This is a genomic window from Nonomuraea sp. NPDC049624, assembly GCF_040675255.1.
Lineage (GTDB): Bacteria > Actinomycetota > Actinomycetes > Streptosporangiales > Streptosporangiaceae > Nonomuraea.
On the sequence record NZ_JBFAOR010000002.1, the window covers coordinates 792,314 to 904,042 of the forward strand.

106 protein-coding genes and 1 pseudogene (2 of these 107 only partly in view) are annotated in these 111,729 nt (G+C 71.6%); 44 read left to right on the forward strand and 63 right to left on the reverse strand.

The window, feature by feature from the left end; translation table 11 throughout:
• Positions 1–1,158, reverse strand: the 5' portion of a protein-coding gene (locus AB0J76_RS09880; protein ID WP_352323368.1) for a glycosyltransferase family 39 protein. The gene continues 867 nt to the left of window position 1, outside the view; only the first 1,158 of its 2,025 coding nucleotides appear in the window; the start codon lies at positions 1,156–1,158; its stop codon lies beyond the left edge, outside the window.
• A 65-nt stretch (positions 1,159–1,223) separates the two neighbouring features.
• On the opposite strand from AB0J76_RS09880, the gene AB0J76_RS09885 reads away from it, so the two are divergent.
• From AB0J76_RS09885 to AB0J76_RS09905, 5 genes are all read left to right on the forward strand, one after another.
• Complete coding sequence (locus AB0J76_RS09885; protein ID WP_364389244.1) at positions 1,224–2,780, forward strand: hypothetical protein; 1,557 nt, start codon at positions 1,224–1,226, stop codon at positions 2,778–2,780.
• A gap of 143 nt (positions 2,781–2,923) precedes the next feature.
• The gene (locus AB0J76_RS09890; RefSeq protein ID WP_352321570.1) at positions 2,924–4,558 is read left to right on the forward strand and encodes an LCP family protein; all 1,635 of its coding nucleotides are present in this window, start codon (positions 2,924–2,926) and stop codon (positions 4,556–4,558) included.
• Positions 4,559–4,873: 315 nt separating this feature from the next.
• Positions 4,874–5,929, forward strand: a complete 1,056-nt coding sequence (locus tag AB0J76_RS09895) for an acyltransferase family protein (protein ID WP_352321572.1) — start codon at positions 4,874–4,876, stop codon at positions 5,927–5,929.
• Between the two features lie 56 nt (positions 5,930–5,985).
• A complete protein-coding gene (locus AB0J76_RS09900) occupies positions 5,986–6,948 on the forward strand; it encodes a glycosyltransferase (RefSeq protein ID WP_352321574.1) in 963 nt (320 codons plus the stop codon).
• Positions 6,949–6,986: 38 nt separating this feature from the next.
• Positions 6,987–7,694: an acetoacetate decarboxylase family protein gene (locus AB0J76_RS09905; RefSeq protein WP_352321576.1), complete on the forward strand. Its 708-nt coding sequence runs from the start codon at positions 6,987–6,989 to the stop codon at positions 7,692–7,694.
• On the opposite strand, the gene AB0J76_RS09910 is transcribed toward AB0J76_RS09905, so the two are convergent.
• The 5 genes from AB0J76_RS09910 to AB0J76_RS09930 all read right to left on the reverse strand — a co-directional run bounded on the left by AB0J76_RS09910 (position 7,691) and on the right by AB0J76_RS09930 (position 12,012).
• A complete protein-coding gene (locus AB0J76_RS09910) occupies positions 7,691–8,575 on the reverse strand; it encodes a glycosyltransferase (RefSeq protein WP_352321577.1) in 885 nt (294 codons plus the stop codon). The two genes, AB0J76_RS09905 and AB0J76_RS09910, sit on opposite strands and share 4 nt — an antisense overlap.
• Before the next feature lie 186 nt (positions 8,576–8,761).
• A complete protein-coding gene (locus AB0J76_RS09915) occupies positions 8,762–9,529 on the reverse strand; it encodes a CDP-alcohol phosphatidyltransferase family protein (protein WP_352321579.1) in 768 nt (255 codons plus the stop codon).
• Positions 9,507–10,547: an iron-containing alcohol dehydrogenase family protein gene (locus tag AB0J76_RS09920; protein ID WP_352321655.1), complete on the reverse strand. Its 1,041-nt coding sequence runs from the start codon at positions 10,545–10,547 to the stop codon at positions 9,507–9,509. The genes AB0J76_RS09915 and AB0J76_RS09920 overlap by 23 nt, the downstream gene beginning before the upstream one ends.
• 29 nt (positions 10,548–10,576) lie before the next feature.
• Positions 10,577–11,311, reverse strand: coding sequence for a phosphocholine cytidylyltransferase family protein (locus tag AB0J76_RS09925; RefSeq protein WP_352321581.1), 735 nt, complete (start codon positions 11,309–11,311; stop codon positions 10,577–10,579).
• Positions 11,312–11,388: 77 nt separating this feature from the next.
• Positions 11,389–12,012, reverse strand: coding sequence for a DUF5941 domain-containing protein (locus AB0J76_RS09930; protein WP_364389248.1), 624 nt, complete (start codon positions 12,010–12,012; stop codon positions 11,389–11,391).
• Here AB0J76_RS09930 and AB0J76_RS09935 point away from each other — a divergent pair.
• Positions 11,982–12,167, forward strand: a complete 186-nt coding sequence (locus AB0J76_RS09935) for a pentapeptide repeat-containing protein (RefSeq protein WP_352321657.1) — start codon at positions 11,982–11,984, stop codon at positions 12,165–12,167. The genes AB0J76_RS09930 and AB0J76_RS09935 overlap by 31 nt on opposite strands.
• On the opposite strand, the gene AB0J76_RS09940 is transcribed toward AB0J76_RS09935, so the two are convergent.
• Positions 12,128–13,543 carry a CDP-alcohol phosphatidyltransferase family protein gene (locus tag AB0J76_RS09940; protein WP_352321585.1) on the reverse strand — a complete coding sequence of 472 codons (1,416 nt, stop codon included), beginning with the start codon at positions 13,541–13,543 and terminating at the stop codon, positions 12,128–12,130. The two genes, AB0J76_RS09935 and AB0J76_RS09940, sit on opposite strands and share 40 nt — an antisense overlap.
• Before the next feature lie 91 nt (positions 13,544–13,634).
• On the opposite strand from AB0J76_RS09940, the gene AB0J76_RS09945 reads away from it, so the two are divergent.
• On the forward strand, positions 13,635–14,369 hold the full coding sequence (locus AB0J76_RS09945) for an IspD/TarI family cytidylyltransferase (RefSeq protein ID WP_352321586.1): 735 nt from the start codon (positions 13,635–13,637) through the stop codon (positions 14,367–14,369).
• Positions 14,370–14,438: 69 nt separating this feature from the next.
• Positions 14,439–16,172 carry a CDP-glycerol glycerophosphotransferase family protein gene (locus AB0J76_RS09950; protein ID WP_352321588.1) on the forward strand — a complete coding sequence of 578 codons (1,734 nt, stop codon included), beginning with the start codon at positions 14,439–14,441 and terminating at the stop codon, positions 16,170–16,172.
• Here the strand turns inward: AB0J76_RS09950 and AB0J76_RS09955 are convergent, their stop codons facing one another.
• Complete coding sequence (locus AB0J76_RS09955; RefSeq protein WP_352321590.1) at positions 16,173–17,189, reverse strand: glycosyltransferase family 2 protein; 1,017 nt, start codon at positions 17,187–17,189, stop codon at positions 16,173–16,175. It lies immediately after the preceding gene.
• 82 nt (positions 17,190–17,271) lie between these two features.
• On the opposite strand from AB0J76_RS09955, the gene AB0J76_RS09960 reads away from it, so the two are divergent.
• The 4 genes from AB0J76_RS09960 to AB0J76_RS09975 all read left to right on the forward strand — a co-directional run bounded on the left by AB0J76_RS09960 (position 17,272) and on the right by AB0J76_RS09975 (position 21,048).
• A complete protein-coding gene (locus AB0J76_RS09960; protein WP_352321592.1) occupies positions 17,272–18,714 on the forward strand; it encodes an LCP family protein in 1,443 nt (480 codons plus the stop codon).
• Positions 18,715–18,748: 34 nt separating this feature from the next.
• Positions 18,749–19,096: an STAS domain-containing protein gene (locus AB0J76_RS09965; RefSeq protein ID WP_352321593.1), complete on the forward strand. Its 348-nt coding sequence runs from the start codon at positions 18,749–18,751 to the stop codon at positions 19,094–19,096.
• 206 nt (positions 19,097–19,302) lie between these two features.
• Positions 19,303–20,142 (forward strand): LLM class flavin-dependent oxidoreductase, encoded by an 840-nt coding sequence (locus AB0J76_RS09970; RefSeq protein WP_352321595.1) that lies wholly within the window; start codon positions 19,303–19,305, stop codon positions 20,140–20,142.
• A 213-nt stretch (positions 20,143–20,355) separates the two neighbouring features.
• The gene (locus AB0J76_RS09975) at positions 20,356–21,048 is read left to right on the forward strand and encodes a DUF4097 family beta strand repeat-containing protein (RefSeq protein WP_352321597.1); all 693 of its coding nucleotides are present in this window, start codon (positions 20,356–20,358) and stop codon (positions 21,046–21,048) included.
• 40 nt (positions 21,049–21,088) lie between these two features.
• Here the strand turns inward: AB0J76_RS09975 and AB0J76_RS09980 are convergent, their stop codons facing one another.
• Entirely contained in the window at positions 21,089–21,736 is a 648-nt protein-coding gene (locus AB0J76_RS09980; protein WP_364389252.1) for a hypothetical protein, read from the reverse strand.
• 488 nt (positions 21,737–22,224) lie between these two features.
• Here AB0J76_RS09980 and AB0J76_RS09985 point away from each other — a divergent pair, with 488 nt between their 5' ends.
• The 4 genes and pseudogenes from AB0J76_RS09985 (at position 22,225) to AB0J76_RS10000 (ending at position 23,851) form a co-directional block, all read left to right on the forward strand.
• Positions 22,225–22,461, forward strand: coding sequence for a hypothetical protein (locus AB0J76_RS09985; RefSeq protein ID WP_352321601.1), 237 nt, complete (start codon positions 22,225–22,227; stop codon positions 22,459–22,461).
• Between the two features lie 367 nt (positions 22,462–22,828).
• The gene (locus AB0J76_RS09990) at positions 22,829–23,287 is read left to right on the forward strand and encodes a hypothetical protein (RefSeq protein ID WP_352321603.1); all 459 of its coding nucleotides are present in this window, start codon (positions 22,829–22,831) and stop codon (positions 23,285–23,287) included.
• A 218-nt stretch (positions 23,288–23,505) separates the two neighbouring features.
• A pseudogene (locus tag AB0J76_RS09995) lies at positions 23,506–23,586 on the forward strand (hypothetical protein); the annotation flags it as partial.
• A 49-nt stretch (positions 23,587–23,635) separates the two neighbouring features.
• A complete protein-coding gene (locus tag AB0J76_RS10000; protein ID WP_352321605.1) occupies positions 23,636–23,851 on the forward strand; it encodes a GNAT family N-acetyltransferase in 216 nt (71 codons plus the stop codon).
• On the opposite strand, the gene AB0J76_RS10005 is transcribed toward AB0J76_RS10000, so the two are convergent.
• Together AB0J76_RS10005 and AB0J76_RS10010 are read right to left on the reverse strand one after the other, a co-directional pair.
• Positions 23,836–24,348 carry a DUF4240 domain-containing protein gene (locus AB0J76_RS10005; RefSeq protein WP_352321659.1) on the reverse strand — a complete coding sequence of 171 codons (513 nt, stop codon included), beginning with the start codon at positions 24,346–24,348 and terminating at the stop codon, positions 23,836–23,838. The two genes, AB0J76_RS10000 and AB0J76_RS10005, sit on opposite strands and share 16 nt — an antisense overlap.
• A gap of 3 nt (positions 24,349–24,351) precedes the next feature.
• The gene (locus AB0J76_RS10010; RefSeq protein WP_352321661.1) at positions 24,352–25,008 is read right to left on the reverse strand and encodes a DNA alkylation repair protein; all 657 of its coding nucleotides are present in this window, start codon (positions 25,006–25,008) and stop codon (positions 24,352–24,354) included.
• 105 nt (positions 25,009–25,113) lie between these two features.
• On the opposite strand from AB0J76_RS10010, the gene AB0J76_RS10015 reads away from it, so the two are divergent.
• Positions 25,114–25,773 (forward strand): hypothetical protein, encoded by a 660-nt coding sequence (locus AB0J76_RS10015; RefSeq protein ID WP_352321607.1) that lies wholly within the window; start codon positions 25,114–25,116, stop codon positions 25,771–25,773.
• Positions 25,774–26,030: 257 nt separating this feature from the next.
• Here the strand turns inward: AB0J76_RS10015 and AB0J76_RS10020 are convergent, their stop codons facing one another.
• Positions 26,031–27,194: an acyl-CoA dehydrogenase family protein gene (locus tag AB0J76_RS10020; RefSeq protein ID WP_352321609.1), complete on the reverse strand. Its 1,164-nt coding sequence runs from the start codon at positions 27,192–27,194 to the stop codon at positions 26,031–26,033.
• A 123-nt stretch (positions 27,195–27,317) separates the two neighbouring features.
• Here AB0J76_RS10020 and AB0J76_RS10025 point away from each other — a divergent pair, with 123 nt between their 5' ends.
• Positions 27,318–28,631, forward strand: a complete 1,314-nt coding sequence (locus AB0J76_RS10025; RefSeq protein ID WP_352321611.1) for a UDP-glucose/GDP-mannose dehydrogenase family protein — start codon at positions 27,318–27,320, stop codon at positions 28,629–28,631.
• A 184-nt stretch (positions 28,632–28,815) separates the two neighbouring features.
• Here AB0J76_RS10025 and purE read toward each other — a convergent pair whose 3' ends face one another.
• From purE to AB0J76_RS10040, 3 genes are read right to left on the reverse strand one after another with little or no spacing between them, the layout of a single operon-like run.
• Positions 28,816–29,328 carry a 5-(carboxyamino)imidazole ribonucleotide mutase gene (purE, locus tag AB0J76_RS10030; protein ID WP_352321612.1) on the reverse strand — a complete coding sequence of 171 codons (513 nt, stop codon included), beginning with the start codon at positions 29,326–29,328 and terminating at the stop codon, positions 28,816–28,818.
• Positions 29,325–30,473 carry a 5-(carboxyamino)imidazole ribonucleotide synthase gene (locus tag AB0J76_RS10035; RefSeq protein WP_352321613.1) on the reverse strand — a complete coding sequence of 383 codons (1,149 nt, stop codon included), beginning with the start codon at positions 30,471–30,473 and terminating at the stop codon, positions 29,325–29,327. Before AB0J76_RS10035 ends, purE begins: the two co-directional genes overlap by 4 nt.
• A gap of 42 nt (positions 30,474–30,515) precedes the next feature.
• Positions 30,516–31,289, reverse strand: a complete 774-nt coding sequence (locus tag AB0J76_RS10040; RefSeq protein ID WP_352321615.1) for a hypothetical protein — start codon at positions 31,287–31,289, stop codon at positions 30,516–30,518.
• 227 nt (positions 31,290–31,516) lie between these two features.
• On the opposite strand from AB0J76_RS10040, the gene AB0J76_RS10045 reads away from it, so the two are divergent.
• On the forward strand, positions 31,517–31,993 hold the full coding sequence (locus AB0J76_RS10045; RefSeq protein WP_352321617.1) for a GtrA family protein: 477 nt from the start codon (positions 31,517–31,519) through the stop codon (positions 31,991–31,993).
• Here AB0J76_RS10045 and AB0J76_RS10050 read toward each other — a convergent pair.
• The 10 genes from AB0J76_RS10050 to AB0J76_RS10095 all read right to left on the reverse strand — a co-directional run bounded on the left by AB0J76_RS10050 (position 31,977) and on the right by AB0J76_RS10095 (position 39,802).
• Positions 31,977–33,254 carry an ATP-binding protein gene (locus AB0J76_RS10050; RefSeq protein ID WP_352321619.1) on the reverse strand — a complete coding sequence of 426 codons (1,278 nt, stop codon included), beginning with the start codon at positions 33,252–33,254 and terminating at the stop codon, positions 31,977–31,979. The two genes, AB0J76_RS10045 and AB0J76_RS10050, sit on opposite strands and share 17 nt — an antisense overlap.
• A gap of 4 nt (positions 33,255–33,258) precedes the next feature.
• On the reverse strand, positions 33,259–33,927 hold the full coding sequence (locus AB0J76_RS10055; RefSeq protein ID WP_043620820.1) for a response regulator transcription factor: 669 nt from the start codon (positions 33,925–33,927) through the stop codon (positions 33,259–33,261).
• A gap of 267 nt (positions 33,928–34,194) precedes the next feature.
• Positions 34,195–34,734 (reverse strand): hypothetical protein, encoded by a 540-nt coding sequence (locus AB0J76_RS10060; RefSeq protein ID WP_352321622.1) that lies wholly within the window; start codon positions 34,732–34,734, stop codon positions 34,195–34,197.
• A 138-nt stretch (positions 34,735–34,872) separates the two neighbouring features.
• The gene (gene bfr / locus AB0J76_RS10065) at positions 34,873–35,358 is read right to left on the reverse strand and encodes a bacterioferritin (protein WP_352321624.1); all 486 of its coding nucleotides are present in this window, start codon (positions 35,356–35,358) and stop codon (positions 34,873–34,875) included.
• A gap of 25 nt (positions 35,359–35,383) precedes the next feature.
• Positions 35,384–35,560 (reverse strand): (2Fe-2S)-binding protein, encoded by a 177-nt coding sequence (locus AB0J76_RS10070; protein ID WP_125632481.1) that lies wholly within the window; start codon positions 35,558–35,560, stop codon positions 35,384–35,386.
• A gap of 121 nt (positions 35,561–35,681) precedes the next feature.
• Positions 35,682–36,302, reverse strand: coding sequence for an MBL fold metallo-hydrolase (locus AB0J76_RS10075; protein WP_352321626.1), 621 nt, complete (start codon positions 36,300–36,302; stop codon positions 35,682–35,684).
• Positions 36,302–37,387, reverse strand: a complete 1,086-nt coding sequence (locus AB0J76_RS10080) for an S-(hydroxymethyl)mycothiol dehydrogenase (protein ID WP_352321628.1) — start codon at positions 37,385–37,387, stop codon at positions 36,302–36,304. The genes AB0J76_RS10075 and AB0J76_RS10080 overlap by 1 nt, the downstream gene beginning before the upstream one ends.
• A gap of 15 nt (positions 37,388–37,402) precedes the next feature.
• On the reverse strand, positions 37,403–38,320 hold the full coding sequence (locus AB0J76_RS10085) for an adenylate/guanylate cyclase domain-containing protein (RefSeq protein ID WP_352321663.1): 918 nt from the start codon (positions 38,318–38,320) through the stop codon (positions 37,403–37,405).
• A gap of 84 nt (positions 38,321–38,404) precedes the next feature.
• Positions 38,405–38,923: a PH domain-containing protein gene (locus AB0J76_RS10090; RefSeq protein WP_352321630.1), complete on the reverse strand. Its 519-nt coding sequence runs from the start codon at positions 38,921–38,923 to the stop codon at positions 38,405–38,407.
• A 57-nt stretch (positions 38,924–38,980) separates the two neighbouring features.
• Positions 38,981–39,802, reverse strand: coding sequence for a biotin--[acetyl-CoA-carboxylase] ligase (locus tag AB0J76_RS10095; RefSeq protein ID WP_352321632.1), 822 nt, complete (start codon positions 39,800–39,802; stop codon positions 38,981–38,983).
• An 85-nt stretch (positions 39,803–39,887) separates the two neighbouring features.
• Here AB0J76_RS10095 and AB0J76_RS10100 point away from each other — a divergent pair, with 85 nt between their 5' ends.
• Positions 39,888–42,092, forward strand: a complete 2,205-nt coding sequence (locus AB0J76_RS10100) for an FdhF/YdeP family oxidoreductase (RefSeq protein WP_352321634.1) — start codon at positions 39,888–39,890, stop codon at positions 42,090–42,092.
• Positions 42,089–42,961: a formate dehydrogenase accessory sulfurtransferase FdhD gene (fdhD, locus tag AB0J76_RS10105; protein ID WP_352321636.1), complete on the forward strand. Its 873-nt coding sequence runs from the start codon at positions 42,089–42,091 to the stop codon at positions 42,959–42,961. Before AB0J76_RS10100 ends, fdhD begins: the two co-directional genes overlap by 4 nt.
• 73 nt (positions 42,962–43,034) lie before the next feature.
• Here fdhD and AB0J76_RS10110 read toward each other — a convergent pair whose 3' ends face one another.
• Positions 43,035–44,834, reverse strand: coding sequence for a hypothetical protein (locus AB0J76_RS10110; protein ID WP_352321637.1), 1,800 nt, complete (start codon positions 44,832–44,834; stop codon positions 43,035–43,037).
• A 161-nt stretch (positions 44,835–44,995) separates the two neighbouring features.
• On the opposite strand from AB0J76_RS10110, the gene AB0J76_RS10115 reads away from it, so the two are divergent.
• Entirely contained in the window at positions 44,996–46,075 is a 1,080-nt protein-coding gene (locus tag AB0J76_RS10115; protein WP_352321638.1) for an epoxide hydrolase family protein, read from the forward strand.
• Positions 46,076–46,125: 50 nt separating this feature from the next.
• On the opposite strand, the gene AB0J76_RS10120 is transcribed toward AB0J76_RS10115, so the two are convergent.
• The 3 genes from AB0J76_RS10120 to AB0J76_RS10130 all read right to left on the reverse strand — a co-directional run bounded on the left by AB0J76_RS10120 (position 46,126) and on the right by AB0J76_RS10130 (position 51,334).
• A complete protein-coding gene (locus AB0J76_RS10120) occupies positions 46,126–48,702 on the reverse strand; it encodes a phosphoenolpyruvate carboxylase (protein WP_352321665.1) in 2,577 nt (858 codons plus the stop codon).
• 113 nt (positions 48,703–48,815) lie between these two features.
• Positions 48,816–50,408, reverse strand: a complete 1,593-nt coding sequence (locus AB0J76_RS10125; RefSeq protein WP_352321640.1) for a hypothetical protein — start codon at positions 50,406–50,408, stop codon at positions 48,816–48,818.
• Positions 50,405–51,334, reverse strand: a complete 930-nt coding sequence (locus AB0J76_RS10130; RefSeq protein WP_352321642.1) for an ABC transporter ATP-binding protein — start codon at positions 51,332–51,334, stop codon at positions 50,405–50,407. Before AB0J76_RS10130 ends, AB0J76_RS10125 begins: the two co-directional genes overlap by 4 nt.
• A 36-nt stretch (positions 51,335–51,370) precedes the next feature.
• Here AB0J76_RS10130 and AB0J76_RS10135 point away from each other — a divergent pair, with 36 nt between their 5' ends.
• From AB0J76_RS10135 to AB0J76_RS10145, 3 genes are all read left to right on the forward strand, one after another.
• Positions 51,371–52,960: an acyl-CoA carboxylase subunit beta gene (locus AB0J76_RS10135; protein ID WP_352321644.1), complete on the forward strand. Its 1,590-nt coding sequence runs from the start codon at positions 51,371–51,373 to the stop codon at positions 52,958–52,960.
• Positions 52,957–53,157, forward strand: a complete 201-nt coding sequence (locus AB0J76_RS10140) for an acyl-CoA carboxylase subunit epsilon (RefSeq protein ID WP_352321646.1) — start codon at positions 52,957–52,959, stop codon at positions 53,155–53,157. The genes AB0J76_RS10135 and AB0J76_RS10140 overlap by 4 nt, the downstream gene beginning before the upstream one ends.
• Positions 53,158–53,264: 107 nt before the next feature.
• Positions 53,265–54,206: an NYN domain-containing protein gene (locus tag AB0J76_RS10145; protein WP_352321648.1), complete on the forward strand. Its 942-nt coding sequence runs from the start codon at positions 53,265–53,267 to the stop codon at positions 54,204–54,206.
• On the opposite strand, the gene AB0J76_RS10150 is transcribed toward AB0J76_RS10145, so the two are convergent.
• Complete coding sequence (locus tag AB0J76_RS10150; protein ID WP_352321649.1) at positions 54,164–55,162, reverse strand: DUF5937 family protein; 999 nt, start codon at positions 55,160–55,162, stop codon at positions 54,164–54,166. The genes AB0J76_RS10145 and AB0J76_RS10150 overlap by 43 nt on opposite strands.
• Positions 55,163–55,222: 60 nt before the next feature.
• On the opposite strand from AB0J76_RS10150, the gene AB0J76_RS10155 reads away from it, so the two are divergent.
• From AB0J76_RS10155 to AB0J76_RS10175, 5 genes are all read left to right on the forward strand, one after another.
• Positions 55,223–56,479 carry an MFS transporter gene (locus tag AB0J76_RS10155; protein ID WP_352321651.1) on the forward strand — a complete coding sequence of 419 codons (1,257 nt, stop codon included), beginning with the start codon at positions 55,223–55,225 and terminating at the stop codon, positions 56,477–56,479.
• A 77-nt stretch (positions 56,480–56,556) separates the two neighbouring features.
• The gene (locus AB0J76_RS10160; protein WP_364389261.1) at positions 56,557–57,960 is read left to right on the forward strand and encodes a DNA-3-methyladenine glycosylase 2 family protein; all 1,404 of its coding nucleotides are present in this window, start codon (positions 56,557–56,559) and stop codon (positions 57,958–57,960) included.
• Complete coding sequence (locus AB0J76_RS10165; protein WP_352325829.1) at positions 57,957–58,469, forward strand: methylated-DNA--[protein]-cysteine S-methyltransferase; 513 nt, start codon at positions 57,957–57,959, stop codon at positions 58,467–58,469. The genes AB0J76_RS10160 and AB0J76_RS10165 overlap by 4 nt, the downstream gene beginning before the upstream one ends.
• Positions 58,470–58,499: 30 nt before the next feature.
• Complete coding sequence (locus AB0J76_RS10170; protein ID WP_352325827.1) at positions 58,500–59,399, forward strand: hypothetical protein; 900 nt, start codon at positions 58,500–58,502, stop codon at positions 59,397–59,399.
• Between the two features lie 164 nt (positions 59,400–59,563).
• Positions 59,564–59,995, forward strand: coding sequence for a MarR family transcriptional regulator (locus AB0J76_RS10175; protein WP_352325826.1), 432 nt, complete (start codon positions 59,564–59,566; stop codon positions 59,993–59,995).
• Between the two features lie 98 nt (positions 59,996–60,093).
• Here AB0J76_RS10175 and AB0J76_RS10180 read toward each other — a convergent pair whose 3' ends face one another.
• The 12 genes from AB0J76_RS10180 to AB0J76_RS10235 form a co-directional block, all read right to left on the reverse strand.
• The gene (locus AB0J76_RS10180) at positions 60,094–61,026 is read right to left on the reverse strand and encodes a hypothetical protein (protein WP_352325825.1); all 933 of its coding nucleotides are present in this window, start codon (positions 61,024–61,026) and stop codon (positions 60,094–60,096) included.
• On the reverse strand, positions 61,023–61,643 hold the full coding sequence (locus AB0J76_RS10185; protein ID WP_352325824.1) for a hypothetical protein: 621 nt from the start codon (positions 61,641–61,643) through the stop codon (positions 61,023–61,025). The genes AB0J76_RS10180 and AB0J76_RS10185 overlap by 4 nt, the downstream gene beginning before the upstream one ends.
• Positions 61,640–64,387 (reverse strand): BTAD domain-containing putative transcriptional regulator, encoded by a 2,748-nt coding sequence (locus tag AB0J76_RS10190; RefSeq protein ID WP_352325823.1) that lies wholly within the window; start codon positions 64,385–64,387, stop codon positions 61,640–61,642. The genes AB0J76_RS10185 and AB0J76_RS10190 overlap by 4 nt, the downstream gene beginning before the upstream one ends.
• A 70-nt stretch (positions 64,388–64,457) precedes the next feature.
• Complete coding sequence (locus AB0J76_RS10195) at positions 64,458–64,868, reverse strand: flp pilus-assembly TadE/G-like family protein (RefSeq protein WP_352325822.1); 411 nt, start codon at positions 64,866–64,868, stop codon at positions 64,458–64,460.
• Positions 64,865–65,260, reverse strand: a complete 396-nt coding sequence (locus tag AB0J76_RS10200; protein WP_352325820.1) for a TadE family protein — start codon at positions 65,258–65,260, stop codon at positions 64,865–64,867. The genes AB0J76_RS10195 and AB0J76_RS10200 overlap by 4 nt, the downstream gene beginning before the upstream one ends.
• A complete protein-coding gene (locus AB0J76_RS10205) occupies positions 65,257–65,679 on the reverse strand; it encodes a TadE family protein (RefSeq protein ID WP_352325819.1) in 423 nt (140 codons plus the stop codon). Before AB0J76_RS10205 ends, AB0J76_RS10200 begins: the two co-directional genes overlap by 4 nt.
• Entirely contained in the window at positions 65,663–65,896 is a 234-nt protein-coding gene (locus tag AB0J76_RS10210; RefSeq protein WP_352325818.1) for a hypothetical protein, read from the reverse strand. Before AB0J76_RS10210 ends, AB0J76_RS10205 begins: the two co-directional genes overlap by 17 nt.
• The gene (locus tag AB0J76_RS10215) at positions 65,896–66,816 is read right to left on the reverse strand and encodes a type II secretion system protein (RefSeq protein WP_352325817.1); all 921 of its coding nucleotides are present in this window, start codon (positions 66,814–66,816) and stop codon (positions 65,896–65,898) included. Before AB0J76_RS10215 ends, AB0J76_RS10210 begins: the two co-directional genes overlap by 1 nt.
• Positions 66,809–67,657 (reverse strand): type II secretion system F family protein, encoded by an 849-nt coding sequence (locus tag AB0J76_RS10220; RefSeq protein WP_352325815.1) that lies wholly within the window; start codon positions 67,655–67,657, stop codon positions 66,809–66,811. Before AB0J76_RS10220 ends, AB0J76_RS10215 begins: the two co-directional genes overlap by 8 nt.
• A gap of 2 nt (positions 67,658–67,659) precedes the next feature.
• Positions 67,660–68,955: an ATPase, T2SS/T4P/T4SS family gene (locus AB0J76_RS10225; protein ID WP_352325813.1), complete on the reverse strand. Its 1,296-nt coding sequence runs from the start codon at positions 68,953–68,955 to the stop codon at positions 67,660–67,662.
• Complete coding sequence (locus tag AB0J76_RS10230; RefSeq protein WP_352325812.1) at positions 68,952–69,668, reverse strand: hypothetical protein; 717 nt, start codon at positions 69,666–69,668, stop codon at positions 68,952–68,954. The genes AB0J76_RS10225 and AB0J76_RS10230 overlap by 4 nt, the downstream gene beginning before the upstream one ends.
• 1 nt (position 69,669) lies before the next feature.
• Positions 69,670–70,347, reverse strand: a complete 678-nt coding sequence (locus tag AB0J76_RS10235) for a hypothetical protein (protein ID WP_352325811.1) — start codon at positions 70,345–70,347, stop codon at positions 69,670–69,672.
• 351 nt (positions 70,348–70,698) lie between these two features.
• Here AB0J76_RS10235 and AB0J76_RS10240 point away from each other — a divergent pair, with 351 nt between their 5' ends.
• Entirely contained in the window at positions 70,699–75,345 is a 4,647-nt protein-coding gene (locus AB0J76_RS10240) for an FtsK/SpoIIIE domain-containing protein (protein WP_352325809.1), read from the forward strand.
• A 349-nt stretch (positions 75,346–75,694) separates the two neighbouring features.
• Here AB0J76_RS10240 and AB0J76_RS10245 read toward each other — a convergent pair whose 3' ends face one another.
• The gene (locus tag AB0J76_RS10245; protein ID WP_352325807.1) at positions 75,695–76,258 is read right to left on the reverse strand and encodes a helix-turn-helix domain-containing protein; all 564 of its coding nucleotides are present in this window, start codon (positions 76,256–76,258) and stop codon (positions 75,695–75,697) included.
• Positions 76,259–76,928: 670 nt separating this feature from the next.
• Between AB0J76_RS10245 and AB0J76_RS10250 the strand changes: the two genes are divergently transcribed.
• The gene (locus AB0J76_RS10250) at positions 76,929–78,218 is read left to right on the forward strand and encodes a prolyl oligopeptidase family serine peptidase (protein ID WP_352325315.1); all 1,290 of its coding nucleotides are present in this window, start codon (positions 76,929–76,931) and stop codon (positions 78,216–78,218) included.
• A 56-nt stretch (positions 78,219–78,274) separates the two neighbouring features.
• Positions 78,275–79,681 carry a type VII secretion protein EccB gene (gene eccB, locus AB0J76_RS10255; RefSeq protein ID WP_352325316.1) on the forward strand — a complete coding sequence of 469 codons (1,407 nt, stop codon included), beginning with the start codon at positions 78,275–78,277 and terminating at the stop codon, positions 79,679–79,681.
• Positions 79,682–79,724: 43 nt separating this feature from the next.
• On the opposite strand, the gene AB0J76_RS10260 is transcribed toward eccB, so the two are convergent.
• Both AB0J76_RS10260 and AB0J76_RS10265 read right to left on the reverse strand, forming a co-directional pair.
• On the reverse strand, positions 79,725–80,492 hold the full coding sequence (locus tag AB0J76_RS10260; protein ID WP_352325317.1) for a hypothetical protein: 768 nt from the start codon (positions 80,490–80,492) through the stop codon (positions 79,725–79,727).
• A gap of 16 nt (positions 80,493–80,508) precedes the next feature.
• Complete coding sequence (locus AB0J76_RS10265) at positions 80,509–81,567, reverse strand: hypothetical protein (protein WP_352325318.1); 1,059 nt, start codon at positions 81,565–81,567, stop codon at positions 80,509–80,511.
• Between the two features lie 130 nt (positions 81,568–81,697).
• Between AB0J76_RS10265 and AB0J76_RS10270 the strand changes: the two genes are divergently transcribed.
• Positions 81,698–82,618, forward strand: a complete 921-nt coding sequence (locus AB0J76_RS10270; protein ID WP_352325319.1) for a M23 family metallopeptidase — start codon at positions 81,698–81,700, stop codon at positions 82,616–82,618.
• Between the two features lie 274 nt (positions 82,619–82,892).
• Here AB0J76_RS10270 and AB0J76_RS10275 read toward each other — a convergent pair whose 3' ends face one another.
• The 9 genes from AB0J76_RS10275 to AB0J76_RS10315 all read right to left on the reverse strand — a co-directional run bounded on the left by AB0J76_RS10275 (position 82,893) and on the right by AB0J76_RS10315 (position 88,996).
• Entirely contained in the window at positions 82,893–84,161 is a 1,269-nt protein-coding gene (locus AB0J76_RS10275) for a hypothetical protein (protein WP_352325320.1), read from the reverse strand.
• Positions 84,162–84,166: 5 nt separating this feature from the next.
• Positions 84,167–84,625, reverse strand: a complete 459-nt coding sequence (locus tag AB0J76_RS10280) for a hypothetical protein (protein WP_352325321.1) — start codon at positions 84,623–84,625, stop codon at positions 84,167–84,169.
• A 10-nt stretch (positions 84,626–84,635) separates the two neighbouring features.
• Complete coding sequence (locus AB0J76_RS10285; protein ID WP_352325322.1) at positions 84,636–86,036, reverse strand: hypothetical protein; 1,401 nt, start codon at positions 86,034–86,036, stop codon at positions 84,636–84,638.
• 6 nt (positions 86,037–86,042) lie between these two features.
• A complete protein-coding gene (locus AB0J76_RS10290; RefSeq protein ID WP_352325323.1) occupies positions 86,043–86,447 on the reverse strand; it encodes a hypothetical protein in 405 nt (134 codons plus the stop codon).
• Positions 86,448–86,499: 52 nt separating this feature from the next.
• Positions 86,500–86,814 carry a WXG100 family type VII secretion target gene (locus AB0J76_RS10295; protein WP_352325324.1) on the reverse strand — a complete coding sequence of 105 codons (315 nt, stop codon included), beginning with the start codon at positions 86,812–86,814 and terminating at the stop codon, positions 86,500–86,502.
• Positions 86,815–86,827: 13 nt separating this feature from the next.
• Entirely contained in the window at positions 86,828–87,154 is a 327-nt protein-coding gene (locus AB0J76_RS10300; protein ID WP_352325325.1) for a WXG100 family type VII secretion target, read from the reverse strand.
• Positions 87,155–87,280: 126 nt separating this feature from the next.
• The gene (locus AB0J76_RS10305; RefSeq protein WP_352325326.1) at positions 87,281–87,724 is read right to left on the reverse strand and encodes a YbaB/EbfC family nucleoid-associated protein; all 444 of its coding nucleotides are present in this window, start codon (positions 87,722–87,724) and stop codon (positions 87,281–87,283) included.
• A gap of 46 nt (positions 87,725–87,770) precedes the next feature.
• Complete coding sequence (locus AB0J76_RS10310; RefSeq protein ID WP_352325328.1) at positions 87,771–88,685, reverse strand: hypothetical protein; 915 nt, start codon at positions 88,683–88,685, stop codon at positions 87,771–87,773.
• A complete protein-coding gene (locus AB0J76_RS10315) occupies positions 88,682–88,996 on the reverse strand; it encodes a hypothetical protein (protein ID WP_352325330.1) in 315 nt (104 codons plus the stop codon). Before AB0J76_RS10315 ends, AB0J76_RS10310 begins: the two co-directional genes overlap by 4 nt.
• 125 nt (positions 88,997–89,121) lie before the next feature.
• Between AB0J76_RS10315 and AB0J76_RS10320 the strand changes: the two genes are divergently transcribed.
• Positions 89,122–89,550, forward strand: coding sequence for a YbaB/EbfC family nucleoid-associated protein (locus AB0J76_RS10320; RefSeq protein ID WP_352325331.1), 429 nt, complete (start codon positions 89,122–89,124; stop codon positions 89,548–89,550).
• A gap of 5 nt (positions 89,551–89,555) precedes the next feature.
• Here AB0J76_RS10320 and eccD read toward each other — a convergent pair whose 3' ends face one another.
• Complete coding sequence (eccD, locus tag AB0J76_RS10325) at positions 89,556–90,992, reverse strand: type VII secretion integral membrane protein EccD (RefSeq protein WP_352325332.1); 1,437 nt, start codon at positions 90,990–90,992, stop codon at positions 89,556–89,558.
• A 102-nt stretch (positions 90,993–91,094) separates the two neighbouring features.
• Here eccD and eccCa point away from each other — a divergent pair, with 102 nt between their 5' ends.
• From eccCa to AB0J76_RS10340, 3 genes are read left to right on the forward strand one after another with little or no spacing between them, the layout of a single operon-like run.
• A complete protein-coding gene (gene eccCa / locus AB0J76_RS10330) occupies positions 91,095–95,084 on the forward strand; it encodes a type VII secretion protein EccCa (RefSeq protein WP_352325333.1) in 3,990 nt (1,329 codons plus the stop codon).
• Positions 95,084–95,368, forward strand: coding sequence for a hypothetical protein (locus tag AB0J76_RS10335; RefSeq protein ID WP_352325334.1), 285 nt, complete (start codon positions 95,084–95,086; stop codon positions 95,366–95,368). Before eccCa ends, AB0J76_RS10335 begins: the two co-directional genes overlap by 1 nt.
• A complete protein-coding gene (locus AB0J76_RS10340; protein WP_352325336.1) occupies positions 95,365–96,435 on the forward strand; it encodes a transglycosylase SLT domain-containing protein in 1,071 nt (356 codons plus the stop codon). Before AB0J76_RS10335 ends, AB0J76_RS10340 begins: the two co-directional genes overlap by 4 nt.
• A gap of 3 nt (positions 96,436–96,438) precedes the next feature.
• Here the strand turns inward: AB0J76_RS10340 and AB0J76_RS10345 are convergent, their stop codons facing one another.
• The 3 genes from AB0J76_RS10345 to AB0J76_RS10355 form a co-directional block, all read right to left on the reverse strand.
• Positions 96,439–98,865 (reverse strand): protein kinase, encoded by a 2,427-nt coding sequence (locus AB0J76_RS10345; protein ID WP_364389265.1) that lies wholly within the window; start codon positions 98,863–98,865, stop codon positions 96,439–96,441.
• Between the two features lie 90 nt (positions 98,866–98,955).
• Positions 98,956–100,104: a S8 family serine peptidase gene (locus AB0J76_RS10350; protein ID WP_352326955.1), complete on the reverse strand. Its 1,149-nt coding sequence runs from the start codon at positions 100,102–100,104 to the stop codon at positions 98,956–98,958.
• Between the two features lie 90 nt (positions 100,105–100,194).
• On the reverse strand, positions 100,195–100,467 hold the full coding sequence (locus AB0J76_RS10355) for a WXG100 family type VII secretion target (RefSeq protein WP_352326956.1): 273 nt from the start codon (positions 100,465–100,467) through the stop codon (positions 100,195–100,197).
• Positions 100,468–100,590: 123 nt separating this feature from the next.
• Here AB0J76_RS10355 and AB0J76_RS10360 point away from each other — a divergent pair, with 123 nt between their 5' ends.
• The 3 genes from AB0J76_RS10360 to AB0J76_RS10370 all read left to right on the forward strand — a co-directional run bounded on the left by AB0J76_RS10360 (position 100,591) and on the right by AB0J76_RS10370 (position 104,604).
• Entirely contained in the window at positions 100,591–101,310 is a 720-nt protein-coding gene (locus tag AB0J76_RS10360; protein ID WP_352326957.1) for an SDR family oxidoreductase, read from the forward strand.
• Between the two features lie 36 nt (positions 101,311–101,346).
• On the forward strand, positions 101,347–103,098 hold the full coding sequence (locus AB0J76_RS10365) for a biotin carboxylase N-terminal domain-containing protein (RefSeq protein ID WP_352326958.1): 1,752 nt from the start codon (positions 101,347–101,349) through the stop codon (positions 103,096–103,098).
• A gap of 105 nt (positions 103,099–103,203) precedes the next feature.
• Complete coding sequence (locus AB0J76_RS10370; RefSeq protein WP_352326959.1) at positions 103,204–104,604, forward strand: hypothetical protein; 1,401 nt, start codon at positions 103,204–103,206, stop codon at positions 104,602–104,604.
• A 178-nt stretch (positions 104,605–104,782) separates the two neighbouring features.
• Here the strand turns inward: AB0J76_RS10370 and AB0J76_RS10375 are convergent, their stop codons facing one another.
• The 5 genes from AB0J76_RS10375 to AB0J76_RS10395 form a co-directional block, all read right to left on the reverse strand.
• Positions 104,783–105,790, reverse strand: a complete 1,008-nt coding sequence (locus AB0J76_RS10375) for a CU044_5270 family protein (protein ID WP_352326960.1) — start codon at positions 105,788–105,790, stop codon at positions 104,783–104,785.
• Positions 105,780–106,433, reverse strand: a complete 654-nt coding sequence (locus tag AB0J76_RS10380) for an RNA polymerase sigma factor (RefSeq protein ID WP_352326961.1) — start codon at positions 106,431–106,433, stop codon at positions 105,780–105,782. Before AB0J76_RS10380 ends, AB0J76_RS10375 begins: the two co-directional genes overlap by 11 nt.
• A 218-nt stretch (positions 106,434–106,651) precedes the next feature.
• Complete coding sequence (locus AB0J76_RS10385) at positions 106,652–106,858, reverse strand: DUF397 domain-containing protein (RefSeq protein WP_352326962.1); 207 nt, start codon at positions 106,856–106,858, stop codon at positions 106,652–106,654.
• Positions 106,846–107,661, reverse strand: a complete 816-nt coding sequence (locus AB0J76_RS10390) for a helix-turn-helix transcriptional regulator (RefSeq protein WP_352326963.1) — start codon at positions 107,659–107,661, stop codon at positions 106,846–106,848. The genes AB0J76_RS10385 and AB0J76_RS10390 overlap by 13 nt, the downstream gene beginning before the upstream one ends.
• 431 nt (positions 107,662–108,092) lie before the next feature.
• A complete protein-coding gene (locus AB0J76_RS10395) occupies positions 108,093–108,692 on the reverse strand; it encodes a dihydrofolate reductase family protein (protein WP_352326964.1) in 600 nt (199 codons plus the stop codon).
• A 179-nt stretch (positions 108,693–108,871) separates the two neighbouring features.
• Here AB0J76_RS10395 and AB0J76_RS10400 point away from each other — a divergent pair, with 179 nt between their 5' ends.
• From AB0J76_RS10400 to ngcE, 3 genes are all read left to right on the forward strand, one after another.
• Positions 108,872–110,122 (forward strand): 6-phospho-beta-glucosidase, encoded by a 1,251-nt coding sequence (locus tag AB0J76_RS10400; protein WP_352326965.1) that lies wholly within the window; start codon positions 108,872–108,874, stop codon positions 110,120–110,122.
• Positions 110,116–111,093, forward strand: a complete 978-nt coding sequence (locus AB0J76_RS10405; protein WP_352326966.1) for a BadF/BadG/BcrA/BcrD ATPase family protein — start codon at positions 110,116–110,118, stop codon at positions 111,091–111,093. The genes AB0J76_RS10400 and AB0J76_RS10405 overlap by 7 nt, the downstream gene beginning before the upstream one ends.
• Before the next feature lie 112 nt (positions 111,094–111,205).
• Positions 111,206–111,729 carry the 5' end (the start) of an N-acetylglucosamine/diacetylchitobiose ABC transporter substrate-binding protein gene (gene ngcE, locus AB0J76_RS10410; protein ID WP_352325488.1) on the forward strand. 904 nt of this gene lie beyond the right edge of the window, so 524 of the gene's 1,428 nt are visible here — the first part of the coding sequence; the start codon lies at positions 111,206–111,208; its stop codon lies off the right edge, out of view.

The following is a 111,729-nucleotide window of genomic DNA, read 5'->3' on the forward strand; positions in this document are numbered from 1 at the left end:
CTGGAACCAGGGGCGGGCGTACAGACCGGCCATCACCAGCACGACCAGCGCGGCCCCCGCCGTCGGCAACCACCGCGGCGGCCGGAACCTGGCCAGCGCGGGTGCGGCGGCCACGCCGACCGGCGTCAGCACCAGCACGACCGCGCAGATGAGCAGCAGCGGCCGCACGGATGCGGACAGATACTCCAGGTACGGCCGGGCCAGCACATACGCCGCCAGCAGCCCCAGCCCCGCCCCCGCCACCAGCCCCGCCAGCAGCGGCACCCCCACCGCGCCCTGCGGCCTGCCGGAACGCCGCATCGCGACCAGCAGCCCCGCGTACGCCAGCACCGGCAGCACGTCGCGCAGCCCGTCGACCCTGACCAGCACCGCCAGCCCCAGGACCAGCCCGGCGGGCAGCCCCTGCCGCCAGCCGGGCCGCTCGGCCTCGATCGCGTCCTGGGCCAGCGCCAGCCCGCCGAACAGCAGGATCAGCGAGGGGATCTCGCTGAACGTCGTGCGCGAGGTGTACAGGATCGGCAGGCTCACCGCGAACGCCGCCGCCGCGAGCACCGCCCACCGGCCGCCGGCCAGCCGCGCCGCCACCCCGGCCACCGTCAGCACGGCCAGCGCCCCCAGCACGGCCGGCACCGCGAACGGCGCCCCCAGCCAGTCGCCGACCGCGAACACCAGCGGCGGCCCCGGCATGAACTGCGGCACCACCCCGCCGTCCACCGGGTACGTGCCGACGCTGTCGAAGAACAGGGAGGGATGGTGGCCGCCGAACGCCGCCGCCTGGTCCGGGATCGGCAGCGAGCCGTGCCCGGCGATCCAGGCGGCGTACTGGGCGTAGGTCGCCGGGTCGCGCCGGACCAGCAGCTGCTCGGAATGCATGACGACGTTGAACACGCCCGACCCGGCGGCCACCGCCACGACCCCGGCCACCTGCCAGGGCGTGGCCTGGACGCCCTGGCCCGCGCCCCGCGTCCCGCGCAGGACGCCGCGCGTGCCCGCCCAGCACAGCAGCGCCGCCGCGGGCGCCCCGAGCAGCAGCGCGGGCAGCGGCGCGAACCGGCCGGCCAGCAGCAGCGGCAGGCCCGCGAGCAGCCAGCCCGCCAGGGCGAGCGCGGGCGACACCGACAACGCGGCCAGTACGCGGCCCGATCGATCACGTTCCATCGGTGAGCGAGCGTATCCAACGCCGGAGTCACGGCGTCCGCGGAAACGCGGGTAGCGTACGCGAGGTGCAGGAGGAGCGGGATGACCAGCGGGTGAGACCGGAGCCGCGCGCGGGAACCCCCGCCCGCGTCCAGGAGCCCATCTGGCGGCGGCTCGCCTCCGGCGCCCGGGAGCCCGGCTGGCGGCGGCACGGCTGGTCGGCGCGCGTCCGGGAGGCCGGATGGTGGCGGCGGCACGGCTGGTTCGCCGGGGTGCTGGCGGTCGGCGCGGCCCTGCGCGCGCTCGCCATGCTCGGCTACCGCCCGGCCCTGTGGTTCCCCGACTCCTACACCTACGTCGTCACCGTCTTCCGGCCGCGCCCCGACCTGGTGCGCCCGGCGGGCTACTCGATGTTCATGAAGCTCCTGGAGCCCTTCCACGGCTTCTGGGCGGTCACCGCCGCGCAACACCTGCTCGGCCTGGCCACCGGCGTTCTCGTCTACGTGGCCGCGCGCCGGGCCCCGCGCTGGGCGCGCACGCTCGCGGCCGTGCCCGTGCTGCTCGACGCGTACCAGATCGAGCTGGAGCACCTGCTGGTCTCCGACACGTTGTTCCTGTTCCTGGTCGTGGCCGCCGTGGCACTGAGCATGACCGAGAGGCGCGCCATCGTCGCCGCCGTCGGCCTGCTGCTGGCCGCCGCCACCCTGACCAGGACCGTCGGCCAGCCGCTCATCGTCGTCCTGGCCGCGTGGTTCGTGCTGCGCAGGCGCGTGAGCCTGGCCGGGGTGCTGCTCGTCGCCGCGCTGGTCCCGGTCGTCGCCTACGGCGGCTGGTTCTACGCCACCTACCACCGCGTCGGCCTGGTGGGCGCGAACGGCGTCTTCCTCTACGCCCGCACGATGTCCTTCGCCGACTGCGCGAAAATGCACCCGCCGGCCGACCTGCGGGTGTTGTGCGACCCCCGTCCGCCGGAGCTGCGGCCGCCGTCGCAGGAGTACATCTGGAGCAAGGACTCCCCGCTGGTGAAGCTGCCGGGGATCACGTTCACCAAGGCGAACGACGACCTGGCCTCCAGGTTCGCGACCCTGGCCGTCACCAGCCAGCCGCTCGACTACGCGGGCTCGGTGCTGGCCGAGCTGGCCCGCACGTTCGCGTGGGGGCGGCCGGTCTACCCCGACGCGGAGGTCTACGCCTACTACGAGTTCCCGGCGACCCCGCCCGGCCCACCTGGCCGCTATCCCGCGCAGGTCGGCGCCGACTATGCCAAGCTCTACGAGCAGGGTGCGATCGGTACGGAGATCGTCGAGCCCTACGCCGGATGGCTGCGGGGCTACCAGAGCGTGGTGCGCCTGCCCGGCCCGGTGCTGCTGGCGCTCCTGCTCGCGCCGCCCGTCGCGGCCGCCGTGCGCAGGGCGCGGGGCCTGCGGCACGCCGGTCCGCCGGCGTGGGCGGTGCCCTGGGCGGCGGCCGTTGTGTTGCTCGTCACACCGCCCGCCGTGGCCGAGTTCGACTACCGGTACGTGCTCCCGGCCGTGCCTCTGGCCTGCCTTGCGGCGGCCCTGAGCGTCCGGCCTGACCTGCGGGGACGGTCAGAAAGCGGGAAAGACTTTGGCAATGATATTCCACGAAATGTCCGGCTCTGAGTATGCTGTGCCGCGGAAACATCACGCCCGGGTCACGGTCGTTTCCGGCGGTCATGGCACCGGGCACGCCGTACGTGACCTAATCTCGTGGCGCGGAGCGACCAAGCCGGCGCGTTGGCGCAAGGAACGAGGCTAGGGGGCGTATGAGTGACTACAGGAGCGCGTCCGTCCAGGACGCCAGGGTCGCCCCCAGCGCTCCGGGCAGCCGGATGGCGCGAAGGGCCGCGGGCTCCCCGCCTCCCCCGCCCGACGACCGGCCCACGCGCGGCCACCGCGGCGACGGCGGCGGCGGTCAGGGCAAGATGCGGGTGCTGGCCTGGGTCAGCATCGCCGCCACCACGGTCATGGTGGCCGGCGCGCTGACCGGTTACACCGTCTACCGGGACGCCTTCGGCAACATCACCCAGAAGAGCGTCAAAGAGGACATCATCAACCCGCGTCCGCGCGACACGGGCGCGCTCAACGTGCTGCTCGTCGGCTCCGACACCCGCGCGGGCAAGGGCAACGCCAAATACGGCCAGCAGCTCGCCAGGACGGCCGACGCCGGCGGCAAGCGCACCGACACGATCATCGTCATGCACATCTCCCCCAACCGGGACAAGGCGCGCCTGATCAGCTTCCCGCGCGACTCGATGGTGCAGATCCCGAAGTGCAAGAACGAGACGACCAAGGCCGAGATGCCGCCCCGCCGGGACATGATCAACTCGGCGTACAACTCCGGCGGCATCGCGTGCACGATCTCCACGATCGAGACGCTCACCCAGATCCGCATCAACCACTTCGTCGAGGTCGACTTCAGCGGCTTCAAGAACATCGTCGACGCCCTCGGCGGCATCGAGATCTGCCTCAAGTCCGGCGTCAACGACAAGGCGTCCCATCTCGTCCTGCCTCCGGGCAAGAGCCTGCTCAACGGTGAGAAGGCGCTCGGTTACGTACGTCTGCGCCACTACGGCGACGGCAGCGACATCCAGCGCATCAAGCGCCAGCAGATCTTCCTGAGCAAGGTCATCGCCAAGGCCACGAGCAGCGAGCTGCTGACCGACATCGGCAAGCTGACCGGCTTCATCAAGGCGGCCGCGGGCTCGGTCACCATGGACCCCGAGCTGGCCAACGACACCCAGCAGCTCATCGACATCGCCACCAGCGCCAAGGAGCTGACCGCGGGCGGCGTGCAGCTCACCACGATCCCGTGGCTGCCCGACCCGCAGGACCCCAACCGGGTGATCTGGAAGGAGCCCGACGCCTCCGCGCTGTGGGCCTCGATCATCAGCGACACCGAGCTCCCCGACCCGGCCCCGAGCGCGAGTGCCAGCGCGAGCACCAAGCCCAAGGTCACGCCCAAGCCCGAGCAGGTGAAGGTGCAGGTGCTCAACGGCACCACCACGCCGGGCAAGGCCCGCCTGGTGGCCGACGAGCTGGCCAAGCAGGGCTTCAACGTCGTCGGCGTGGGCAACTACCAGGCCGCCGACGGCGCGAGCCTGTCCGCCAGCGAGATCCACTACGCCAAGGGCGCCGCCACCGGCGCCGACTACGCGGCCGTGCTGTCCGGCGCGGTGCTGCCCAAGCCGGCTCCCTCGGCGGGCAAGGTCACCGCGACCAACCCGCAGCCCTACACCTCCGGCACCACCGGCACGGCCGCCGGCGCGGGCGGCAAGGGCGCTCCGGTGATCCAGCTCGTCGTCGGCTCCGACTTCAAGTCGGTCAAGGTGACCAAGCTTCCTGACAGCGTGAACAACAGCACCATCACGGCCGCCGACCAGAAGAACGTGTGCACCTGAGGCTCCAAGTTCCCTGTGGAACCGGACTTCTGGTGAGACAGGGACCACTAGATCGGGATAATGTTTGCGGGTCGGCGACGCAGCGCGACACGGCCGCTGTAAGGCGGTTGTAAGTGTGAAATGTCAGAGTTGCGTCGTGCACCCCGGCCCCTAGCGAAGCTGAGCTCCCCAGTGTCTGACACAAAGTTCTCCCCACCGGTCACGACCCCGCGGAGCCCTGACGGCCCCGTCGAGGAAGGCGGGCCGGCGAACACTGGAGCTCGCTGGCCCCTGCCTCAGGAGCCGGTCTGGGGCAACCAGACCGACCCCCACGGCATGCCGACGGCCGAGCGCCCCGAGGAGCGGCAGGAGCCCGCCGAGGAGCCCGAGCCGCCCAAGCGCCGGCGCGACCCCTACCTCGACAACGTCAAGTTCATCCTGATCGCGCTCGTGCCGCTGGGCCACTCGCTGGTGCCCACGCTCTCGACCCATTCCTCCAGAGCGCTCTACATCTACATCTACATGTTCCACATGCCGCTGTTCGTGCTGATCAGTGGCTACCTGTCCAGGAACTTCTGGAACTCCAACGCGAAGACGAACAAGCTCGTCGACACGTTCGTCGTGCCGTACGTGATCGTGGAGATCGGCTACGCCGCCGTCCGCTACGGGCTCGGCCAGAAGTGGAGCCTCACGATCATCGACCCGGCGTGGCTCAACTGGTACCTGCTGGCGCTGCTGTTCTGGCGGTTGTCCACACCCGTGTGGAAGCGGATGAAGCACCCGGTCCCGGTGGCCATCGTGATCTACATGTTCGCCGGCTTCTCGCAGATCACCGGCGACTTCAGCATGGACCGCTTCTTCGGCCTGCTGCCGTTCTTCGTCATCGGCCTGGTGATGCAGCCCGAGCACTTCGAGATGCTCAACAAGCTGTGGATCAAGATCGCGTCGGGGGTCACGCTGCTCTGCGCTGCGGCCGTGGCCATCGTCATCGCGCCCAAGGCGCCGCTCGACCCGTTCTACTTCAAGCACAGCTTCCAGGACATGGACCTGTCCTGGTGGATGGGCCTGCTGCTCAAGGTCGGGCTGCTGGTCTGCGCCCTGGCGATGTCCTTCGCGGTGCTGGCGCTGGTGCCGCGCGGCGAGACCTGGTACTCCGACCTCGGCACCCGCACGCTCTACTGCTACCTGCTCCACGGCATCCCCGTCCTGATCGCCAAGGACCAGGGCTGGCTGGCGCTGCCGTGGCTGCACGGGCCGCTCGGCGTGCTCGCCATCGCGTGCAGCTCGTTCGCCCTGGCGATCGTGTTGTGCCTGCCGGAGACGCGCACGGTCTTCAAGTGGGTGCTCGAACCCCGCCTGACCTGGCTCTATCGCCGTCCCTCTGGAAGTTAAGCGGCCCTTCCACCTGAGTTAACGCCTTTGACCTGGTAGGCGCGGAGCATCGACACATGCGCGCATGTGTCGCCACCACCGTCCATCATCCCGAGGACGCCCGGATCATGCACCGGCAGATCAGGGCGCTGCTCGACGCGGGCCACGAGGTGACCTACGTCGCGCCGTTCACCTATTACAACGTCACCCCGGCCGTCGGTCTCACGGCGGTCGACGTCGCCCGGCAGGCCCCGTACGGGAAGGCCCGGGCGGCGCTCAGGCGCGGCGTGCGGGACGCCGATCTGCTGATCGTGCACGATCACCGGCTGCTGCGCGCGCTGCCCCACCGGCGCCCTCCGGTCGTCTGGGACGTCCGCGAGGACGTCTCGCCCAGGCGGCGGGCCCGCGCGGAGAGACGGCACCACGTGATCACCTCCGCGGTGGTGCCCGAAGCGACCCTGGTGTCGCCCAGCCCGCCACTTCCCGGCGACACCAGGGTCGTGCACATCGGCCGCCTGTCGGCCGAGCGCGGCGTGGCCGAGCTGATCGCCCTGGCCGAGCGCCTGGCGCCGCACGGCATCCGGATGGACCTCATCGGCGCCGCCGACCGCGACGTGCGCCCGCTGCTGCGCGACGCCCAGCGCGTCGGCCTGCTCGACTGGTTCGGGTACGTGCCCAACCGGCACGCCCTGCGCATGTCCGAGGGCGCGCTGGCCGGGCTGTCCCTGGCCGCCGACACCGTGACCGAGCCGCCCACGAAGATCCTCGACTACATGGGCCGCGGCCTGCCGGTGATCGCCACCCCGCAGGCCGCCCCGCTGGTCCGGGCCGTCGGCTGCGGCCTGGTGGTGCCCCGGGACGTGGACGCGCTGCTGGACGCCGTCCTGGACCTCAAGGAGGACCCCGTGCGGCGGGCCGACCTGGGAGCGGTCGGGCACGCCGAGGCCCGGCTGCGCCACCACTGGCCCGACCGGGCGGCGGACTTCGTCAAGCTGGCCGAGTCGTGGGCGGCCCTGCCGGAACACGCGCTGGCGGTGTAGGAATGGCCAGCGGGCTCCCGGGTTGATGTACTGGACCCATGGCATCGCATCTGATCCAGGGCCGGACGGTGGGCATGCCTGTGCGAGTGCAGGACGCCGAGGTCTGCAGCGCCTTCTACGCGGTGCGGGCCGACGCGGCGCGGGCGGTGATCGCCTATTCCGGCCTCGACGTGGCCGAGGTGTTCCCCGGCAAGGCCGTGTGCGTGCTGGTGTTCGTCGACTACCGCGAAGGCGACCTGGACGCCTACCACGAGTTCGGGATGGCCTTCCTGATCCGGCGGCCGGGGGCCGCGGGCTCGGTCGGGCTCGGTGACCTGCGCGGCGCGGGCGTCTTCGTCCACTGGCTGCCCGTCGACCAGCGGTTCACGCTGGAGGCGGGGCGCACGATCTGGGGGTTCCCCAAGGAGCTGGCCGACATCGAGCTGCGGCTCGGGTCGCCGTACAAGCGGTGTGTGCTGCGCAAGGACGGCAGGCTCGTGCTCGACCTGCTGATCAGGCCCGGCGTGCCGGCGCCGGCCGCCATGGCGCCGCTCGACGCCTTCACCCATCTGGAGGGCGTCACGCGGCGCATCCCCTGGTCCGTACGGGCCGGGGGCACGCGCGTGCGGCCGGGCGGCGCGCTGATCCGCCTGGGCAACCACCCCATCGCCAAGGAGCTCAGCGAGCTGGGGCTGCCCAAGCGGGCGCTGTTCGCCTCGACCGTCTCCCATGCCTCGATGATCTTCGGCGAGGCGGAGACGGCCTAGACGATCGGCGGGCGGCCGAGCTTGACCATGCGCCAGGCGGTGCGCCAGGCCATGGGACGACGCTCGCCCGCGGGCGTGCGCAGCCCCTCGAAGAAGCCGGAGAACCACGCCTTGATCGCGACCCCCGAACGGCGCTCGCGGATCAGGGTGAGCACCACCCAGTTGGTCAGGTAGAGGAACGCCAGCGGCCACGGCAGGTTGCGCCGCGCCAGCCAGACCCGGTTACGGGCGTTGAGCTGGTAGAACTGCGCATGCCTGGTGGGCGGGACCTGCGGGTGGTACATGACGGTCTCGGCGTCGTACTCGATCCGGTAGCCCTCGCCCAGCAGGCGCCAGGCCAGGTCGGTCTCCTCGTGCGCGTAGAAGAACCGCTCCGGCAGGCCGCCGACCTGGAGGAAGGCCGAGCGCCGCACGGCCGAGGCGCCGCCCAGGAACGTGGTGACCGGCGAGGAGCGCTGCGGGTCGCCCGCGCGCAGCCGGGGCACGTGCCGCCGCTGGCCGACGCCGCCCTCGGGGTCCATCACCCGGAAGGAGATGACCGCGAGATCGGGCTCGGTGGCGAACCGGTCGCGCACGTGGGCGACGACCTTCTGGTTGGCGTACCAGCCGTCGTCGTCGAGGAACAGCACGACGTCGCCGGAGCACTCCTCGACGCCGCGGTTACGGCCGGCGGGAATGCCGGTGTTGTGGTCGAGCCGGATCGTCTTCACGACCGCGGCCGAGCCCTCGGGTGGCGTGGCCGACACCTGGGGCACGTCGGCGCCGTTGCCCACGATCACCACTTCGACGTCGCCGTCGACCTGGTTGAGCGCGGACTCGACGGCCCGGTTCAGCTCCGCGACCCGGTTGCCCATGGTGAGGATGACGCACGAGATCTTCAACGGGTCATCGTCCTGACGCGTTGAGGACACGAGCGGAGCATTCTTTCATGATCACCGAGTCTGCTGGTCTGCATCTTGTTGACAATGGTGGAGCTAAGCGTATCGGAACCGATGGTGAACCCCCACCGAACGGCGGACGTCCGATCAATACGACGGACGGGAAGCTCCTCCGGTTCCGACATGAGATCACCCAAGCCGCCTCGACGCCATAATGCTGATCAGATGAAGCACGGTCTGCAGCGCGGCGGCGATCGCGCAGGCCACGATGAGCACGCGGGAGGCCCCGAGCGTGCCGGTCGCCAGGTCGATCACCGCGGCCGCCACCGCGAGCAGCGACAGCTCGATCGGCTGCATGATCCGATGGAACTTCGTCGCCGCCAGGATCCTCCTGCCCAGACCGAGCAGCCCCGAACGGAACTGCACCGCCGACGCCTCGGAGGACGCGCCCAGCCCGCCCTTGGCCCGCGCCACCTCCACCAGGTCGGTCTCGGCCTTGATGAGGATGGCACCGAGCGCGGCGGCGAAGCCGAGCACGGTGTACCAGTCGGGCAGGACGGCCGAGGCCCGCCAGCCGAGCCCGGCCAGCACGGCCGCCTCGGTGAAGTAGGCCCCGACGCGGTCGAGGTAGACCCCGGCCAGCGACGTCTTGCCCGTCCAGCGGGCCAGCTCGCCGTCGGAGCAGTCGAGCAGCAGGTAGACCTGGACGAGCAGGGCGGCCAGCACGGCCGCCCACAGCCCCGGCAGGGCCAGCACGAAGCCCGCCGCGACCCCGGCGACCGTCATCACCCAGGTGAGCTGGTTGGGCGTGACCGACGTCTTGCTCGTCAGCCACGTGACGTAGATGGACAGCCGGCGCATGTAGAGCACGCCTGCCCAGTGCTCGCCGTTCCTGCGGTCGAGATGGCCCTCGGGCTGGGCGACCCGCCGCAGCTCAGCTACCGAAGGCCCGGACATAGTCCCCCACCCGATCGCGGATCTCGGAGTCCTGCATGCGCAGGTGCTCCAGGATCGTGTAACGGCCGGGACGGGTCGACGGCGCCAGCGCGACCACCTCGGCGAACTGCTCGCCGGTCAGCCCGATGTCGGCGGGCACGACCGGGAGCTCGTGCCGGCGCAGGCAGTCGACCACCTGGGCCACCCTGGCGGCGTCCTCCCGCAGGAAGAAGCAGAAGGCGGCACCTATGCCGGCGAGCTCGCCGTGGTTGGAGGTGCCGGGGAAGAGCTGATCCACGGCATGAAGGATCTCATGATCTCCACCGCTCGCGGGCCGCGACGACCCGGCGACGACCATCGACATGCCGGAGAGGATGAGCGACTCGGCCAGGACGGTCAGGAACGCGTCGGACTCGATGCCGTCGCTCCGGCCGACCAGCGCCTCGGCGGCGGTGCGGGACATCGAGCAGGCCAGGCCGTCGATGGGCTCGCCGCGCTCGACGCTGCCGAGCTGCCAGTCCTCGATCGCCGACAGGTTGCTGACGACGTCGCCGATGCCGGCCCTGACCAGCGACTTCGGCGCGTTGTGCACGAAGTCGAGGTCGACCAGGATGGCCAGCGGCATCGGCACGCCGAAGGTGCCCTTGCCCCCCTCGTAGACGAGGGAGGCGGTGGGCGAGCAGATGCCGTCGTGGGAGAGGTTGGTGGCCACGGCCACCATGGGGATGCCCGCGAGGGACGCGGCGTACTTCGTCGCGTCGATCGTCTTGCCGCCGCCGACCCCGACGACGACCTCGTAGGCGCCCTTGCGCAGGTCGGCGCCGAGTGAGACGGCCGCCTCGACCGACCCGTCGCTCACCCGGAACACCTCGGCCTCGCCGAGGGTGGGGGCGATCAGGCGCTCGATGTGGTCGCCCTGGCCGGGCCCGACGGCCACGGCCACCCGGCCGGAGGTGGCCACGCGACTGTCGGCCAGCAGGGCGCCGAGCTCGGCGACGGCGCCGCGCCTGACCTCCATGGTCAGGGGCGCCGGCAGCATCCTCGCTAGAAGCGGCATGCGCGCTCCCTCTAGTAGCGAACGGCTATGGTGCGAGCCTTGGCCAGGTCGTCGTGGTTGTCCACCTCGACCCAGTCGACCTCGCCGATGGGCGCGACGTGGATCGCCTCGCCGCGTTCGACCATCTCCTGGTAACCGTCCTCGTAGTAGAGCTGGGGGTCGCGCTCGAACGTCGCCTTGAGCGCGTCGGCCAGCCGCTCGGCCGCGCCGGGCCTGATGAGCGTGGCGCCGATGTACTCGCCGTACGCCTCGGCCGGGTCCATCAGCTTGGTGATGCGGCGCAGCGAGCCCTCCGGGGAGAGGGTCACCTTCATCTCTTCGTCGGCCAGCTTCTTGACGTCGTCGACCGCGAGCAGGACGTCGCTGGTCTCGGGGGCGGCCAGCAGCGTCTTCTCGACCGAGACGGGGTGGACGGTGTCGCCGTTGACCAGCAGCACGCCCTGGGCGAAGTAGTCGCGGGCGCACCACAGGGAGTAGGCGTTGTTCCACTCCTCGGCCTTGTCGTTGTGCACGAGGGTGAGCTTGACGCCGTGGCGCCTCTCCAGCTCCTCCTTGCGGTCGTGCACGGCCTGCGCCGCGTAACCGACGACGACCACGACCTCCCGCAGGTCCACCTCGGCGAGGTTGCGCAGCGAGATGTCCATGATCGTGGTTTCGCCGTCAACCGGCACGAGCGCCTTGGGCAGCGTGTCGGTGTACGGCCGCAGGCGTCGTCCGGCCCCGGCGGCCAGAACCATTCCCAGCAACGTGCACTCCTCGGTCGAGCATGACTACGTGTGCCCAAAGGTTAGTTGCCTTTGGGCCCTTCGCGGGTAATCCGCCGTCAGTCTTGCGTTCCCATCTCGCTCGCCTCGACGCCCGATCGGGGCGCGGCCAGCCAGCACGTGACACTCTCCCAGCCGAACAGCGCCCACAGGTAGAGGGTCAGCAGCACGTAGCCCGCGGTCATCCAGCCGGCCAGGGCGGCCAGCGAGACCGCCATCATCCGGCCGTCCCAGCCGAGGCCGAGCGTCGAGAGCCAGGCCGGCGGGTAGACGCGCTGGCGCAGCCGGTAGACCAGGTCGTAGTGGTGGAAGGCGAGCGCGCCGAGCAGCAGGAAGGTCAGCACCGGCGGCAGCCCGTGGGCGAAGCCGCAGGCGGCGACGAAGCTGTACTCGATGAGCCGCAGGATCGGCGGCACCAGCCAGTCGAAGCGGCCGTCGTGCGGGTGGGTGCTGCCCGGCCCGGCCAGCAGCAGCGTCACGGCGGGCGCGAACACCGCGAGCCCGTCGGACCCGGCCACGCCGATCAGCAGCAGCACGCCGGTGACGAACGTGCCGGCGATCACCGGCGGCAGCGGCGGGAGCTGCCCGGCCACGAGCAGGCCCATCGCGCGCGAGAGCGGCCCGTCGTCGCGGTAGGCGACGACCTTGCTCTCTGGCACGGGGCTCATGTGCACGGAGATCACGCTGCCCACCTCCCGATCCGGCGAACCGCCGCCGCCTCGCCCGCCCCGGCGACCCTCACCGCGCCGACCCTGACCGCGCCGACCTTCACCGTGCCGACCTTCACCGCGCCGACCTTCACCGCGCCGACCTCGCGACGCGCCCGGCGAGCTGGTAGAGGGCCGCGACGCCGCCCCAGCCCAGCAGGGACACGAACGTCACCCTGGCGTCCCACACGGCGGCGGTGACGGCGATCAGCACCGTCCGCTCGCCGATGGGCAGCACGACCATCTTCCTGAGCCAGTGGACGAGCGAGTCGCGCTCCAGCCGCTGGGCGAGCCCGAGCATCCCGTGGGCGTGCCGCGCGTCGGCCGGCTCCAGCAGCGAGCGGGCGGGCCTGGCCCACAGCGCGCCGACGCGGCCGGCGTCGGCCACCGCCCCGGCGTAGGAGTAGTCGACGGAGTGGCGGACGACCTGGGTGATCATCGCGGCGGCGGCCAGGTACCAGATCGCGGTCCCGCCGTAGCCGAAGGCGAGCCCGGCGTAGACCAGGTACTCCTTCAGCCGGTCGGCCATGCCGTCGGCCCAGGCGCCGAGCGGGGAGAACGTGCGGGTGTAGCGGGCGAGCTGCCCGTCGAGGCAGTCGAGCGCGAACGACATCAGGAACAGCGCGCCCCCGGCCGCCCGCCCTGCCTGGGTGCCGGCCGAGAACCAGACGGCGGCCAGCGCGGCCAGGCCGATCGAGACGCCGGTGACGGCGTTGGGGGTGAGCTTGAGGCGGACGGCCGGCCTGATCAGGTGGCGCGACCAGGTCGAGACGAAGAACGTGGCGAAGAAGCCGTCGTCCTCCTTGACCGAGGTGTCGAGCCGGACCCTGGCCTCGTCGACCTCGGCGAGCCTGGTCAGGGCACTGTCGGCGGCGTGCTGGCCGGTCACGCGGTCGGCGTGCAGCGGGCCGATCGAGGCGGCGCGCACCAGTACGCCGGCCCTGACCAGTCCCACCAGCAGCAGGTCGACCGCCTCGACGGGGGTGACCGGGCCGAGCTTGCCCAGGTCGGCCAGCTCGGCCAGCTCCTCGGCGAGGTCGGCCAGGGTCGCCAGGTCGGCCTCGCCGGTCTGGAGCACGCCCCTGAACGTGGCGTTGGCCTCCGGGACGGTGTGGAACGAGCTGCCGGCGGCGACCACCCTGCCGGACTCGACGCGTACGGGCGGCCGCATCGGGGCCGCGGCGGCGTCGTGGGAGACCAGCGCGCCGGTGTCGCGCGCGGGATGTTCGAGCAGCAGCGCGAGCGCCTCGGTGTGGGCGACGAGGTCGGCGGGGAGCACCACGACCGTGCCCGAGGAGACCCGGGCGATCTTGGCAACCCCGCGCAGGTCGGCCCCGAGCCCGCCGCCGGGGGCGACCACCTGGACGTCACGGACGGGAAGCGCGGCGAACTGGTCGCTCAGCCGGTCGAGGAGCGTGCCGTCGGCGCAGGAGAGCCGGCACGCCGGGGTCGTGGCGAGCAGCACCACCGAGGTGGTCGTGCCCTCGCGGGTGAGTGAGTCGGGCAAAGCGCAGGTCTCCTCCCGGTAGGGAGTGCGTGGACACAGCGTAGCGACAGGGGCGCGCGATATCACGGAACAGGACCGTTACGCTGCCGACATGGATGCAGCGCGGCGGTCGGTCGGAGTGCTCCTCGCGGGAGGCGTGGGGCAGCGGGTCGGACATGAGATACCCAAACAACTCATCGAAGTAGCCGGGCGGACGATCCTGGAGCACTCGATCGCGGTGTTCGAGCGGGCGCCGGAGATCGACGAGATCGTGGTGCTGATGACGCCCGGCTTCACCGACCGGGTGAAGGAGATCGTGGCGAACGGCGGCCACCGCAAGGTCACCCAGATCGTGGAGGGCGGCAGGAGCCGTACGGAGAGCACCTGGCGGGCGTTGCGGGCGCTGGGCACGCAGGAGTGCGACGTGCTGCTGCACGACGCCGTACGGCCCCTTCTGGAGCCGCGGATCATCACCGAGTGCGTGGCGGCGCTGCGCACCCACCGGGCCGTCAACGTGGCGATCCCGAGCTCCGACACGGTCCTGGTGGCCGTGCCCGGCCCGGACGGCGAGGTGATCGGCGAGGTCCTCGACCGCTCGCGGCTGCGCCGCAGCCAGACGCCGCAGTGCTTCCGGCTCTCGGTGATCCGCGAGGCGTACGAGCGGGCCATGGCCGACCCGGGCTTCGCCGAGCGCCCGGCCACCGACGACTGCGGCGTGGTGCTGCGCTACCTGCCCGAGGTGCCCATCCACCTGGTCCCCGGCAGCGAGCGCAACATCAAGGTCACCCATCCGGACGACCTGCGGATCGCCGAGCAGCTCTTCGCGATCAGGGGGTCCATCTCCTGACGTGTCCGGGCATGTCGTAGACGTTCGCGTGGAAGGCGCTTGACCTGCGGGTTGTTACCGTGCGGTCGCATGAGAAGACTGCTGGCGATCGGCGCGCTGCTCGGCTGCTACCCCGTCCTGCTGGCGTCGGCGCTGTGGCCGGCGCCGCTGCTGTTCGGGCTGGTCGCCGTGGTCTCCTACGCCGTCGAGTTCGCCGCGGCACGCCTGGCCGGCGGGCTGACCGAGCTGCTCGGCCGGATGCATCTGGGGACCACGCTGCGGTTCGCGGCCCGGGAGACGGCCGCGCTGCTGCTGGTGGCGCGGGTGTCGGGGGCCGGCTCGCCGTGGTTCGTGGCGCTGGCCGCCGGGCTGTTCGCGCTGCACGGCGCGCGGGCCGCGCACTCGGGGCTGGCCATCCGCCTGCGGCAGACGCTCAGCAGCATGCCGGTGACCACCCGCAACCTCGACGTGTCGGCGCTGCGCATCCCCAAGATGCCGCCCCCGTTCCTGGGCGCCCACCGCGGCCTGCGTTTCCTCGGGCTCGACGCCCTGCCGGTGCTCGGCGCGACCTTCGGCGCGGCGGCCGGGGCGGCCGGCGCGGGCGTGGCGCTGCTGCTCGGCGTGGCGGGCGTGCTGGCGCTGCTGCCGTACGTGCGCCGCACCCGGCCGCTCGGTGACTGGGCGAGGGTGCTGGAGGTCGTGGGCGAGCAGGTCAGGGCCTACGACCCGGAGGTCATCCTGTACTTCTCCGGCGCGACGGCCGCCGCCTACCAGGCCCGGATGTGGCTGCCCACCCTCGAACGCATCAACCGGCGCGCCATCGTCGTGCTGCGCGAGCGCGGCATGGCCAGGCACCTGGAGTCGACCACGCTGCCGATGGTCTGCATCCCGTCCTCGGCCGACCTGATGAGCTTCCGCGCCCTGTTCAGCGCCAAGCTCTGCCTGTACGTCTCCAACGTCGGCCGCAACGTCCACATGCTGCGCATCCCGACCCTGCGCAGCGTGTTCCTCAACCACGGCGACAGCGACAAGGAGGCGTCGTTCAACCCGTTCTCGCGGGTGTACGACGAGGTGTGGGTGGCCGGGCCGGCCGGGCGCGACCGCTACCGGCGCGCCCGCGTGGGCGTCCGGGACGAGAGCATCCACGAGGTCGGCCGGCCGCAGCTCGAAGGCATCTCGACCGAGGGCCCGGGGCTGCCGTACCGGACCGTGCTCTACGCCCCCACCTGGGAGGGCTGGAACGACGACCTGTTCCACACGTCGCTGATCACCATGGGCCCGCGCATCGTGCGCGCCCTGCTGGACCACGACCCGCAGCTGCGGATCATCTACAAGCCGCACCCGCTGACCGGCCACCGCGACAAGAGCGCCGCGCGGGCGCACCGCAGGATCGTGTCGATGATCGAGGCGGCCGAGCTGGCCAGGTCGAAGGCCAGGCATCCGTCGAGCCCGGGCGGGGCGCCGGAGATCAGGCACCTGATCGTCACCGGCGACAGCCCGCACCTGTACGACTGCTTCAACGAGTGCGACCTGCTGATCAGCGACATCTCCAGCGTCGTGGCCGACTTCCTGGCCAGCGAGAAGCCGTACGCCGTGACGAACGTCGCAGGGCTGCCCGAGCGCGCCTTCCACGAGCGCTACCCGAGCACCGAGGCGGGGGTGCTCATCGGCGAGGACCTCACGGCCCTCGCCGGTTTCCTGGACGGTGAGGACACCCTGGCCCGAGCCAGGATCAAGCTCAGGAGCTACCTGCTCGGGCCGGAGTACCCGGACGCGCTGACCCGCTTCGACGCGGCCGTCGAGCGGGTCTTCGCGGGCTCGTGATCAGCGTGGCGGCCTGGACAACCTCCGCGGGCTGGTGAGGAAGCCCCATCCCCACGAGACGTGCATGGTGGCGTAGACGAGGGGCAGCCGCAGCTTGGCCGCGCCCGGCAGCCCGCTGCCGGTGACCGCCGAGCCGGCCACGATGGCCAGCGCGTAGCCCCCGGGCACGACGAGCGCGAGCGGGAAGAACGGCGACAGCACCAGCCCCAGCGCCATGGCCAGCACCGCGGCGGGCGGCGCCAGGTAACGCAGGTTGATCGTGCCCTCGTGGGTGCGCGCGACCACGCGCCGCCAGCGGCCGTAGTGGAAGTACTGCTTGGCCAGTGCCTTGACGTTGGGCCGCGGACGGTAGGTGACCCGCATGCGCGGCTGGAACCAGACCAGCCCGCCGGTCTGGCGGATGCGGTGGTTCATCTCCCAGTCTTGAGCCCGCTGGAAGTGCTCGTCGTAGCCGCCGACCCGGTCGAGCGCCGAGCGGCGGAACACGCCGAGGTAGACGGTGTCGGCCGGGCCCGCGGTGCCGCCCACGTGGAAGGCCGCGGCGCCGACGCCGATCTTGGAGGTCATGGCGCAGGCCACGGCCTGCTCGAACGGTGTGACGCCTTCGGCCGCCATGACGCCGCCCACGTTGTCGGCGCCGGTCTCGGCCAGCGTCTCGACGGCGACGCGCAGGTAGTCGGAGGGCAGCATGGCGTGCCCGTCGACCCTGGCGACGATGCCGTTGCGGGCGGCGGCGATGGCGGCGTTGAGCGCGTTGGGCGTGCGCCCGGTCGGGTTGGGCACCACGATCACCCGGCGGTCGGCCGCCGCGATTGCGTCGGCGACCTCCTGGGTGCGGTCTTGGGACGGACCCACGGCGAGGACGACCTCGATCTCACCGGGGTAGCTCTGGGCGAGGACCTGGTCGACGGCCTCGCGAAGGTGCCGCTCCTCGTTGAGGACCGGCATGACGACGGAGATGGGGGGCCAGCCGCGCGTCTCCGCGGGCGCGTGCGGCGAGTCGGGGAACTGCTTCATGGCGGGGCTCACGCTACTGTACGACCAGGGGAGAAGGGCAATCGAAAGCCCCGGTGTCCCCGGCGGATCCGAGGAGGAGGGCATGCGCGAACCGGGCGAGGAGGACGGCGGCGTGCTGGTGGGCGGCGACGCCTACGGCGGCGTCAGGCTCACTCCTGCCACCCGTCCACGCAGGCCCGTGCGGAGCGCCAAGGCCCGCCGCCGCAACGTGATCGTCGCCGGCCTGCTGTCCACGGGCATCCTGGTCAGCACCGGCGTGGTGTGGGCGACCCCGCGCCAGATCGGCACGGTCGACGCGGGCGTGACCGCTCCCAAGTCCCAGGGGGCCGAGAACATCCTGCTGGTCGGCGTCGACAAGCGCGACGACCTGACCCGGCAGCAGCAGAACCAGCTCAAGCTGGGCCGCGAGTCCGGCCAGCGCACCGACACGATGATGGTCATCCACCTGTCGGAGGACCACCAGCGCGTCACCGTGGTGAGCCTGCCGCGCGACACCTGGACGACGATCCCCGGCAAGGGCGACCACAAGATCAACTCGGCCTACCAGTTCGGCGGGCCGAAGCTCACCATGCAGACCGTCAAGGCCGCCACCGGGCTGGAGATCAACCGCTACATCGAGGTGAACATCCTCGGGTTCATCGACGTGGTCGACTCGCTCGGCGGCGTCACCGTCTGCACGCCGATCCCGATCAACGACCCCAAGACGGGCCTCAACCTGATCGCCGGCACCCACCAGCTCCAGGGCGCCCAGGCGCTCGGCTACGCCCGCACCCGCGCCACCGCCCGTTCCGACCTCGACCGCATCGACCGGCAGCAGCAGGTCATCTCCGCGCTGCTCAACCGGGCGCTGAGCGCCGACACGCTGGCCAACCCGGCCAAGCTCGCCGCGTTCGTCAACTCCACGCTGAGCACGGTGAAGGTCGATCCCGACGACGGGCTGATCGGGCTGGCCACCCAGCTGCGCGACGTGTCGCTGGAGGACGTCCGATTCGCCGACGTGCCGCTCGCGAACGTCGACTTCAAGGCCCCGACCGGCGAGTCGGCGGTGTTGTGGGACCGTCCGGCGGCCCGCGACATGTTCCGCCGCATCGACGCCGACCAGGATCTCGCCAAGCCCGTGCCGACCAAGACGGCCACGCCGTCGCCGGCCAAGACGGTGGTCCCGCCGGAGAGCGTCACGGTCAAGGTCATGAACGGCACGCTCATCACGGGGCTGGGGGCGCGTACCAAGTCGGCGCTGGTGGCCTCCGGCTTCAAGGTGCCCGGCGAGCCGGGCAACACCGACAAGAAGGACCACAAGCAGACCCTCGTGCGGTACGCCGCGGGCCAGGAGGCGGCCGCGCGCCTGGTGGCGTCCGTCATCCCTGGGGCGGAGCTGAAGCAGGCCGACGTCGAGGGCGTCGAGGTGATCGCCGGCAGCGACCAGCCGAAGATCAAGAAGCTCAAGCAGCCCGACACCCCGGCGAGCAAGCCGAGCTCCACGCCGACGACCAAGACCGCCATGGAGAACATATGCAAGAAATAGGCATAACCAGGTAAAGCCAGGGCACGTGATTGGCATGGTGGTCAAGTCATGGCGGGAGGGCCCCTGCACCGTCCTGCATGTCGTCGGCGATCTCGACGTGGCGGGCGCTCCCCGGCTTCGCGCCGAGCTCGATCAGGCGCTGGAGGCGGCTGATCCGCTCAACCTGGTGATCGACCTGACCGAGGTGCCCTTCTGCGACTCGGTGGGCCTCGGCGTCCTGGTGGCGACGCTCAGCTACGTCCAGGACCTGCGAGGACGCATGATCCTCGTCCTCGGGCCCGGCATGATCCGTCACCTGCTGACGATCACCAACCTCGACCGGCACTTCGAGACCAGCGCCTCGCTCGGCGAGGCCCGTGCCGCCCTCGATCCGGCCGCCTGACCGCGTCCGGCCGGGATCACGGACGCGAGCGCGTCTCCCCGGCGCCGCCGGCTCGTAGGCTCGCGGCGAGATCCCTCTCACGCCCGGAGGCCCGCATGCCGGCCTGCCGCCGGGACCGGCGTGGGCGACACGCCTACCGCTAGCGCCTTCCTGCATGCCGGATACTCGGAGATCGGCCGGTTGTTCCGCTGCTACTGGAGGGCTTCGTGAGACTTGGCGTGATGTTCGACCGGGATCTGCCGCCTGAGGAGCTGATCCCGTTCGCCCGGGCGCTCGACGAGACCGCCGTCGACGACCTGTGGGTGGTGGAGGACCTGGGCTGGACCGGCGGCGTCTCCGCGGCGGCCACCGCGCTGGCCGTCACGTCCCGGCTGCGCGTCGGCATCGGCATCACCCCCGCGCCGCTGCGCAACCCGATGCTGCTGGCGATGGAGATCGGCAACCTGGCCCGGATGCATCCCGGCCGGCTGGCCGCGGGCATCGGGCACGGCGTGCAGGAATGGATGCGCCAGGTCGGCGCCGCCGTGCCGTCGCCGCTCGCCCTGCTGGAGGAGACGATCACGGCCGTAGGCGCACTGCTGCGCGGTGAGACGGTCACCCTGCACGGCAGGGCGGTGCACCTCGACGGCGTGTCGCTGGTGCATCCGCCGGCCGTGCCGCCGCCCGTCCTGGCAGGGGTGAAGGGGCCGCGCTCGCTGGCGCTGTCGGGACGCATCGCGCAGGGCACGATCGTGCCGGAGGGGGTCGGCCCGGCGCAGTTGCCCGGCATCGTCGAGCGGATCGCCGGGGGCGACGACCACGAGCTGGGTGTCTTCACCTTCCTGCACATCGGCGAGGAGGCGGACCGGCTCGCCCATCCGGTGGTCCGGGACCAGGCGGCCTACCTGGGCGTGTCGCCGCACGACGTCGTCATGGCGGCCGGCACCCCTGAGCAGGCGGCGGAGCAGGTCAGGAGCATGTGGGCGGCGGGCGCCCGGACGGTGGTCGTCCGGCCGCTGGGACGCGATCCCCTGCCACACGTGCACGCCCTGCTGTCGGCGCTGTAGCCCCACCGGCGTCGGGGCCGTCGTTTCCCGGCGTCCTGGCGTCGGGCCTCTTGTCTGCTCGACGTCCTGGCGTCGGGCCTCTGGCTTTACGGGCGTCCTGGCGGCGGGGCCGGGTTCCTATGGCCGAATGGCGGAGGGCCATCGGTCGAACGGCCGATGGGCCTTCGCCGCCGCTTCGCCACGATCGTTTCCATGAGGCTTTTGCTGGTAATCGTGGCAATTCTGGCGGTCACCGGGTGCAGCGTGCGCTTCGACAGCGATGAGGTGCCCGCCGTCCGGACGTTCCCGTTCACGGGGGCCGAACTGAAGATCTCGTCGTCGCTGGGCGGGGTGCGGGTGCTGCCCGCCACCAGCCCGGCCGTCGAGGTGCGGCGCTGGACGCGCGGCAAGGCGTCCACCAGCCCCTCTTGGTCGCTGCGCGACGGCGTGCTGCGGCTCAGCGCCGACTGCACCCTCATCGTCGGCGACTGCGGCGCGCGCTACCACGTGCTGGTCCCGGCCGGGGTGCGGCTGACGGTCGACTCCCCCGACGGCGTCATCCTGAACGGCCTCACCCAGGACGTCGACGTCTCCAGCGGCGACCGCATCGAGGTCAAGGACACCTCGGGCAAGCTGCGCCTGCTGACCGACTCGGGCACGATCGAGGGCGAGGGGCTGCGGTCGTCCAGCGTGCGCGGACGCACCCTGGACGGCTCGATCTCCCTGGCCTTCGCCGCGCCGCCCGCGGACCTTGACGTGAAGGCGCGCGAGGGCGGCGTGACCGTCCGCGTGCCGAAGGACTCCTACCAGGTGAAGGTCGAGAGCCAGGACGGCTCCGCGCACTCCGACATCAAGAGCACGAAGTCCAGCTCCAGGACCATCCTCGCGCGCAGCACGTACGGAAACGTACGCGTCCTGACCCGCTGACCTGCCGCTCCCCGCCGACCGTGCTGGTGTTTCCGAGGCGTCAGCCGACCTCCGCCTCCTGCCGCGCCTCCACCGTCCGCACGGACGTCTCCGCCTGCCGCACGGCCTTCCAGAAGTACGTCGAGCTGGGCTTGCCCGCCTCGGCGTACTTCTCGGCCAGCGCCCTGGCCATCATCACCAGCCGGCGGCCGCGGAGCTGGAAGCCCGCCGCCTCCGGCACCGCGCCGAGCGCCCGGTGGTTCCAGTACGTGGCCAGCCGCCGCCAGTGCTCGGCCTCCTTCCCACCCGCGCCGCACGCCTCGCAGGCCAGCAGGACGGCCAGTTCGTGGGCGGCCCTGGCATCACCCCTCTCCGCCGATCGCAGCCGGAACATGCCCAGACGTCCCCAATGCAGCGGAACCCGCAGCTCCGTGGGCGAGGGCCGCCAGGACGACTGCTCGCCGGGGGCGGGCTCCAGGACGTCCCCGCCGGTCCGGGCGGCGGCCGGCGACTCGTTCCGGCGTCGCGCGGCCTCCCCCGCTTCGGCCTTGGCGGCCTGCCACAGGGCGCTGAACTCGGCGGTCAGCTCCTCCACGGACTCGATGGGCATGCCGGACTTCACCGCGATCACCTGACACACCTCGACGATGGTCCGCATCAGCATGAAATCCGGCACTTTCTGCGACCTGCCGTTCAGCAGGTCGGACACCGTGGACTTCGGCAACGGCCGGCGCCATCTGTTTCGTTCGGGGTCTTCGGCCAAAAGGGCGAGTGCGACTTTTTCGATCCGTTTCAGCGAGGGGTTTCCGCATTCGATTTCACGCAATCTGTTCAGACGTGTCACGAGCAGAGCAAGGTGATCTTCGCCTTGATCGACATCCTTCATGAGCCGCCCCGGTTCGGACACCGTTGTCCGGTTTAAGAGTGGAAGTGGCATTTCGAGAAGAGGGGCAGGCGCCACCCTCTCGTTGCGTTGAGATAAGCAGCCATAGTGCCATAAGTCGGTCTTGTCGGTGTGCCAGGCGCATCACACACATCCGTCCCTTCAGCCCTACTCGGCCGAATCCATCCGATGTCGTCCGAATACGTCCGAGGCAAGCGCGATCATGGCCGGAACGATCAATTGTGCGGACGTGCCCCCGAGTCCCGCTGGTACTCCTACGTCAACGAACAAGCCCGTACGGCAAGGGGACACGAATGAGCAAGGCAACCCTCATCTGGTCGGCGGTCAGCGGCGCCCTGCTCGCGCTGCTCGTCGGTGTCGTCGCCGGCCTGCTCGCCACCGGGAACGGCAGCACGGTCGCGGGCGCCATCATGGCGGGCGCGACGGCCTCCGGCGGCTTCGCGGCGCTCTGGATCACCGGCACCTCGGCCGTGCACACCTGGCTGAACTCCCAGAAGCCCGAGACCCCCTCACAGGACACCAGCGACTGACCCGCAACCCGCACACCACCGCACCCCCGGCACGTTCTGCAACCGCACACCCCTGCACCCGCACCCGTTCCCGCTCCCACATCCGCAGGGACGGCGAAGGCACCAAGGGCCGGTCGGAGACCCCGCACCGGTCCACACCTCCCCTGACCACACCACACCTCACCTGACCGCCGCACCTCCCCTGACCACACCTCCCCTATCCGCGCCTCCCCCCGAGCCCGTTGCGCACCTGCCCGCTCGGAGCCTGCCCGCTCGGAGCCTGCCCGCTCGGAGCCTGCCCGCTCGGAGCCTGCCCGCCGACGGCGGCGGGTTACGCTGGCGACCGTCCTGCACCCATTTGTCGCGAAGTCAGCACCCGGAGGCGCCCATGGCGATGCCCAGGAAGGGCTCGCGGCTCATCACGGTCGACGGCACCGCCTTCCGCTGGCGGGTCAGCCACCGACCCGCCTTCGGCGACGGCACTTCCGCGGCCCCGCTCACCTTCGTCGTCGAACACGACGAGACCCCCGGCCGCGTCCTGCTCGTGTCACTCCCCTGCGCCCGGCCGGACAACTGGCAAGGAGCCCGGACGATCGCGGTCCGCCCGCCGCTCGTCGCCGCATGTGTCCGCCGCGCCCTCGAACAGGGCTGGACCCCCGCGCGACCGGGCCCCCGGTTCACCCTCGCCGTCACCGAGGACGACCTGACCGAACTCCTGGGCAGCCCGCCCGCCTACCTGGTCCCCTTCCTCTGGGGCATGATGCCGGAAGGCGGCACCATCAGGGACCTCCCCCGCGCCAGGCAGATCTGGAGCCGCGAAAACACCGGCACCGACCGCACGCCGTAACACGGCGTCCTCAGGCCGCAAATCCCGTTGCCTGTCCCACCGTCGGCGGACAGGGTTGGAATATGGTCGAACTACGCATCCTGGAGCCCGACGACTGGCCGCTCTGGCGCGAACTACGGCTGGCCGCGCTCGCCGACGCCGAACCCGCCTTCGGTTCCACGCCGGCCGACTGGCAGGGCGACGGCGACCGCGAGGAACGCTGGCGGGCCCGCCTGGCGATGCACGGCTCGCACAACGTCGTCGCCTTCCTCGACGGACGCCCGGCCGGGATGGCCGGCGGTGTCCCGACCGAGACGGCGGACAGCGTCGAGCTGGTGTCCATGTGGGTGAGCCCGTCCGCCCGCGGCCGTGGAGTCGGACACCGCCTTGATCCGCGAGATCGAAAGATGGGCCACGCGGCGGGGGGCCGGGACCCTGCGACTTTCCGTCAAACCCGGCAACGCCCCGGCCATCGCGCTTTACACGCGTCACGATTTCCGGGACGCCGAAGAGATCTCCGCCCTGGACCAGCGCGGATCCCGGGTGATGACGAAACTTCTCCCCGCCCTTCACAATCCTCGATGACGCGCTATACGCGGCAACCTCCGCACCAATTCTCCGAGGTCTTCGAAATCCCATTGCTCACCCTCCGGAACACCGCCGAGCGCGGGAACCAAAGGGAAACTGCCGAAAACACCGCGCCCACGAACGGCCTCGTACAGGCCCACGCCCTCTGAGCCGGTGATTCTCTCGTAGGCTTCGCACGCGACGGAGGCCAGCTGCTCGAAATCCGGCCCCTCCTCCTCAAGACGACGCAGCATGTCCCGCGAGCGAGCCTTCTTCGAGCCGGAATATGCCCTCTTGAGATCCAGGTGACGTAACACCTGAGGCAGTTCGATGAGCAGGTCGGGGCAGTCGGCGACCTTCGCGAACGATTCACGCCCAAGGCTGATGAGCCAGCTCACGAAGTATTCGAAACCGTCCAGCGAACCACTGCCGAACACGAACCAATGGGCGGCATACAAATCGATGCTGCAACCGCGCCCCTGAACGCCCGTCCACAGGCACTGAAAGTCGACCAGCTTCTAGGGAGCCGCCGTGCCGCCCTGCTCCCGGCGTACCATCTCCGCGATCCACACCGGCGCGAACGGCGACGTGCACCCCGAGGACGTCGGATAGTCCTTGAGCACCTCCAGGCGCTCACCGATGTCGATCGCGCGGGCGCGGTGCTCGGCGTGCTCGATCCCGATGTGAGCCAGGCAGTTGTTCATCTCCCACTGCAGGCGGTCGGGGGCGTCCTTCATCTCCGCCTCGATGACGTCGAGCAGCCCCACCAGGTCGAGCCCCTCGGGCTTCTTCGCCACGCGTTCGACGGTCAACGCCCACCCGGCGCTCGCGACCAGCGGATCGGGATCGGCCGACCAGGCGACCCGCAGCTCTTCGGCGTACGGGCTCTTCTTCACCACGTAGTTCACGAGCCAGTCGCGCACCTTGGGCGTACGCGCCTGGCGCACCATGGCGTCCAGCTCGTCCCGCTCGAACGCCTTCGGACGGCAGACCAGCATCGCCAGCAACCTCGCCGCGGTGTCGCCCGTCTCCCACAGGCCGCGGGCGAGTTCCTGCTGCGTCTTCAGCCGCTTGGCGAGGGCACGCAGCTTGCCGAGGTTCACGCCGTGATCGTCGCCGTGTCTCTCGTTCACCGCGCGCGCCTTGGGATCCTCCAGCGCGGCCAGCTCGGCCATCACCTCGGTCAACGTCACCCTGACCACCTCCTCAGAAGCAGCTCCAGCCTAAACGCGTCGTGACGTACCTTGGTGTGTCGCCGTGACCGAGCGGACAGGGGCTGCATGGAACAGGACAAGGCTTCGAGGTGGGACGGCGTCACTCTGCGGTCGAGCTACAAGGACCATCTGCTCGAAGGACGCGACGAACTGGCCGACGCCGCACGTGACGGCACCTGGCCCACAGTCTTCAAGCTGCTCGAAGACTATGCCGAATGGGTCAACGGCGGCAGAATCGGCGGCACCAGCGGATATGCCCCGCTCCACCAGGCCGCCTGGCACGGCGCCGACGTCAGCGTCGTGCACCGGCTGATCGCCCGCGGCGCCTGGCGCACGCTGCGCACGGCTCAAGGAGAACGGGCGATCGACATCGCCACCCGCCGGGGACACCATCACCTCCTGACGCCACTCACCCCCGTCATCCACCACCACCTGCCGGCCGAAACCCTGGGATCGATCCAGCGCCACTTCCACGCGCTGATCCACGAACGCGCCGGCGACCTGGTCACCGAGCACCAGCTACGCCTTCCAGAACTGGAACCGCTGACCGAGCAACGTCACCCGGCCTGCTGGTTCGCCGTCCCCGGCATGTACGGCGGCTTCAGCTACCGACTGGAGCGAGCCCGGCTGACCGTGGAAAGCTGGTGCCGCGTCGTCGGAGGCTCGGGCCAGCGGCACCTCATCGACGAACACGGCACCCGTCTCATCGCCGAAGGCTTCGTCTGACCAACACGAAGTAGCGAAAAAGACTCCTCAGTCCGCATCCGGACATGGTCGACAACGCCCAGTGAGCCGGCTACTGCAATTCCAGACCACCTGAACGCGAGACAGCGGACGTCGTCGGCGGCTTCCAAACTGACGCATCGACGGAGAGCGGCTTGTTCACCTCGGGAGGCTGCGCCGCCCAAGGTGAACAGCCGACCGCCGTGTACGAAGCGCCTTTGTTGTGAAGACCGCGCTTCTGAGCCCCACGCCTCGGATGCCTACTTGAGGAGCTGGCGGGCCATCACCATGCGCTGGATCTGGTTCGTCCCCTCGTAGATCTGGGTGATCTTGGCGTCGCGCATCATGCGTTCCACCGGGAAGTCCTTCGTGTACCCGTACCCGCCCAGGAGCTGGACCGCGTCCGTGGTGATCTCCATGGCGGCGTCCGAGGCGGCGCACTTGGCGGCGCTCGACAGGAACGTCAGGTCCTTCTGCGGCTGGCCGTGCATCGCCAGCTCGCTCTTGGCGGCGGCGCGGTAGGTCAGCTGCCTGGCCGCCTCCAGCTTCATCGCCATGTCGGCGATCATGAACTGCAGGCCCTGGAAGTCGCCGATCGGACGGCCGAACTGCTTGCGCTCCTTGACGTAGCCGATCGCGTAGTCGAGGGCGCCCTGGGCGATGCCCAGCGCCTGGGCGGCGATGGTGACGCGGGTGTGGTCGAGGGTGGCGAGGGCCGTCTTGAAGCCGGTGCCGGGCTCGCCGATCATGCGGGACGCCGGGATGCGGACGTTCTCCAGGATCACCTGGCGGGTCGGCGAGGCCTTGATGCCGAGCTTCTTCTCCTTCGGCCCGAAGGAGACCCCTTCGTCGGACTTCTCCACCACGAAGGCGGAGATGCCGCGGGCCCCGGCGGACGGGTCCGTCACGGCCATCAGGGTGTAGTACTCGGAGACGCCGGCATTGGTGATCCACATCTTGGTGCCGTTGAGCACGTAGTGGTCGCCGTCGAGGACCGCGCGGGTCTTCATGGCGGCGGCGTCGGAGCCCGCCTCCGGCTCGGACAGCGCGTACGAGAACATGGCCTCGCCCCTCGCCACCGGCGCCAGGTACCGCTGCTTGAGCTCCTCGGACGCCGAGAGCAGGAGCGGCACGGTGCCCAGCTTGTTCACGGCCGGGATGAGTGAGGACGACGCGCAGGCCCGCGCGACCTCCTCGATGACGATCACCGCGGCCAGCGCGTCCGCCCCGGCGCCCCCGTACTCCTCGGGAACGTGCACGGCGTGCAGGTCGGCGGCGACGAGGGCCTTGTAGACGTCCCAGGGGAACTCTTCGGACTCGTCGGCGGCCGCGGCCTGCGGCGCAATCTTCTCGTCGGCCAGGGCGCGGACCGTCTCCCTGAGCATGTCGTGCTCTTCGGCGGGCGCATAGAGAGGGAAGCTCATGCCTAGATACTAGGACGTCCGAGCACTTTGTTACCAGCTAGTACGGTTTGCGAACAGACGCAGGTGGCACGAAGGAGGTAGCGAAGGCCGGTAGCATGCCTGGCGATCGAAAGGAGCTCGCTCGTGCCATATCGCCTCACGGTGATCGGGACCGGATACCTGGGCATCACGCATGCGGCCTGCATGGCGGATCTCGGATTCGAAGTCCTTGGCCTCGACATTGACGCGGACAAGATCCGCCGGCTGAACGACGGTGAGCTCCCCATCCACGAGCCCGGGCTGGAACCCGTGCTCCGCCGTGGGCTCGACTCCGGACGTCTTCGCTTCACCAGCTCCTACGAAGAGGTCGCGGCCTTCGGCGACGTGCACTTCGTCTGCGTCGGCACCCCGCAGAAGAAGGGCGAGTACGCCGCGGACGTGTCGTACATGGACAGCGCCATCGAGTCGCTCGCGCCGCTTCTCGACCGGGAGTGCCTGGTCGTCGGCAAGTCCACCGTGCCGGTCGGCACCGCCGAGCGCATGGCCGACAAGCTCGCCCGCCTGTCGCCGGCGGGCGTCGGCGTCGAGCTGGCGTGGAATCCCGAGTTCCTGCGCGAGGGCTTCGCGGTCGAGGACACCCTCCACCCCGACCGCATCGTGCTCGGCGTGCGCTCCGAGCGGGCCGAGAAGGTGCTGCGCGACGTGTACGCGCCGCTCGGGGAGGTCCCGTTCGTGGTGACCGACTTCGCGACGTCGGAGCTGGTCAAGACGGCGGCCAACGCCTTCCTCGCCACCAAGATCTCCTTCATCAACGCCATGGCCGAGGTCTGCGAGGCCGCGCACGCCGACGTCAAGCAGCTGTCCGAGGCGCTGTCGTACGACGACCGCATCGGCGGGCGCTTCCTCAACGCCGGGCTCGGCTTCGGCGGCGGCTGCCTGCCCAAGGACATCAGGGCCTTCATGGCACGGGCCGGCGAGCTGGGCGCCGACCAGGCGCTGACGTTCCTGCGCGAGGTCGACGCGATCAACATGCGCCGCCGCGCCCGCATGGTCGACCTGGCCAGGGAGCTGGCGGGCGGCTCGTTCCACGGGTGCACGGTCGGCGTGCTGGGCGCGGCCTTCAAGCCGAACTCGGACGACATTCGCGACTCCCCCGCCCTGGACGTCGCCGTGACGATCGGCCACCAGGGCGGACAGGTCACCGTCTACGACCCGATCGCGCTCGACAACGCTCGTAAGGCTCACCCGGAGCTGAACTACGGCGAGTCGGCCGTCGAGGCGGTCCGCGGGGCGCACGTGGTGCTGCTGCTGACGGAGTGGAAAGAGTTCCTGGAGCTCGATCCGGAGGAGCTGGGCGCGGTGGTCGCGACCCGGCGCATCGTCGACGGCCGCAACGCGCTCAACTCCGAGGTGTGGCGCTCGGCCGGTTGGCACTACCGGGCACTCGGCCGCCCGTAACCCCGCCGCGACACCTCTCCGCGCGCCCGGGCCCCCTCACCACGGGGAACCGGGCGCCCGGAACCCTCACCGCGGGAACGGACGCCCGGAACCCCTCACGACGGGCAACCCGGGCGCCCGGGAAAGAGCCGACCAGGCGCCCGGAAAGACACCATTGGCCCCTGAACGGCCCTGAGTTGCCTGCTCAGAGCCCCGCGGCCTCCGCGCGCAGCTTCTCCCCCTTGGCGTACGCCTGCTCCTTGAGACGCCCCTGGAACTCCTCCATGCGCTCACGCAGCCCGGCGTCGGACGCCCCCAGGATGCGGACGGCCAGCAGCCCCGCGTTGCGCGCGCCCCCGACCGCCACCGTGGCCACCGGCACCCCGGCCGGCATCTGGACGATCGACAGCAGGGAGTCCATCCCGTCGAGGTACTTCAGCGGCACCGGCACCCCGATCACCGGCAGCGGCGTCACCGAGGCCAGCATGCCGGGCAGGTGCGCCGCCCCGCCGGCGCCCGCGATGATCACCCGGATGCCGCGGGAGGCTGCCTGCCGGCCGTATTCGATCATCTCGACCGGCATGCGGTGGGCCGAGACGACGTCGGCCTCGAACGACACCCCGAACTCCGCCACGGCCTCGGCCGCGGCCTTCATCACGGGCCAGTCGGAATCCGACCCCATGACGATCCCGATCTTCACGCCGCCTCCGTCTGTCATGCGTACTCCCCGGTCATGAGGTAGACGGCGGCGTGGCGGGCGCGGGCGCGGACCTTGTCGAGGTCGGCGCCCAGGGCCGTGACGTGGCCGATCTTGCGGCCCGGACGCACTTCCTTGCCGTAGAAGTGCAGCTTGATGCCGGGGTCGTGGGCCAGCACGTGCTCGTAGCGCTTGAACAGGTCGGGGTCGTCGCCGCCCAGCAGGTTGGCCATGACGACGACCGGGGCGGTCATCGCGGGCGAGCCGAGCGGCAGGTCGAGCACGGCCCGCAGGTGCTGCTCGAACTGGGACGTGGTGGAGCCCTCGATCGTCCAGTGGCCGCTGTTGTGGGGGCGCATGGCCAGCTCGTTCACCACGAGGCCGTCGGCGGTCTGGAACAGCTCCACCGCCAGCAGCCCGGTCACGCCCAGCTCGTGGGCGATCTTCAGGCCGATGCGCTGGGCGACGGCGGCCTCCTCCGGGTCCATGCCGGGGGCGGGGGCGAGCACCTCGACGCAGATGCCGTCCTGCTGCACGGTCTCCACGACCGGGTAGCTGACGCCCTGCCCGTGGGGCGAGCGCGCCACCAGCACCGCGAGCTCCCGCTCGAACGGCACGAACGCCTCGGCCATCAGCTCGACGCCGGTGGCGAACGCCTCGGCCACGTCGTCGGGGGTGCGGCAGACCCACACGCCGCGCCCGTCGTAGCCGCCGCGCACCGATTTCAGCACGACCGGCCAGCCGTGCTCGTCGGCGAACGCCGCGACGTCCGCCGCCGAGGCGACCCGGGCCCAGGCCGGGCAGGGCACGCCGATGGCGGTCAGCCGTTCGCGCATGACGGCCTTGTCCTGGGCGTGCACGAGCGCGTCGGCGCCCGGGTGCACGGCGTGGCCGTCGGCGATCAGGGCTTTGATGTGCTCGGTGGGCACGTGCTCGTGGTCGAACGTGATCGCGTCGCAGCCCTGGGCGAACGCCCGCAGGTCGGCCAGATCGCGGTAGTCTCCGACGTGGGTGTCGACGATCACTCGTGCGGCGCTCTCGCCGGGGGCGGCGGCCAGCACCCGCAGCTCGATCCCGAGCGCGATGGCCGGCGGCTGCGTCATCCGGGCGAGCTGACCGGCGCCGACGATGCCGACGACCGGCCCGATGGGACTGTAGGAACTCACGTGAGGTGAGCTTACCGGGACGGAACGACTGCCTCGCCGTTGTCAACTCGCGCGTGCCCGGCGCAGCCCGAGCGTCCTGATCCGGCTGCCCGTGCCGAGCAGGCTGGCCATGACCACCAGGTCCGTGCGCCCACCTTGGTACGCCAGCCGCAGGGCGTCGAACACCAGGACGGAACCGGCGGCCACCGGGATCGCGAGGGTGCGCGTGCCGAACAGCTCGACGTCGGCGCGGTTCGCGGTGACGTCCTTGAGCAGCCCGCGCAGCGGATCCCCCGCCGGGAAACGTTCGCCCGCCACCCCGGCCGGGTCGGTGAGGTACGTCAGATGCCGCTGCGGCACCAGCCGGGCCTGCCTGACCAGCGACTCCGGCGCCTCGGCGGCCTCCCGCGCCGGCTCGCTGGGCACCGGGACCGGGCCCGCGCCCAGCCGCCAGCGGCCGTCCTCCAGGAAGAACAGGTAGTACGCGGGCGAGGGCTCGCGGGCCAGCGCGGCGAACCAGTCGCCCGCGTCGGGCAGCACGTAGACGGGGTCGGCGGGACGGGCTGGACGGCCGTTCCGGGTCGCCTGGCAGGCACGGCCGTCCAGCGTCCGCTCCGCCCACGTGGTCAGCTCCCGTACGGCGGCGCAGTCCCGCCGCTGCCAGGCCCCGTCGAGCTGCCTGAGCAGCGAGAACGCCTGCTCGGCGGTCGCCGGGTCGACCCGTGGCGCGGCTGCCGGGGCAGGCGTGCGGTCCTCCTGGAGCACCGGGGCGCCGCCGGTCGCGCCACAGCCCGCGGTGAGCAGGGCCAGGATCAACGCGAGCAGTCGAAGCGGCACAGGTGGCTCCCGGGAGGGCGGCCGTCTGGAGCGGCAGGTCCGACATCGCGGGCGGGCCCGCGATCTGAACGGCAGCGTAATGCCGATCTTTCAGAAATGCCGCCCATAAGGCGATATTTCTAGAAGTGGTCTTTGCGGGGCATGTTCGGCCCCCTGACACCGGCCGTACGACATCGCCGGTACGCTGAGGTGGTCAGTCTCGACGAGGGAAAGGACCGAGCGCGGACGTGGAGTTTGCCAAGCGCCTCTACCAGCGGTTCGAGTCCCTGGTTCACGAACTGGCCAAATTCGGGAGCATCGGGGCCGTCGCCTTTCTGCTCGACACGGGTGTCTACAACCTCTTCCTGCTCGGCTTCGAGTGGGGCCCCCTCACCTCCAAGGTGCTCGCCACCACGCTCTCGGCGACCTTCGCCTACCTGGGCAACCGCTTCTGGACCTTCCGCCACCGCGAGCAGAGCGGCCTCGGCCGCGAATACTTCCTGTTCTTCCTGCTCAACGGCGTCGCCCTGCTGTTCGGCCTGCTGGTGATCGGCTTCACCAAGTACACCCTCCACCTGCACGACGGCCTGAGCCTGAACATCGCCAACTTCGCCGGCGTCGGCCTCGGCACGCTGTTCCGCTACTGGTCGTACAAGAAGTGGGTGTTCCTGGAGGCCACCGAGCCGATCCCGGTGGAGCTGCCCGAGATCAGGCAGGACCGCTGACCACGCGGTTCCTGCTGTCCTCCTCGGCCGGGCGCAGGAAGATGGCGAACGTCGCCGGCCGGCGACGCACCAGTTCCAGCCGTCCGCCGTCGGCGGCGGCCAGCGCGCGGGCGAGGGTGAGCCCGAGGCCGGTGCCGCCGCCCCCGCTGACGTTGCGTTCGAAGATCTTGGGTGCGATCTCGTCGGCGATGCCGGGGCCCTCGTCGGCGACCTCGATCACGATGTAGTTGTCGCCGCAGGTGCTGGTGACGGTGACCGTGCCGCCGCCGTGGCGCAGGGAGTTCTCCAGCAGCGAGGCGATGACCTGGCCGAAGCCGCCGGTGGTGGCCATGGCCTTCAGGCCACGGGTGCCGTCGAGGTGCAGCGTGCGGCCCGCCTCGCGGAAGACCGGCTCCCACTCGGTGACCTGCTGGATGAGCACCTCGTCGATGGCGACGGGCTCGGCCTGGGCGTGGCGCTGGCGGCGGGCCGCCGCGAGCAGCTCGTCGATCACCGCGGTCAGGCGCTCGGCCTGCACGATGGCCGCCTCGCCCTCCTCCCGGACGACCTCCGGCTCGTTCGAGGCGGCGACGATCTCCTCCAGGCGCATGGTCAGGCCGGTCAGGGGCGTGCGGAGCTGATGGGAGGCGTCGGTGGCGAACTCGCGTTCGCGGGTGAGCAGGTCGGAGATGCGGGTGGCGCTGCGGTCGAGCACCTGGGCCACGCGGTCCAGCTCGGGGATGCCGTAGCGGTGCTTGCTGGGCCGCGCGTCGCCCGACCCCAGCCGCTCGGCGATCTTCGCCAGGTCCTGCAGGGGCAGCGTCAGCCTGCGCGACTGTACGACGGCCAGGCTCACGGCCACCGCGAGCGCCGCGACGGCCAGCGCCACGATCAGCAGCAGCCTGGCCCGGACGTCGCGCTCGACCTGATCCCGGTCACGACTTATCCGGACGTAGACCCCGGTGTTGGTCTGGGCGTCCTCGGTCATCAGGTGACCCGACGCCGGCGCGGTGCCGACGACGGTCACCCGCAGAGGGGTTCCGCGTTCCCAGATCTGGATGTACCTGCCCGGGTACTTCTGCTCCAGTTGTTGCGGGTCGAGCGGGGTCTCCTGGACCCGGGCGTACTCGACCTCGCCCACGAGACGTTTGGCTTCCGCCCCGAGCTCCTGAGCCGCCTCGTCGACGATCAGACGGCTGACCACGACGCCCAGGGGGACCCCCAGCAACAGGACCGCGATGACCGCGACGACCAGTGTGGAGGAGAGCAGTCGACGGCGCATGCGCCTACTCGCGTTCGAACCGGAAGCCGACTCCCCGGACGGTCGTGATGTATCGGGGCTTGGCGGCATCGTCGCCGAGTTTGCGGCGCAGCCAGGAGATGTGCATGTCGAGGGTCTTGGTCGAACCCCACCAGTTGGTGTCCCACACCTCGCGCATGATCTGCTCCCGGGTGACGACCTTGCCGGCGTCGCGGACCAGCACGCGCAGCAGGTCGAACTCCTTGGTCGTCAGGTGCAGCTCCTTCTCCCCCATCCAGGCGCGGCGGGAGTCGGCGTCGATGCGGACCCCCTGCACGACCGGCGTCTCGGAGGTGCCGCGGCGCAGCAGCGCACGCACCCGGGCGAGCAGCTCGGCCAGCCGGAACGGCTTGGTCACGTAGTCGTCGGCGCCGGCGTCGAGGCCGACGACGGTGTCCACCTCGTCCACGCGGGCCGTGAGTATCAGAACCGGGGTGCCGTGCCCCTCGGCACGGATCCGGCGGGCGACCTCCAGGCCGTCCATCTCTGGCAGCCCGAGGTCGAGAACGATGAGGTCGATGCCGCCCGACAGGGCCCTCTCCAGGGCCTGCGGGCCGTCGGGGCTCACCTCTACCTGATAGCCCTCGCGGCGTAGCGCACGCGCGAGTGGCTCGGAGATCGAGGTGTCATCCTCGGCGAGAAGTACGCAGGTCATGAAGCGATCGTAGGACCTTAGGCGATCGTTTCCCGGGCACAGCGCGCGGTTTGACTTGTCGTTGACCTATCCATTGACCTGGGCAAACGAAGCTAAATAAGGGTTAGTCGTGATTAAATTACCGCGATTATCGAGGGGAAAACACAAAGCGCTCCAGGCTTTCCCATCACACCACGTACGCCCGCATCCTCGGGACGCGTCGCGCCCGGCGCGGCGCCCGGAGCGTGATACCCCGAGCCGGGCGCCGGAATGCCTGGAACGTGCCGTTCAGAGCCAGCTCGACCGGACGGAGGCGGCCGGGCCGCCGGCCGGGGCGGTGCCGAGCTCGCCGGCGCGTACCCGGTCGAGCAGGCGGCGGACGGTGTCGACGATCTCGGGGGCGGTCTCCCGCAGGCTCGCCGCGTCGCCGGGGCCGACCTCGGCGGGATCGACGCCCGACTGCCGCAGCACGCCGTCGAGGTCGGCCAGCCGCTCCCCCAGCCACTTCAGCGGCTCGGCCGACAGCTCCTCGTCGAACACCCGCCGGTCGGGCTCCCAGCCGCTGGAGCCGGGGTGGTGGTGCGTACGGTCGAAGCTGCCCGGCGTGCCGTCGACCGACTCCAGCAGGTCGACCCGCCAGATGAGCTGATCGACGACGATCGGACGGGCCGAGTAGATCGACCCCTTGAGCTCGCCCGGCGCGAGCCTGCGGATCTCCAGGCGCACGCCGTGCTCGGCGCCCTCTTGGTGCTCTCCCGGGTCGGGGTCGACGAAGTACAGGTCGCCGACGGCCACGCCGATGCGCTCGAAGCCGAAGAGATAGAGCATGGAGACCACTCCCTCACAGGTGTCCTGGGCTCGCCTCCCCCAGTATCCGTCAGGCCGCCGCGGGCGGCCCGCGGGCGGCGGGAACGACGACGGCCCCGCTGCCCGGGCGGGCGGCGGGGCCGGAGAGAGCGAGGGGCTCTAGTCGTCGACGGAGCTGGGCTCGGCGTAGCGGGCGAGGTAGAGCTGCTCGCCCAGGCTGCGCATCAGGCCCAGCTCGGTCTCGAGGTAGTCGATGTGCTCCTCCTCGTCCTCGAGGATGTCCTCGAAGATGCGGGCGGAGGTGATGTCGCCCTTCTCCCTCATCAGCTGGATCGCCGGGCGCAGCCGTTCGACCACCGCCAGCTCGACCTCAAGGTCGGCCTTGAGCTGCTCCTCCACGGTCTGGCCGATGTGCAGCGTGCCGAGGCGCTGGTAGTTGGGCAGCCCTTCGAGGAACAGGATGCGGTCGGTCAGCCGTTCGGCGTGGCGCATCTCCTCGAAGGACTCGTCGCGCGTGTGCTTGGCCAGCTTGGTGTATCCCCAGTTCTCCTGCATCTTCGCGTGCAGGAAGTACTGGTTGATCGCCGTGAGCTCGGCGGTCAGCTGTTCGTTGAGGAGTTCGATGATCTGCTTGTCGCCCTGCATGAACGGGCCCCTCGTCGCGGTGCGGCTATGCGGTCGTCAGTTCTTCGGACTGCTTCAGGATCGCACAGATCTTCCGTACACAACGGGCACAGTCCCCACCCGCCCCAGTGGTGTCGCGAATCTGTTTCGCGCTCTTCGCCCCGGAGGCGATGCAGTCGTGGACCTCGTTCTCGGTCACAGCACGACAAATGCACACATACATCCGGGGACAGGCCTCTCAAGCGAGCAGGAAGGGGACGCCTTTAGGTTAGGCACACCTAAGATAGCTCACTTCGGTAAGGCTTGCCTATGTTAGAGGCGTCACATTCACCTGACCCCGCAGGTCAGTGGCCCCTCGCCCGCCACTCCTCCAGGTGCGGCGCCTCCGCCCCGATGGACGTGGAGTCGCCGTGGCCCGTGTGCACGACCGTCTCGGGCGGCAGGGACAGCAGCCGCCCGGCGATCGACTCGATGATCGTGTCGAACGACGAGTACGACCGCCCGGTGGCCCCCGGCCCGCCCTTGAACAGCGTGTCGCCGCTGAACAGCACGCCCGCGTCGGGAGCGTGCAGGCAGACCGCGCCCGGCGAGTGGCCCGGCGTGTGCAGCACCTCCAGCGCCACCCCGCCCACCGTGATCTTCTCGCCGTCGGCCAGTGGCGTGTACGCCACCTCCGGCCCGTACACCTGCTCCCAGAGCACCTGGTCGGCCGGGTGCAGCAGGATCGGCGCGCCGGTCAGCTCGGCCAGCCGGGCGGCGGCGTTGACGTGGTCGTTGTGGGCGTGGGTGCACACGATGGCCTTGACCTGGCGGCCGCCGGCCCGCGCGGCGATGGCATCGGCGTCGTGCGCGGCGTCGATGATCACGACCTCGCGCGCGTCGCCGACCAGCCAGACGTTGTTGTCGACCTCCCACGTGCCGCCGTCGAGCGAGAACGTGCCGGAGGTGATGACGCGGTCGATCATCAGAGCACCACCACCGAGCGCAGCACCTCGCCGCGGTGCATCTTGGCGAACGCCTCCTCGACCTGGTCGAGCCCGATCGTCTCGGTGACGAACCGGTCGAGCGGCAGCCGGTTCTGCAGGAACAGGTCGATCAGCATCGGGAAGTCCCGCGAGGGCAGGCAGTCGCCGTACCAGGACGACTTCAGCGCGCCGCCACGGCCGAACACGTCGAGCAGCGGCAGCTCCAGCCGCATCTCCGGCGTCGGCACGCCCACCAGGACGACCGTGCCGGCCAGGTCGCGGGCGTAGAACGCCTGCTCGTACGTCTCCGGCCGGCCGACCGCCTCGATCACCACGTCGGCGCCGAACCCGCCGGTCAGGTCGCGGATCGCCTCGACCGGGTCGTTCTCCCGCGAGTTGACGGTGTGCGTCGCGCCGAACCCGCGGGCCCACTCCAGCTTGCGGTCGTCGACGTCGACGGCGATGATCCGGGACGCCCCGGCCAGCGACGCCCCCAGGATCGCCGCGTCGCCGACCCCGCCGCAGCCGATCACGGCCACGCTGTCGCCGCGCGTCACGCCGCCGGTGTTGATCGCCGCGCCGATGCCGGCCATCACGCCGCAGCCCAGCAGGCCCGCGACCTGGGCCGGCGCCTCGGCCGACACCTTCGTGCACTGCCCTGCCGCCACCAGCGTCTTCTCCAGGAACGCGCCGATGCCGAGCGCGGGCGACAGCTCGGTGCCGTCCTTGAGCGTCATCTTCTGGGAGGCGTTGTGGGTGGCGAAGCAGTACCAGGGCCGGCCGCGCAGGCAGGCGCGGCACTGGCCGCACACCGCGCGCCAGTTGAGGATCACGAAGTCGCCGGGCGCCAGCCCGGTGACGCCCTCGCCGACGGCCTCGACCGTGCCCGCGGCCTCGTGGCCCAGCAGGAAGGGGAAGTCGTCGTTGATCCCGCCCTCGCGATAGTGCAGGTCGGTGTGGCAGACCCCGCAGGCCTGCACGTTCACCACCGCCTCGCCCGGCCCGGGGTCGGGGACGACCACCGTCTCCAGCGAAACTTCCTGGCCCTTACCGCGGGCGATCACGCCCTGCACTTCGTACGGCATGGCAGCCATCTTGTGTCAGGAGGATGATCTCCGCAAGACATAGGGCTGGACCACGCCGAGCCCTCTTGCGGGCCGCCTCCTGATCTTGTGCACCGCGACCCCGTCCGGCGCTCCGGCCAGGCCCTCGGCCAGCTCGGAGTCGACCAGGATCGTGCCCGGCCGGGCGATGGCCGTGAGCCGGGCGGCCAGGTTGACGGTGGTGCCGAACACGTCGCCCATCATGGGCACGACCGGCCCGTACGCCATGCCGATGCGCAGCTCCAGGCTGTCGGCGAGGTCGAGGGCGATCGCCGCGGCCTGGGCCGGGGCGGGCGCGGTGAACAGCACCTCGTCGCCGAGCGTCTTGACCAGCCGCGCGCCGTGCGCGGCTACCACGTCGGCGGCGCGCGACTCGAAGCCCTCGACCAGCGAGGCCAGCGCCCGCTCGTCCAGCTCGCGCGAGCGGCGGGTGAAGGAGACCAGGTCGGCGAAGCCGACGGCGATCGACACGCGGACCGGTCCCCGCTCGTCCTGGTCGTCGGCGACGGCCAGCAGCCGGGTGCCGGCGGCGGCGAGCTGGGCCCGCCAGACGTGCACCAGCAGGTGCTCGAAGTCGGGCAGGAGGGCCTTGGCCGTGTCGAGGACGCCGTTCAGGTCGGCGTCGGTGCGCGAGTCGGGGACCATCGTGCCGATCACGATCTCGGCCTGCCACTGCGCCAGCCTGGCGGTGGTCTGCCCGAGCGCGCGGGCCATGCGGATGACGGTCTGCTCGTCGAGCAGGCCGCCGTCGATCAGGTTGCGCACCCGGCGCAGCGCGGCCACGTCGGCGTCGCTGAACGCCACGGCGTCGTCGGGGAACTGGGCGAAGCCGAGCGCCCGCCAGATGCGCTGGGCGAGCTCCTGCGACACCCCGGCCCCGGCCGCGACCTGCGCGCGGGTGTGGCGGGCCGGCATGCCGACGAGCGTGCGCTCGATCTGCTCGGCGGTCGGCCTGCCGGGCGGTTGGGTGGCGTTCACGATCAGCAGGCTACGCCAACCTCAGCGGCCGTCGATCTCTCCGTCGGACGCGTCCTCGACCAGCTTGAACAGGTCCATGCGGACGTCCTGGATGCGCGGGATGTCGCGCAGGACGATCTGCCCCCGCTCGCCCGCGGACTCGACGGTCAGCGTGCCGCAGCCGAGCATGCGCTCCATGAACGTCTGGTCGGAGCTGACGGTGTTGACCTTGGCCATCGGGATCTCGTCGGTGGACTTGTTGAGCACGCCCATGCTGATCGTGAACCGGTGGGTCGTCAGGACGTAGCCCGTGTTCTTCCACCGCAGGTAGGGCACGAACGAGAAGATCGTCAGCAGGATCACGGCGATGACGACGACGGCGATCCTGCCGTAGGAGGTGACGCTCTCCCCCCACGCGGTGGGGAAGAAGTAGAGCGCCGCACCCGCTGCCGCGGCGATGAGGATCAGCGCGAAGAACGGGCCGACAAGGCGCTTCCAGTGGGGATGGAAGGATCGGACGCGCTGCTCACCCTGCGTCAGATGGTGGTCGGGAAGGGTCATGCCGCACATGCTGCCACCAACCCGGCCGAGCGGCTACGCCCCGGCTCATCGGGCGGCTCATCGGGCGGCCCGCACGTGCACGACGTCTCCGGCGCCCAGCGTGTAGCGCTCGCCGCCGGACTCCACCTGGAGGTGGCCGGACCCGTCGATGCCGGTGGCCCGCCCGGTCAGCACCTGCTCGCCCGGCAGCTCCACCCGGACGTCGCGGCCGACCGTGGCGCTGGCGGCGAGGTAGGCGGCGCGCAGCCCGGCGACCTCGGCGTCGCCGCCGGCCGCCTCCCACTCGCGGTAGTGGCTCTCGACCTCGCGCAGCACGGCCCGCAGCAGCGGATCGCGGTCGAGGCAGGCCGCCTTCTCCATGGCCAGGGAGGTGGCCGTCTCGACCGGGGCCTCCTCCGCGCGCAGGGAGACGTTGAGCCCCATGCCGATGACGACGGCGTCGTCGACCCGCTCGGCCAGCACCCCGGCCAGCTTGCGCTCGCCCACCAGCAGGTCGTTGGGCCACTTCAGGCGCACGTCGACCTCGGCCAGCCGGCGCACGGCCGAGGCGGCGGCCACGCCGTACAGCAGCGGCAGCCACCCCTGGGTCGGCACCGGCGTCGTGGGCCTGAGCAGGACGGAGAACGTCAGCCCCGACCGCGGCGGCGCCGACCAGGCGCGGTCGAGCCGGCCCCGGCCGGCGACCTGCGACTCGGCCACCAGCACCCGGCCCTGCTCGGCCCCGGCCTGGGCGGCCAGGGCCAGGTCGGCGTTGGTCGAGCCGGTGGTCTCGACGACGGTGACGCCGGTCCACAGGGCGCCCGGACGCACCAGCGCGCGGTTGAGCGCGGCCTCCGAGAGCGGCGGACGGTCGAGGTCGGAGAAGCGCGAGGAGGCCATCCCCCTATCTTGGCCGAACCCGCGCCGAGGTCGTCGCACCGCACCGGCTGGTCTCGAAGTCCGTATGAGGGGTAAAGATGGGGGGATGAGCAGACGTCCTGACCCTCGCAACTGGGCTTCGTGGCGGCCCTTCGGCCTCGGGTTGCGCAAGCCGAACAACTACCTGGAGCTGTGGAAGGCGTTCAGGTCGGTCAAGGGGAACAGGCGTTACGCCTGGCGCATACTCAACCAGGGCACCTGCGACGGCTGCGCGCTCGGCACGCACGGCATGCGCGACTGGACGATGGACGAGATCCACCTGTGCAACATCAGGTTGCGCCTGCTGCCGCTGAACACCATGCCCGCGCTCGACGTGTCGCTGCTGCGCGACGTCTCCGGGCTGGCCGGGCGCAAGAGCGCGGAGCTGCGGGAGCTGGGGCGGCTGCCGTACCCGATGGTGCGGCGGGCCGGCGAGCCCGGCTTCACCCGCATCACGTGGGACGAGGCGCTGCGGGTGGCGGCCGAACGGCTGCGCGGCGCGCGCTTCGGCACGTACCTGACCAGCCGCGGGGTGCCCAACGAGAACTACTACGCGGCGCAGAAGGCGGTGCGGGCGCTCGGCACGAACAACGTCGACAACGCCGCCCGCATCTGCCACTCGCCCTCGACGGTCGCGCTCAAGCAGACCATCGGCGCGGCGGCCACGACCTGCTCCTACACCGACTGGATCGGCTCGGACCTGATCGTCTTCATCGGCTCGAACCCGTCGAACAACCAGCCGGTCGCGATGAAGTACCTCTACCACGCCAAGAAGGCCGGCACCCGGATCGCCATGGTCAACGCCTACCGCGAGCCGGGCATGGACAAGTACTGGGTGCCCTCCAACGCCGAGTCCGCGCTGTTCGGCACGAAGATCACCGACGAGTTCTTCGGCGTGAACGTCGGCGGCGACATCGGCTTCCTCAACGGCGTGCTCAAGCACCTCATCGAGAACGACTGGGTGGACAAGGCGTTCGTGAGCGGGCGCACGTCCGGGTTCGAGGAGGCGCGCAAGGCCGTCGAGGCCCAGTCGTGGGCCGAGCTCGAAGCGCTCTCGGGGGCGACCAAGGAGCAGATGTTCCGGCTGGCCGAGCTGCTCGGCCGGGCGCGCTCGGCGGTGCTGGTCTGGTCGATGGGCATCACCCAGCACACCTACGGCGAGGACAACGTCAGGGCGATCGTCAACCTGGCGCTCGCGCGCGGCTTCATCGGGCGCGACAAGTGCGGGCTGATGCCGATCCGGGGGCACAGCGGGGTGCAGGGCGGAGCCGAGATGGGCGCGTACGCGACCGGCTTCCCCGGCGGCCTGCCGATCACGTCCGCCAATGCCGCCAAGTTCACCGACCTGTGGGGCTTCCAGGTGCCCGACACGGCCGGGCTGACCGCGACCGACATGATCGACGCGGCCCACCGGGGCGAGCTCGACGCGCTCGTCTCCTCCGGCGGCAACTTCCTGGAGGTGCTGCCCGACCCGGCCTACTGCCGCGAGGCGCTGTCCAGGCTGGGGCTGCGGGTGCACATCGACATCGTGCTGTCCTCGCAGATGCTCGTGCCGGGCGAGGGCGACGTGCTGCTGCTGCCCGCCCAGACGCGTTACGAGATGGTCGGCGGCGTGACCGAGACCTCCACCGAGCGGCGGATCATCTTCTCGCCCGAGGTCGAGGGGCCGCGCGTGGGCGAGGCCTGGCCGGAGTGGAAGATCTTCTCCGAGCTTGCCGCCCGTACCCGTCCGGAGATAGCCGACCATGTGCGGTTCACCGGCACTCCGCAGATCCGTGCGGAGATCGAGCAGGTCGTGCCGTTCTACCAGGGCATCTCCGGGTTGCGGAAGTTCGGGGACAACGTCCAGTACGGCGGCCGCCACCTCTTCGCCGACGGCCGCTTCCAGACGCCCGACGGGCTGGCCGTCTTCTCGGTGGTCGAGCCGCCCGCCCTTGAGCGCCCCGACGGCACGTTCAAGGTCGCGACCAGGCGCGGCAAGCAGTTCAACAGCATGGTCCACGAGCGGCTCGACGGCTTCAACGGCGCCGCCCGCGAGGCCGTGCTGATGAGCCCGTACGACGCCGACCGGCTCGGGCTGGCCGACGGCGCGCCGGTCGAGCTGCGCGCGGGCGAGCGCTCCTACCAGGGCAAGGTGCTGCGCGCCCCGCTGATGCCGGGCAACCTGCAGATCCACTGGCCGGAGGGGAACGTCCTGCTCGACGAGGCCCGGCGCTCGCCACAGGCGCGCATCCCCGACTACAACGCGCTCGTCACCGTGCGGCCGCTGTGAAGGCGCGTCCCGGGCCCACCACACGCGTCCGCATCAGGGAGCTGGCCGGCTCCGGAGCCCGCGACCGGCGCGACGACCTGGCCACGGAGGAGCCGCTGGAGATCCGCCTCACCGGCGGCGACGGCGCCCGCAAGACGGTCGCCATCACCATGCGCACGCCGGGGCACGACTTCGAGCTGGCCGCCGGGTTCCTGAGCGGCGAGGGCCTGGCCGGGCCGGACGACATCGCGGCCATCGCGTACTGCACGGACGACGACCTGCCGCCCGAGGCCCGCTACAACACCGTCACCGTCCGCCTGCACGGCCCGGTGCCCGACCTGCCGGCGCTCGACCGGCACTTCCTCACCTCCAGCGCGTGCGGCGTGTGCGGCTCGGCCGGCCTCGACGCGCTGCACGGCCGGTGCAAGCCGATCCCCAGAGGCTCGCTCGAACTCACCCCCGAGGTCCTCTACGGCCTGCCGGGCGCGCTGCGCGAGGCCCAGGGCGTGTTCGGCAAGACCGGCGGGCTGCACGCGGCGGGCCTGTTCTCGGCGACGGGCACGCTGCTGGCCTTGCGCGAGGACGTCGGCCGGCACAACGCCGTGGACAAGCTGGTCGGCTGGGCGGCGCTGGCGGGCCGGCTGCCGCTGGCCGAGCACGTGCTCATGGTCAGCGGCAGGGCCAGCTACGAGATCATGCAGAAGGCGCTGGCGGCCGGCGTCCCGGCGGTCTGCGCGGTGTCGGCGCCCTCGTCCCTGGCCGTCGATCTGGCCAGGGAGTTCGGGTTGACGCTGGTGGGGTTCCTGCGCGGCGAGCGCTGCAACGTCTACGCCGGGCAGGAGCGGGTCGTCACGTCCTGGTCAGCGGCAGACCACGCGCTGGATCCGTGAGCGACTACGTGTCGAGCTGCGCCGCCGAGCAGCGCGGCGCCCGGCAGTCCGGGTCGGATGTGCCTTGTGAGGCCTATTCGCAGGTCACCGGATAGGTGCCTTCGATGGATGGCTTGTTGTGGTTCAGCACCTCCAGCCGGACCACGCCGGAGGTCTTCGTGTCCCGGCTCCAGTTGGCCGCCTGCACCTGGAGCAGACCGCCGGAGTTGGTCTTGTACGTGGCCGGCTCCGTGGGCCTGCCGTCGATGACCCAGCGCCAGGTGATCTCGGTGTCCGGCGCGGCGCGGAAGGCGCCGTGGGCGGTCACGTACGGGGCCTCGGCGCAGTCGCCGAAGTAGTGGACCGGGCGGAACTCGCTGATCCGCACCGTGCCCGGCGACGGGTCCACCGGCACGCAGGTCACCGTGTACGGCCGCTCCCTGACCAGCTTGTTGTGGTTCAGCACCTCGATGCGGATCACACCGCTTCCGCTGGCCTTCGGGGAGACGTAGAACAGGTCGCCGATCATCTGGGCCCTGCCGGGCTTGGCCTCCTGCGTCCTGACCGGGCCGGACTTGCCGTCCACGACGACGCGGTAGCGCACCTCGGCCTCGCGGTCGGTGGTGATCCGGGCGTCGGCCCGCATGCCGATGGAGCCGGTGCAGTCGCCCTGGTAGACGGGCGTCAGCAGGTAGGGGATGGCCAGCTTGGCGGGGTCGGGGTCGGTCGTGCAGGACAGGGCGAACGTGCGCTCGGCGGCCTGCGCCGCGGCGGGCTGGGTGGTCAGGGCCAGCTTGTGGGAGCCGGTCTTCGACTGGTCGAGGCTCCAGGCGGCGGTGACGTCCTGCGACCTGGGCTGGGTGCCGGCCGGGAAGCTGACGGTCTGGTGTTGCCACTCGGCGCCGTCGAGGGTCCACCAGTAGCCGACGCTGGCGGCCGGGCCCGCCGGGAGGGTGATGCGGCCGGTGGCCTGGTAGGCGATGGGCTCGTCGCAGTAGCCCGCGTAGTCGCCGGGCGTCAGGGCGCTGATCGCCGCCTGCGGCTGCTGCGCCGGGGGCTCGGCGGTCGTGGTCGGCTTGGGCGTCGGGGAGGTCGTCGGCGTCACGGTGGGCGTCGGGGTGGGCGTCGGGGTCGGCTTCGGGCCCGGCGTGACGCGGCAGGTCACCGCGTACGACGCCCGCGCGGAGTCGTGGCCGCCGGCGTTGAGGATCCGTACCGACTTCCAGCCCGCGGTGGAGGTGCCCACGGACAGCGGCAGCGTGACCTGCCTGCTGCGCGGGCCGCCGGCGGCGAAGTACAGCGACTCCACCGCGCCCTCGCCCGTGGCGCTGTCGATCCACTGGTAGCCGACCTTGGCGGGGGTGCGCGAGACCTGGATGGTCGCGGTGAACGTCACGGTCGTCGGGCAGCGGCCGTCCTGGCGGGGCGGGCTCGCCTGCACGTTCGCGGCCGCCTCCAGCGGCCCGTCCGGCCGGGCGGGCAGCGGGTTGACGACGTCGTACCGCTGCGGGGCTCCGGCGCAGGCGACGCGGAAGCGGGCCTTGGCCGACAAACCGCGCCGGCCGAGCACCTCGACGGCCTGCCAGCCGGTGGTGTCGCGGTCGAAGGTCTGGCGGTCCCTCACGACGACCTTGCGCGCGCCGTTGACGCGGAAGCTCCTGATGGCGCTCTTGCTGCGGTCACCGCGTACCCAGCGGTACCGCACGGTGCCCTTGCCCTTGGCGGCCACCGTGGCGGAGAAGGCCACGGTCGTGGGGCACTCGCCCGCCTGACCGGCGGGAACGGCCCTGACCCGGGTCACCGAGGTCGCCGGGGCGGCGGCGGCCTGGGCCGGAGGAGCGGCCAGCAGGCTGCCGAGCATCACCGCGCCCAGCAGCAAGGCTGTCCTTTTCATGAGGGGGTCCCTTTCTGCGCTGATCAAAGCCCCCATGCTGCTCAGTGATCCTTGGAAGTCACTTGGAGCCGCCTTGTGCAGATTGTGGAATGAAGCGTTCCGTTCTGCTATAGTTGGAACAGAACAAGCCGTTCCGCTTCGTCGGTCGAGAGGACCCCCTCATGAGCATCCGCCCGTTCCGCATCGAGATCTCCCAGGCCGACCTCGACGACCTGCGGGCCCGGCTCGCGCTGACCCGCTTCGCCGACGAGATCCCGGGCGCCGACCAGGGCGTGGGCGTCGACCGGGTCAAGCGCCTGGTGGCCCACTGGCAGTCCGGCTTCGACTGGCGCGCCCAGGAGGCCAGGCTCAACGCCTACCCGCAGTTCACGACGGAGATCGACGGGCAGAACATCCACTTCATCCACGTACGCTCCGACAACCCCGACGCTCTGCCGCTGATCCTCACCCACGGCTGGCCCGGCACCGTCGCCGAGTACCTCGACGCCATCGAGCCGCTGTCGCGCCACTTCCACGTGGTCGTCCCGTCGCTGCCCGGCTTCGGCTTCTCCGGCCCGACAAAGGAGCTCGGCTGGAACAACCGGCGCATCGCCGGGGCCTGGGCCGAGCTGATGGCCCGCCTGGGCTACGAGCGCTACGGCGCCGTCGGCAACGACGGCGGCTCGATGATCTCCCCCGAGCTGGGCCGGATCGACGCCGAGCACGTCGTCGGCGTGCACGTCACCCAGCTGTTCTCCTTCCCCTCAGGCGACCCGGCCGAGTTCGCCGGCCTGAGCGAGGAGGACCAGGCCGGGCTGGCCGTGCTCGACTGGTTCTGGAAGGAGAAGGGCGCGTTCAACGTCCTGCAGTCGCAGCAGCCGCAGACGCTCGCGCACGCCCTCGCCGACTCCCCCGCCGGGCTCGTCGGCTGGCTCGCCCAGCTCTTCGACGAGGACCTGGACGACGACTTCGTGCTGACCAACGCCTCGATCCACTGGTTCACCGGCACCGCCGGCTCGGCCCTGCGGCTCTACTGGGAGAACGCCCGCATGGAGCAGCCGCAGGAGCCGACGACCACCCCGACCGCGCTGGCCATGGGCGAGGGCGACTTCAAGTCGATCCGCCGCTTCGCCGAGCGCGACCACCACGGCATCGTCTCGTGGAAGACCCTGCCCGCCCCCGCCCGCGGCCACTACACCGCTCACACCGCCACGGAGGCGCTCACCTCCGACATCACGGCCTTCTTCGACAGCCTGCGCTGATTCCGCGCGCTTCGGACGGCCCGGCCCCCCGCCGGGCCGTCCGCGCGTGCTCAGCCCGTGTTCTGCAGGCCGGCGGCCACGCCGTTGACCGACAGCAGCAGCAGCGTGGACAGCCGCTCGCGCTCCTGCTCCGACAGGTCCTCGGTGCGCATCGCGCGCAGCGCCCGCAGCTGCAGGTGCGACAGCGCGTCGACGTACGGGTCGCGCAGCTGCACGGCCCGCGAGAGCACCTTGCGGTTCTCCAGCAGCCGCGTGTGGCCGGTCACCCGCAGCACCAGTTCGCGGGTGCGGTCGTACTCCTCCAGCACCTGGCGGGCGAAGTCGTCGCGGCCGCCGAGCGCCAGGTAGCGCTTGGCGATCGACCGGTCGGTCTTGGCCAGCGACATCTCGGCGTTGTCCAGCATCGCGTTGAACAGCGGCCATTCGGCGTAGGCCGCGCGCAGCTCGTCGAGGGAGCCGACGGCGGCCAGGCCGGTGCCCAGGCCGTACCAGCCGGGCAGGTTGACGCGGGTCTGGGCCCAGGCGAACACCCACGGGATGGCCCGCAGGTCGTCCAGCGAGCGCGGCGCGCCCAGGCCGCGGCGGGCCGGACGGGAGCCGAGCCGCAGCGAGCCGATCTCCTCCAACGGGCTGACCAGCGCGAACCACTCGGGGAACCCGGGGGCCTCGGTGAGCGCCCGGTAGGCCTCCTCCGAGGCCGTGGCCACCTGCTGGGCCAGGCCGCGGAACCGCTCGGCGGCGGCCGCCGTACGGGCGCCGACCGTGGGCGAGGAGGCCAGCAGCACGGCGTTGGTGACCTGCTCCAGATGGCGGCGGGCGATGGCGATGTGCCCGTAACGAGCGAAGATGACCTCGCCCTGCTCGGTGACCTTGAAGCGGCCCGCGACCGAGCCCGGCGCCTGCGCCAGCACCGCCCGGTTGGCCGGGCCGCCGCCGCGGCCGAGCGCGCCGCCGCGGCCGTGGAACATGCGCAGCTTGACGTCGTGCTCGTGGGCCCACACGGTCAGCTCCTCCTGGGCCTCGTAGAGGCGGAGGGTGGCGGCCGCCGGGCCCAGCTCCTTGGCCGAGTCGGAGTAGCCGAGCATGATCTCCATGCGCCGGCCGGTCGCGGCCAGGCGGTCCTGGATCTGCGGGATCTCCAGCATGCCGCTCAGCACGCGCGGCGAGTTCGCCAGGTCCTGGCCGGACTCGAACAGCGGCACCACGTCGAGCACCGGCGCCCGGTCGCCCAGGGCGTGCCCGGCCAGCTCGTAGACGGCCGCGATGTCGTCGGCCGAGCGGGTGAAGGAGACCACGTAGCGGGAGCAGGCCGTGACGCCGAACCGCTCCTGGATCCAGGCGATCACCCGGATCGTGGCCAGCACCTCCTCGGTGCGCTCCGACAGCTCGCCGCCGGCCCTGATCTCCTCCAGGGCCGCCGCGTGCACCTGCGAGTGCTGGCGCACCTCCAGCTCGGCCAGGTGGAAGCCGAACGTCTCGACCTGCCAGACGAGGTGCTGCAGCTCCCCGTACGCCTGCCGCGGCGCGCTGCCCGCCAGCGACTCCTGCACCAGGCGCAGGTCGGCCAGCAGCTCGGCGGGCGCGCGGTAGGCGAGGTCGAGGTCGCGGCGGCGGGTGGCGGCGATGCGGGCGGCCACGTACAGCAGCCACTGGCGGTGCGGCTCACGCGGCGAGCGGGTGGCCAGCTCGGAGACCAGCTCGGGGTGCGCGTCGACGGCCGCGGCCAGCGCGCCCTTCAGCTCGGCCGAGCAGGGCGAGAACTGGGCGGAGGCGGTCAGCGTGCGGGCGATGCGCGTACAGGCCGTCTCCAGGGCGGTCAGCACGTGCTCGGACTGGATCTGGATCGTGTCGCGGGTGACCTTGGCGGTGACGTTGGGATTGCCGTCGCGGTCGCCGCCGATCCAGCTTCCGTAGCGGATGAAGGGCCTGGCCAGCGGCGGACGGGTGCCGGTGCCCGCGTCGAGCGCCGCGTCGAGCGAGCGGTAGACCTGGGGCACCATGCGGAACAGCGTCTCGTCGAAGGCGGCCATGGCGGTGCGCACCTCGTCGAGCGGGTCGAGCTTGGTGGAGCGCAGCTGGGCCGTCCGCCACAGCAGGTCGATCTCCTCCAGCAGGCGGCGCCTGCTCTCGGCGCGCTCGGACGCGCCGCGCCCGGGCGCGTTGTACTCGGTCAGCTGGCCGCTGATGCGCTGGATAGCGGTGACGACCGCGCGCCTGCGCGCCTCGGTGGGGTGCGCGGTCAGCACCGGGTGCAGCTCCAGCCCCTGCAGCAGCTCCCGCACGCGCTCCTCGCCGAGCTCGTGCACGGCCTGCGCCAGCGACTCCCGCTGCACCCTCCCCTCGGCGTCACGCTCGCGCAGCGTGCGGATCCGGTAGTGCTCCTCGGCCAGGTTCGCCAGGTGGAAGTAGCAGGTGAACGCGCGGGCGACCGCGACCGCCCGCTCGATCTCCCATCCGGCGACCATTTCGGTGATCTCGTCGGCGGAAATCTCGCCTCTGCGCGCCGCGATGACGGCTTTGCGCAACCGTTCGACGTCGGCCAGCAGGTCTTCGCCACCTTGTTCGGCGATCACCTGGCCGAGCAGCTTGCCGAGCATGCGCACGTCGTGGCGCAGCTCGTCAGGCATCTCGGTCACGGCGGCACTACGACGCTCGAGCCCCTGGTCAATCATGCTTCGAAGGGTATCGACTCGCTTTCGGCGACCGCATGGCGGTCTCGCCCATTGGACTAGACCATTCTCTAGCTCGGCTTTGACACGGCGGCTACCAGCTCCGGGAGGCGGGGGAAGCCGATCTTGCTGGCGAGGCGTCTGCCGAGCACTTCGATCAGCAGGCCGTAGAAGGGCGCGAGCACCGACACCCACATCAGCCCGAACGCCAGCGGCAGCACGATCGGCAACGACATCAGCGCGATCCCGAGCATCGCCCCGATCGACGACGCGAACGCCTGACCGCCCTGGCCGGGCGCGGCGCCGCTGAAGGCGTTCATCCGCTCCGGCAGCGTGTACGGGATCGTCACGCTGGTCACCGAGCCGACCCCGAGCCCGACGCCGAGCGCGCCCAGCCCGGTCAGGAACGCCGGCACGACGGCCTCCTGGCTGCCGGTGAAGAACGCCGCCGCGACCGCCACGAGCAGCAGCAGCGGCGCGGCGACCAGGCAGTTGGCCAGGTGGCGGCCCGCCAGGTCGCGGCGCAGGTCCTCCTCCGAGCCGAAGGCCACGGCGTTCATCCACAGGGAACGCCCGTCGATGCCGAACGCGTTGCCCGACTGCAACGAGATCATCAGCGCGCCCATGCCGGTGATCAGCACCGGCAGCACCGGCCCCGCCTGCCCCTCGGTGCTGTTGTTCAGCGAGAACGCCAGGACGACGGTCACCACGACCGAGGAGAACCAGCCCACGCGGAACCTCGGCTCCCGCCTGATGTACTTCAGCTCCTTGGTCACCACGGCCGCCAGCGGCCCGTCGGGCAGGAGCCGGTCGGCCAGGCCGCGCTCCCGGCGGACGGAGGCCGCCTGCGTGGAGGCGTCCGGCGAGACCAGGGCCCGGCCGAGGGCCTTGATCCACAGCCAGGCGACGACCACGACCAGCACCGCGACGGCGGCCAGCTCCGCCACGCCGACCAGGCCGCCGTCGGCCATGGCGTGCGCGGCCATGCCCGGCGGCGTCCAGCGCAGGACGCCGGCCAGCCGGTGGAGGATCGCGGCGGGGTCGCCGAGGCCGCGGTTCATCAGCAGGTTGGGCAGCTGCGCCAGCAGCACCACGAACAGGGCGGCCACGGCCAGCACGTCACGCCCGCGCCGGCTGCGCAGCGCGCCGGACAGCGAGGTGGTGATCAGCCGCGAGGTGACCACGCAGAGCGCGAACTGCAGCAGCACCGCGGGCACGCCGAGCAGCACGCCCCCGAGGCCCGTGGGCAGCCCGACCAGCGCGCCGGCCGTGACGACGAGCATCGCCAGCGGCCACGCGCCCGTCGCGGACGCGGTGAACAGCCCGACGGCCAGCTCGCGCGTACGCAGCGGGAACAGCGACAGCCGCGCCGGGTCGAGCGTGTCGTCCAGCCCGAACGCCAGCAGCGGCACGATCATCCAGCTCACCAGGAAGAACGCGTACGCGACGATCACCAGCTCGGCGGCGACGTCGGAGGGCGCGAGCCTGAGCAGGCTCATCAGCAGGAACCCCAGCACGGCCAGGCCGGCCGCGGCGAGCAGGGTGAAGACGAAGCCGAGCTTGCGCTGCACGTCGCCACGCAGGTTGCCGACCAGCAGCCGCAGCTTGAGCCGCGCGAACAGCGCGGCCGTCGCCATGGGCGACCCCGTGACGGCGGCGCTCACGGCGTGTCCTGAGGCGCGGCAGCGGCCGGAGGCACGGACGGCGGCGTGGCAGCGGATGCGGCCGGGGGCGCGGGCGGGGGTGCGGTCGGGTGCGTGGCAGCGGGTGCAGCCGGGGGTGTGGTCGGGGGTGTGGTCGGGGGTGCGGTCGGGGGCTGGTTGCCGGGGCGGGCGCCGAGCCAGCTCAGCCCGGCCTCGCCGTGGGCGCGGGAGCCGCCGCCGACCAGCCGCATGAACGCCTCGTTGAGGCTCGCGCCGCCGCGCACCTGCTCCAGCGGCCCCTGGGCGACGATGTGGCCGCCGCTCATCACCGACACCCAGTCGCACAGCCGCTCGACGAGGTCCATGACGTGGCTGGAGAAGATGACCGTCGAGCCGGAGGCGGTGAAGCGCCGCAGCACCTCGGTCAGGGTGTTGGAGCTGACCGGGTCGACCCCCTCGAACGGCTCGTCGAGGAAGAGCACGGACGGGTTGTGCAGCAGCGCCGCGGCCAGCCCGATCTTCTTGCGCATGCCGGTGGAGTAGTCGACGACGAGCTTGTCGGCGGCCCCGGTCAGGTCCATCACGTCGAGCAGCTCGCCCGCGCGCTGCTCGACGTCGGCCTTGGGGATGCCGCGCAGCCGGCCGTTGTAGAGCAGCAGCTCGCGGCCCGACAGCCGCTCGAACAGCCGCAGCCCCTCGGGCAGCACGCCGATGCGCGCCTTGACGGCGACCGGGTCGCGCCAGACGTCGAACCCGTCGATCGCGGCCTGGCCTCCGTCGGGCCGCAGCAGGCCCGTGATCATGCTCAGCGTGGTCGTCTTGCCGGCCCCGTTGGGACCGACCAGGCCCGCGAAACTGCCCGCCGGGACCACGAGGTCGACCCCGGCCACCGCGACCTGCGCGCCGTAGCGCTTGTACAGGCCGTGGGAGCGAACCGCATCCGTCATGGATCCACTCTAGGAGGACGGGTTAGCCTAACGCGCATGAGCGCAGCCGCCGATCCCATGCCGGAGATGCCGGACATCCACACCACCGCAGGCAAGATCGCCGACCTGGAGCGAAGGCTCGACGAGGCCGTGCACGCCGGCTCGGCGTCGGCGGTGGACAAACAGCACGCCAAGGGCAAGATGACCGCGCGCGAGCGGGTGCTCGCGCTGCTCGACGAGGGCTCGTTCGTGGAGTTCGACGAGTTCGCCCGCCACCGGTCCACGATGTTCGGGCTGGAGAAGCGGCGTCCGTACGGCGACGGCGTCATCACCGGCCACGGCACGATCGACGGCCGCCAGGTCTGCGTGTTCTCCCAGGACGTCACGGTCTTCGGCGGCTCCCTCGGCGAGGTGTACGGCGAGAAGATCGTCAAGGTGATCGACCTGGCGCTCAAGACGGGCTGCCCGATCATCGGCATCAACGAGGGCGGCGGCGCGCGCATCCAGGAGGGCGTGGTCGCGCTCGGCCTCTACGCGGAGATCTTCAAGCGGAACGTGCACGCCTCCGGCGTGATCCCGCAGATCTCGCTCATCATGGGCGCCGCGGCCGGCGGCCACGTCTACTCACCCGCCCTGACCGACTTCGTGGTGATGGTGGACCAGACGTCCCACATGTTCATCACGGGCCCCGACGTGATCAAGACGGTGACCGGCGAGGAGGTCACGTTCGAGGAGCTGGGCGGGGCCCGCGCGCACAACACCAAGTCGGGGGTGGCCCACTACCAGGCCGCCGACGAGGAGGACGCCCTCGACTACGTCAAGGCGCTGCTGTCCTACCTGCCCTCCAACAACCTGGACGAGGCCCCGGCCTTCGCCCCCGCCGCCGACCTGGAGCCCGACCCCGAGCTCGACCTGGTGATCCCCGACTCCCCCAACCAGCCGTACGACATGCGCCAGGTGATCGAGCACGTGCTCGACGACGGGGAGTTCCTGGAGGTCCACGCGCTCTTCGCGCCGAACATCGTGGTCGGCTACGGCCGGGTGGACGGCCAGCCGGTCGGGGTCGTCGCCAACCAACCCATGCATTTCGCCGGATGTCTGGATATCGACGCCTCCGAGAAGGCCGCCAGATTTATTCGAACTTGTGATGCCTTTAATATTCCGATCCTGACTTTTGTTGATGTACCGGGATTCCTCCCCGGCACCGATCAGGAATGGAACGGAATCATCCGCCGCGGCGCCAAGCTCCTGTACGCCTACGCCGAGGCCACGGTCCCGCTGGTCACGGTCATCACCCGCAAGGCGTACGGCGGCGCGTACGACGTCATGGGCTCCAAGCACCTCGGCGCGGACGTCAACCTCGCCTGGCCCACCGCCCAGATCGCGGTCATGGGCGCGCAGGGCGCGGTCAACATCCTCTACCGGCGCGAACTGGCGGCCTCCGACGAGCCCGACGCCGAGCGCGCCCGGCTCGTCACCGAGTACGAGGACACTTTGGCCAATCCGTACATCGCGGCCGAACGCGGCTATGTGGACTCGGTGATTCGGCCGTCCGAAACCCGGCCGCAAGTTGTCCGGGCACTTCGCGCGCTGCGTAACAAGAGAGCCTCGCTGCCGCCGAAGAAGCATGGGAACATTCCTCTATGAGCGACCACCTGCGGATAGTCCGCGGCGACGCCACGCCCGAGGAGATCGCGGCCGTGGTGGCCGTGCTCGCCACGCGGCGGAGCTCGTACACCGAACCCGAGAGACCTCGTAGACAAACATGGCGAAACCCCGCCAGAGGCATGCGTAACCCTGGCCTGCCGGGGAAGGCGGCTTGGCGGATGAGCGCACTACCCTAGATAGATCCCGGGAATCGGGTGTCAAGTTCCCCGGGAGTTGGGACTATCTAGAGAAAGTAGGCGTATATAGTCAGCCGATCAACTAACACCGCGGCCTGGAGGACGACATGGCCATCCCAGACCTCATGCCGCATCCTGTGGCAGCCAAGTACGCCGTCCTAGTGGATGTCGGTTATCTCTACGCTGCGGCAGGTGAGGTGCTGCTCGGCGCGAAGGAACGCAAGGAATATCGGGTGGCCGCCGATGAGCTCATCCAGAGTCTACAGAAACATGCAGAGGAACGTATTTCCGGCGAACTTCTGCGGATCTATTGGTATGACGCCGCCCGCGACCGTGTGCCCACCGTCGACCAGCGTGTCATCGCCCAGCTCCCGTGGGTCAAGGTGCGCCTCGGCAACCTCAACGCCCGCGGCCAGCAGAAGGGCGTCGACGCGCAGATCAGGAGCGACCTGGAGGCGCTGGCCCGGCACCACGCGGTGACCGACACGATCCTGCTGGCAGGCGATGAGGACATGGTTCCGGCGGTCGAGGCGGCGCAGGCGTACGGCGTGCGCATCCACCTGTGGGGCGTCGAGCCGCCCTACGGCACCAACCAGGCCGAGCGCCTGGTGTGGGAGTCCGACACGGTGGAAGTGATCTCCGCCGATTTCCTGAGGCCCTTTTTCAGTCGCGCTCCGCAGCCGGTCGCGGTCACCCCGCCCGCCGCGGCTCCCTCGCCCGCCCAGGTGTTCGCCGGGCGCGCGCCGGTCAAGCCGCACGCCAAGCCCGGCCAGGTCGCCAAGCTGGGGCCCAGCCGTCCGCGCGTGGAGGACGTCGGCGAGCACGTCGCCCAGAAGTGGATACTCACCCGCGGCCGCGACAACATCCGCGACCTGCTGCCCGGCCCGATCCTGCCGACGGTGATCGACACCGAGCTGCTGATCGAGGCGGAGAAGGAGCTCGGGCACTCGCTGCGGCCCTACCCGGAGGCCCGGGTCTGGCTGCGTGACGGGTTCTGGGCGCGCGTCTACCGGGAGTTCGACCTGGGGGTGGGGGTCTCCTCCAAGTAGAGCAGCGTCTCGGCGACCGCCGTGCGGGCGTAGAGCACGTACCGGCCGGTGCGGTGCGCGGTGCACAGGCCGGCCTTGCGCAGCGCCGTCAGGTGCTGGTTGACGCCGGGCTCGGAGAGCCCGGCGCGCTGGGCGAGGTCGCGCGTCGAGGCGGGCTGGTCCAGCTCGGCCAGCAGCCGGGCGCGCGTCCTGCCGAGCACGGCGGCCAGCGCCTCGGGCGGGTCCACCTCGCGGCGCTCCCAGAGCGTCGCGATGCCGCGCGGCGCGTAACGCACGGTCGGCTGGTACGGCGGCGTCGTGACCGACAGGACCCGCGGCCAGGCGAACACGCACGGCACCAGCAGCAGCCCGAGCCCTCTCAGTGACCGGCGGCCGGACACGTACCGGTGTTGCAGCCGCAGCGTGCCGTCGTCCCAGGTGACGGAGTCGTCGAGGTCGGCCAGCATGCGCTGGGCGCCGCCCTCGGCCAGCAGCCTGGCGCGGTGCAGGATCTCGCCCTCCAGCAGCGACCTGATCCGCGGCCAGTACGGCGCCATCGCCGCCTCCCAGTAGCCGGCCACCTCTCCGGCCAGGCGTTCGAGGCCCTGTTCCGGGTCGTCGTAGAGGGCCTGCACCCGTTTCGTCCGGGGACCGCCGATGTGGTCCAGATCCGTGCGGACCCGGGCGGCCGCGCCCCGCATCGTGGCGAGTTCCAGCTCCAGGTCCGGCATGGACGTCGAGGGCGGCGTGCAGGTGAAGCCCGCGATCGAGACGGTGGGCACCGGGACCAGGTCCGACAGCAGCCGCCAGTCCACGTCCTGGAGGCGGCGGCGCACCTGGTCGGCCCAGGGGCGCAGGAGCGGGTGCGCGGCCGGGTTCTTCACCACGCGCGCGCTGGCCACGACCTCGCCGAGCGGGGAGACGGCGAAGCGGATGTTGGCGAGGTCGTGGGCGGTGAACGTCAGGTCGAGGGTCATTGAATTTGCTTGTCACTTAATCGATAGCGGCCTTGCCCGACATTTCAGCATCCTGCCGACATGTCAGCAACCTTGGTGGAAGCTCCGCTTCTGCGGCTTCGTGCGTTCCGCAACCTGTTCGTCGCCGGCGCGGTCAGCCAGCTGGGCAGCCAGATCACCTACGTCGCCCTTCCCCTGCTCGCCGTGACCGCCCTCGGGGCGGGCGCGGGCGAGGTCGGGCTGCTCTCGGCGCTCGCCACGCTCACGGCCCTGGTGATCGGACTGCCTGCCGGGGCCTGGGTGGACCGCGTCCGGCGGCGCCGCCTGATGATCGCGATGGACGCCGCCCGCGCCGTGGCGTTGTTGTCGGTGCCGGTGGCCTGGTGGGCCGGGACGTTGTCCATGGCGCAGCTCTACGTCGTCACGGTGCTCGTGGGGGCGGGGTCGCTGCTGTTCGACGTGGCGTCCATGAGCATCGTGCCGGGGCTGGTCGGGCGCGAGCGGCTGACGTCGGCCAACTCGCTGCTCGTGGGCACGGCCGCGGGCATGGACGTCGCCGGGCGCAGCCTCGCCGGAGTGCTGGCCCAGGTCGTGGGCGCGCCGCTGGCCGTGCTGCTGGACGCGCTGAGCTACCTGTGGTCGGCGGCCTGGCTGCGCGGCGTGCCCGAACCGGCGCTTGCCGGGGACGGCTCGCCGGAGGCCGCGGAGTCCCTGCGGGCCCGGATCGCGGCGGGCGTGCGGTTCATCCTCTGCAACCGGGTGCTGGTCGCGGCCCTGGTCCAGGGCACGATGGCGAACCTGGCGTTCCCGCTCTGCTCGGTCCTGCTGCCGGTGCTCATCGTCGGGCGGCTGGGCTATCCGGAGTGGGTGTTCGGGGCGTACCTGGCGGTGGGCGGGCTCGGCGTGCTCGCCGGGTCGTCGTCGGCCCATCTGCTCGGCCGGCGCTTCGGCACGGGCCGCGCGGTGTGGGTGGTCAGCCTGGCCACCGCCCCGGCCGCGCTGGTGATCCCGTTCCTCGACGCCGGGCCGTGGTTGTGGGCCGCGGCGGCGGCGTGGTTCGTGCTGACGTTCCGTACCGGGGTGAACAACGTGCTGCTGGTGAGCCTGCGGCAGCGCGTCACGCCGGACCACCTGCTCGGCCGGATGACGGCCACCATGCGGCTGCTGCTGATGGGCGCGGTCGGCCTCGGCGGGCTGCTGGCCGGGCTGCTCGGCGAGGTGTGGGGGGTGCGCGCGCCGCTCTGGGCGGGCGCGGTGATCATGGCCGTGAGCTGGTTGCCGATCCACTTCTCAGCCCTTCGCCGATCAGGTCCGAATACCGCTGGTCGGCCGTACTGACCTGCTGACCTGCGTTTTCATGGTGAGGTCCGATTTCCGCCGGTCGGCACCCGCGGCCCGCGCATAGTCTCGAGGGCATGTCACCCCTAGAGCTCGACTTCGACTCCTGTTACCGGGCGGTCTCCGCCAGGGACTCCCGGTTCGACGGGCGCTTCTACACCGCGGTGACGACGACGCGCATCTACTGCCGGCCGATCTGCCCGGCGCGTACCCCCTCCTCCAGGAACGTGCGCTTCTACCGGCACGCGGCCTCGGCCGAGGCGGCCGGGTTCCGGCCGTGCAAACGCTGCCGTCCCGAGCTGTCGCCCGGCGATCCCGGCTGGGACCTGCGCGGCGACCTCGTCGGCCGGGCCCTGCGGCTGATCGACGACGGAGCCGCCGACGAGCGCGGCGTGGCCGGGCTGGCCCGGCGGCTGCACATCACCGAACGCCACCTGCACCGGCTGTTCGTGGCCGAGCTGGGCGTCGGGCCGCTGGCCGTGGCCCGCACCAAGCGGCTCCTGCTGGCCAAGCAGCTGCTGACGGAGACCGGGCTGCCGGTCACCGAGGTCGCGTTCGCGGCCGGGTTCGGCAGCGTGCGGCAGTTCAACGCCACCATGCGGGAGACGTACGGCTTCACGCCGAGCGAGCTGCGCGCCACGGCCGGACGTCCGGCGGCGCCGCCCGAGCCCGAGGCCGCCGGGCCCGTGACGCTGAGGCTGCGGCTGCACCGCCGCGAGCCGTACGACGTGGCGGGCGTGTTCGGGTTTCTGACCTCACGCGCCATCCCCGGCCTCGAGGTCGCGGGCCCCGAGTCGTACTCCAGGGCCGTGCCGGGCGGGACGATCACGCTCACCCCCCGGCCGGACCACATCGCGCTCGACGTGGCCCTGGCCGACACCCGGCAACTGGCCCGCATCGTCGCCCGCTGCCGCCGCCTGCTCGACCTGGACGCCGACCCCGACGCCATCGCCGAGGCGCTCGGCCAGACCTCGCTGGCCCCGCTCGTCCAGGCGCGGCCCGGACTGCGGGTGCCGGGCACGTTCGACGGCTTCGAGCTGGCCGTACGCGCGGTGGTCGGCCAGCAGATCTCGGTGGCCGGAGCCCGTACGCTGCTCGGCCGCATCGTCGCCAGGACCGGCGGCCCGCTCTTCCCCACGGCGGCCGAGCTGCGGGAGGCCGACCTGACGGGCCTCGGCCTGACCAACCGCCGGATCGCCACCCTCGCCGACCTGGCGGGCCGGGTCGCCGACGGCGACATCGACCTCGACGGCGGCCAGGACCCGGCCGAGGCCGGGTCCGAGCTGCTGAAGGTGCCCGGCATCGGCCCCTGGACCGCCAGCTACATCGCGCTGCGCGCCCTGCGCGACCCCGACGCCTGGCCCACGGGCGACCTCGTGCTGAGAAAGCGCATGGCCGCCCTGGGCATCCCCGACGACCACATCGAACGGTGGCGGCCCTGGCGGGCCTACGCCGCCCTGCACCTCTGGAGCTCCTCATGATCACCGCTCAGGTCCTGCCGACGCCGATCGGCTCGCTCTCGCTGCTCACCCGCGAGGGGGTTCTCGTGGCGGGCGGCTTCACGGCCGACCCGGCGGAGATGTTCGTCCGCCTCACCCCGGCCCTTCAGGCGGAGGGGCTCGACGTGGTGGACGACCTCGGCGCCCCCGCCGAAGCCGTCCGGGCCTATTTCGACGGCGACCTCGACGCCCTGGACGCCGTTCCGGTCTCGCAGCCCGGCTCCCCCACCCGCAAGCGCCTGCACGAAGCGCTGCGCGAGGTCCGCGCCGGGACGACGGTCTCGTACGCCGAGCTGGCCCAGGCCGCCGGACTTCCCCGTACCGCCGCCCGCGCCGCCGGCTCCGCCTGCGCCCAGAACCTCATCGCCCCCTTCGTCCCCTGCCACCGCGTCCTGCCCAGCACGGGCGGCTACGGCGGCTACTACTACGGCGTCCCGGTCAAGGAATGGCTCCTCGCCCACGAAAGCGGACAAACCCTCAACCTACAGTGACGACAAGACAGCGTTCGGTAATGTGTTCGCATGTCGCCGACCCTGGAACATGAGTTCCTCCTCGAACTCGTCCGGCAACGCCCCTCCCTCGTCGCCACCTTGCTGACCGAGGCGGGCGTGCCGGTCCCCCGATTCGACGAGGCCCGGTTGGAAAGTCCGGACTTCACCGCCTGTCAGCCGACCGAGTTCCGAGCCGACGCGGTCGTCGTCCTCACTGACGGAAAGCCGCTGGCAGGGGTCGTTGTGGAGGTGCAGCGGCGGTACCGGGAAGAGAAGACCTGGTCCTGGCCCGTCTACCTGGCCACGCTACGCGCCCGCATCAAGGGCCCGTGCCTGCTGCTGGTCTTCTGCCCCGACCGCAAGGAGGCGCGCAAGTGCGCGCGGGCCATCGACATGGGACACCCCGGCTGGACACTCCACCCGATCGTGATCGGGCCTGACCAGATCCCCAAGGTCACCGACCTCCTCCAGGCCATCGCCGAACCGGAACTCGCCACGCTCTCGGCCATCGTGCACGGCAACGAGGGCGAGGAGGGCCTCAAGATCCTGCAAACCTTCGTCGACTCTCTGGAGCATCTGCCCAGAGAGCATGAAATCTACGTTGACCTCGTTCTCACGATGCTGCCCGATGTCGCCGTCAAGAAGTTCTTGGAGTTCACTATGGCCATGGGAACACGCGAGCCTAAGAGCAAGTGGGTCCGCCACTGGGTTGCCGAGAGCAAGGCCGAAGGCATATCCGAAGGCGAGGCCCGGGGCGAGGCCCGGGGCGAGGCCAAGGCGGTCCTGCGGATCCTGGAGGCACGCGGCATCACGGTGCCGGAGGAAGCGGCCGAGCGGATCGGCCAATGCACCGACCTCGACCTTCTCGAGAGCTGGATCGACAGGGCTCTCACCGTCAAGGCCGTAGAAGAGCTCTTCAACCTGAGCTGAGCACATCACAGGGCCGACGCGACGATCTCGCGTCGGCCCTGTGCACGCCTCCGAGCGATGTGGAACCGCCCGGCGACAAGGGTGGCGGCATAGAATGGGGGTCGTGCGACGTTAGACGGCGTAGGCATCATTTGCAGGCGCCTGGTAAACGAGGAGGGGTTCACATGCCTCTGGCCGACGACGCCGTGGAGGCGCGTGCCCAGGGGTGGCGCACCCTCGCCGCCCTGCACGCGAAGATCGAGGACAAGCTGGAGAAGGCGCTGCAGAAGGCGCACGGCCTGAGCGTGAGCGAGTACACGGTGCTCGACGTCCTGGCCCGCCAGGACGGCTGGCACATGCGCATGCAGCAGCTCGCCCGCGCCGTCGTGCTCAGCCAGAGCGCCACGACCCGGCTGGTCACCCGGCTGGAGAAGCGCGGCCTGCTCAAGCGTTACCTGTGCGAGGACGACCGGCGCGGCATCTACTCCGAGGTCACCCCCGACGGCCGCGACCTGCTGACCACCGCGGGCCCGACGCACGACACCGTGCTGAAGGAGGTGCTGGCGGAGGCGGCCGAGCAGCCCGAGCTGGCACCGCTGGCCGCAGTGATCGCCTAAGCTCGCCCGGCCATAGTGATCGCCTAGGCTCGCCCGGCGGCAGTGATCGCCTCGGCCCGCCGGGTCGAGGCGATCACCTCGACCCGGCCCGGCCGCCGTCAGGGTTTCACGTTGCTCTGGATCTCGCCGACCGGCACGTCCCGGGTCGCCCCCGCCTCGACCGGCGCGAACTGGAACGGCACCGCGTCACCCGTCGTCTCCACCGGCCACGACGTGGTGACGGTGAGCCGGTACGCCTCGCGCGGCTGGTCGATCGAGGCCCGCAGGTAACGCACGCCACAGGTGAACGAGGCCCCCTTGGCGTACGGACGTCCGGCCGCCCCGCAGCCCTCCTCGTGCACCTCCGCCCGGTCCTTCGCGGTGCCCGGGTCGATCTTGATGCTCTTCAGCGTGGCCACCACGGTCACGCTCATGACGCCCGGGATCTCCGCGGTCACCGATCTGCGCCGCTCGCCCAGGCCCTCCAGCCAGACCCAGGTGGGCAGGTTGACGAAGCTCTTGGCGTCGGGGCTCAGTCTGATCGTGGGCTCGGGCACGGTCAGGGACGCCCTGGCGATCTCGGCGAGCTCCCGGATCGTGATCCCGGCGGGCGGCGTCGTGCCCGGCGGCACGAACACGAACGGGTCGAGCGCCGCGAAGCAGACCTGGCCCTTCGGGTCGGAGGCGTCGTACGCCGGGCCCCACCAGCGTCCGTCCTTGCCGACCTTGTCCTTGAACTGTTTGAGGAAGTCCTGGAACCCCTCCTCGGACGCGTCCTTGGTGTACCTGAACCAGTAGTCGCGCAGGGCCTCCTGCGACTTCAGCATCTCGGCGCCCGTCATGCCGGGCTCGTACCAGCAGGGGCGCTTGAGGACGTATCCGTCCGCGTTGCCGCCCTTGGCGCCGTTGCCGGAGATGACGATCCTGGAGTTGCGCAGCTCGATCCCTCGGGTCCGGCCGTGCTCGATGGGGCTGCCGGCCGTCTCGCCGGGGTCGTCGAGCTGGCCCAGCAGCATCAGGGCCGCGGTGGCCAGCGAGATCACGCGGTTCATCGCGCGCATCCTTCCTTGTCATAGAGGAATTCCCGGATCCGCCACACGCCGTCGTCGCCGCGGTGCGCGAGGGCCCTCTGCAGGTAGGGGGCGCGCATGATGGAGGGCTGGGGCGAGACGGCCTCGCCGCTGCTCGCGCTGACCACGCGTGCCTTCGACTCGTCCACGCAGGTGTCGATCTGCGCGCCCTTGTCCAGCACCTTCGTGACCCGCAGGCCGTACAGTCTGGCGACGCCCTTCACCCTTCTGTCCTCCTCGGTGTACCGGCGTACTCCGTCATACGCCTGGCGCACCGCCTGGAGTTCGAGATCCAGATCCTTCAGGTATCGATCGCTTCCCGAGACCATGACCTTGCGGGAGGCGAGGTACCAGTCGGTGATCACGCGCATGAGCGGGTCGCGCCGGGCGGGCCAGTCGATGTCGACCCGCAGCTTCCCGCCGCCGACCTCGATCGTCTCGACGCCGGGCGCGTCCGCGGAGGGCCGCGCCGAGCCTCCCGCCGTGGGCGCGGTCGCCGGGGTGGTGCCGGACGGGCCCGGCTGCGGCGTGTACGGCCGCTCGGCCTGCCCGCACCCCGCCGCCAGCAGGACGAGCGCGATCACCGTCATACGTCTCATGCGGACGACTCCCTCACCACGTGGATGCGCCACGAGGGCAGCAGTTCCTCGATCAACGCCTCGGTCTCCGGGGCCATCCCGCCGCCGTACGGGTGGGAGGCGGCCCTGCGGGTCAGGACCTCGACCACGGCCCGCATGCGGACGGCGTCCCCGGTGGCGTGGGTGGCCCGCAGCAGGTCGCGCCAGAGCCCCTCGTCGTCGGTCGCCAGCAGCAGCGCCGCGCGGACGGCCGCCACCGCCGCGTCCGGCTCGTCCTGGGCCAGCCGCAGCTCGCACAGCCGGTGGGCCGCATCGGCCACGCCGGCCGCGACGTCGTACTCCAGGTCGTCGGCCGCCAGCCAGGCGTACCGGCCGGACGGGCGGTTGGCCAGGAGCGGGCCGCGTACCAGGCCGAGCGCCTTCTCCAGCAGGACGGTGCGGGCCGTCGGATCGTGCTGGGAGCGGCGGACCAGCTCGCGGAACAGGGCCCAGTCCGTACGGACCTCGGGGCCGAGCCTGAGCCGCCCGGCCTCGTCGACGTGCAGGTGCTCGGGGCCGAGCCAGTCGGCGACGCGGGCGATGGTGGCGTCCCTGACCATGGTCTGCACCCCGCGCGGCCACAACACGCCCCCGAGCACGACGGGGTGCACGCCGCCGGGATGCGTGGCCAGGTAGACCAGCAGCTCGGTGGCCAGCGCCATGCGGCCCTCTTCGAGGGGCGCGAGCCCGGTGATCTCGATCGGGCCGAGCATTTTGATCTCGACGGCGGGCGGGTGCAGGCCCTCCAGCGGCTCGGCCTCGGGATAGGCCTCGCCGTCGAGCCGTCCGGCGGTGCGGAAGAGGTCGATCAGCGCCTTGTAGTGGCGGCGCGGCAGGAGCTGGGCCTCGACCTCGAAGCCCAGCTCGGCGATGCGCGCCTTGCCGTCGTCGCCGATCTCCAGCGTCCAGGTGGCGTGCGGGACGTCGCCGGCCACGACGTATCCGGCGGTGTCCCGGCGGGCCAGCAGCGCCAGGCGGCGGGCCTCCTCGTGCGTGGGCGCCACGGCCGACAGCAGGTAGTGGGCCTCGCGCGGGCTGCCGGAGACGCGACCGGTGAGCACCTCCCTGCGCGGCGCGGCGGTCGCCTCCAGCTCGGGCAGCACCTCGGCCAGGCCGCCGACGGCCCTGATCCGGTCGGGGGCGATCGCGGTCAGCTCCTCGCCGAACCCGACGAGCGTGATGCGCATGCGGTCGGACCAGCGGTTGGTGGCCAGCTCGACGGCGAGCGCGGCCAGCGCCGCGGTGGTCTGCGGGCCGCGGACGTTGATCAGGCCCTGCGCGGCCTCCAGGTCGATCAGCACCCGGCCGCTCGCGTCCGTGCCGATCGAGACCAGCCCCGGGTACGGCGCGCCGCCCGCCTGCTCCTCCAGCAGACGTCCTTCGTGGGCGGGCAGGCGCCACACCTGGCCGCCGTCCTGGGCCGTCCACGGCTCGGGCGGGTCGTCGTCCGGCGGGTGGATCCACAGGTCGAGCGTGCGCGGGGACAGGTGGACGCCGTAGACGGTGGGCGGGGTGCGGTGCTGGGCGGCCAGCTCGGCGCCGAGCAGCCGCAGCCCGATGTCGAGGATGCGCGCGCCCGGGGCGTCGCCGCCCAGCCTGAGCGCGACCTCGGCCTGGGCGGCGTCGTCGCGCGGCCGGACGATCCGGCGCCCGAACACCCTGCGCCACAACTGCTCCCGCCGCCTCCTGGCCAGCAGGGCCAGCAGCCCGGCGGCGGCCAGCGACGCCCCGGCCAGGTAGTCGATCAGGTCGAGGCTCTGGGCCTCCCTGATGGTGATCTCGGGCTGGTCCTGGCGGACGTCGGGCTTGCGGTGCCTGGCCTGGTCCTTCTCGCTCTTTTCAGTGGCCCTGCGCTCCGTGCCCTCCGTGGCCTTCTTGGCGGCGTGGTGCCGGGCGTCGGGCTGGGCGCGGGTGTGGGCCACGCCGGGGTGCTCGCGCAGCGTCTGCTCGCGGGACTGGCCGGCGGGGACGATGTGCACGTTTCTGGCGTCGTCCGGCATGTCGAGCACCCAGCCGGGCCTGATCAGGTCGGCCATGCGGAGGCGGGTGCCGTCCGGCTGCTCCTTGGCCTGGTTGAGTCGGTAAATTTCGGGATATCGGCGGCCGTCTCCCAGGCACTTCTCCGCGATCTCCCACAGGCTCTCGTGGTGCCGGCCGTGCGGCGGCTGCACGACGTACACCTTCTTGGTCTTGTGGGTCTCCAGCGTCTGCTCGACGATCGGCGCGGAGTAGGCGACCGCGGTCACCGGCGGCGCGGCGGGCGGCGCGGCCATCCGCGCGATGGGCGCGATCATGGCCCCGGCCGTGAACAGCAGCAACACCGCGCCGACGAGCTTGTTGGCCAGCGCCTGCGTGCCGCCCGACAGCGGTACGCGGGCAGGCATCCCGACCCTTCGGACGCCGGCGTACACCTCGACCACCACGCACACGAAGAGCTGGAACCAGGCCAGCCACACCAGCAGCACCAGGACGGCCTGGATCGTGCTGGGCCCGGCCTCGGCGGTGAAGAACCGCACGTCGAGCATCTCGGACGTGACCGGCGGCCCGGCGAACCTGAGCAGCGCGTACGGCACCCCGCCCACCAGCGCCACCAGCGCCACCAGCGCCGCGAGCCCGGCGAGCACGTCGCCGAAGGTCCGCCTGGCCGGGATGCGCGCAGGCGGCCGCCTGGGCTGGTGCCGCCCCGGGGGACGCGCCGGCTCTCGCGTCGGCTCTCGCGTCGGCATCGCCGCTCCCTTCTTCCGTCCAGCGTCCTGCCTCGTGCGTTGCCCCGGCCACCGAGTGGCGGGAATCGGTCTACCTGGCTTCCGGGGCGGCCGTGGCCTCGCCGTTCATCTCCGAGCCCGGGAACCCGAGGGCCCCGAGGAAGAACGCCTCCCACCGCACCGAGACGCTGACCGTCACCTGGTCCTGCTGGACCGAGCAGGAGCCGCGGGCCACGCCGTCGCCGCCCTGGGCCGCGACGATCTCGTCGGCCCTGGCGCAGACCTGGCCCTCGTCCAGCAGGGTGACCTCGCCGCCGGTGCGCAGGCGGTCGACGTCGATCTTGTCCGCGCCTGCCCGCGCGGCCTGCTCGGCGACGTCGGCGGCGCGCAGCCGGGCGTTGATCGCCGCGCCGCCGTCGACCAGCAGCCCGGCCAGGAGGAACACCACGACCGAGAAGAGCACGGTGAAGACCGACATGGACCCGCGTTCCCCCGCCTTCACGGCTCCCTCCTGACGAGCTGCTCAAGCGGCACCACGGCGGTGCCGGTCAGCCGCTTGGTGCCGCCGAACCCGAGGAAGCCGAGGTCGAGTTCGCAGGTCACCTCCGCCTGCACCTGGCCGCCCGCCTCCCAGGTGGATCCGTCCAGGTTCACGGCGCTGGCGCCGCACTTGTCGTCCAGCGCGCTCTTGGCGGTGCTCTCCGCCGCGGCGCCGGCGTCGTCGAAGCTGCGCTGCACGGACGCGGCCCGCGCGGCGTCCCTGGCCGCGCCGTTGACCCGCCCCTGCGTCTCCACCAGCACCCCCGCCCCGACCAGGAACATGAGGAACAGCAGGAAGACGGGGGCGAGCATCACCGTCTCCACGGCCATCGAGCCGCGCTCGCCCGGCTTCATCGGCAGTCATCACCGCCGTTGTCGGGACGGAAGCACTCGATCGGCCCGCCCGCGGTCGCCGTGATCGTGAACGTGAGCGGCGGCAGCAGCGGCACGACCTGCACGGCGCTGCCCGTGACCGTGACGAAGCGCTGGTCGGGGTCGCGCTCGGAGGTGGTGGCGGCGGCGTTCTCCAGCAGCCGCGGGCCGACCGCCTTGACGATGCCGGTGGCCTTCGCCGTGGCCGCGCCCTGCCAGTCGCCCGAGTCGAACGGCGCCGCCCTGGCCACCCGCGCGCCTTCCCTGGCCGCCGCCTCGGCGATCTGCCGGCCGTGGAACCAGAGCGCGACCTGTACGACGAGGAGCGCGACCGCGAGGATGACCGGCATCAGCAACGCCAGCTCGATCACGGTCGCGCCCCGCTCACGAGTCCGCGCCACCACCGCCGCCGCCACCGCCGAACGTGCCCTGGATCTCGCTGGACTTCTGCTCGACCAGGGTCTTGATCAGCGTGGCCAGCCCGAGCGCGACGCCCGCGATGATGGCCGTGATGATCACCCATTCGACGGCGGAGGCGCCCCTGCTGGGCGCGGTGCGGGCGCGCTGGATCCGCACCCCCAGGTAGGCGGTGAGATAGACGATCCAGGGATGGTTCATCAGGCCCCCAACATCTTCATCGCGGCGGGAAAACTGAGAAAGATCACGAAACCGGCGCACAGGAGAAGCTGGGCCACGAGCATCGACTGCGAACGTTCGCCCGCGCGTCCCTCGATCTCGGCCAGTTCGCGCCGGCGCAGGGTGGCGGCCCTGGCGGTGAGCGAGGCGCGCACCTTGGCGCCGTCGTCGGCCACCAGGCCGAGCGCGGCCGACAGGTCGCGCAGCTCGTCGACGTTGATCTCCTCGCCGAGCTGGCCGAGCGCCTGCCACGGGGTGATGCCGACGATCCTGGCGCCGCCGAGCGCGTCGCGGATGCGGCCCATCGCCCAGTTGGGCTGCTCGCCGCTGACCGACACGGCCATCATCAGCGCCTCGGGCACGCCGCGCCCGCCCGCCAGGTTCATCGAGACCAGGTCGAGGAAGGCGCCCACGACGTGCCGGAAGTCGCGTCGCATGGCCGCGGCCTCCTTGCGGATCTGCAGGTCGGGCAGGAAGAAGAAGAGCAGCGCCACGAGCACGGCCGACCAGAACGGCACCGTGAACGACACGCCCCACCCCATGAGCGCCAGCCAGCCGAGCAGGATCGGGAAGGCCAGCAGGCCGCTCGCGGCGAGCAGCACCTTGGTGGCCAGGAACGCCTCGAACGAGCGGCCGAGCAGGGCCAGGTCGGACTTGACCGAGCGGGCCTCCCAGCCGCGGGCGCCGTAGAGGCGGGCCAGGCGGGCGCCGAGACCGCGGCGGAACGCGCTGACCTCCTCGTCGGGCAGCAGGAGCCGGATGTGCGGGGCGCCTGCGTCCTCGCGCACGGCGTCGAGCGCCAGCAGCCGCGCCACCAGCCCGGGACGGGCCGGGAACAACGCGCGGACCAGCACGAACAGGCCGAGGCCGAGCACCGCCCCGGCCAGCACGCCCTCAACCATGGCCGCCTCCCCCCATCAGCAACCGGGTCGGCTTGTCGAACCTGGCCAGCCGCCGCATCCACGCGAACCCGGCGCCGAACAGGCCGCCGACGACCACCAGCACGGCCTGGCCGAGGGTGGAGCCGTACTCGCTGACGTAGGCGGGGTTGAACAGGATGAGCAGCCCGGCGAAGACCAGTGCCGTGATCACCACGATCTGCACGCTGCGCCTGGTCGAGCGGCGTTCGGCCTCGACGCGGCGGCGCATGTCGAGCTCTTCGCGGGCCGAGACGGCGAGCGCGCCGAGCACGTCGCGCAGGCCGGGGCCGCGCAGCCGGGAGTTGAGGATGAGCGCGGCGATCACCAGGTCGGCCGAGGGGTCGTCGAGCTCGTCGGCGAAGCGGGACAGCGCCTCCGGCAGCGCCATCCGGGTGTGCAGGCGGTCGACCATGGCCCGCAGGTGGGGCCGGAGCGTGGGCGCGGCAGCCCTGATGGAGGACGGGATGGCCTGCTCCAGCCCGGCCGCCCCGGCGATGGTGTCGCGCAGCGACTCGGTCCAGGCGGCCAGCCCTTCCAGGCGGCGCATGGCGGCGCGTTCCTCGGCCGCGCCGCCGGACAGGCCGCGCCAGGCGAACACGAGCAGCACCGTGCCCACCGCCATGACCGGCCAGCCCGTGACCACCAGGACCAGGCCGGCGGCCACCGCGGCGACGGCGGTGCGGGTGGTCAGCATCTTGACCAGCGGGCGTCTGGGCTGGGACGGGCGGCGGCGCAGGCCGTACAGGGCCAGGAAGAACAGGAAGAGGCCGCCGCCGGCGGCCGCGCCCGCCACCATCGCCAGCGGGTCGAGGTCGAACGCCATCCTCACCAGCCTCCCGGGTTGTAGCCGTGGGCGACGAGCTCCTCCAGGCACGAGACCGGCGCGTGCGGGACGCCCGTGCCGTCGGGACCGGGCGCGAACACCTCGCTCGACAACACGCGGCCGTCGCAGCCGTTGACCTCGCGGATGCTGGAGACGTAACGGCGCAGGGTGCCGCCGACGTGGTAGTCGTTGCGCTTCTCGATGAAGACGACGAAGTCGATCGCGCCCGCGATGAGCATGTGGGTGGCGTCGATGGGCAGGCGCTCGCCGGCCTGCAGGGCGTAGGTGGCGATGCGGTTGAAGACCTCCATGCTGGAGTTGGCGTGGATCGTCGACAACGAGCCGTCGTTGCCCTGGGTCATCGCGTTGAGCATGGTGACGATCTCGTCGCCCAGCACCTCGCCGACGATGACGCGGCTGGGGTTCATCCGCAGCGAGCGCCTGACCAGCTCGGCCATGGAGATCTCGCCCTGGCCCTCGGAGTTGGGCAGGCGCTGCTCGAAGGCGACCACGTTGGGGTGAAGCTCGGGGAACTGGTCGAGGCCGAGCTCAAGGGCGCGTTCGACGGTGATCAGGCGCTCGCTGGGCGGGATCTCGTTGGCCAGCGCCCGCAGCAGGGTGGTCTTGCCGGCGTTGGTGGACCCGGCGATCATGAGGTTCTTGCGGGCGGCGACGGCCGCCGTCAGGAACCTCCCGATCTCCGGGCTGATCGTGCCGTTGCCGGTCAGGTCGGACAGGAAGACCTTGCCGAGGCGGGAGCGGCGGATCGACACGGCCGGGCGCACGGAGACGTCCATCACCGCGCTCAGCCGGGAGCCGTCGGGCAGCCGCAGGTCGAGCTGGGGGTTGGCGGTGTCGAACGGCCTGCTGGACAGCCCCGAGTACGCCGCCAGGATCTGGATCAGCTCGACCAGCTCGTCGTCGGACTCGGCGACCGGGTCGTGCATGAGCTCCTGGCCGTCGGCATAGCTGACGAAGACGCGGTCGCAGCCGTTGATGTCGATGTTCTCGACCTCGGGGTCGTCGAGCAGCGGCTGGAGGCGGCCGACGCCGAACAGCGCGGCGTGGATGCCGGCCGCCAGGGCCTCCTCCTCCTCGATGGTGGGCGGCGTGCGGCCGAGGCCGATCTCGTTGCGCGCGTGCTCCTCCAGCACCTGCGAGATCAGCGCCCTGGCGAACTGGCGCTCGTCCTCGCCGGACATCGGCGGGACGCCGCTCGCCTGGTCGATCCGGCGCTGCTGGGCCAGCCGGTCGCCGACCTCCTGGCGGAATCGTTTGACGAGGGAGTGGTCGATCATCGGTGGCTCACCAGCCTCGCGGCGAGGTCCCGGGCCGTGCGGATGAGCAGGGACCGGTCGAGCCGGCCGCCCCACTGCCCGCGCAGCAGCTCGGCGCCCTTGGGGTCGTGGGCCAGCCCGTGGACGAACTGGACGACGGGCCCGACGATCCTGCGCACGTCTTCGATCGAGGCCCGGTAGTTGCGCGGGTCGGCGATCACGACGACGCCGTGCGCCTTGCTGATCTGGAGGCGTTCGCGCAGGTGGGCGACGTGGTCGAGGGTCGCTCTGGTGAGCAGGAGCACCTGCTCGGCCTCGGCGAGGAGGTCGGCGATCTGGGGGTGGGAGCCCAGACGGCCGCAGTCGGCGATCACGTCGGCGTCGGGGATGGCGGCCAGCGACCTGCCCAGCGGGCCCCAGAGCCAGGTGAGCCCGGCCGCCTGCTCGCCGTGGGTGAGCCCGGCCAGCACGTCGAGCCCGCCGATGATCTTCTGGGTGTGCTGGTGGATCTGGGCGGGTTCGAGGCCCCTGCGGGCGGTCGCGCCGAGCGTGAGCAGGCCCTTGCCCGGGTTGAGCACGCCGCCGTCGGCGGCGGGCAGCCGGTAGGCGAGGTCGCCGCCGGCCGGGTCGCACTCGGCCAGCAGCACGGGCCGCGGCCACACCGCCGCGAGGGCGGTGGCCGCGGTGGTCACGCCGGGCGCGCCCTTGTCGGCGGCCAGAACGATCAGCGCCACGTCAGCGCGCTCCCGGGAGCTCGGCCACCGCGATCTCTCCGCTGGAGGCAAAGGCTAGTATTTGCGGTGAGTCCGACGAATCGACGATCACGGTGATCTGCCCGGAATTACCGCCCGTTCGGTTCTTGTCGCCCGCGCTGAACACGAGCGCGCTCTCGGCGAGTACGCGGCTTTGCCCCTGAGCCGTCCGGTTCGGCACGTACACGACCTGGACGCGGTCGCCCTGTTGAATGCCGGCGGGCATTTGGCCGGGTTTGAGGGCGAGGCCGACGGTCGCCTTTCCCGGGCCCAGTTCGTCGCTGGCCTTGCTGCCCATCTGGTTGGTCAGCAGGGTGCCCGGCAGGATCGTGACCGCGGCGAAGCTCTGGGTCACCTCCGAGCGCCGGGACCAGGGGACGTAGTCGACGCCCGTGTCCGAGGCGACCTTCACCTCTTCGAGCATGCCGTCCACGAACTTCTGGCCCGCGCCGACCTGCTGGGTGACCCTGATGGCGGAGACGCGGTCGCCGCTGCGCAGCACGAGCAGCGTGGTGGCCAGCGCGCCGCCGAGTATGAGCAGCACCGCCAGCGCGGCGAGGGCCGGCTTGCGTTCGCGTGGGGGCACGGGGAGCTTGCGCGAGGCCGGGCCGGACAACCCCGCCGCCGCGTTGTCGGCGACAGGTTTTTCACTGGTCCTCATGGGTGGGGGGCTCCCATTGTGAAATGCGGAATTCACGCCCATTATGTGGGGCGCCCGGGTGGGGCGTGGGCGGAATGCGAGGACCCATGCTTGTTTCGCAGGTGGCACGATGTCAACTCGGAATAATCGATGCCTATTGTCTCTACCAAGTTGACGAATACCGATTTATCGGCATGCTGGTCACAGTTTTATCTTGAGTCGCAGTAATCACAACTTTTTCAGGCTTGATCGTGACCCTCGGCGCGCGAGTTATCCACAGAACCGCGTTCTCATGCCGGTGCCGTCAACCGGGACGCCTACTCTCGCTTCTGGCGCTACCTTGGCGCCCGAGGTCGAGCGAGGAGACGGCACATGCGGATCATGCTCACCGTGCTCGGCGAGCAGGGCGACCGCGACGTCGTGATCGACGGCGACGGCGGCGCCACGGTGGCCGGGGTGACCGAGGCGCTGAGCGGGCGCACGTCCATGGCGAAGGTCGTCCACCTGCCGCGGACCCGCGCGCCCTACGGCCTGGCGCCCGAGGCCGGGGGGCGGGGCGGGGCCGAGGCGCGCATCCCCCGTCCGCGCGTCCCCGACCGGCTCGACGTCCCCGCCGGCGTTCCCGGCGATTCCGGCGCGCTGCTGTGGCGCGACGGGCGTCCGCTCGATCCGCGGGCGCCGGCGGCGGCCGTCCTGCGCGACGGCGACAAGGTCACGCTCGACCCGCGCCTGGCCCGCGCCACCGTGGTCGAGGAGCCGGGCGGGGTGGCCGAGATCCGCGTGATCGGCGGCCCGGCGGCGGGGGCCGTCCACCGGCTGGGGCTGGGCGTGCACGTCATCGGGTCCGACCCGACCTGCGCGATGGCCGTCGCCGATCCCCTGCTGGCCGCCGAGGCCGTCGCCGTGCGCGTGACGCCCGACGCGATCACCGTCGAGCGGGCGCACCGGCAGAGCTCCGGGCAGACCTCCAGGCTGAAGCTGAAGGGGCGGTGGGCCGAGGAGGTCGCCGAGCTGACCGCGCGGGTCGCCGAGCGGGAGGCGGCCGAGCTCGCCGCCGAACAGGGCGACATGCCCGAGCTCGACGGCAGGGCGCTCACCGGGCCCGCCGAGTGGCCCGACCAGGCGGTGCTGACCTGCGGCTCCTCGGTGTTCGTGCTCACCTCGATCGAGCCGAAGGACGCCCACCTCGCGCCCAGGGCCGAGGGCGGGCTCGCCTACAACCGGCCGCCCAGGCTGCGCCGCCCCGAGCCGGAGCGCACGTTCGTCAGGCCCAAGGAGCCGACCAGGTCCGAGGGCATGCGGCTGCAGTTGCTGGCCGCGCTCCTGCCCGCCGTGCTCGGCGTGACGCTGGCCTTCGCCCTGCACGCCCCCTACTACCTGCTCGTCGCCCTGATGACGCCGATCATCATGATCGGCCAGTGGGTCAGCGACCGCCGTCACGGCAGGAAGAAGCACAAGCAGGCGCTCAAGGAGTTCGGCGAACGCGTCCGGGCCTACGACGAGGAGGTCGAGCGGGCCAGGGCCGCCGACGAGGCCGCGCGCAGGTCCGACGCGCCCGACCCGGCCCAGGTCCTGCTCACGGCGACCGGGCCGCGCAGGCGCCTGTGGGAGCGCCGCATCCACGACGCCGACTCGCTGCGGCTGCGCGTGGGCCTCGCCGACCTGCCCGCCAACCTCGACCTGTCGGAGGAGCAGGGCGGCCCGATCGACCCGCCGCTCTGCCGCGCCGTGCCGGTGGCGCTGGCCATGCGCCGGCTCGGCGTCGCGGGCGTCACCGGCCCGCGCGGGGCCGCGACCAGCCTGGCCGGCTGGCTGATCGCCCAGGCCGCCACCCTGCACAGCCCGCGCGACCTGGCCATCGTGGTCGTGTCCGCGCGCGCCGACGGCGAACGCCGCTGGGGCTGGACGCGCTGGCTGCCGCACTGCGCCCCGCGCTCGGGCGAAGACTGCGTGGCCCTGGTCGGCACCGACCCCGAATCGGCCGCCCGCCGCGTCGCCGAGCTGGCCGCGCTCATCGACGAACGCCAGAACACCGCCATCCCCGAGTTCGGCAAGATCCCCACAGGCTGGGACGATCTGGGTGGCCCCGAGAAGCCCAGCTTCTCCTCCTACGACGTCCGTCCCCACGACGTCCTGGTGATCCTCGACGGCGCCCAGATCCTGCGCGGCCTGCCCAACATGCCCCAGGTCCTGCGGCAGGGTCCCCGGTCCGGGGTGTTCACCCTCGCCATCGACGACGACCAGCGGCTGTTGCCCGAGGAGTGCCAGACGGTGGCGGCGTGCGGCTCCGACGGCCTGGTCCGCCTGCTCGGCGGCGGTCTCGACGTGATCGGGCCGGTGCTGGGCGACCTGGTCTCGTCCGCCTGGTGCGACCGGCTGGCCAGGGCCCTGTCCCCCATCCGCGACGTGAGCCGCGACGATCCGTCGGGCAACCTGCCCGGTGCCGTCCGCCTGCTCGACCTGATGGGCATGCCCGACCCGTCCGGCAAGGAGCTGGCCGGCCGGTGGCGGGCCCGCGGCACGACCGAGGCGCTGATCGGCGTCGGCCCCGACGGCCCGTTCTCGGTCGACCTCAAGCTCGACGGCCCCCACGGGCTGATCGCCGGCACCACCGGCGCGGGCAAGTCCGAGCTGCTGCAGACGCTGATCTGCGCGCTGGCGGTGGCCAACCGGCCCGACCAGCTCACGTTCGTGCTGATCGACTACAAGGGCGGCGCGGCCTTCAAGGAGTGCGTACGCCTGCCGCACACCGTCGGCATGGTCAGCGACCTCGACGGGCACCTGACCCAGCGGGCCCTCGACTCGCTGGCAGCCGAGATCCGGCGCAGGGAACGCCTGCTGCTGGCGGCGGGCGCCAAGGACATCGACGACTACGCCGGCCAGGCCCCCATGCCACGCCTGGTGCTGATCATCGACGAGTTCGCCGCGCTGGTGGCCGAGCTGCCCGACTTCGTGGCCGGTCTGGTGGACATCGCGCGGCGGGGCCGTTCGCTGGGCATCCACCTGATCCTGGCCACCCAGCGGCCGGCCGGCGTGGTCACGGCCGACATCCAGGCCAACACCTCGCTGCGGATCGCGCTGCGGGTGACCGAGCCCGCCGAGTCCACCGACGTCATCGACCTGCCCGACGCGGCCTCGATCTCCAAGTCCACCCCTGGCCGGTGTTACGTGCGGTCGGGGGCGGGGGCGGCGATCGCCGTCCAGACGGCCAGGGTGGGCGGGCGCAGCCCCGCGCGTGTTCCGTCCGCCGGGGGGCCGGCCGGGCGGCTGCGGGTGCTCGACGTGGACTGGCGCTCGCTCGGCAGGCCGCTTCCGCCGCCTGCGGAGCCGGTGGAGGAGTCGGCGGTCACCGATCTCAGCCTGGTCGCGGACGCGCTGGTCGAGGCAGGGCGGTTGGCGGGCGTCCCGGCCCAGCCGAGCCCGTGGCTCGACCCCCTGCCCACCCACCTGGTGCTCGACCTGCCCGCCGCCCCGCCGGAGGGGGCCGGCGGCGGGTTCGAGGAGGTGGCGCCGTTGGCGTTCGGAGTGACCGACCGTCCGTGGCGGCAGGATCGTTGCCCGCTGGCGCTCGACCTGGCCAACGGCGGCCACCTGCTGATCGCGGGCGCTCCGCGGAGCGGCCGCTCGACGGCGTTGCGGACCATCGCGGGCGCCATCGCGGCCCGGACGTCGCCCGCCGACGTGCACGTCCACGCGGTGGACTGCGGCTCGGGCGCGCTCCTGCCCGTCATGGCGATGCCCCACTGCGGCGCCGTCGTCACCCGCGACCAGATCGAACGGGTGGAGCGGCTGCTCGGCCGGCTGCGCGCCGAGGTGGGCCGCCGCCAGCAACTGCTGGCCGAGGCGGGGCACGCCTCGCTCGCCGAATACCGCCAGGCCGGTCACCGCCTGCCGTGGCTGGTGTTCATGCTCGACCGCTGGGAGGGGTTCGTCGCCGCGTTCGAGAGCTACGACTACGGCCGCCTGATCGAAGCCCTGCTCCAGCTCCTGCGCGAGGGCCCGGCGGTGGGCTTGCGGGCGGTGGTCACCAGCGATCGGTCCGGGCTGCTCGGCCAGGTCTCGACGGTCTTCGACGACCGCCTGCTGCTGCGCCTGTCCGACACGTCCGACTACGGGCTGGCCGGGTTCCCGCTCAAGGGCCTGCCCGCGTCCATGCCTCCGGGGCGTGCCCTGTCGCTGGGCGAGCACGGCATCACCGAACACCACATCGCCCTCCTCTCCGCCGACCCCGCGGGCCCCGCCCAGGTCGCCGCGCTGCAGGCCCTGGCGCGTAGCGCGAGCCCGCAGGCCGCCGGAGGCGGGGGCGGGGGGCGTCGCTGGGCGGGCGAACGGCCGCTGCGCGTCGACGCGCTGCCGATGCGGGTCACCGCGTCCCAGACGATGGACCTCGATCCGGCGTTCACCCCGCCGTCACCGTTGTGGGCGCTGGTCGGCGCGGGTGGGGACGCGCTCACTCCCCTCGGCGTCGATCTGCTGGCCCACGGGCCGGGCGCGGTGATCGCGGGGCCGTCGCGGTCGGGGCGGTCGTCCGTGCTGGTGACGGCGGCGCGGTCGCTCATCGCCGCCGGCACGCCGGTCGTCGCCGTCGCCCCCCGGCGAAGCCCGCTGCGCGACCTCGCGGACGCGGTGGCCGTCCTGGACGGGAACGCCGCCAACCTGCCCGAACTGGTCGCGGACCTGGGCCAGTACGTCGTGGTCGTGGACGACGCCGAGCTGGTCGACGCGGACTCACCGCTGGGCACGTCCCTGGAGGAGGTGCTGCGCTCGGGCCGGGACGGCGATCACGGCCTGCTGATCGCCGGCTCCACCGGTGACCTGGCGGTCGCCTATCGCGGGTTCGTGGCCGAGACCCGCAAGTCACGTACGGGCGTGCTCCTGTCGGTCCAGGGCCCGACCGACGGCGACCTCTTCAGCATCCGACTGCCCCGCGGGGCGGGCGGCGGCCCTCCCGGACGCGGCCTCCTGGTCACCACCGGCAACATCACCCCCATCCAGACAGCCCTCCCCGACACCCCCTGACCCACCCACCCAGCCTCCCGCCCCGCCCCGCCCCGCCCCACCTGAGCCTCCTGAACTGCTCAGCCGTAGCCATCCGGCCTATCCCACGTCGCCCACCTCTTGAGGGACGCCGGGGCCCCGCCCGGCCTGTGCGTGGCATCCAAGATCATGCTTGCCGGACGGGAGGGTGTACGCGCCCGCCCATTCCGAGCCAGCCCTTCCGAGTCCCACCGCGTGTGAGCCACGGAGGTCTGGCGGACCGTGTCTGGCGTCCAGGTTCGGGAGCGTCGGACGGCGAGGGTGTACGGGCCCACGCCGCTCCGCGCCGCCTCCCTGGGGCCCGGCGCGTGGGGGCGGCGAGGGTGTGGGGTCAGGTGTCGTCGGCGGGGAGGGTGTACATGCGGACGTACAGGGGGCGGGCGTCGGGTGGGGCCTCGTCCGCGGGATGGCTGTATTTCAGGAGCAGGGCCACGTAGGCGTCGTGGAACTCCCTGAGCTCGTCCTTGGTCATGCGGGCGAGCCCCCGGGAGCCCTTCACCCAGTCGGGGTCGGTCTGGAAGGCGGCGGGGAGGCGGTCCAGCAAGGCGCGGTCCTCCTCCAGCCCGATTCGGTGGAACTCGGTCAGGACCGCCTGATCCTCCGGGCCGAGGTCGCCGGGCTCGGGGAGGCGGATGTCCCTGGGGAGGTCGGCGCGGCGCCACCAGCGTTCGCGACCGGAGGAACGTTCGGGGATCTCCTCGATGAAACCGTACTTCTCCAGCTGGCGCAGGTGGTAGCTGGTGGTGCCGGTCTTGGCGCCGAGCAGTTCGCCGAGGGTGGTGGAGGTGGCGGGGCCATGGATGTTCAGGTGGGTCAGCATGCGGCGGCGCATGGGATGGGCCAGGGCTTTGAGCCGGTCGGGATCGTGAAGCACCAGGGGCTCGTCGTCCTTCATGAGGAGCAGGCTAGTCCTTGAGAACGATATCTGCAGACATGTCTTTGCCGAGATCTCTCTGCAGACTACTGTCGGCAGTATGCGAAACGTCTTCACGGCCTCTGCCGCCGTCTCCCTCAGCGCCGTCGCCGGCGTCCTGTTATGGCTCGGTACGCCCGGGCTGGGGCGTACCGAGCCCGCCGCCGACCTCACGTCGAACGCCGTAACGACCGCTGATCTCGCTTCGAAGGCCGGCGATGGACGGCGCGCCGCCGGGGCCGGGTCGATCCCGCCCGATCGCGCGGGCCCGGCGGTTCCGGGCACCCTGGCGGCTCCCAGTGGCCAGGCGGCTCCAGGCGGCTTGGCGGCTCTGGGTGGCCTCACGGTTCCGGGTGGCCAGGCGGCTCCAGGCGGCCTTGCGGTTCCGGGTGACCTGATGGTTCATGAGGTGACGTTCCGCGGCAGCGGCGGGTTGGAGCTGCACGGCAGCGTGATCAGCCCGTCAGCCAACGTGATCAGCCCTTCCGGCGGCGCGGCACAGGCCCCGAGTACGCCGCAGCCCGGAGGCACAGCACAGACCGGGAGTACGCCCGAGACCGGAGGCACAGCACAGACCGAGGGCACGTCCCAGACCAGGCGGGCGCCTGGGGAGAGCCGGAACGGGGTGGCCGGGCGGGCTGGGGTTGTTCTGGTGCATGGGGCGGGGACGGGGACGCCTCGGGAGAAGCTGCTGGGTGAGGCCGTCGCCTTCGCCCGGCAGGGCCTGACCGTCCTGATCTACGACAAGCGTTCGGTGGGCTATTCGCTGTTCCAGCGGTCGTACGCGCAGCTCGCCGAGGACGCGCTCGGCGCGGTCGCGACGCTGCGCAAGGAGCCCGGGGTCGATCCCGGCAAGGTCGGCGTCTGGGGGCTCAGCGAGGGCGGGTGGGTGGCGCCGCTCGCCGCCTCCAAGTCCAAGGACATCGCGTTCGTGGTGGTGGTCGGGGCCAACGCGTTGCGACCCCTGCGTCAGCAGTCGTGGGCCGTGGCGGCCGGGTTGCGCAAGGCGGGGGTCGGCGGGTCGCTGGTCGATCACGCCGAGCCGAACCTGTACCGGGTGATCGCGGACGGGGGCATGTTCCCGGAGCCCTACTACGACCCCGAGCCGGTCCTGGCCGCGGTACGGCAGCCGGTGCTGGCGATCTGGGGCGTGCACGACCTGCTGACCCCGCCCCGCGAGACGCCGCCGCTGTTCCGCGCGGCGTTGGAGAAGGGCGGCAACAGGCGGTACACGTTCCGGTTCTTCGAGAAGGCCGATCACGCGGCTCACGTGACCCCGGACGGCGGCGTCACGCGTCTGCCCGAGCTCGCTCCCGGTTACGCCGAGCTGGTGGGCGGCTGGGTGGCGAAGGCGACCTCGGGTCGGGCTCCGGTCGCGGAGGTGTCGGGGCCCGCGCCCGTCCAGGCGGAGGACTCCGTCGGGACGCCGCCTCCCGCCTGGTGGGAGTCGGCCTTCGCGCAGACGGCGGTGCTGGCGCTGTTCCTGGCCGGGTTCGCCGGATATCCGGCGGTAGCCGCGGTCCGGCGGATCCGAGGCCGCGGCGCGGGCCGGGGCACCCCGGCCAAAGAAACGACACCGGCCCCAGGCACGCCGACCGAAGAAACGACAATGGCCCAAGGCACGTCGGTCAGGGGGACGGTGGCGGCTCGGGTGGTCAGTGCTGGAGGGCTGGGGGTGGTGATCGGCGGGTTCGCCTACCTGTTCTATCTGATCTCCACCGGCGGGAAGCTGGCCGCGCCCGGGCCGATGCTTCTCGGCAGGCCGCTCGTCTGGCTGGCGCTGCAGGCCGTGGCGGTGGCCACCGTCGTGGCGACGGTGTTCGCGGCCCGCACGTGGCGGCGGGAACGCGCGACCGGTGAGCGGGTACGGCTGGGCCTGCTCGTCGTGGCGGGTGTGGCCTTCGTTCCGTGGGCGTTCTATTGGGGTTTGCTACTTCCGTAGGGGTTCATGACACAAGAGCGTTCTATGCTGATCCCTGCGATACGGGGAGAGGTGACATGCAGACCCGGAAGGACCTCTACCAGGCTCATCGGCTGATGCAGCAGCGCCTGGGCATGGCGTTGCTGCAGGCTGAGCCCGATGTGCCGGAGACGCCCATGCGGCGGCTCAACGTGGCGATGTTCTGCGGCGTGCTCGTGGGCGTGCTCATCGCGGCGGTGTTCGGGATCTGGGGGCTGCTCAAGCCAGGCGGCGCGACGAACCTGACCGAGGCCGGCCAGCTCCTGGTCGAGGAGGAGACGGGCGCCACCTACGTCTACAGCCAGGAGCAGGGGCGGCTGCTGCCGACGGCCAACTACGTCTCGGCGCTGCTGCTGCTCGACGCGACCGACTTCAAGGTGCGCAACGTCTCCGCCGCGTCGCTGGCGACGCTGCCGCGCGGGCCGCTGGTGGGCATCGCGGGCGCGCCGGACAGCCTTCCGGCCCGCGAGAAGCTGGTGAAGGGCCCGTGGTCGGCCTGCGTGACCGAGCCGGCGCAGGCCGCCGGGGCGCGAGGGCCGTACGTCACGCTGGTGGGCGGACAGGACGTCGGCGGGACACCCGTGGGCGGCGACGCGCTGGTCGTCACGGACGGGCAGCAGGGCTGGGTGGTCTGGAACGACCGGCGCATGAAGGTGAGCGACACGGGTGTGCGCGCGCTCAACGCGCATCCCAGAAGGGTGCCCTCGACCTGGATCAACGCGATCCCTCCCGGCCCCGACTTCATGCCGCCGGCCATCACCGGCCTGGGCCGGCGCGCCGTCGCCCCCGGGGGCGGCAGGGGCGCGGTCGGTCAGGTCTACACCGTGAAGGGCATGGGCGGGGCCCCCGACCGCTGGTACGTGCTGCTCGCCGACGGCCTCGCCCCCGTCAACCTCACCCAGGCGACGCTGCTGCTCGCCGACCCGAAGACCAAGGCCGCGTACGGCAGGCGCGCCGCCGTCCCGATCGAGATCGACGCGGCCACCGCGAACGCCAGGACCTCCCGCGAGATCCTCACGGTCGGCGGCCTGCCGACGAGCCTGCCCAGAACGGTCACGTCCTCGGCGGCGCTGTGCGCGGTGTACGCCGACACGCAGAACGGCTCCGCGCAGGCGAAGATCACGGTCGGCGCGACGATGGCCATTCCCGTGCCCGCGGCCCGCAGCGACCAGGAGCACTTCGACCAGGTGCTGCTGCCCGCCGGAGGCGCGGCGCTGGGCGGCCTGCTGCCCGGGGACGGCCAGAAGGCGTTCATGCAGACCTACTTCCTGCTCACCGACCAGGGCAGGAAGTTCCCGCTGCAGAGCGGGGACCAGATCAACAAGCTGGGGTACGGCGCCGAGGACGTCACGCCGGTGCCCTACAACCTCGTCCACCTGATCCCGGAGGGCCCGGCGCTCGACCCGGCGGCGGCTCGGTCACCGATGCAGGTGACGGCCCAGTGAGCGACGCCCCGCCCGGCGACCGCCGGGCGGGGGTGCGACCCGGCTAGATGAGGCCGCCGCCGGGCAGGTTCATGCTCGGCATGCCGCCGTTCTTGCGCTGCAGGGTGCCGGGCGCCTCCTCGCTGGTGGGGGGCGCGTACTCCAGGGCGGCGGGTGCGAAGTCGGGCTTGGGGCGGCCCTGCTCGATGGACTTGGTCGCCATGGCGCACATGCCGTTCACCATGACGAGGACGCCGGTCAGCACCGCCACGGACTTCACCTTCTTGCTGACGACGTTCCTGAGGGCATGCCCGAGCGCGGTGAGGAAGCCGCTGATCGTGATCCTGGCCGCGAGCTTGCCTGGGCCGGGGATGAGATAGGACGCCAGCTCCCACACGGCTGCGAGCCCCATGGCGAAGGCCACCGCGACCGCGACCAGCACGGCCCAGTGGTAGACCGTGGCAATGTGCTCCATGCCGCCGCCGACGCCCTTGAAGTACGTCGAGGCGGCTTCCAGTTGCTCGGCGAACAGGTCCACGGACTCGCTGAACACGAACCAGGCCGGCCCCTTCCAGTACCCCTTCTCCTCGATGTCCTTCTTCAGCTTGACGAGCTCCGTCTTGATGGACTCGAAGTCCACCCCCGAATGGCCGTCGGTCGGCGCCACCCACTCCACCGCCGCCTTGGCTATGTCCCCCGGGTTGGACACGAGCGTCCCGATCATGAGCGCCAGGTTCCTGGCTATCGGGTACTGGCTCAGCACCAAGGCGGACGCGCCGGCCATGGCGGCCGCCGAGAGGATCTGCCACCGGTCGCTGTCGTATTGGGCCATCTCGTCCTGCCCTTTCTCACTCGCCGATGACCGGCGGTGCGATGTCCATGTCGTCCACCCAGTCGTTCTCGTCGCCGCGTACGTACTCGGCCTTCTCCCGATCGCGGTTCTGGTCGTTGCCGGCCGCGCCGCCCGACATGGGCATGAACGGCATGCCTGACATGCCCGGCATGCCGGCACCGCGCCCGGCGGCGGCCGCTCCCGCGCCCGTGGTGGTCCCGCCGGGGCCCGACGAGCCGCCGTAGCCGCCCGTCGTGGGGTAATCGATGGGACGGCCGGTCAGATTGCCGGTGCCGGGAATGGCGGAGTTCAGGGCGTTGGGGTCCAGACCGGACAGCTTGGTCTGGGACGGGTCCGGGATGCCGTGGTTGAGCTGGTCCTCGATGGACGGCGTCTTCGGCAGGTTCGTGTTCAGCCCGTTGGGGTCCGGCAGGTTCGGGTTCAGCTTGCTGGGGTCGGGATAGTCGGGCTTCGGGATGTTCTGGTCCGGCAGCTTGTTGTCCGGCAACTTGTCGTCGGGCAACTTGTCGTCGGGGAACTTGTCGTCCGGCAGCTTGTTGTCGGGGAGCTTGTCCGGCAGCTTGTTGTCCGGGAGCTTGTCGTCCGGCATGTCGATCGGTGGCATCTTGCCGCCCCCGCCGCCCAAGCTGTTCGGGTCGATGCCGCCCGGACCGGGCCCGGTGGGCCCGCCGGGACCGGTGGGATTGTCGTCGCCGTACTGGCTGATCAGGCCGTCGTTGTCCTTGTCGACCTTCTCGTAGTTCTTCTCGAGCTGCTCAAGTGCGGTCTTGTAGTCGCGCAGGGCGGTCCTGGCCATGCTGATCACGCCGCTCGCGCCGCCTTTGATCTGGTCGTGGGCGTACGAGAGGCCGATGCCGACGATGCCGAACCCGGGGAAGTCGACGCTGATCGCCTTGGTGTTCGTCTCGATCGTGCCCATGCCGGGCTCCTGCTCGGCCATGTTGCTGCCGAGCTCGCTGATCTTCTTGTCCTTGAACTGGATCGTGGCCCCGGCGAGGGAGCCCCCCTGCGGGTATTGCCCCAGACCAGGCGTGGTGCTCTCCCCTGCGCCCATCCGACCCTCCCTGTCCGAAAACTGCGTTTTGCACAGTCCTGGCTACGATATCGACAAATATCAACTTTTAGCGTGAACACTTTGCGAATGATCTAGACTGGCCGTTGATCAGGATGGCAGCCTTTCCCATATGCGGATCAAGACCCTGATTGTGGGCGTGTGCGGCATCGCCGCGTTGCCCCTCACCGGCACCAGCGCGGCCAGCGCCAGCGCCGCCGTCGTCCACCAGCTTCCGTTCCCGTGTGGCGAGACCTGGACCGGCGACAGCAACGACAGCAGCGCGCACACCGGTGGCTACGAGATCGACTTCAACGGCTCGTACAACGACGGCAACGCCGACATGGGCCGTACCGTGGTGGCCTCGGCGGCCGGCAAGGTCATCATGTCGGAGTACCGGACCACCGACGGCTTCGGCAACGTGGTCAAGATCCGGCACGCCGACGGCAGCGTCTCGCTGTACGCCCACATGAAGAAGCGCACGGTCTCCGTGGGCGCGAACGTCGCGCAGGGCCAGCAGGTCGGCCAGGTGGGCAACACCTCGGCCAAGTACAAGGGCATCATCGCCCACCTGCACTACGAGCAGCGCACGTCGTCGGGCAAGATCGTGGCGGCCAGGTTCAACGGCGCCACCTTCGGCTACACCCACCAGACGCTGAAGTCGAACAACTGCCAGGGCGGCGGCGGCACGCCCGCGCCGGCCAACCCGGGCAAGCCCAGCACCGGCGGCGGCAACCCGTACTCGGCCGAGCAGGTCTGCGGCGCGGGCTACAAGCAGATCGACTCCGCGCCGCTCGGCAACCAGGGCCGGGTCGTCCTGCTGTACTCCGCCTCCACCGGCCAGAACTGCGTCACCACGCTGCGCAACAGCGGCGCGGGCAAGGCGGCCGTGCGGGCCTACCTGGAGGTCAAGGGCAAGGCCAGGAGCACCGACGCGGGCAGCTACCAGTACTACGCCGGTCCGGTCCGGGCCAAGGCCCTGCGTACCTGCGTGAAGTGGGGCGGCGCGATCGGCTCCAACGCGTACGACAGCCCCTTCGAGCACTGCGGCTGACGCTGCGGCCGACACGGGGGCCGATACTGCGGCTGACACTGGGGCTGACGCGACCGCGCGTCCATGAGCGGGGCGGCGCCTGCGGGCGCCCCCCGCGCTTGCGTTCCCCGCGCTTGCGTTCCCCGCGCTTGCGTTCCCCGCGCTTGCGTTCCCCGCACGGGGAACGGCTCGCGGCCGGGCAGCGGGCCGCGCGCCAGGGGCGGGCCGGTCGCGAGGATCGGCCCGCGGGCGTGGTGCGGCGGCTCCGGGCGCCGGGTGAGCGCGCAGCGCGGCCTCAGGTGAGCGTGCTCGGCGTGGTGCCCTCCGGGCCGCCCCACACGTCGTCGTCCTCGGCGAGCCAGGTCGTGTTCTCGCTGTCGCGCTTCTCGCCGCTCTCGCCGCCACGAGCGGGCATTCCGCCCATCATGCCGGGGGAGACGAAGCCGCCCGCGCCGCCGGCGCCGCGCATGGCGGCGCCCGCCGCCCCGCCCTCGCCCGCTGCGAAGCCGCCCGCGGTCCCCGATCCCACGCCGCCGCCACCGTAGGGCGAGCCGCCCGTCGTGGTGGGATAGGCGCCGTTGGGCATTCCCGACATGGACGGGTCGTACCCGGCCAGCTGCGTGGTGCCGTCGCCGGCGCCCGAGGGCAGGTCGGCGGTCGAAGCCGTCGGCGCGGAGCCCAGAGAGGCGCCGTTCAGCGCCGAGGAGTCGCCCCCGCCGTACGGGTTGTCCCCGGGGTCGTAGCCCTGGACGCCGCCGACGTTCACGCCGGAGCCGTTCGTGCCGGAGCCGTCGGGATAGTGGACCGCCGGGTAGGCGCCCGCTCCCCCGTCACCCGGCATCTTGCCGTCGATGTACCCGGGGCCGCCCGGCACCGCGTCCGGACCGAACGAGGAGACGGGGTAGACGCCCGGCCCGCCCTTGCCGTCCACGCCCGGCGCCCCCGGCCCGATCCCGCCGCCGTAGTTGTAGTTCGGCAGCTCAGGGACGCTCGGGTCGGGCAGCGCGCTCTGGACCTCGGAGGGCAGCTGCTTGTAGTGCTCGACGATGCGCTCGTTGACCTTCTTGAGGTGCTCGACGGCCCGCTTGTCCCCGCGGTACAGCCGGTAGAACGGCACCCGCCCGGCCCAGTCCACGTCGCGGTCGGTACGCGAGTCGTGGTCCATCGACTCGACCACGTTGGCCTGCGCCCAGTTCAGCGTCTGGCCGTACCCATGGACCGGGCGGCCCATGTCGCCGAGCTTCTTGGCCAGCTCGCGGACGCTGGCGTGCAGGGTCTGGAGCTGCTTCTGCGTCTCGACGGCGGCCGGGCCCGTGTAGTGCTCGGCCAGTTCGGTCGCCTTGGCCTTCAGGTCGCCGGCGAAACCGTTCAGCAGCGCCTCGGCCCGCGTGTAATAGAGGCCGGCGAGCTTCACCGACTCCGGGTCGGTGGCGTCGATCCAGTCCTTGACCTGGTCGAGCGTGTCGGTGAACATGCTCCCCAGGAACGACACCTCCGGGGTGGAGGTGTCGACCGGGCCGGTGTTGTAGATGAGCTTGAGCGTCTGCTTCTTCGGCTCGGCCATGGGTGTCAGACCTCCCGCCGCGCGGCGGCTTCCTCGTTCGCCTGCTCGGCCCCGCCGGACGCCTTGGCGATGTCGAGCAGCGCCTCCACCGTGCTGTCGCCCTGCCCGACCATGGAGGCGTACAGGCCGCCGGTGGAGCCGGGCTCGCCGATCAGCTGCGCGTAGGCCGAGTTGACCGCCAGCCCGAAGTGCATGGCGGCGGGCCACTCGCCCATCTGGTTCTGGCTGAGCGCGCAGTAGCGCTGGAGATCGGGCAGCGAGCCGGCGCCGACGGGCAGCTGCGGATCGGGGACCTTGGCCCCCGGCGCGGTCAGGAACTGCGTCACCGGCTGGGGCGAGGGGGTCTTGAGCTTCTTGAGCAGCTCGTTCAGCTCGCCGGCGATGCGCTTGATCTCCGTGCGGTTGGTGTAGTTGTCCTTGTCCCCGTCGAGGCCGGGCCAGTTGGAGTCCAGTTCGAGCGCCATGGCCGCCTCCTTAGCCGATCACCGGTGAGATGGAGCCTTCCTGGTGGCTCCACACGTCGTTGTCCTCCTTCAGGAGGGTCGAGGTCTCGACCTGTCCCTCCTCGGGAGCCGGTCCGCCGCCGCCGCCGAACGGCATGAACGGCATGCCCGCGCCGCCCATCGCGCCCGCCCTGGCCGCCGCCGCGGGCGCGCTGCCCTGGACGTACGAGCCGGGGCCGCCGATCACCGCGGGCGTCCCCCCGGACGGCGAGGGGTAGGCGGGCTGGGTCACGAACGGCTGGTTCGGGGTGCCGGGGTACCCGGGGGTGGTCGTCGGGTGGTAACCGGCGGTCTCCGTGGCGCGCGGGTCGCGGACGTCCACGTCCGGCGACTGGGTGCCGCGGTCGCCGGTGGTGTTGTTGTCGAGCACGGGAGGCGTGGTGCCGTCGCCGGTGGTGGCCGAGCCGGCGGACCCTGCTCCGGTGTCCTGGCCGCCCGGCTGGCCGGAGCCCGGCGTGTCCGTCCCGGGGGTGTCCGGCCGGTCGGTGCCGGGGGTGTCGCCGCCGGGGTTCTGGTCCCCGGGGCGGTGGTCGGTGCCGTTGCCGCCGTCGTTGCCGCCGGTGCCCGAGCCGCCCGATCCGCCGGAGCCGCCCGAACCGCCTGATCCGCCGGAGCCGCCGTGCGTGCCGGAGCCGGTCGAGCCGCCCGTGCCGCCGCTGTCATGGCCGCCGCCGGTCCAGTACGCGCCCTTCCGGTACGTCGAGGGGTCGGTGAGCGGCATGTCCCGTTCGGGAGCCGGCGCCTCGGCGGGCTTCACCTCGGGCAGCTCGACGACGACGCTCTCCGGGATCCGGAAGTCGTACAGGTCGACGATGTGGTTGTTGAGCTTCTCCAGCGCCCGCCGGGCGACGTCGGCCTGCATCTCCGTGGGCGACTTGGTGAGGCCCGGCGTGGGCTCCGGCGCGTGGTCGATCACCGGCGGCGTGTGTGACGGCGACGGCGTCGTGGACGGCGGCTTCGGCGCCGGTCCCGGCGAGGGCGCCGGGACCGCCGTCTTCTGGTTCTTGGCCGCCTCGACCTCTTCGATCGCCTTGGGCAGGTAGTCGCGCCCGTACAGGATCAGCGCCTCGGACATCTTCTCCATGGCCTCGGCGATCTCGTGCCCCGAGGCGTTGAGCAGCTGGAGCGCCCGCTGCGCCTGGGCGGAGCTGTCCGACCGCCAGGCGCCGGACAGATCCTTGCCGATCTGCGGCAGCGCGTCGGCCACCCCGCGGATGACCTTGGCCACCTGCTTGTAGGACAGGCCCCGGTCGTGCACCTCCATGGCGGAGGTCGCCTTGAGCCATCCCTCGATCTGCTCCCGCGACGCAGTGACCGGCTCGCTCTTCGGCCGCCGGGAATTGTCACGGATGTCGACCTTGCGCTCAGCCAACGCTGCTCACTCTCGGCCCGGGTTCGTCTTGGCGTAACTGTCGGCGCTGTCCCTGATGGCCTTGACCAGTTTCTGGCAGCACTCGACGTAGTCCTGGTACAGGGCGGTCAGCAGCGCTCCGCGGCCCTCCATGGACCCCTGGCCGCCGGAGTCCGCGCCGGTGCTGCCCACGCTGTGCGCGAGGGCGCTGGCCGCCGGCCACCGCCCTATGTGCTCCTCGCCCAGCGCGAAGTACCTCGTGAGGGTCTCCACCGAGCCGGTGACGCCGTCCCTGTTGCCGCCGGCGCCCTGCGTGCCCGCCAGGGCGATCTCCAGGTCGTCGGCGATGGCCCGCATCTTGCCCACGTTGTAGTAGAGCTCGGCGTCGGTGTCGTCGAGCCCCGGCCACGGTTCGGGTTCGAGCCCGGCCATGATCCTCCCCTCACCAGGCTCGGCCACCGCGCGGGTGGCCGAGCAGAAGACGTCAGCCGTCGTACCAGATGGACTTGTTGCGGTTCTCGGCCGCGCGGTAGTTCTCGTTCGCGATCTGGACGGCCTTCTGCAGCTCGTCCAGCTGCCCGCGCATCTGGGCGGCCGCGGCCTGCCACTTCTGCTCGTGCTGCCGGAAGAACGACTCGGCGCCGTCCGGGCCCTCCCAATGGCCGGCCAGGTCGTTCTTCAGCCGGGTCATCAGGTCGTCGGTGGCCTGCTCGAAGGAACCGAGGATCTGGATGAAGTCGCTCTGGGCGAGCTCCATGTGCCCAAAGTTGACTTTGGTGAAGTCGAGCTCAGCGGACACCGCGGTCCCCCTCCTACTTGATGTCGACGTTGATCAGGGACTCGACGCGGCCCATACCGGCCTGGACGTCCTGGTCGGCCGCGGAGTAGACGACCGCGTTGACGCCCATCTTGTCGGCGATGTCCTCCAGGTCGGTCCGTACGTTCCGCATGGAGTTGTCCCAGTTGGTCATGGCGTTCTTGAACCGGGCCGCCGCCGGGCCGAGCCATCCGGTGTTGAGGAGACCGTTGGCGGTCGTCTCAACCGACACCCTCAGACCCTCGATGTACTGGGCGGTGTCCACCACGTGGCCAGAGGCCACCTTGATCTGGCTCGGGCTTGCCCCAAAGAATTCGGACACTCGTCACCTCCGTAACGATCATTTCGGTCGCTAACCCATATAAGCACCAAAGAGCCCAGGAGTAACAGCAGACTCAATGGCCAAGATGTAACAACTTCTCGACATGTCAGCAAACGCCCTGGTCAATCACAGGTCCAGTTCGCGACGGATTCTGTCGAGTTCTCCCATAACGTCCTCGAAGGCCCGTTCGTAGCTGGCCTCCGCCTTGCGGACGTGGCGCAGCGCGCGGTCGGGGTTCTCCATCATGCGCAGCGGGTTGCCGGCCTCGCCGAACATCTCCGTCATGAGCTCGTCGGCCTGGCGCTGGAGGTCGGCGGTCGCCTCCTCGATGGCGGCCTTGATCCGCTCCGACAGCTCGACCGCGCTCAGTCGCATCGCCTTCGGCCGGATGTCCAGGGTGCGCAGGCCCTCGTGGGCGTACTCGACGACGACCAGGTGGCCTTCGTCCTCCCCCCGGCCCACCAGGGCGGACATGGCCTTCTGCAGCTCCTCGGACTTGCTGAGCTGCTGGTCCATGCTGTCAATGAGCCGGTCCATGTCGATGTTGCCGAAGTCCCCGAAATCCGTCACCGACACCATCCCTCCCATAGGGCACATCCGTGCGAGTTAACCACAATCAGGGCTTCGTGGTGGTCACTTCGGGGACGACCCAGTCGAAGTTCTGGTAGCCGGCGGGCAACTGGCCGGGCGCGGCGGGCTCCTGGAAGGAGGGCAGGTTTCTGGCGTCGATCGTGGCCCGGCCGAAGTCGATGGCGGCCGCGCCCTCCGGCAGCACGAAGCCGAACTGGTGCTGCTTCCTGACCAGCGTCCCGAGCACCTGCATGCCGCCCCTGAGCAGCTGCGCCAGCGCCCCCGTCATGACGGCGGCGGCGCTGATCATCGCCGTGCCGACGAGGTGCTCCAGGATCATCCCGGCCGCCGCGACCTGCGGGACCGGCGTGGTCTTCATCCGCAGGGCCGCGAGCAGCAGCGTGATCCCCGACACGACCGTCGAGCCGATCTGCATCCAGTAGTTGCGGACCCCGGCGGCCACCTCGTCCAGCACGCCGCCGATCTCGCCGAACGAGTTGCGCAGCGCCCCGATCTCCTGGTGGAACAGCGCCTGCACGCGGCCGAACTCCGTCTGGTCGGCGGCGATCCAGCCGGTCCTGGAGGTGGCCAGGATCTGCGGCATGAGGTTCTTGACGCCGTCGTCGAGGCGGGCGCTGATGCCGTACTTCCAGGTGTTGGCCGCCTCGGCCATGGCGAACTCGTCCGCCGCGCCCACCGCCACGATGCCCGCCACGGCCACCAGGTACGGCGAGAACCGGCCCACGCTCCTCAGCAGGTTCAGCACCCTCGTGCTGAGCGACTCCGCGGAGCCGGCGCCGGCGCCGACTGGGCCGAACTTGCCGGTGGCCGGGTTGAGCGGGATCGACGGCGACCGCGGCGGCCCGACGGAGCCGCCCTTGTTGACCGCCTTCAGCAGGGAACCGCCGCCGCCCGAGCCGCCCCGGCCCTTGTTGACGGCCTTGAGGTAGGGGTCGCTCATTTGCGGTACTGGATGATGCTGGCGTCCTCGGCCGCGCGCCAGTTGCGCTCGCAGACGGTCAGCGCGCCGCACCAGCCGTCCAGGGCGTCCTCGGCCTCCGTCATCAGGCCCTCGGCGCGGTCCATGACGGACCGGTACGTGCCGGCGATGATCATGTTGCCCAGGACGCCGAAGCCCAGGCCGTCCACGGCCGTGAGCGGGACCAGGCCCTTGACGAAGCCGATGATCTCCTTCTTCAGCTCGGACTCCACCCGTTGCCGCGTCTTGCCGATGGTCGCCGAGGTGATATGGATTTCCCGATTCGTTGCCACGACGCCCGATTGTTGCGGCGCTTTGCCCCTGTTTCAGCCCTCCTTGCGCGGTTTTCTTGATCACTTCAGGGACCGGCCAGCCGCCGCTCCCCGTTCGTTAACCTCCGGGCGGTGGCGTGCCGGACATGGACCCCATCGACTTCGACCCCGACGACCTCGACCGCGTGATCAGCGAGAGCGAACGCTCGGTCCGCAACCTGGCCGGCGCGCTGGACGAGCTCAGCCAGGTCACCGGCCAGGGCGAGAGCCGCAGCGGCGCCGTCACCGCTCGCGTGGACGCCGGCGGCCGCCTGGACGACCTGCGGCTGGCGCCCAGGACGAGCCGCATGGAGCTGGACGAGCTGACCGGCGAGATCCTCCAGGCCGTCCGCGCCGCCCAGGACCACCAGGCGCGCAGGCTCAGGGACGTGCTCCCGCCCACCTCGTTCGGCGGCCTGTCGGCCGACGCCGTCACCCGGCGCTTCCAGGACCTCCAGGACGGCTTCTCGCGGCAGATGCACGACCGCCTCGACGCCCTGGAGACCATCCGCCGCCGCGCCCTGTCGGACGGCTGAGCCGGTCAACCGGCCAGGCCGCGCACCCAGGCGTAGACCTCCAGCACCCCGAGCGCCAGCGGCACCAGCGCGACGATCAGCGCCCATTCGGTGATGTCGGCGGCCCTCCCCCAGAACGGCGAGGGCCTGCCGCCGGGCAGCCACACGCCCATGCCGACGACCACCATGGCCGCCCACAGCAGCCCGAGCACCACGGCCACCGAGGCCACGCCGCCCACGCCGATCCCGACGGATACGGCCACCGCGGCGAGCGCGCCCAGCCCGACCAGCAGCAGCCACAACCGCTGCCCGACGCCCTGGAACACCCGAGCCCGCATGATCTGCGTGAACGCCAGCACCAGGGACATCGCCACCGAGATCCACCGGCCGTCCGCGACGAACAGCGCGTGCGCCCCGGCCCCGACCAGCGCGACGCCCACGACCATGCCGGTCGCGTACCGCCGCGCCGCGCCGGTGCGCTCCAGCACCGAGGCGCTGTCGAGCCGCTGGTTGTCGCCGCGCAGCTCCTCGGCGTTGGTGGGCATGGCCGGCAGCGGCACGCGGGCCAGCCGGAACGACAACACGGGCACCAGCGGGCTGAGCGCCATCACGAAGGCCGCGCCCACGGCCGCCACGCCCGCGGGCGACGCCCCGGTCACCATGACCACGGCCGCGCAGATCGCGCCGGTCATCGAGGCGATGGCCGTGCCGAGGAAGCCCGGCACGCCGTCGGCGATCGCGGTGCCGCCGAGCGTGGCCACCAGCGCGGTGCAGGCCAGGGCTCCGAGCAGTTGCGGCGCGCCGATGGTCATCAGCCCGCCGCCGGCCGCCGGGGCCAGCAGCCCGGCCAGGAACGCGTACGGGAGGGCGGCGTAGCCGATCAGCGCGCCGGAGCCCGAGTCGCCGACCGCGCGCGAGATGGCCATCCCCACGCCGACGACCAGCAGCGCGAGCGACCCGGCCACGATCGCGGTCACCATCGGGGTCAGGCCGCCGAAGGCCAGCGCCACGGCGCCGGCGACGAGCAGCCCGCAGGCCGCCCCGCCGCCGAGCCCGCGGGTCAGCTCGGGCGACCACTTGCCCTTGCCCTCGCGCACGCCGGTGGCGACCACGTCGGCGACGTCGTCGAACCTGGCCGGCGGCAGCGACACCGCGCGCGGGCGCAGGTAGAGGATCTCGCCGTCCAGCACGCCGAGCGCGCCGAGGCTCTGTCCCAGGTCGAAGGGAGGGCCGCCGAGCCGCTGGAGCGTCCAGCCGGGCGCGGTGGCGATGTCGCCGCCCAGCTCGCCCATGGCTCTGAGCAACCCCGGCAGGACGTGCGGCAGCGGGATGTCGGCGGGCAGTGCCAGGTCGGCCTTCCTGCGCGGCCCCACCACCGTCACGTGGCACAGCGGCGGGAGCGGAGCGGGCACCTGGTGCAACGCGCCCTGCTGTGGAGGGGGGATTTCGGCCAGCGATGTCACAAACCCAACATAGCGAGACAGAGTTAACTCAGACCTCAACTCGGACGTTAGGCACATCTGGTAAGAAGGTTCTTCCGAGCACCAGAAGGGCCTGTCACAAGGGTGAGCATCGTCGTCGTACGGCGCCCGGAGCGCCGCCCCAGCCCGAAGTCGCCGCGCGGTGAGATCCTGCTGGAGTCCCCACCGGAGATCCCCGAGGTCCAGTCGCAAGGCATGATGGCGGTGCTGACGTACCTGCCGATGGTGGCGGGCGCGGCCGCGATGGGCCTGATGTTCACCGCCGGGGGCACCAACGCCAACCCCATCATGTACGTCGCCAGCGGCCTGTTCGCGTTCTCGATGGTCGGCATGACGGTCGGCCAGATGGGCCGCCAGGCCGGCGAGCGCAAGGCCCGGCTCAACGGCGCCCGCCGCGACTACTTCCGCTACCTGGCGCAGACCCGCAAGAAGGTGCGCAAGGCGGCGATCCAGCAGCGCGAGGCCCTGGAGTGGAGCGGCCCGGCCCCCGACACCCTGTGGTGGACCGCGATGGGCCCGCGCCTGTGGGAGCGCCGCCCCCGGGACGAGGACTTCAGCACGGTACGCCTCGGCACCGGCATCCAGAAGCTGGCCATCCAGCTCATCCCCCCGGACTCCAAGCCGGTCGAGGACCTGGACGCCCTGTCGGCCGGCGCGCTGCGCCGCTTCATCCGCACCCACTCGACCGTCGAACGCCTCCCGGTCGCCGTCGCGCTGCACTCCTTCGCCCGCATCAAGCTGGACGGCGACCCCGCCCTGGTCCGCGACCTGGTCCGGGCCATGATCGCGCAGATGGCCGTCTTCCACTCCCCCGACGACATGCGGATCATGGTGTGCGCGAGCAAGGAGTGGATGAGCCACTGGGACTGGGTCAAGTGGCTGCCGCACGCGCTGCACCCCGAGGAGACCGACGGCGCCGGCCAGGTCAGGCTCATGGCCGAGAACCTGGCCCAGCTCGACCGCCTGGTGGGCGCGGAGCTGAAGGAGCGGGCCCGCTTCAAGCCGGGCGCCTCGCCGGACGCGCTGCCGTACCACGTGCTCATCCTGGACGGCGGGCACGTGCCGCAGGAGTCGCAGCTCGGCGCGGACGCCATCGACGGCGTCACCGTGATCGACCTGTCGAACTCGGCCGGGACCGTCGAGGAGCGCAGCACGCTGCGGCTGCGCATCGACGCCGCCGGCTTCCACATGGTCAAGCTGGACCACGCCGGCCGCGAGAACACCAACCGGCTCGGCGACCCCGACGCGCTGGACTACCTGCGCGCCGAGGGCCTGGCCCGCCAGCTCGCGCCGCTGCGCGCCTCCTCGGCCAAGGGCGGCGACGCCCAGGACGTGCTGGCGGTGAACACGACGCTGACCGAGCTGCTCGGCGTCGGCGACCCGACCCGGCTGGAGCCGTCGGTGACCTGGCGGCCCCGCGCGGGCCGGAACCGGCTGCGGGTGCCGATCGGCCTCGGCGCCGACGGCCGGCTGGTCGAGCTGGACATCAAGGAGTCCGCCCAGGGCGGCATGGGCCCGCACGGCCTGGTCATCGGCGCGACCGGCTCCGGCAAGAGCGAGCTGCTGCGCACGCTGGTGCTCGGCCTGGCGGTCACGCACTCCTCGGAGATCCTCAACTTCGTGCTCGTGGACTTCAAGGGCGGCGCGACCTTCCTCGGCCTGGACGGCCTCTCGCACGTCTCCGCGGTCATCACGAACCTGGAGGACGAGCTGCCGCTCGTGGACCGCATGCACGACGCCCTGCACGGCGAGATGGTGCGCCGCCAGGAGCTGCTGCGCGCGGCCGGCAACTACGCCTCCCTGCGCGACTACGAGAGGGCCCGCGAGCAGGGCGCCAACCTGCGCCCGCTGCCCACGCTGTTCGTCATCCTGGACGAGTTCAGCGAGCTGCTGACGGCCAAGCCCGAGTTCATCGACCTGTTCGTGATGATCGGCCGGCTCGGGCGCTCGCTCGGCGTGCACCTGCTGCTGGCCTCGCAGCGGCTGGAGGAGGGACGGCTGCGCGGGCTCGACACGCACCTTTCGTACCGGATCGGTCTGCGCACGTTCTCGGCCATGGAGAGCCGGGTCGTGCTGGGGGTGGCCGACGCCTACGAGCTGCCGTCCGCGCCGGGCAACGGGTACCTGAAGTTCGACACCTCCGGCATGACCCGGTTCAAGGCCGCGTACGTGTCCGGCCCCCACCAGGTCGACCCGCGGCACGTCGCCACCACCGACGGCTCGGTGACGGTCCGGGAGATCGTCGAGTACGGGCCCGACTTCGTGCCCGTCCCGATGGTCGAGGAGCCGCCCGAGGACCCCGCGGCGCAGGAGGAGAGCAACAAGGCGCAGCAGAGCCTCCTGGACATCGTCGTCGGCCGCCTGGTGGGCCAGGGGCCGCCCGCGCACCGCATCTGGCTGCCGCCGCTGGCCGAGCCGCCCACGCTCGCGCACCTGCTGCCCCCGCTGACGGTCACGCCCGAGCTGGGGCTGTCCACGGCCGGCTGGACCGGCCGCGGGCGGTTGCAGGCCGTGGTGGGGATCATCGACCGGCCGTTCGAGCAGCGGCGGGACCCGTACTGGCTGGACCTGTCCGGCGCGGCCGGGCACGTGGGCGTGGCCGGCGGCCCGCAGAGCGGCAAGAGCACGATCCTGCGCACGCTGATCACCAGCATGGCGCTCACGCACACCCCCCGCGAGGTGCAGTTCTACTGCCTGGACTTCGGCGGCGGCGCGCTGGCCTCGCTGGAGGGGCTGCCGCACGTCGGCGGCGTGGCCTCCAGGCTGGACGCCGACCGGGTGCGCCGCACGGTGGCCGAGATCGCCTCGATCCTGCGCGACCGGGAGCGGGAGTTCACCGAGAACGGCGTCGACTCCATGAGCACCTACCGCAGGCGGGTCGCCGACGGCTCGCTCCAGGGCGACGGCTGGGGCGACATCTTCCTCGTCGTGGACGGCTGGCTGACGATCCGGCAGGACTTCGAGGCCCTGGAGCCGGTCATCACCGACCTGGCGGCGCGCGGCCTCGGCTACGGCATCCACGTGGTGGCGGCCACCGGCAAGTGGTCGGAGTTCCGGCCCGGCATCCGGGACCTGTTCGGCACGCGGGTGGAGCTCAAGCTCGGCGACGCGTACGAGTCCGAGATCAACAGGAAGAAGTCGCTGGCCGTGCCGGAAGGCGTGCCCGGACGCGGCCTGACCAAGGACGGCCTGCACTTCCTCGGCGCGCTGCCCAGGATCGACGGCGTGCAGGACTCCGACGACCTGGCCGCCGGCCTCCAGGGCCTGGTGCAGGCGATCGGGGACTCCTGGCAGGGCCCGCCCGCCAAGCAGGTCAGGCTGCTGCCGTCGGTGCTGCCCGCCGCGTCGCTGCCCGGCGTGGAGGAGACCGGCAAGTCGCGGATCGCGATCGGCGTGGACGAGGCCGCGCTCGCGCCCGTGCTGATCGACTTCGACGCCGACCCGCACTTCATCGTGGTCGGCGACACCGAGAGCGGCAAGTCCAACATGCTCAAGGTGATCGCCGAGAACGTCGTCGCCCGGCACACGCCGCGCGAGGCCATGATGATCGTGATCGACTACCGCCGGTCGCTGCTGGACACGGCGGTCAGCGAGAACCGCATCGGCTACGCCGCCTCCAGCGCCGCCGCGCTCGAACTGGTCAACGACGCCCGCAACGCCCTGCTCAAGCGCCTGCCGCCGGCCAACCTCACGCCCGAGCAGCTGCGCGCCCGCGACTGGTGGAAGGGCTCCGACCTGTACATCGTGGTCGACGACTACGACCTGGTGGCCACGTCCAACAACCCGCTGCTGCCGCTGGTCGAGCTGCTGCCGCAGGCCCGTGACATCGGACTGCACCTGGTCATGTCGCGGGCCATGGGCGGCCTGGGCCGGGCCATGTTCGACCCGGTGATCCAGCGCGTCAAGGACATGGCCAGCCCCGCGGTGATCCTGTCCGGCAGCAGGGACGAGGGCTTCCTGTTCGGCAACGTCCGCGCCCAGCCGCAGCCCCCGGGACGCGGCTTCGTGGTGGACAGAAGGTTCGGCTCGCGGCTGGCGCAGACGGCGTTCTGGCCGCCGGCGGAGGAGGAGTGATGGCAGGACTGGACATCCACTTCGAGGCCCTGGACGACTGCCGCATCGCGGCCAAGACCGTGGCGGGCAAGTTCGGCGACCTGGCGGAGAGCTTCCCCGCCGGCGCCGCCGACTCCTCGATCTTCGGCAAGCTGGCCGACTCCGCGGCCCTCGCGACCGCCGTGGACCAGGTGGAGAGCGTCGCCGACCGCGAGTTCGGCAAGGCCAGGAGCCTCGTCCAGAGCGTCGAACGGGCCCTGGACCTGGTGGAGAGCAACGTGCGGAAGGCGAACTCCCCGGCATGAGCGCACCGGAGGCGATCAACGCGCTGCCCGGCGGTCCCACGCTGGCCGCGCTGGCCGGGCAGGTGAGCGGCGACCCGGGCGCGATCCGCGGCATCGCCAAGCGCTGGCGTACCGCCGCGGGCAAGGTGCTGGCCGACTCCGGCGAGCTCGGCAGCGCCGTCACCACCGTGGATCTGGCCTGGGAGGGCGACTCGGCGGACGCGTTCGTCCGCTACATGTGGAGCTACGGCAGGGCCGGCCAGGACCTGCACGACGCGCTCAACTCCTGCGCCGACGCCCTCGACGCCGCCGCCGGCGTGCTGGAGAGCTCGCAGCGCCAGGTGGACGGCATCTGCGACCGCCTGCTCACCCGCGTCCAGAACCACCGGACGGCCAACCCCGACGCCAAGCAGGAGGACCTGGACGCCGAGATCGGCCGCCTGGTGCGCGAGGAGACCGAGAACGCCAGGAAACCGGTCAAGGACGCCAAGGACGCCGTCACCGACGCCAAGAACGCCATCGGCACGGCGCTGGGCGAGCGCACCACGACCTTCGCCCAGATCAAGGCGGCGGGCGACCAGGAGTTCGTGCCGGACGCCGGGCACCGGTTCGACTGGCGGCGTACCCAGAGCTACACCTCGCCCTATTCGGGCACCGGCGGCAGCCCCATCATCGGCGGCTACGGCCCGAGCGGCCCGCCCCCTCCCGCGGGCGGCGGGCCGGCGCCCACGGGCAAGGTGAAGCAGTGGATCGAGGAGGCCGTCGCCATCCTCAGGGAGCAGGGCTACCCGGTCGAGAAGATGAACGTCGACGACATCTGGATGATCATCCAGCACGAGTCGGGCGGGAACCCGCACGCGATCAACCTGTGGGACTCCAACGCCGCCGCCGGGCACCCCTCCAAGGGGCTCATGCAGACGATCGACCCGACCTTCAACGCCCACGCCCTGGACGGCCACCGGGACATCTACAACCCGGTGGACAACATCATCGCGGGCGTGCGCTACTCGATCGAGCGCTACGGCAGCGTATCCGCGGTGCCGGGGGTCGTGGGCATGAAGACCGGCTCCGGCTACCGCGGATACTGAGACCTAGCCGCAGTTCGCCCAGTCCACCTGGGTGTTGCCGATGCCCGCGCTGCCCGAGTAACGCACGCACTTGCCCTTGGCGAGGAGCTTGACCGGACCGGCGTAGTACTCGTAGTTGCCGCGGTCGGTGTTGCTCGGGCCGCCCTGCACCTCCAGGGTCGCGCTGACCGGCGTCGCCTTGCCGACGTCGGGGCCGGACTTGAGGGTGACCACGCAGTTCTGCCCGGTGCTGTTGTTGTACAGCTGGTACGTCGCGCCGCCGGTGTACGACGTGGACCGCTGGACCACGAAACCGGACCCGCACACCTGCGTCGGCGTGTAGGGGTTCGGCTTCGCCGTCGGCGTGGGCTCCGGCTCCTCGGTGGGCTCCGGCTCCTGCGTCGGCTTCTGGGTCGGCTTCTGGGTCTGGGTCGGCTGCTGCGTCGGCTTCTGGGTCTGCGTCGGCTGCTGCGAGGCCGTCGGGGTGGCCGTCTGGGTGGCCGTCGGGGTGCCCGACGCGGTGGGGGACGGGGTGGGCGTCTCGGACGGCTTCTGCGTCGGCTTCCCGTTCGGCCTCTGGGTGGGCGTCTCGGTCGGCTGCTGCGTCTGCGTCGCGGACGGGGTCGGCGTGACCGTCCTGGTGACCGTGGCCGTCGGCTCGGGCTCCTTGGTGGTCTTCCGCTCCTGCACGGTCGGCTGGATCGTCGGGACCGTCAGCTGCTGGGCCGCCGTCGGCGTCGGCACCGTGGTCAGCACCGGCACCTGCGGGGGGTCGGCGGAGGTGTCGTCGTTCAGCACCAGCGGGCCCACGCCGTCGTCGTCAGGGGACGGCGTGGTCGCCCAGGGGGCGGTGACCTCGGCCTGCGGCTGCGTGGGCACGGCGGTGACCGCCTTCTGGGCCGCCGCCGCCGCGCCCGAGGTGGGCGAGGCGGAACCCGCCGCGGCGGCGGGCTCGAAGGTGACGTTGGAGGAGTAGCGGCTCGCGCCCCACAGGCCGATCGCCGACAGCAGCATGACCGCGACCACGCCGGCGACCAGGCCGATGGGGAACGGCTTGCGCGCCGGTCCGGTGCTGCCCGCACCGGCCATCGCGGGCTGGGCCGGTTCGGCGGACGGGTTCTGCGGTCCGGGCGGCGGCCCCCAGGCGGCCTGCACGGGCACCGGCGGGTACTGCACCGGGACGCCCTGCACCGGCTCGTCGTCCATGGGAAGGTGCTGCATCGGGCCGGGCTGCATCGGGCCGGGCTGCATGGGCTCATGGCCCATCGGGCCCTGCGGCGGCACACCGGGCAGGAACGGGCCGGGCTGCATCGGGTCGTGCGCCATCGGACCGTTCGGGACCGGACCGTTGGCCATCGGGCCGTTGGGGACCGGGCCGTTCGGCATCGGGCCGTTGGGGATGGGGCCGTTGGGGATGGGGCCGTTCGCCATCGGGCCCGGGTGCATCGGGCCGTTCGGGATCGGGGCGCCCTCGATGGCCAGGGGCAGCACCGGCGGCCCGCCCGGCACGGGCGGCTGGCCCGGGAGCGGCGGCTGGCCCGGCACGGGCGGCTGGCCGTCGACCATGGTGACGAGGTCCGCCGGGTCGGACGGCGGCAGCTGCGACGGCGGCATCGGGGAGGACGGCATCTGCATCGGCACGCCGTCGATCGGCGCCTGCACGGGCACGCCCTCGATCGGCGCCGCCGGCATGGGGGCCTTGTCGTCCCCCAGCAGGCGCAGCAGCGCCGTGTACGTCGTGGGCCGTCCGGACACGTCCTTGGACAGCGCCGCGAGGACCGTCTGGCGCAGGGGGTCGGGCAGCCCGTCCACCACGGGCTCGTCCGTGAGCACGGCGTGCGCGTCCTGGCCGAACGGCGCGGAGCCGGTGGCGGCGAACACCACGGTCGCCGCCCAGGCGAAGACGTCGGCGTAGGGCCCGTACTGCAGGCCGTTGAGCTGCTCGGGGGCGCGGTAGCCGATCTCGCCGGCCGGGTCGCCGATCTCGATGTCGGTGACGCGCAGCCCCTCGCCGGTGAGGATCACGTTGCTGGGGGTGAGCCCTCGGTGCGCGAATCCGGCCAGGTGCACCGCGGTCAGCGCGGTGAGCATGCCGACCGCCACGCGTTCGAGCGCGTCGCCGGTCAGCGGGCCGTCGGCGGCGACGGTCTCGGCCAGCGAACGTCCCTCGACGTGCTCACGCACGACGTAGAGCAGGCCGTCCTGGACGCCGGCGTCGAGCGTGCGGGCCACGTACGAGCTGGACACCCGGCTGACGTCCTTGAGCCGGGTCACGAAGTCCGGGTCGGCCGCCGGGTCCACGGTCAGCGTCTTGATGGCGACCGGATCGGCGTCCTCGGACTCCTTGCCCAGATGAACGGCGCCACGCGGGCCCTGTCCCAACAGGCTCACGATCTCGTGATCGCCGATCCGCTCCGGTACTGCTGCCTGGGGGGAGTCCTTCTCCACCATGACCGTCCTTTCAGGAGTCCGTCATGATCAGAGACATTTAACCAAATACGCCCCATAAGCATCAGCAGTTTCGGCCACCCACTCTTACAGTTAACCGTCAATTCTTCCGATATCCGGCGGCGAGCCGGGCCGCCAGCGCCGCCTGCGTCCCATGGGCACGAACACCCAGGCCGCCAACGCCAGCCCGACCAGCGAGAACCCGCCCGCCGCGACCACCGTCGCGACCTCCATCGACCGCCGGTCCGGCGGCACGGCCTTGCGCACGACGGTCGCGGGCAGCGGCGGCGGCACCGGCGGCGCCACGGCCACCTGCTCCGACGGCAGCACCGCGGTCACCGCGAGCAGCGGGTTCACCATCCCCGCGCCGGTGCCCGTCCCGGACGCGCCGTCCGCGGTCAGCGTGATGCGCCTGCGCACCTGGAGCTGCGTCAGCCCGGGATGGCGGGCCCGGACGAGCGCGACCACGCCGGCCACGTACGGGGCGGCGTAGCTGGTGCCCTTCAGGTCCGACTGGTACCCCTTGAGCGGCCAGGTCGAGCTGACGCCCTCCCCCGGGCCGAGCACGGCGACCGCGTTGGGGTTGGAGAACGTCGAGCGCCCGCCGTCCGGGGTCGCCGAGCCCACCGACAGCACCCCGTCGTACGCGGCGGGGTAGGAGGGGGTCGACGTGCCGTCGTCCTTGGACAGGTTGCCGGCGGCGGCGACGATCACCACGTCCCGCCCCAGCGCGTAGTCGACGGCCGCCTTCAGGTCGGGGGTGTCGGAGGCCTCGACGGAGACGTTGATGACGTCGGCGTGCTCGTCCACGGCCGTCTTGATGGCCTTGGCCAGCAGGCCCACGTCGCCCCGGTCACCGGTGACGTACTTGATCGACAGCAGGCTCACGCCGGGGGCGACGCCGTGGAAGGGGATGTCCTTGCGCGGCAGGCCGGCGATGAGCCCGGCGACCGCCGTGCCGTGGCCGACGCAGTCGCGGTAGCCGGTGTTGGTGAGGTCGGCCTTGCCGCCCAGCCGGATCTGGGGGTGGGTCTCGTCCACGCCGCTGTCGATGACGGCGACCGTGACGCCCCGGCCCGTGGTCAGCGGCCACACCTTCTCCGCGTTGACCCGCCGCTGCGCCCAGGTCTCGCCGATCGCCATGGTGGCCTTCTTGGGCGTGCACCGCACGGGCGCGGCCTGCGCCGGCGCCGCCGCGAACTGCAGGGCGAGCATGCTCGCCGCCAAGGCGCGACCAATCATGGAAAAAGAGCGTAGCCTGCCCGATCCGGGAGGAAAGCTCCGCTCACGACGGAAGAAGCCCCGGCGGCGGACCAGGGCCCCCGTCCGTGCTCACTGCGTGGCGGACTCGATGTTCCGCTGGTACGTGCCGATGACCCGGGAAGCCTCCTGCAGCTCCTCGGTCATGCGCTGGAAGGCCGTGCGGTAGTTCTGCCAGGCCTGACTGAAACGCTGGGCTCCGGGGCCCGTCCACGCGGTGCCGACCTTGGCCGCCTCGCGGTCGAGCGCGGTCATGATGGTGCGGAGCGCCTCGGACTGCTGCGTGAACTGGCTGGCCATCTGCTGCATTTCCGCGGGGTTGCCGCCGAGCATACTCTGGCTCATGCATACCTCCTGGAACTGGTGAAAGCGCCCTCACCATAAAGCGGGCCACCGCCCGTCGCCCCCGTTATGCCGAGCGGCTATGGTCGTCCAGAGGATTATTCGGATCTAAGGAGTTATCCGCTCATGCGCGAGGTCGTGGTGACGGGTGGCGGCACCGGGATCGGCTACGCCATCGCCGAGGCGTTCGCCGCTCTCGGCGACCGCGTCACGATCACCGGCCGGCGCGAGCACGTGCTGAAGGAGGCCGCCGCGCGGCTGGGGGCGGCGTACGTGCCGTTCGACGCCGCGAGCCCGGCCGCCGTCCAGGGCGCGCTCGACAGCCTGCCCGCCCGCGTGGACGTCCTGGTCAACAACGCCGGGGGCAACACGAACCTGGAACGCGGCCAGTCCGGCGACCTGGCGGACGTCGCCGAGGCGTGGCAGGCCAACCTCAACGCCAACCTGCTGTCCGCCGTGCTGGTCACGACCGCGCTCGCGCCGCGCATGGGCGAGGGCGGCCGGATCGTCTCCATCGGCTCGATCGCCGCGCGCGGCACCGGGTCCGGCTCGTACGGCGCCGCCAAGGCCGCCGTCGAGTCCTGGACCGCCGACCTGGCCGCCGAGCTGGGCCCCCGGGGCATCACCGCCAACGTCGTGGCTCCCGGCCTGGTGATGGAGACCGAGTTCTTCCGCGGCAGGCTCACCGAGGAGGGCATCAGGGCCCGCGTGCAGAACACGCGTAACGGCCGCCCTGGCACCCCCTCCGACGTGGCCGATACCGTTCTCTTTCTGGCATCCGCGGGAGCCGGGCACATGACGGGGCAGGTGCTGCATCTGAACGGCGGCGCGTACCTCGGCCGCTGAGCACTCACGAGGACCACGAGGAAGGGACGAAGGTCGGTGCGGAAGGTTCTGATCGCCAATCGCGGCGAGATCGCCGTACGGGTGGCCCGCGCGTGCACGGACGCGGGGATCGGCAGCGTGGCCGTCTACGCCGACCAAGACATCGACGCCCTGCACGTCAGGGTGGCCGACGAGGCGTACGCGCTGGGCGGGCAGTCCCCCGCCGAGACCTACCTCGACATCGCCAAGCTGCTCGACGTCGCCGCGCGCGCCGGCGCCGACGCCGTCCACCCCGGCTACGGCTTCCTGGCCGAGAACGCCTCGTTCGCGCAGGCCGTCATCGACGCCGGCCTCACCTGGATCGGGCCGCCCCCGGCCGCCATCGCCGCGCTGGGCGACAAGGTGCAGGCCAGGCACATCGCGCAGAAGGTCGGCGCGCCGCTGGTGGCCGGCACCAAGGACCCGGTCTCCGGCGCCGAGGAGGTCGTGGCGTTCGCCGAGCAGCACGGCCTGCCGATCGCGATCAAGGCCGCGTACGGCGGCGGCGGCCGCGGCATCAAGGTCGCGCGCAGGCTGGAGGAGGTCGCCGAGCTGTACGAGTCCGCCGTGCGCGAGGCCGTGGCCGCCTTCGGCAGGGGCGAGTGCTTCGTCGAGCGCTACCTCGACCGTCCCCGGCACGTCGAGACCCAGTGCCTGGCCGACCGCGCGGGCAACGTGGTCGTGGTCAGCACCCGCGACTGCTCGCTCCAGCGCCGCCACCAGAAGCTGGTGGAGGAGGCGCCCGCGCCGTTCCTGTCGCCGGAGCAGATCGACATCCTCTACACCAGCTCCAAGGCCATCCTGAAGGAGGCCGGCTACGTCGGCGCCGGCACCTGCGAGTTCCTCGTCGGCCAGGACGGCACGATCTCCTTCCTGGAGGTCAACACCCGGCTGCAGGTCGAGCACCCGGTCAGCGAGGAGGTCGCGGGCGTCGACCTGGTGCGCGAGATGTTCCGGATCGCCGACGGCGAGCTCCTGGGCTACGACGACCCGGCCCTGCGCGGCCACTCGATCGAGTTCCGGATCAACGCCGAGGACGCCGGCCGCAACTTCCTGCCCGCCCCCGGCACCCTGACCGCCATGCGCACCCCGGCCGGTCCCGGCGTCCGCCTCGACGCGGGCTACGAGGCCGGGATGACGGTGCCGCAGACGTTCGACTCGCTGGTGGCCAAGCTGATCGTGACCGGGCGCACCCGTCACGAGGCCCTCGACCGGGCCCGGCGGGCGCTGGCCGAGTTCGAGATCGACGGCATGCCGACCGTGCTGCCCTTCCACCGGGCGATCGTGACCGACCCGGCGTTCACGTCCGAGCCGTTCACCGTGCACACGCGGTGGATCGAGACCGAGTGGGACAACCCGGTCGAGCCGTACGCGGGCGAGGTGGCCACCGCGCCGGCCGCTCCGGCGGCGCGCGAGACGGTGACGGTCGAGGTCGGCGGCAAGCGCCTTGAGGTGGTGCTCCCGGCCGGCCTCGGCATGGCCGGCCCCGCGCCCGCCGCGGCCAAGGCGCCGCGCCGGTCCGGCGGCGCGCGCAAGCACACGACGGCCGGCGGCGACGCGCTGGTCAGCCCCATGCAGGGCACGATCGTCAAGGTCGTCGCGAACGACGGCGACGTGGTGAGCGAGGGCGACACGGTCGTGGTGCTGGAGGCCATGAAGATGGAGCAGCCGCTGACGGCCCACAAGTCGGGCACCGTGACGGGCCTGTCGGCCGCCGTCGGCCAGACCGTCACGTCGGGCGCCACCATCTGCGAGATCAAGGACGCCTGAGCCCGCTCCCCTGTGCATACGCGCCGTCGCGGGCAGGTAACGTGCCCAGTGAGGAACTTTGCCGACCGCCCGTTCGTCCTCATGGGCGAAGGAGGCTTGCTGCCAATGACCCATTCGCTGCGCCGAGCAGGGGCCGCGATCGCGGCTCTGATCGCCGGGCTGTTCGTCGTTCTTGCGCTGTCCCCTGCCGCCAACGCGGCGGCGCCACCTGACGCACAGACTGTGGTGCAAAACTGGAAAAAGGCCCCGCTCTACGTGGTGTCGGGCTCCCCCTTGAGCTCCAGCCAGCAGAGTGACATCAACGACGCGCTGAAGGACGCCGACAGCAAGATCTACGCTGTCGCGCTGCCCGACGGCACCTTTGACAACTCGACCGTGGGCCCGTACCTGTCGTCGCTGGGCAAGGCGCTGGTCGAGGCCGGTCGTCCCAAGGTGACGGTGGTGGTGTTCGACGGCGAGACGATGTTCGCCGGGTCCAACGCCCTGCGGAACAACCTCGCCGGCCAGCTGGTCAAGCTCTCGGTGAACGCCAACTCGGGCGACATCGTCGCGGGCGTGAAGGACTTCGCCAACCGGGTCGACGCGGCGGGCAAGAACGACCGCAGCGGCGCCCTGAGCCCCAGCAGCCAGGCCAACCCCGGCGCCGGCGGCCAGTTCGCGCTGGTGGCCCTGCTCGGCCTGCTGGTGGTCGGCGGCGGCGGCTACTTCCTCTACTCCAAGAACAAGAAGAAGAAGCGCGCCATCCAGGAGGCCAAGGACCTGGCCGCGGTCAAGCAGACCGTGGAGGAGGACGTCACCAAGCTGGGCGAGGAGATCACCGAGCTCGACACCGACGTCACCCTCGCCGGCCAGGGCGGCGGGCACATCACCGAGTGGCAGCAGGCGCTCGACTCCTACGAGAAGGCCAAGGTCCAGCTCAACGCGGTCCAGCGGCCCGACCAGGTCCGCGAGGTCACCCAGACCCTTGAGGACGGCCGTTACGCGCTGGCCGTGGTGAAGGCCAAGGTCAACAACCAGCCGATCCCCGAGCGGCGGGCCCCCTGCTTCTTCAACCCGCAGCACGGCCCGTCGGCCCGTGACGTGCGCTGGGCCCCGCCCGGCGGCGCGGTGCGCGACGTGCCCGCCTGCGCGATGGACGCCGAGGCCGTCGAGCGCGGCTTCGACCCGCAGATGCGCGAGGTCATGGTCGACGGTCACCGTCGCCCCTACTACGACGCGGGCCCGGCCTACCAGCCGTACGCCTACGGCTACTACGGCGGCTTCGGCGACATCATGACCGGCATGTTCATCGGCACGATGATGGGCAGCATGTTCCACGGCGGCTGGGGCGGCGGCGGCTACGGCGCCGGCTACGCCGAGGGCTACCAGGACGGCGGCGGCGGCGACCTCGGCGGTGGCGACTTCGGCGGCGGAGGGGACTTCGGCGGCGGAGGCGGCGGCGGCTGGGGCGACTTCGGCGGCGGCGGCGACTTCGGCGGCGGTGACTTCGGCGGCGGCGACTGGTAAACCCTGCGCCGACCCTGACGGGCGCGCCCTCCCTTTCCGGGGGGCGCGCCCTTTTCGCGTTCCGGTGTCAACCTTCCCGGCCTGTCTCCGCGTTGAGGCCAGGTGAGTGATCCATCCGACGCCGCTTCCTACGCCGCCTCCTACGCCGCCTTCGTGGCGGCGGCCTGGGACAGGACGGTCAGGGGAGCCGGCCCGGTTCGTCCACCACGCCCGCCGCCAGGTCGGCGCTCGCGTAGAACGTGCCCTTGCGGGCCGTCACCTCGCCGCCGAGTACCTCGTCCTGGAGGGTGTCCACGCGCCTGCCGAGGAAGCGGTAGGTCGCGGCGTCCAGCACCAGGTACGACCGCGAGACGATCTGGCCCTGCGCGTCCCGCACCGGCCCTCCGGGGACGGAACCGGCGGGCTCGTAGGCGATGCCGATGCCCGCCCGGCCCGCCGCGTCCCGTACGCCGAGGTCCACCCGCACTCCGGGCAGCTCGGCGAGCGCGCGGAAGATGGCGGCCTCGACCTGCGGCGGCATGGGGACACCCGCGTCGAGGTAGACCGACAACACGCGGAACGCCCGCGCGTCCGGGTGCTCGGCGTCCGCGCGCTTCGTCCGGGCCGACCAGTGCCGGTCGCCCCTGACGTGGTCCAGCAGCGCGGCGGGATCGGTGGGCAGGCCGGCGAGCTTGGCCGCGTACTGCCGGGGGGTCAGGTCGTCGTCGCCGGGGTCGGGGGTGATGTCCTGGAATTCCAGGGAGCCGCCGTTCTGGCGGAGCGCCTGGCGGGTGCCGTCGTACCGGGTCCAGTATTCCTGCACCGTGCCTCGCTCCTCGGAGGGCTGCTTGACCAGGTGCTTGCGGTACAACCACTGGTCGGCGCGCGGCTGGTGGTGCTTCCGGCGTCCCTCGGCCACCAGGGCGGCCTGGCGCAGCACCGTCTCGGCCCGTACCGGCATGGTGGTCACGGCGGCCGGCGGGGCCGGGGCCGGAGTGTGGGAACCGTTCACCGCCACGACGACGGCGGCGACGGCTGTCGCGGCGGCCAGCAGCGACGGCACCGCCCAGAACCGGCGCCGCTTCCGGGCCGGGGCCTGGCCCGACGCCGGGGCGAGGGCCCGGGCACGCACGGCGCGCAGGCGGTCGGCGGCGGGCTCCGGGGCGTCCGCGCGCAGCTCGCGCAGGAGCGTGAGGTCATCGTCCACGGCCGGGGTCCTCCTCGTCGGTGTCGTAGGTGGCTGAGTGCGCGGCGTCGCGGGCGGCCGGCGGGGCGGCGTCGTGGAGGGCTGACGGGTCGATGCCGCCCAGGGCCGCGCGGGTCTTCCTCCTGGCGCGGTGCAGGCGCGAACGCACGGTCCCGATCGGGACGCCGAGCGCGCGGGCGACCTCCTCGTAACTGAGGTCCGCCCAGGCGATCATCAGCAGCACCTCGCGGTCCTGCTGCGACAGCGTCGCGAGCGCCCCCGCCAGCTCGCGGTGCGCCGCCCCGGCCGACACGCGGGCCGCCACCCGGTCGGCGTAGCTCTCGGCCACCGCGTCGAGGCCCGTCCTGGCCAGGGCGCGGTAGGCCCTGATCTCGGTACGGCGATGCTTGCCGATCAGGTTGGCGGCGATGCCGTACAGCCAGGGTCGGGCGTCGCGGTGGGCGGTGTCGTAGCGGGCGAGACGGCGGAAGGCGTCCAGGAACGTCTCGGCCACGATGTCGTCGGCCAGCGAATCGCCCAGGCGGCGGGTGACGTATCTGTGGAGCGCGGGGGCGTGCCGGTCGTACAACGCCGTGAAGGCGGCGGGGTCGCTGCGGGCACGTCTGATCACCTCCGCGTCGTCCACCTCGGTGTCCTGCGTCAAACTCTCGGCTCCGTTCTTCGGGCTGAACACCCCCTTTCACCCGATGACTCGGATCCGGTTCTCGTACAGGCCACGAAGGGCTTCGCCGATGGGCGCGCTTCGCGCGACGTGGGCTCAGGCTGCGTCCATGTGGGGGCAAGCCGCCACATGCCCAGCGGGGACCTACCGGTCCCCGCATCCCTCGGACGAACCCGACTCCGAAGCGGCAGACGCCTGCCTCAGATGTTGAATTCGCCCTGGTTGGCGCCGTGCAGGAACGCCTGCCACTCCGCGGGCGTGAAGATCAGCGCCGGGCCCTGCGGATTCTTGCTGTCACGGACGGCGACGATCCCCGGGAGGTTCGTCGCGACCTCGACACACTGCCCTGTGTCGGCGCTGGCGCTGGACTTGCGCCATTGCGCATCATCAAGGTTCAGCTGGTCCATTTGGCTATCGCACCCTCTATCGCCTGTCGAGTGACGTTCTTCGGCTGTGCGTGCGCTCTGATGTTGTCATACCTCTGCTTCAAACGCGCGACTGCGTCATGGTCGCCTGACACCTGTCCGGACAGAAGCGAGTCCGCCGAAACCACCTCGGATCCGTCCCGCAGCCGCGCCAGCGCGAACGCACTCACCATGCCGGCTATGCAACCAGCCGTGCGCGGAAGCAGCTGAACAGTGACCTGGGGATGCTCGGTGAGTTCCAGCAGAAAGCGCAGTTGCCCGACCAGGACACCGGTCCCGCCGAAGGGCCGATGGAGGACTCCCTCCTCAATGACTGCGAGAAGGGATGGCGGGTTGGCTGCCTCGAAGACGCCGATGCGCCGGATCCGCGCTTGAACCTGCTCTTCCACCTGATCGGATGAGCCGGTACCCGCGAAGACGGCACGGGCGTAGTCCACGGTCTGGAGCATGCCGGGGATCACGAGCGGATCCCAGGATTGCAGGATGACGGCTTGCGGTTCGATCTCCTCGACCCACCGTGCGAACCAGCCCAGAGCGGGTGACTGGGAGATGCGCTCGTGAAGGCCGGTGAAATGGCCGTCGGTTCCGAATGCCTTGTCCACCTCGCGCGCGAATTCCAGCGTAGGGACTCGTCGGCCTTTCTCGACATGACTGACGAGTGACTCGTGACAGAGAATGCGGAGCGCTAGAGCGGATTGTGTCATTCGAGCCGCTTTACGTCGTTCCGCGAGGTCGCGGGCGAAACGCGCCCTGGGCGACAAATGGTCGCCAACATCGGGAGTCATGACTTCTCCGCAGTTCAGGAGCAAGGGGATGGCCTCATGGCAGGCTACTGCGACATCCTTCCGACAATCAATACAGAGCAGGTGTAGCGCTTTGTCGGACGAGTTTCGCCAGCCGGGCGCGCCGCGGAAGCATGTAACCGTTCATGCTTGATCCGGGCGACAGTGTTTCTGTCGCGAGAAACGGCCGCCAGAACCTCCCGATTGGCTTTGGGGTGAAACCATGTCAATTTGCCACACCTACCAAGGCTTGACGTTGCGGCGCGATGACCGAGCTCCCGGAGAAAGCCGGCAGACGATTCGGCGCTGGCTGGCGGACGTCGACCCGCCGGTTCGCGACGACGCCCTGACGGTCGTATCAGAGCTGGTCACCAACGCGGTCCGGCATGTGCCGCCGGGCCCCGACCGCGACTGGGTCATGGAAAGGGCCGGGCCTAGCGGACCACCCGGTACGTCAGGTGCGTGACCAGGGCGGTGCCCGTGGGAGGGGCGGCGGGGGTGAGGGTGATGTCGCCGGCGTCGGCCAGGAGGCGTTCGCCGCGGCCGAGGATCACCGGCGCGACGTGCAGGCGGAGCTCGTCGATGAGGCCGGCGGCCAGGTACTGGTTGACGGTGGCGGCGCCGCCGGCGATGGCGATGTCACGGTCCCCCGCCGCCTCCTGCGCCATGGCGAAGGCGGCCTCGATGCCGTCCGTGACGAAGAAGAACGTCGTGCCGCCCTTCATGGGCAGCGGCTCGCGCGGGTGGTGGGTAAGGACGAACACCGGCGCGTGGTACGGCGGCTCCTCCCCCCACCAGCCGGTCCAGTTCGGGTCGAAGGCGCCGCGGCCGGGGTCGAACATGTTGCGGCCCATGATGAACGCCCCGGCCGCCGTGATGGCCTCGATGACCTCGGCGTGCTTCTCGGGCTCCTGGAACATCCACTCGTGCAGCCGGTCGCCCACGCCGTCGCCGAACGGCTGCTCCAGGCTCTGGTTCGGCCCCGCCACGTAGCCGTCGACGGACATCCCCATGTCGCACGTGACCTTGCTCATCCTGGTTCGTCTCCTGTTGTCCGTGGCGCCCGTCCGGCGCCTTCACCAGGGAGTCGGAGCCGGCGGCGGGCTCTCTACATGGCGAGCGGAAATTTCCGGGAACGGGGTGGGAGGAGTCGGATCGGAGGAGGTCGGGTAGGTTCGGCGGTTAGGAAAGTTTCCTAATTGAGGAGTTGCACATGAGACTCGCCGTGATCGGGGGCGGTTCGACCTACACCCCCGAGCTCATCGACGGCTTCGCCAGGCTGCGCGACGAGCTGCCGCTCACCGAGATCGCGCTGATCGACCCGGACGCCACGCGGCTCGACCTGGTGGCGGGCGTGTCCGGCAGGATGTTGCGCAGGGCCGGGCACCCGGCGAAGGTGATCGCCACCGCCGACGTGGCCGAGGGCGTGGCGGGCGCGGACGCCGTGCTGTTCCAGCTCAGGGTGGGCGGCCAGGCCGCGCGGAACGTGGACGAGACGCTGCCGCTGGAGTGCGGCTGCGTCGGCCAGGAGACGACGGGCGCGGGCGGGCTCGCCAAGGCCCTGCGCACGGTCCCGGTCGTGCTCGACCTGGCCGAGCAGGTACGCGCCCACGCCCCCGACGCCTGGATCGTCGACTTCACCAACCCGGTCGGCATCGTCACCAGGGCGCTGCTGGACGCCGGGCACCGCGCGATCGGCCTGTGCAACGTGGCCATCGGGTTCCAGCGCCGCTTCGCCCGGCACCTCGGCGTGCCGCCGGAGCGGGTCGCGCTCGGGCACGTCGGGCTCAACCACCTGACGTGGGAGCGGTCGGTCGTGGTCGACGGCGTGGACGTGCTGCCGCGGCTGCTCGCCGAGCACGGGCAGGAGCTGGCCGACGACATCGGCCTGCCGGTCGGGCTGCTGCGCCGGCTCCAGGTGGTCCCGTCCTACTACCTGCGCTACTTCTACGCCCACGACCTGGTCGTGAGCGAGCAGCGGGCCAAGCCGTCGCGCGCGGCCGAGGTCGCGGCGATGGAGCGGCAGCTCCTGGAGCTGTACGCGGACCCCGCCGTGGACACCAAGCCGGACCTGCTGGACAAGCGGGGCGGCGCCTACTACTCCGAGGCCGCCGTCGCGCTGATCGCCTCGCTGCTCGGCGACCGGGGCGACGTCCAGGTGGTCAACACCCGCAACGACGGGACGCTGCCGTTCCTGCGCGACGAGGCGGTCATCGAGGTCCCGGCCAGGGTCTCGGCGTCCGGGGCGGCGCCGCTGCCGGTCGATCCGGTGGAGCCGCTGTACGCGGGCCTGATCGCGAACGTCTCCGCGTACGAGGAACTGGCGCTCGACGCGGCGCTGCACGGGGGCGCGGACCGGGTGCGCAACGCCTTGCTGGCCCATCCGCTGATCGGCCAGGAGGCCGTCGCGGACGAGCTGACCGGCCTGCTGCTGGCGGCGAACGAGCGGTACCTGCCATGGTGATCATCGCCGTGGACGCGGGCAACAGCAAGACGCATGTCGTCGTGCTCTCGGACGACGGCACCATCCTGGCCCAGGGCGACGGCGGGCCGTTCGAGCCGCAGACCGTCGGCGTGCCGGCGGCCGTGGACGTCGTGGAGGAGGCCGTGCGGCGGGCGCTCGGGCCGGCGGCCGCTCCCCCGTACGCCGACCAGCTCTACGCCTACCTGGCCGGGGCCGACCTGCCGGTGGAGGAGGAGGCCCTGGCGGCCGAGTTCCGCGCCCGCGGGATGGCCGCCGACGTCGTCGTGGGCAACGACAGCTTCGCGCTGTTGCGTTCGGGGGCGTCCGGGCCCAGCGGAGTCGCGGTGGTGTGCGGCGCGGGCATCAACGCGGTCGGCGTCTCGCCCACGGGCGGGGTGGCCCGCTTCCCCGCGCTCGGCCGGATCAGCGGCGACTGGGGCGGTGGCGGCGGCCTGGCCGAGGAGGCGTTGTGGCACGCCATCCGCGCCGAGGACGGCCGGGGCGCCCCCACCGCGCTCGCCGGCCTGATCAAGGAGCACTTCGGCACGCGGACGGTCGAGGAGGTGGTGCTCGGGGTGCATTTCGGGCAGATCGAGCGGCATCACCTGACCGCGCTCGCCCCCAAGGTGTTCGAGGCCGCCGCGTCGGCTGACGCGATCGCGTTGGAGCTGGTCACCCGGCTGGCCGACGAGATCGTGGTGATGGCCGAGGTGTGCCTGCGCCGCCTGGACCTGCTGGAGACGCCGACGGAGGTCGTGCTGGGCGGAGGCGTGCTGCACGCGCGCATCCCGCTGCTGGTCGCGATGCTGGAGGAGCGGTTCGCCGTCCGGGCTCCGCTGGCCAAGCAGGTGGTCCCGGACCAGCCGCCGATCGTGGGGGCCGCGCTGAACGGCCTGGACCGCATCGGGGCCTCCGAGGAGGCCAAGGCTCACCTCCGAGCGCAGTTCCAGAAGGTCCGGGCAGGCTCCTGAGAATCCGAGCGCCGTTCTAGAGAGGTATTGACGCACGTGGAGCGGTAAGTCTAGAGTCAGCCGCCAACCGTCTGGAAAGTATCCGGACGGTTGGCGGTCAAGGAGGCCACCCATGTCCACCAACCCCAGCCGACGTGAGGTTCTTCGACGTATCGGACTCACCGCCCTGACGGCGGGCCCGGGCGCAGGGCTGCTCGCCGCGTGCGCCACGGGCCGCTCCGCCGCTCCGGTCGCCTCCGCCTCGGCCGCGCCCACCTCGGCCGCCAACCCCCTCGGCGTGGACGCCGCCAGGCAGCTGGAAGTCGTGATCTTCAGCGGCGGCAACGGCGACGGCTACGCGACCGGCCTGCACGAGGCCCTCTACAGCAAGGCGTACAAGACCGCCAAGATCAAGCACGTGCCCACCCAGAAGGTCGGCACGCAGCTGCGCCCCCGCTTCATCAGCGGCGACGCGCCCGACGTGGTCAACAACTCCGGCCCCGACGCCCTCGACCTGCAGTCGCTCGTCGCCGAGGGGCACCTGGCCGACCTGACGCCGCTGTTCGACGCCCCCTCCCTGGTCGACCCGGCCAAGAAGGTGCGCGACACCCTGGTCGGCGGCGTCTACGAGAACTCGCTGATCGACGGCGTGCCGCG

Coding starts and splice junctions, on each gene's coding strand:
- AB0J76_RS09900 (WP_352321574.1), top strand. CDS start 5,986: ATGCGCGCATGTGTCGCCACCACCGTCCATCATCCCGAGGACGCCCGG.
- AB0J76_RS10110 (WP_352321637.1), bottom strand. CDS start 44,834: ATGAAAAGGACAGCCTTGCTGCTGGGCGCGGTGATGCTCGGCAGCCTG.
- AB0J76_RS10190 (WP_352325823.1), bottom strand. CDS start 64,387: ATGCCGACGCGAGAGCCGACGCGAGAGCCGGCGCGTCCCCCGGGGCGG.
- AB0J76_RS10275 (WP_352325320.1), bottom strand. CDS start 84,161: ATGGCCGAGCCGAAGAAGCAGACGCTCAAGCTCATCTACAACACCGGC.
- AB0J76_RS10265 (WP_352325318.1), bottom strand. CDS start 81,567: ATGGGCGCAGGGGAGAGCACCACGCCTGGTCTGGGGCAATACCCGCAG.
- AB0J76_RS09965 (WP_352321593.1), top strand. CDS start 18,749: ATGGTGGTCAAGTCATGGCGGGAGGGCCCCTGCACCGTCCTGCATGTC.
- AB0J76_RS10390 (WP_352326963.1), bottom strand. CDS start 107,661: ATGACTCCCGATGTTGGCGACCATTTGTCGCCCAGGGCGCGTTTCGCC.
- purE (WP_352321612.1), bottom strand. CDS start 29,328: ATGACAGACGGAGGCGGCGTGAAGATCGGGATCGTCATGGGGTCGGAT.
- AB0J76_RS10280 (WP_352325321.1), bottom strand. CDS start 84,625: ATGGCGCTCGAACTGGACTCCAACTGGCCCGGCCTCGACGGGGACAAG.
- AB0J76_RS10220 (WP_352325815.1), bottom strand. CDS start 67,657: ATGGCGTTCGACCTCGACCCGCTGGCGATGGTGGCGGGCGCGGCCGCC.
- AB0J76_RS10135 (WP_352321644.1), top strand. CDS start 51,371: ATGAGCGCAGCCGCCGATCCCATGCCGGAGATGCCGGACATCCACACC.
- AB0J76_RS10310 (WP_352325328.1), bottom strand. CDS start 88,685: ATGAGCGACCCCTACCTCAAGGCCGTCAACAAGGGCCGGGGCGGCTCG.
- AB0J76_RS10050 (WP_352321619.1), bottom strand. CDS start 33,254: ATGCGCCGTCGACTGCTCTCCTCCACACTGGTCGTCGCGGTCATCGCG.
- AB0J76_RS10165 (WP_352325829.1), top strand. CDS start 57,957: ATGATCACCGCTCAGGTCCTGCCGACGCCGATCGGCTCGCTCTCGCTG.
- AB0J76_RS09945 (WP_352321586.1), top strand. CDS start 13,635: ATGGATGCAGCGCGGCGGTCGGTCGGAGTGCTCCTCGCGGGAGGCGTG.
- AB0J76_RS10370 (WP_352326959.1), top strand. CDS start 103,204: ATGACCCATTCGCTGCGCCGAGCAGGGGCCGCGATCGCGGCTCTGATC.
- AB0J76_RS09905 (WP_352321576.1), top strand. CDS start 6,987: ATGGCATCGCATCTGATCCAGGGCCGGACGGTGGGCATGCCTGTGCGA.
- AB0J76_RS10290 (WP_352325323.1), bottom strand. CDS start 86,447: ATGGCCGGGCTCGAACCCGAACCGTGGCCGGGGCTCGACGACACCGAC.
- AB0J76_RS10355 (WP_352326956.1), bottom strand. CDS start 100,467: ATGAGCCAGAGTATGCTCGGCGGCAACCCCGCGGAAATGCAGCAGATG.
- AB0J76_RS10155 (WP_352321651.1), top strand. CDS start 55,223: ATGTCAGCAACCTTGGTGGAAGCTCCGCTTCTGCGGCTTCGTGCGTTC.
- AB0J76_RS10020 (WP_352321609.1), bottom strand. CDS start 27,194: ATGAGCTTCCCTCTCTATGCGCCCGCCGAAGAGCACGACATGCTCAGG.
- AB0J76_RS09890 (WP_352321570.1), top strand. CDS start 2,924: ATGAGTGACTACAGGAGCGCGTCCGTCCAGGACGCCAGGGTCGCCCCC.
- AB0J76_RS10340 (WP_352325336.1), top strand. CDS start 95,365: ATGAGCGCACCGGAGGCGATCAACGCGCTGCCCGGCGGTCCCACGCTG.
- AB0J76_RS09920 (WP_352321655.1), bottom strand. CDS start 10,547: ATGCTGCCGGCGCCCCTGACCATGGAGGTCAGGCGCGGCGCCGTCGCC.
- AB0J76_RS09915 (WP_352321579.1), bottom strand. CDS start 9,529: ATGTCCGGGCCTTCGGTAGCTGAGCTGCGGCGGGTCGCCCAGCCCGAG.
- AB0J76_RS10385 (WP_352326962.1), bottom strand. CDS start 106,858: ATGGACCAGCTGAACCTTGATGATGCGCAATGGCGCAAGTCCAGCGCC.
- AB0J76_RS09955 (WP_352321590.1), bottom strand. CDS start 17,189: ATGAAGCAGTTCCCCGACTCGCCGCACGCGCCCGCGGAGACGCGCGGC.
- AB0J76_RS10225 (WP_352325813.1), bottom strand. CDS start 68,955: ATGATCGACCACTCCCTCGTCAAACGATTCCGCCAGGAGGTCGGCGAC.
- AB0J76_RS10090 (WP_352321630.1), bottom strand. CDS start 38,923: ATGACCCTTCCCGACCACCATCTGACGCAGGGTGAGCAGCGCGTCCGA.
- AB0J76_RS10400 (WP_352326965.1), top strand. CDS start 108,872: ATGAGACTCGCCGTGATCGGGGGCGGTTCGACCTACACCCCCGAGCTC.
- AB0J76_RS10175 (WP_352325826.1), top strand. CDS start 59,564: ATGCCTCTGGCCGACGACGCCGTGGAGGCGCGTGCCCAGGGGTGGCGC.
- AB0J76_RS10010 (WP_352321661.1), bottom strand. CDS start 25,008: ATGGCCGAGCTGGCCGCGCTGGAGGATCCCAAGGCGCGCGCGGTGAAC.
- AB0J76_RS10085 (WP_352321663.1), bottom strand. CDS start 38,320: ATGCCGGCCCGCCACACCCGCGCGCAGGTCGCGGCCGGGGCCGGGGTG.
- AB0J76_RS10180 (WP_352325825.1), bottom strand. CDS start 61,026: ATGAACCGCGTGATCTCGCTGGCCACCGCGGCCCTGATGCTGCTGGGC.
- AB0J76_RS10320 (WP_352325331.1), top strand. CDS start 89,122: ATGGACCCCATCGACTTCGACCCCGACGACCTCGACCGCGTGATCAGC.
- AB0J76_RS10160 (WP_364389261.1), top strand. CDS start 56,557: ATGTCACCCCTAGAGCTCGACTTCGACTCCTGTTACCGGGCGGTCTCC.
- AB0J76_RS09960 (WP_352321592.1), top strand. CDS start 17,272: ATGCGCGAACCGGGCGAGGAGGACGGCGGCGTGCTGGTGGGCGGCGAC.
- AB0J76_RS10360 (WP_352326957.1), top strand. CDS start 100,591: ATGCGCGAGGTCGTGGTGACGGGTGGCGGCACCGGGATCGGCTACGCC.
- AB0J76_RS10145 (WP_352321648.1), top strand. CDS start 53,265: ATGGCCATCCCAGACCTCATGCCGCATCCTGTGGCAGCCAAGTACGCC.
- AB0J76_RS10215 (WP_352325817.1), bottom strand. CDS start 66,816: ATGGTTGAGGGCGTGCTGGCCGGGGCGGTGCTCGGCCTCGGCCTGTTC.
- AB0J76_RS10070 (WP_125632481.1), bottom strand. CDS start 35,560: ATGTATGTGTGCATTTGTCGTGCTGTGACCGAGAACGAGGTCCACGAC.
- AB0J76_RS10235 (WP_352325811.1), bottom strand. CDS start 70,347: ATGAGGACCAGTGAAAAACCTGTCGCCGACAACGCGGCGGCGGGGTTG.
- AB0J76_RS10405 (WP_352326966.1), top strand. CDS start 110,116: ATGGTGATCATCGCCGTGGACGCGGGCAACAGCAAGACGCATGTCGTC.
- AB0J76_RS10100 (WP_352321634.1), top strand. CDS start 39,888: ATGAGCAGACGTCCTGACCCTCGCAACTGGGCTTCGTGGCGGCCCTTC.
- AB0J76_RS10395 (WP_352326964.1), bottom strand. CDS start 108,692: ATGAGCAAGGTCACGTGCGACATGGGGATGTCCGTCGACGGCTACGTG.
- AB0J76_RS09990 (WP_352321603.1), top strand. CDS start 22,829: ATGGCGATGCCCAGGAAGGGCTCGCGGCTCATCACGGTCGACGGCACC.
- bfr (WP_352321624.1), bottom strand. CDS start 35,358: ATGCAGGGCGACAAGCAGATCATCGAACTCCTCAACGAACAGCTGACC.
- AB0J76_RS09950 (WP_352321588.1), top strand. CDS start 14,439: ATGAGAAGACTGCTGGCGATCGGCGCGCTGCTCGGCTGCTACCCCGTC.
- AB0J76_RS10115 (WP_352321638.1), top strand. CDS start 44,996: ATGAGCATCCGCCCGTTCCGCATCGAGATCTCCCAGGCCGACCTCGAC.
- AB0J76_RS10260 (WP_352325317.1), bottom strand. CDS start 80,492: ATGGCCCAATACGACAGCGACCGGTGGCAGATCCTCTCGGCGGCCGCC.
- AB0J76_RS10080 (WP_352321628.1), bottom strand. CDS start 37,387: ATGCCGTACGAAGTGCAGGGCGTGATCGCCCGCGGTAAGGGCCAGGAA.
- AB0J76_RS10075 (WP_352321626.1), bottom strand. CDS start 36,302: ATGATCGACCGCGTCATCACCTCCGGCACGTTCTCGCTCGACGGCGGC.
- AB0J76_RS10015 (WP_352321607.1), top strand. CDS start 25,114: ATGGAACAGGACAAGGCTTCGAGGTGGGACGGCGTCACTCTGCGGTCG.
- AB0J76_RS10130 (WP_352321642.1), bottom strand. CDS start 51,334: ATGACGGATGCGGTTCGCTCCCACGGCCTGTACAAGCGCTACGGCGCG.
- AB0J76_RS10060 (WP_352321622.1), bottom strand. CDS start 34,734: ATGCTCTATCTCTTCGGCTTCGAGCGCATCGGCGTGGCCGTCGGCGAC.
- eccB (WP_352325316.1), top strand. CDS start 78,275: ATGCAGACCCGGAAGGACCTCTACCAGGCTCATCGGCTGATGCAGCAG.
- AB0J76_RS10240 (WP_352325809.1), top strand. CDS start 70,699: ATGCGGATCATGCTCACCGTGCTCGGCGAGCAGGGCGACCGCGACGTC.
- AB0J76_RS10150 (WP_352321649.1), bottom strand. CDS start 55,162: ATGACCCTCGACCTGACGTTCACCGCCCACGACCTCGCCAACATCCGC.
- AB0J76_RS10140 (WP_352321646.1), top strand. CDS start 52,957: ATGAGCGACCACCTGCGGATAGTCCGCGGCGACGCCACGCCCGAGGAG.
- AB0J76_RS10245 (WP_352325807.1), bottom strand. CDS start 76,258: ATGAAGGACGACGAGCCCCTGGTGCTTCACGATCCCGACCGGCTCAAA.
- AB0J76_RS10095 (WP_352321632.1), bottom strand. CDS start 39,802: ATGGCCTCCTCGCGCTTCTCCGACCTCGACCGTCCGCCGCTCTCGGAG.
- AB0J76_RS10170 (WP_352325827.1), top strand. CDS start 58,500: ATGTCGCCGACCCTGGAACATGAGTTCCTCCTCGAACTCGTCCGGCAA.
- AB0J76_RS09985 (WP_352321601.1), top strand. CDS start 22,225: ATGAGCAAGGCAACCCTCATCTGGTCGGCGGTCAGCGGCGCCCTGCTC.
- AB0J76_RS10270 (WP_352325319.1), top strand. CDS start 81,698: ATGCGGATCAAGACCCTGATTGTGGGCGTGTGCGGCATCGCCGCGTTG.
- AB0J76_RS10210 (WP_352325818.1), bottom strand. CDS start 65,896: ATGAACCATCCCTGGATCGTCTATCTCACCGCCTACCTGGGGGTGCGG.
- AB0J76_RS10345 (WP_364389265.1), bottom strand. CDS start 98,865: ATGGTGGAGAAGGACTCCCCCCAGGCAGCAGTACCGGAGCGGATCGGC.
- AB0J76_RS10120 (WP_352321665.1), bottom strand. CDS start 48,702: ATGCCTGACGAGCTGCGCCACGACGTGCGCATGCTCGGCAAGCTGCTC.
- AB0J76_RS10200 (WP_352325820.1), bottom strand. CDS start 65,260: ATGAAGCCGGGCGAGCGCGGCTCGATGGCCGTGGAGACGGTGATGCTC.
- AB0J76_RS10335 (WP_352325334.1), top strand. CDS start 95,084: ATGGCAGGACTGGACATCCACTTCGAGGCCCTGGACGACTGCCGCATC.
- AB0J76_RS09895 (WP_352321572.1), top strand. CDS start 4,874: ATGCCGACGGCCGAGCGCCCCGAGGAGCGGCAGGAGCCCGCCGAGGAG.
- AB0J76_RS10055 (WP_043620820.1), bottom strand. CDS start 33,927: ATGACCTGCGTACTTCTCGCCGAGGATGACACCTCGATCTCCGAGCCA.
- AB0J76_RS10350 (WP_352326955.1), bottom strand. CDS start 100,104: ATGATTGGTCGCGCCTTGGCGGCGAGCATGCTCGCCCTGCAGTTCGCG.
- AB0J76_RS10185 (WP_352325824.1), bottom strand. CDS start 61,643: ATGAGACGTATGACGGTGATCGCGCTCGTCCTGCTGGCGGCGGGGTGC.